General features: G+C 60.5%; 104 protein-coding genes and 2 pseudogenes (2 of these 106 running past the window's edge). 42 read left to right on the top strand and 64 right to left on the bottom strand.

Going from position 1 to position 114,459, the window contains the following annotated elements:
• The 7 genes from POF45_RS05275 to POF45_RS05245 all read right to left on the bottom strand — a co-directional run.
• A protein-coding gene (locus tag POF45_RS05275; RefSeq protein ID WP_282315263.1) for a secretin N-terminal domain-containing protein crosses the window boundary here: on the bottom strand, window positions 1-465 show its 5' portion. Its footprint begins 297 nt before the window's first position; only the first 465 of its 762 coding nucleotides appear in the window; it begins with the start codon at window positions 463-465; its stop codon lies beyond the left edge, outside the window.
• Between the two features lie 148 nt (window positions 466-613).
• Window positions 614-1,039, bottom strand: coding sequence for a GNAT family N-acetyltransferase (locus tag POF45_RS05270; protein WP_259494955.1), 426 nt, complete (start codon window positions 1,037-1,039; stop codon window positions 614-616).
• On the bottom strand, window positions 1,032-2,201 hold the full coding sequence (locus POF45_RS05265) for a ribosomal protein uL16 3-hydroxylase (RefSeq protein WP_259494954.1): 1,170 nt from the start codon (window positions 2,199-2,201) through the stop codon (window positions 1,032-1,034). Before POF45_RS05265 ends, POF45_RS05270 begins: the two co-directional genes overlap by 8 nt.
• A gap of 86 nt (window positions 2,202-2,287) precedes the next feature.
• On the bottom strand, window positions 2,288-3,658 hold the full coding sequence (gene purB / locus POF45_RS05260) for an adenylosuccinate lyase (protein WP_090185637.1): 1,371 nt from the start codon (window positions 3,656-3,658) through the stop codon (window positions 2,288-2,290).
• A 124-nt stretch (window positions 3,659-3,782) separates the two neighbouring features.
• On the bottom strand, window positions 3,783-4,406 hold the full coding sequence (hflD, locus tag POF45_RS05255) for a high frequency lysogenization protein HflD (RefSeq protein ID WP_259494952.1): 624 nt from the start codon (window positions 4,404-4,406) through the stop codon (window positions 3,783-3,785).
• The gene (gene mnmA, locus POF45_RS05250) at window positions 4,403-5,527 is read right to left on the bottom strand and encodes a tRNA 2-thiouridine(34) synthase MnmA (RefSeq protein ID WP_282315262.1); all 1,125 of its coding nucleotides are present in this window, start codon (window positions 5,525-5,527) and stop codon (window positions 4,403-4,405) included. The genes hflD and mnmA overlap by 4 nt, the downstream gene beginning before the upstream one ends.
• A 59-nt stretch (window positions 5,528-5,586) precedes the next feature.
• Entirely contained in the window at window positions 5,587-6,033 is a 447-nt protein-coding gene (locus tag POF45_RS05245; RefSeq protein ID WP_282315261.1) for an NUDIX hydrolase, read from the bottom strand.
• Between the two features lie 449 nt (window positions 6,034-6,482).
• Between POF45_RS05245 and mqo the strand changes: the two genes are divergently transcribed.
• Entirely contained in the window at window positions 6,483-8,129 is a 1,647-nt protein-coding gene (gene mqo, locus POF45_RS05240; protein WP_259494946.1) for a malate dehydrogenase (quinone), read from the top strand.
• Between the two features lie 183 nt (window positions 8,130-8,312).
• Here the strand turns inward: mqo and POF45_RS05235 are convergent, their stop codons facing one another.
• Window positions 8,313-8,753, bottom strand: a complete 441-nt coding sequence (locus POF45_RS05235) for a hotdog fold domain-containing protein (RefSeq protein WP_282315260.1) — start codon at window positions 8,751-8,753, stop codon at window positions 8,313-8,315.
• 135 nt (window positions 8,754-8,888) lie between these two features.
• Between POF45_RS05235 and POF45_RS05230 the strand changes: the two genes are divergently transcribed.
• Entirely contained in the window at window positions 8,889-9,506 is a 618-nt protein-coding gene (locus POF45_RS05230) for a TetR/AcrR family transcriptional regulator (protein WP_259494943.1), read from the top strand.
• 343 nt (window positions 9,507-9,849) lie between these two features.
• On the top strand, window positions 9,850-10,521 hold the full coding sequence (locus tag POF45_RS05225; protein ID WP_282316004.1) for a DUF2931 family protein: 672 nt from the start codon (window positions 9,850-9,852) through the stop codon (window positions 10,519-10,521).
• Between the two features lie 157 nt (window positions 10,522-10,678).
• On the opposite strand, the gene POF45_RS05220 is transcribed toward POF45_RS05225, so the two are convergent.
• Together POF45_RS05220 and POF45_RS05215 are read right to left on the bottom strand one after the other, a co-directional pair.
• Window positions 10,679-11,443 (bottom strand): hypothetical protein, encoded by a 765-nt coding sequence (locus POF45_RS05220; protein ID WP_282315259.1) that lies wholly within the window; start codon window positions 11,441-11,443, stop codon window positions 10,679-10,681.
• The gene (locus POF45_RS05215) at window positions 11,409-12,104 is read right to left on the bottom strand and encodes a TetR/AcrR family transcriptional regulator (RefSeq protein ID WP_282315258.1); all 696 of its coding nucleotides are present in this window, start codon (window positions 12,102-12,104) and stop codon (window positions 11,409-11,411) included. Before POF45_RS05215 ends, POF45_RS05220 begins: the two co-directional genes overlap by 35 nt.
• Before the next feature lie 112 nt (window positions 12,105-12,216).
• Here POF45_RS05215 and POF45_RS05210 point away from each other — a divergent pair, with 112 nt between their 5' ends.
• Window positions 12,217-12,873 carry an O-methyltransferase gene (locus tag POF45_RS05210; protein WP_259494941.1) on the top strand — a complete coding sequence of 219 codons (657 nt, stop codon included), beginning with the start codon at window positions 12,217-12,219 and terminating at the stop codon, window positions 12,871-12,873.
• Window positions 12,874-13,127: 254 nt separating this feature from the next.
• Window positions 13,128-14,195 (top strand): NAD(P)-dependent alcohol dehydrogenase, encoded by a 1,068-nt coding sequence (locus tag POF45_RS05205; RefSeq protein WP_282315257.1) that lies wholly within the window; start codon window positions 13,128-13,130, stop codon window positions 14,193-14,195.
• Window positions 14,196-14,432: 237 nt separating this feature from the next.
• Here POF45_RS05205 and POF45_RS05200 read toward each other — a convergent pair whose 3' ends face one another.
• From POF45_RS05200 to POF45_RS05185, 4 genes and pseudogenes are all read right to left on the bottom strand, one after another.
• Window positions 14,433-15,089: an SDR family NAD(P)-dependent oxidoreductase gene (locus POF45_RS05200; protein WP_259494939.1), complete on the bottom strand. Its 657-nt coding sequence runs from the start codon at window positions 15,087-15,089 to the stop codon at window positions 14,433-14,435.
• Window positions 15,064-15,399, bottom strand: a pseudogene (locus POF45_RS05195) (LysR family transcriptional regulator); the annotation flags it as partial. The pseudogene POF45_RS05195 and the gene POF45_RS05200, both read right to left, overlap by 26 nt.
• 562 nt (window positions 15,400-15,961) lie before the next feature.
• Window positions 15,962-18,223 (bottom strand): catalase/peroxidase HPI, encoded by a 2,262-nt coding sequence (gene katG / locus POF45_RS05190; RefSeq protein WP_259494937.1) that lies wholly within the window; start codon window positions 18,221-18,223, stop codon window positions 15,962-15,964.
• A 208-nt stretch (window positions 18,224-18,431) separates the two neighbouring features.
• The gene (locus POF45_RS05185; protein WP_259494936.1) at window positions 18,432-19,292 is read right to left on the bottom strand and encodes a DNA/RNA non-specific endonuclease; all 861 of its coding nucleotides are present in this window, start codon (window positions 19,290-19,292) and stop codon (window positions 18,432-18,434) included.
• 197 nt (window positions 19,293-19,489) lie between these two features.
• Here POF45_RS05185 and POF45_RS05180 point away from each other — a divergent pair, with 197 nt between their 5' ends.
• Window positions 19,490-20,263, top strand: a complete 774-nt coding sequence (locus POF45_RS05180) for an SDR family oxidoreductase (RefSeq protein ID WP_259494934.1) — start codon at window positions 19,490-19,492, stop codon at window positions 20,261-20,263.
• A 190-nt stretch (window positions 20,264-20,453) separates the two neighbouring features.
• Here the strand turns inward: POF45_RS05180 and POF45_RS05175 are convergent, their stop codons facing one another.
• Window positions 20,454-21,776, bottom strand: coding sequence for an ABC transporter ATP-binding protein (locus tag POF45_RS05175; protein WP_259494932.1), 1,323 nt, complete (start codon window positions 21,774-21,776; stop codon window positions 20,454-20,456).
• 14 nt (window positions 21,777-21,790) lie between these two features.
• Complete coding sequence (locus POF45_RS05170; protein WP_259494930.1) at window positions 21,791-23,533, bottom strand: ABC transporter permease; 1,743 nt, start codon at window positions 23,531-23,533, stop codon at window positions 21,791-21,793.
• Window positions 23,534-24,026: 493 nt separating this feature from the next.
• On the opposite strand from POF45_RS05170, the gene POF45_RS05165 reads away from it, so the two are divergent.
• Window positions 24,027-28,700: a hypothetical protein gene (locus POF45_RS05165; RefSeq protein ID WP_282315256.1), complete on the top strand. Its 4,674-nt coding sequence runs from the start codon at window positions 24,027-24,029 to the stop codon at window positions 28,698-28,700.
• 101 nt (window positions 28,701-28,801) lie between these two features.
• Here the strand turns inward: POF45_RS05165 and scpB are convergent, their stop codons facing one another.
• The 3 genes from scpB to POF45_RS05150 are packed head-to-tail and all read right to left on the bottom strand — an operon-like array spanning window position 28,802 to window position 32,161.
• Complete coding sequence (gene scpB, locus POF45_RS05160) at window positions 28,802-29,596, bottom strand: methylmalonyl-CoA decarboxylase (RefSeq protein WP_259494926.1); 795 nt, start codon at window positions 29,594-29,596, stop codon at window positions 28,802-28,804.
• Window positions 29,593-30,819 (bottom strand): CaiB/BaiF CoA transferase family protein, encoded by a 1,227-nt coding sequence (locus tag POF45_RS05155; protein ID WP_259494924.1) that lies wholly within the window; start codon window positions 30,817-30,819, stop codon window positions 29,593-29,595. Before POF45_RS05155 ends, scpB begins: the two co-directional genes overlap by 4 nt.
• A 28-nt stretch (window positions 30,820-30,847) precedes the next feature.
• A complete protein-coding gene (locus tag POF45_RS05150) occupies window positions 30,848-32,161 on the bottom strand; it encodes an MFS transporter (protein ID WP_259494923.1) in 1,314 nt (437 codons plus the stop codon).
• Between the two features lie 164 nt (window positions 32,162-32,325).
• Between POF45_RS05150 and POF45_RS05145 the strand changes: the two genes are divergently transcribed.
• The 3 genes from POF45_RS05145 (at window position 32,326) to POF45_RS05135 (ending at window position 35,367) form a co-directional block, all read left to right on the top strand.
• Window positions 32,326-33,243 (top strand): LysR substrate-binding domain-containing protein, encoded by a 918-nt coding sequence (locus POF45_RS05145; RefSeq protein ID WP_282315255.1) that lies wholly within the window; start codon window positions 32,326-32,328, stop codon window positions 33,241-33,243.
• A gap of 236 nt (window positions 33,244-33,479) precedes the next feature.
• Window positions 33,480-34,700 carry a helix-turn-helix domain-containing protein gene (locus POF45_RS05140; protein WP_282315254.1) on the top strand — a complete coding sequence of 407 codons (1,221 nt, stop codon included), beginning with the start codon at window positions 33,480-33,482 and terminating at the stop codon, window positions 34,698-34,700.
• Window positions 34,701-34,734: 34 nt separating this feature from the next.
• Window positions 34,735-35,367 carry a Vgb family protein gene (locus tag POF45_RS05135; RefSeq protein ID WP_259494919.1) on the top strand — a complete coding sequence of 211 codons (633 nt, stop codon included), beginning with the start codon at window positions 34,735-34,737 and terminating at the stop codon, window positions 35,365-35,367.
• Window positions 35,368-35,442: 75 nt separating this feature from the next.
• Here the strand turns inward: POF45_RS05135 and POF45_RS05130 are convergent, their stop codons facing one another.
• From POF45_RS05130 to POF45_RS05090, 9 genes are all read right to left on the bottom strand, one after another.
• Window positions 35,443-36,255 carry an AraC family transcriptional regulator gene (locus POF45_RS05130; protein ID WP_259494918.1) on the bottom strand — a complete coding sequence of 271 codons (813 nt, stop codon included), beginning with the start codon at window positions 36,253-36,255 and terminating at the stop codon, window positions 35,443-35,445.
• 11 nt (window positions 36,256-36,266) lie between these two features.
• Entirely contained in the window at window positions 36,267-36,884 is a 618-nt protein-coding gene (locus tag POF45_RS05125) for a LysE family translocator (protein ID WP_259494917.1), read from the bottom strand.
• Window positions 36,885-37,010: 126 nt separating this feature from the next.
• Window positions 37,011-38,396 (bottom strand): MFS transporter, encoded by a 1,386-nt coding sequence (locus POF45_RS05120; protein ID WP_431978590.1) that lies wholly within the window; start codon window positions 38,394-38,396, stop codon window positions 37,011-37,013.
• A 1,025-nt stretch (window positions 38,397-39,421) separates the two neighbouring features.
• Window positions 39,422-40,885: a GDL motif peptide-associated radical SAM/SPASM maturase gene (locus POF45_RS05115; protein WP_282315253.1), complete on the bottom strand. Its 1,464-nt coding sequence runs from the start codon at window positions 40,883-40,885 to the stop codon at window positions 39,422-39,424.
• 184 nt (window positions 40,886-41,069) lie between these two features.
• Window positions 41,070-41,648 (bottom strand): DUF1842 domain-containing protein, encoded by a 579-nt coding sequence (locus POF45_RS05110; RefSeq protein ID WP_259494913.1) that lies wholly within the window; start codon window positions 41,646-41,648, stop codon window positions 41,070-41,072.
• Between the two features lie 53 nt (window positions 41,649-41,701).
• Window positions 41,702-42,337, bottom strand: a complete 636-nt coding sequence (locus tag POF45_RS05105; protein ID WP_259494912.1) for a DUF1842 domain-containing protein — start codon at window positions 42,335-42,337, stop codon at window positions 41,702-41,704.
• Window positions 42,338-42,374: 37 nt separating this feature from the next.
• Window positions 42,375-42,563 (bottom strand): DUF1843 domain-containing protein, encoded by a 189-nt coding sequence (locus tag POF45_RS05100; protein ID WP_259494910.1) that lies wholly within the window; start codon window positions 42,561-42,563, stop codon window positions 42,375-42,377.
• Between the two features lie 326 nt (window positions 42,564-42,889).
• Window positions 42,890-44,290, bottom strand: a complete 1,401-nt coding sequence (locus POF45_RS05095; protein WP_282315252.1) for a heavy metal sensor histidine kinase — start codon at window positions 44,288-44,290, stop codon at window positions 42,890-42,892.
• Window positions 44,287-44,961 (bottom strand): heavy metal response regulator transcription factor, encoded by a 675-nt coding sequence (locus tag POF45_RS05090; protein ID WP_259494907.1) that lies wholly within the window; start codon window positions 44,959-44,961, stop codon window positions 44,287-44,289. The genes POF45_RS05095 and POF45_RS05090 overlap by 4 nt, the downstream gene beginning before the upstream one ends.
• Before the next feature lie 465 nt (window positions 44,962-45,426).
• Here POF45_RS05090 and POF45_RS05085 point away from each other — a divergent pair, with 465 nt between their 5' ends.
• From POF45_RS05085 to POF45_RS05065, 5 genes are all read left to right on the top strand, one after another.
• Window positions 45,427-46,665, top strand: a complete 1,239-nt coding sequence (locus tag POF45_RS05085) for a TolC family protein (protein WP_431978603.1) — start codon at window positions 45,427-45,429, stop codon at window positions 46,663-46,665.
• A 66-nt stretch (window positions 46,666-46,731) separates the two neighbouring features.
• Complete coding sequence (locus POF45_RS05080; protein WP_282315251.1) at window positions 46,732-47,925, top strand: efflux RND transporter periplasmic adaptor subunit; 1,194 nt, start codon at window positions 46,732-46,734, stop codon at window positions 47,923-47,925.
• A 172-nt stretch (window positions 47,926-48,097) separates the two neighbouring features.
• Window positions 48,098-51,247: a CusA/CzcA family heavy metal efflux RND transporter gene (locus POF45_RS05075; protein WP_282315250.1), complete on the top strand. Its 3,150-nt coding sequence runs from the start codon at window positions 48,098-48,100 to the stop codon at window positions 51,245-51,247.
• Between the two features lie 157 nt (window positions 51,248-51,404).
• Window positions 51,405-51,614: a co-regulatory protein PtrA N-terminal domain-containing protein gene (locus POF45_RS05070; RefSeq protein WP_282315249.1), complete on the top strand. Its 210-nt coding sequence runs from the start codon at window positions 51,405-51,407 to the stop codon at window positions 51,612-51,614.
• 83 nt (window positions 51,615-51,697) lie between these two features.
• Window positions 51,698-52,030 carry a DUF2790 domain-containing protein gene (locus POF45_RS05065; protein WP_259503204.1) on the top strand — a complete coding sequence of 111 codons (333 nt, stop codon included), beginning with the start codon at window positions 51,698-51,700 and terminating at the stop codon, window positions 52,028-52,030.
• Between the two features lie 149 nt (window positions 52,031-52,179).
• Here the strand turns inward: POF45_RS05065 and POF45_RS05060 are convergent.
• Window positions 52,180-52,269: pseudogene (locus POF45_RS05060) on the bottom strand (hypothetical protein); the annotation flags it as partial.
• Window positions 52,270-52,569: 300 nt separating this feature from the next.
• On the opposite strand from POF45_RS05060, the gene POF45_RS05055 reads away from it, so the two are divergent.
• On the top strand, window positions 52,570-53,568 hold the full coding sequence (locus POF45_RS05055) for an acyltransferase family protein (RefSeq protein ID WP_282315248.1): 999 nt from the start codon (window positions 52,570-52,572) through the stop codon (window positions 53,566-53,568).
• On the opposite strand, the gene POF45_RS05050 is transcribed toward POF45_RS05055, so the two are convergent.
• The gene (locus POF45_RS05050) at window positions 53,565-53,837 is read right to left on the bottom strand and encodes a hypothetical protein (RefSeq protein WP_259494899.1); all 273 of its coding nucleotides are present in this window, start codon (window positions 53,835-53,837) and stop codon (window positions 53,565-53,567) included. The two genes, POF45_RS05055 and POF45_RS05050, sit on opposite strands and share 4 nt — an antisense overlap.
• Before the next feature lie 332 nt (window positions 53,838-54,169).
• On the opposite strand from POF45_RS05050, the gene POF45_RS05045 reads away from it, so the two are divergent.
• Together POF45_RS05045 and POF45_RS05040 are read left to right on the top strand one after the other, a co-directional pair.
• Complete coding sequence (locus tag POF45_RS05045; RefSeq protein WP_282315247.1) at window positions 54,170-55,246, top strand: hypothetical protein; 1,077 nt, start codon at window positions 54,170-54,172, stop codon at window positions 55,244-55,246.
• Window positions 55,247-55,323: 77 nt separating this feature from the next.
• Complete coding sequence (locus tag POF45_RS05040; RefSeq protein WP_259494897.1) at window positions 55,324-55,677, top strand: DUF1428 domain-containing protein; 354 nt, start codon at window positions 55,324-55,326, stop codon at window positions 55,675-55,677.
• Window positions 55,678-55,689: 12 nt separating this feature from the next.
• On the opposite strand, the gene POF45_RS05035 is transcribed toward POF45_RS05040, so the two are convergent.
• The 6 genes from POF45_RS05035 to POF45_RS05010 form a co-directional block, all read right to left on the bottom strand.
• Complete coding sequence (locus POF45_RS05035; RefSeq protein WP_259494895.1) at window positions 55,690-55,884, bottom strand: hypothetical protein; 195 nt, start codon at window positions 55,882-55,884, stop codon at window positions 55,690-55,692.
• Between the two features lie 314 nt (window positions 55,885-56,198).
• Window positions 56,199-57,296, bottom strand: coding sequence for a polyamine ABC transporter substrate-binding protein (locus POF45_RS05030; protein ID WP_259494893.1), 1,098 nt, complete (start codon window positions 57,294-57,296; stop codon window positions 56,199-56,201).
• Between the two features lie 192 nt (window positions 57,297-57,488).
• Window positions 57,489-58,373: an ABC transporter permease subunit gene (locus POF45_RS05025; RefSeq protein ID WP_259494891.1), complete on the bottom strand. Its 885-nt coding sequence runs from the start codon at window positions 58,371-58,373 to the stop codon at window positions 57,489-57,491.
• Complete coding sequence (locus tag POF45_RS05020; protein WP_259494890.1) at window positions 58,370-59,284, bottom strand: ABC transporter permease subunit; 915 nt, start codon at window positions 59,282-59,284, stop codon at window positions 58,370-58,372. The genes POF45_RS05025 and POF45_RS05020 overlap by 4 nt, the downstream gene beginning before the upstream one ends.
• Window positions 59,281-60,423, bottom strand: coding sequence for an ABC transporter ATP-binding protein (locus POF45_RS05015; RefSeq protein WP_259494889.1), 1,143 nt, complete (start codon window positions 60,421-60,423; stop codon window positions 59,281-59,283). Before POF45_RS05015 ends, POF45_RS05020 begins: the two co-directional genes overlap by 4 nt.
• 371 nt (window positions 60,424-60,794) lie before the next feature.
• Complete coding sequence (locus POF45_RS05010; protein ID WP_259494888.1) at window positions 60,795-61,556, bottom strand: gamma-glutamyl-gamma-aminobutyrate hydrolase family protein; 762 nt, start codon at window positions 61,554-61,556, stop codon at window positions 60,795-60,797.
• Between the two features lie 280 nt (window positions 61,557-61,836).
• Here POF45_RS05010 and POF45_RS05005 point away from each other — a divergent pair, with 280 nt between their 5' ends.
• The 5 genes from POF45_RS05005 (at window position 61,837) to POF45_RS29750 (ending at window position 68,134) form a co-directional block, all read left to right on the top strand.
• Entirely contained in the window at window positions 61,837-63,213 is a 1,377-nt protein-coding gene (locus POF45_RS05005) for a glutamine synthetase family protein (RefSeq protein WP_282315246.1), read from the top strand.
• Between the two features lie 217 nt (window positions 63,214-63,430).
• Window positions 63,431-64,921 (top strand): aldehyde dehydrogenase, encoded by a 1,491-nt coding sequence (locus tag POF45_RS05000; protein WP_282315245.1) that lies wholly within the window; start codon window positions 63,431-63,433, stop codon window positions 64,919-64,921.
• 51 nt (window positions 64,922-64,972) lie between these two features.
• Window positions 64,973-66,256, top strand: coding sequence for an NAD(P)/FAD-dependent oxidoreductase (locus POF45_RS04995; RefSeq protein WP_259494884.1), 1,284 nt, complete (start codon window positions 64,973-64,975; stop codon window positions 66,254-66,256).
• A gap of 455 nt (window positions 66,257-66,711) precedes the next feature.
• A complete protein-coding gene (locus tag POF45_RS04990) occupies window positions 66,712-67,260 on the top strand; it encodes a cupin domain-containing protein (protein WP_259494883.1) in 549 nt (182 codons plus the stop codon).
• 430 nt (window positions 67,261-67,690) lie between these two features.
• A complete protein-coding gene (locus POF45_RS29750) occupies window positions 67,691-68,134 on the top strand; it encodes a hypothetical protein (RefSeq protein ID WP_349016864.1) in 444 nt (147 codons plus the stop codon).
• Between the two features lie 295 nt (window positions 68,135-68,429).
• Here the strand turns inward: POF45_RS29750 and POF45_RS04980 are convergent, their stop codons facing one another.
• The 5 genes from POF45_RS04980 to POF45_RS04960 all read right to left on the bottom strand — a co-directional run bounded on the left by POF45_RS04980 (window position 68,430) and on the right by POF45_RS04960 (window position 73,032).
• Window positions 68,430-69,809: an OprD family outer membrane porin gene (locus tag POF45_RS04980; protein WP_282315244.1), complete on the bottom strand. Its 1,380-nt coding sequence runs from the start codon at window positions 69,807-69,809 to the stop codon at window positions 68,430-68,432.
• A 250-nt stretch (window positions 69,810-70,059) separates the two neighbouring features.
• The gene (locus tag POF45_RS04975; RefSeq protein ID WP_282315243.1) at window positions 70,060-71,364 is read right to left on the bottom strand and encodes an MFS transporter; all 1,305 of its coding nucleotides are present in this window, start codon (window positions 71,362-71,364) and stop codon (window positions 70,060-70,062) included.
• 556 nt (window positions 71,365-71,920) lie between these two features.
• Window positions 71,921-72,121 (bottom strand): PLD nuclease N-terminal domain-containing protein, encoded by a 201-nt coding sequence (locus POF45_RS04970; protein WP_259494880.1) that lies wholly within the window; start codon window positions 72,119-72,121, stop codon window positions 71,921-71,923.
• Between the two features lie 77 nt (window positions 72,122-72,198).
• Complete coding sequence (locus POF45_RS04965; RefSeq protein WP_282315242.1) at window positions 72,199-72,492, bottom strand: putative quinol monooxygenase; 294 nt, start codon at window positions 72,490-72,492, stop codon at window positions 72,199-72,201.
• Window positions 72,493-72,657: 165 nt separating this feature from the next.
• Window positions 72,658-73,032, bottom strand: coding sequence for a hypothetical protein (locus POF45_RS04960; protein WP_282315241.1), 375 nt, complete (start codon window positions 73,030-73,032; stop codon window positions 72,658-72,660).
• 119 nt (window positions 73,033-73,151) lie between these two features.
• Between POF45_RS04960 and POF45_RS04955 the strand changes: the two genes are divergently transcribed.
• Window positions 73,152-74,018, top strand: a complete 867-nt coding sequence (locus tag POF45_RS04955) for an AraC family transcriptional regulator (protein ID WP_282315240.1) — start codon at window positions 73,152-73,154, stop codon at window positions 74,016-74,018.
• A 112-nt stretch (window positions 74,019-74,130) separates the two neighbouring features.
• Here the strand turns inward: POF45_RS04955 and POF45_RS04950 are convergent, their stop codons facing one another.
• The 6 genes from POF45_RS04950 to POF45_RS04925 all read right to left on the bottom strand — a co-directional run bounded on the left by POF45_RS04950 (window position 74,131) and on the right by POF45_RS04925 (window position 80,393).
• Window positions 74,131-75,546, bottom strand: coding sequence for a purine-cytosine permease family protein (locus POF45_RS04950; RefSeq protein ID WP_282315239.1), 1,416 nt, complete (start codon window positions 75,544-75,546; stop codon window positions 74,131-74,133).
• Window positions 75,547-75,929: 383 nt separating this feature from the next.
• Complete coding sequence (gene argE / locus POF45_RS04945) at window positions 75,930-77,078, bottom strand: acetylornithine deacetylase (RefSeq protein ID WP_282315238.1); 1,149 nt, start codon at window positions 77,076-77,078, stop codon at window positions 75,930-75,932.
• A complete protein-coding gene (locus tag POF45_RS04940; protein ID WP_282315237.1) occupies window positions 77,075-77,752 on the bottom strand; it encodes a DUF1028 domain-containing protein in 678 nt (225 codons plus the stop codon). The genes argE and POF45_RS04940 overlap by 4 nt, the downstream gene beginning before the upstream one ends.
• Window positions 77,753-78,012: 260 nt before the next feature.
• Window positions 78,013-78,429: a RidA family protein gene (locus POF45_RS04935; RefSeq protein WP_169370235.1), complete on the bottom strand. Its 417-nt coding sequence runs from the start codon at window positions 78,427-78,429 to the stop codon at window positions 78,013-78,015.
• Between the two features lie 35 nt (window positions 78,430-78,464).
• Window positions 78,465-79,775: a flavin-containing monooxygenase gene (locus POF45_RS04930; protein WP_259494870.1), complete on the bottom strand. Its 1,311-nt coding sequence runs from the start codon at window positions 79,773-79,775 to the stop codon at window positions 78,465-78,467.
• A gap of 189 nt (window positions 79,776-79,964) precedes the next feature.
• On the bottom strand, window positions 79,965-80,393 hold the full coding sequence (locus tag POF45_RS04925; RefSeq protein WP_259494868.1) for a nuclear transport factor 2 family protein: 429 nt from the start codon (window positions 80,391-80,393) through the stop codon (window positions 79,965-79,967).
• A 175-nt stretch (window positions 80,394-80,568) separates the two neighbouring features.
• Between POF45_RS04925 and POF45_RS04920 the strand changes: the two genes are divergently transcribed.
• Window positions 80,569-81,240 carry an ATPase gene (locus POF45_RS04920; RefSeq protein ID WP_259494866.1) on the top strand — a complete coding sequence of 224 codons (672 nt, stop codon included), beginning with the start codon at window positions 80,569-80,571 and terminating at the stop codon, window positions 81,238-81,240.
• 15 nt (window positions 81,241-81,255) lie between these two features.
• Here the strand turns inward: POF45_RS04920 and POF45_RS04915 are convergent, their stop codons facing one another.
• Window positions 81,256-81,591 (bottom strand): sensor histidine kinase, encoded by a 336-nt coding sequence (locus tag POF45_RS04915; protein ID WP_282316001.1) that lies wholly within the window; start codon window positions 81,589-81,591, stop codon window positions 81,256-81,258.
• Window positions 81,592-81,724: 133 nt separating this feature from the next.
• On the opposite strand from POF45_RS04915, the gene POF45_RS04910 reads away from it, so the two are divergent.
• Window positions 81,725-82,513: a DeoR/GlpR family DNA-binding transcription regulator gene (locus POF45_RS04910; RefSeq protein ID WP_259494865.1), complete on the top strand. Its 789-nt coding sequence runs from the start codon at window positions 81,725-81,727 to the stop codon at window positions 82,511-82,513.
• A 1,818-nt stretch (window positions 82,514-84,331) separates the two neighbouring features.
• On the opposite strand, the gene POF45_RS04905 is transcribed toward POF45_RS04910, so the two are convergent.
• Both POF45_RS04905 and POF45_RS04900 read right to left on the bottom strand, forming a co-directional pair.
• A complete protein-coding gene (locus POF45_RS04905; RefSeq protein WP_282315236.1) occupies window positions 84,332-85,093 on the bottom strand; it encodes an alpha/beta hydrolase in 762 nt (253 codons plus the stop codon).
• Window positions 85,094-85,128: 35 nt separating this feature from the next.
• On the bottom strand, window positions 85,129-86,046 hold the full coding sequence (locus POF45_RS04900; protein WP_259494862.1) for a LysR family transcriptional regulator: 918 nt from the start codon (window positions 86,044-86,046) through the stop codon (window positions 85,129-85,131).
• Window positions 86,047-86,321: 275 nt separating this feature from the next.
• Between POF45_RS04900 and POF45_RS04895 the strand changes: the two genes are divergently transcribed.
• Together POF45_RS04895 and POF45_RS04890 are read left to right on the top strand one after the other, a co-directional pair.
• A complete protein-coding gene (locus POF45_RS04895) occupies window positions 86,322-87,347 on the top strand; it encodes a zinc-dependent alcohol dehydrogenase family protein (RefSeq protein WP_282315235.1) in 1,026 nt (341 codons plus the stop codon).
• A gap of 158 nt (window positions 87,348-87,505) precedes the next feature.
• Window positions 87,506-88,696: an MFS transporter gene (locus tag POF45_RS04890; RefSeq protein WP_282315234.1), complete on the top strand. Its 1,191-nt coding sequence runs from the start codon at window positions 87,506-87,508 to the stop codon at window positions 88,694-88,696.
• 45 nt (window positions 88,697-88,741) lie between these two features.
• Here the strand turns inward: POF45_RS04890 and POF45_RS04885 are convergent, their stop codons facing one another.
• On the bottom strand, window positions 88,742-89,635 hold the full coding sequence (locus POF45_RS04885) for a LysR family transcriptional regulator (protein WP_259494858.1): 894 nt from the start codon (window positions 89,633-89,635) through the stop codon (window positions 88,742-88,744).
• Between the two features lie 113 nt (window positions 89,636-89,748).
• Here POF45_RS04885 and POF45_RS04880 point away from each other — a divergent pair, with 113 nt between their 5' ends.
• The 3 genes from POF45_RS04880 to POF45_RS04870 all read left to right on the top strand — a co-directional run bounded on the left by POF45_RS04880 (window position 89,749) and on the right by POF45_RS04870 (window position 93,037).
• Window positions 89,749-91,152, top strand: coding sequence for an amidohydrolase family protein (locus POF45_RS04880; RefSeq protein ID WP_259494857.1), 1,404 nt, complete (start codon window positions 89,749-89,751; stop codon window positions 91,150-91,152).
• A gap of 149 nt (window positions 91,153-91,301) precedes the next feature.
• A complete protein-coding gene (locus POF45_RS04875) occupies window positions 91,302-91,781 on the top strand; it encodes a DMT family transporter (protein ID WP_282315233.1) in 480 nt (159 codons plus the stop codon).
• Window positions 91,782-91,792: 11 nt separating this feature from the next.
• Entirely contained in the window at window positions 91,793-93,037 is a 1,245-nt protein-coding gene (locus POF45_RS04870) for an OprD family porin (RefSeq protein WP_282315232.1), read from the top strand.
• 30 nt (window positions 93,038-93,067) lie between these two features.
• On the opposite strand, the gene chrA is transcribed toward POF45_RS04870, so the two are convergent.
• Entirely contained in the window at window positions 93,068-94,522 is a 1,455-nt protein-coding gene (chrA, locus tag POF45_RS04865; protein WP_282315231.1) for a chromate efflux transporter, read from the bottom strand.
• Between the two features lie 101 nt (window positions 94,523-94,623).
• Between chrA and POF45_RS04860 the strand changes: the two genes are divergently transcribed.
• A complete protein-coding gene (locus POF45_RS04860; RefSeq protein ID WP_282315230.1) occupies window positions 94,624-95,100 on the top strand; it encodes a (R)-mandelonitrile lyase in 477 nt (158 codons plus the stop codon).
• 199 nt (window positions 95,101-95,299) lie between these two features.
• On the opposite strand, the gene POF45_RS04855 is transcribed toward POF45_RS04860, so the two are convergent.
• Window positions 95,300-96,151 (bottom strand): CAP domain-containing protein, encoded by an 852-nt coding sequence (locus POF45_RS04855; protein WP_282315229.1) that lies wholly within the window; start codon window positions 96,149-96,151, stop codon window positions 95,300-95,302.
• Between the two features lie 165 nt (window positions 96,152-96,316).
• Here POF45_RS04855 and POF45_RS04850 point away from each other — a divergent pair, with 165 nt between their 5' ends.
• Window positions 96,317-96,940 carry a cell wall hydrolase gene (locus POF45_RS04850; RefSeq protein WP_282315228.1) on the top strand — a complete coding sequence of 208 codons (624 nt, stop codon included), beginning with the start codon at window positions 96,317-96,319 and terminating at the stop codon, window positions 96,938-96,940.
• 289 nt (window positions 96,941-97,229) lie between these two features.
• Here POF45_RS04850 and POF45_RS04845 read toward each other — a convergent pair whose 3' ends face one another.
• Both POF45_RS04845 and POF45_RS04840 read right to left on the bottom strand, forming a co-directional pair.
• Complete coding sequence (locus POF45_RS04845) at window positions 97,230-98,600, bottom strand: ATP-binding protein (RefSeq protein ID WP_282315227.1); 1,371 nt, start codon at window positions 98,598-98,600, stop codon at window positions 97,230-97,232.
• A complete protein-coding gene (locus POF45_RS04840) occupies window positions 98,597-99,259 on the bottom strand; it encodes a response regulator (protein WP_282315226.1) in 663 nt (220 codons plus the stop codon). The genes POF45_RS04845 and POF45_RS04840 overlap by 4 nt, the downstream gene beginning before the upstream one ends.
• Window positions 99,260-99,427: 168 nt before the next feature.
• Here POF45_RS04840 and POF45_RS04835 point away from each other — a divergent pair, with 168 nt between their 5' ends.
• The 5 genes from POF45_RS04835 to POF45_RS04815 all read left to right on the top strand — a co-directional run bounded on the left by POF45_RS04835 (window position 99,428) and on the right by POF45_RS04815 (window position 104,283).
• On the top strand, window positions 99,428-99,694 hold the full coding sequence (locus POF45_RS04835) for a PepSY domain-containing protein (protein WP_259494849.1): 267 nt from the start codon (window positions 99,428-99,430) through the stop codon (window positions 99,692-99,694).
• Window positions 99,694-100,239, top strand: a complete 546-nt coding sequence (locus POF45_RS04830) for a cytochrome b/b6 domain-containing protein (RefSeq protein ID WP_282315224.1) — start codon at window positions 99,694-99,696, stop codon at window positions 100,237-100,239. Before POF45_RS04835 ends, POF45_RS04830 begins: the two co-directional genes overlap by 1 nt.
• A 94-nt stretch (window positions 100,240-100,333) precedes the next feature.
• Window positions 100,334-101,629 carry a sialidase family protein gene (locus POF45_RS04825; protein ID WP_282315223.1) on the top strand — a complete coding sequence of 432 codons (1,296 nt, stop codon included), beginning with the start codon at window positions 100,334-100,336 and terminating at the stop codon, window positions 101,627-101,629.
• Complete coding sequence (locus tag POF45_RS04820; protein WP_282315222.1) at window positions 101,629-102,243, top strand: hypothetical protein; 615 nt, start codon at window positions 101,629-101,631, stop codon at window positions 102,241-102,243. Before POF45_RS04825 ends, POF45_RS04820 begins: the two co-directional genes overlap by 1 nt.
• A 3-nt stretch (window positions 102,244-102,246) precedes the next feature.
• Complete coding sequence (locus POF45_RS04815) at window positions 102,247-104,283, top strand: LTA synthase family protein (RefSeq protein ID WP_282315221.1); 2,037 nt, start codon at window positions 102,247-102,249, stop codon at window positions 104,281-104,283.
• A 512-nt stretch (window positions 104,284-104,795) separates the two neighbouring features.
• Here the strand turns inward: POF45_RS04815 and POF45_RS04810 are convergent.
• The 8 genes from POF45_RS04810 to POF45_RS04775 all read right to left on the bottom strand — a co-directional run bounded on the left by POF45_RS04810 (window position 104,796) and on the right by POF45_RS04775 (window position 110,723).
• The gene (locus POF45_RS04810; protein ID WP_259494842.1) at window positions 104,796-105,011 is read right to left on the bottom strand and encodes a YXWGXW repeat-containing protein; all 216 of its coding nucleotides are present in this window, start codon (window positions 105,009-105,011) and stop codon (window positions 104,796-104,798) included.
• Between the two features lie 87 nt (window positions 105,012-105,098).
• A complete protein-coding gene (locus POF45_RS04805) occupies window positions 105,099-105,578 on the bottom strand; it encodes a periplasmic heavy metal sensor (RefSeq protein WP_259494841.1) in 480 nt (159 codons plus the stop codon).
• The gene (locus POF45_RS04800) at window positions 105,575-106,015 is read right to left on the bottom strand and encodes a hypothetical protein (protein WP_259494839.1); all 441 of its coding nucleotides are present in this window, start codon (window positions 106,013-106,015) and stop codon (window positions 105,575-105,577) included. The genes POF45_RS04805 and POF45_RS04800 overlap by 4 nt, the downstream gene beginning before the upstream one ends.
• Window positions 106,012-106,593 carry an RNA polymerase sigma factor gene (locus POF45_RS04795; protein ID WP_259494838.1) on the bottom strand — a complete coding sequence of 194 codons (582 nt, stop codon included), beginning with the start codon at window positions 106,591-106,593 and terminating at the stop codon, window positions 106,012-106,014. Before POF45_RS04795 ends, POF45_RS04800 begins: the two co-directional genes overlap by 4 nt.
• Window positions 106,594-106,737: 144 nt before the next feature.
• Window positions 106,738-107,058, bottom strand: a complete 321-nt coding sequence (locus tag POF45_RS04790) for a YXWGXW repeat-containing protein (RefSeq protein ID WP_259494836.1) — start codon at window positions 107,056-107,058, stop codon at window positions 106,738-106,740.
• A gap of 510 nt (window positions 107,059-107,568) precedes the next feature.
• Window positions 107,569-108,267: a dienelactone hydrolase family protein gene (locus POF45_RS04785; RefSeq protein WP_282315219.1), complete on the bottom strand. Its 699-nt coding sequence runs from the start codon at window positions 108,265-108,267 to the stop codon at window positions 107,569-107,571.
• 83 nt (window positions 108,268-108,350) lie between these two features.
• Window positions 108,351-109,466, bottom strand: coding sequence for a DmpA family aminopeptidase (locus tag POF45_RS04780; protein ID WP_282315218.1), 1,116 nt, complete (start codon window positions 109,464-109,466; stop codon window positions 108,351-108,353).
• 153 nt (window positions 109,467-109,619) lie between these two features.
• Window positions 109,620-110,723 (bottom strand): extracellular solute-binding protein, encoded by a 1,104-nt coding sequence (locus tag POF45_RS04775; RefSeq protein WP_282315217.1) that lies wholly within the window; start codon window positions 110,721-110,723, stop codon window positions 109,620-109,622.
• Between the two features lie 109 nt (window positions 110,724-110,832).
• Here POF45_RS04775 and POF45_RS04770 point away from each other — a divergent pair, with 109 nt between their 5' ends.
• The gene (locus tag POF45_RS04770) at window positions 110,833-111,606 is read left to right on the top strand and encodes a helix-turn-helix transcriptional regulator (protein WP_259494827.1); all 774 of its coding nucleotides are present in this window, start codon (window positions 110,833-110,835) and stop codon (window positions 111,604-111,606) included.
• 166 nt (window positions 111,607-111,772) lie between these two features.
• On the opposite strand, the gene POF45_RS04765 is transcribed toward POF45_RS04770, so the two are convergent.
• Entirely contained in the window at window positions 111,773-112,714 is a 942-nt protein-coding gene (locus POF45_RS04765) for a class I SAM-dependent methyltransferase (RefSeq protein ID WP_259494825.1), read from the bottom strand.
• Between the two features lie 243 nt (window positions 112,715-112,957).
• On the opposite strand from POF45_RS04765, the gene POF45_RS04760 reads away from it, so the two are divergent.
• The 3 genes from POF45_RS04760 to POF45_RS04750 all read left to right on the top strand — a co-directional run.
• On the top strand, window positions 112,958-113,584 hold the full coding sequence (locus POF45_RS04760; RefSeq protein ID WP_282315216.1) for a cytochrome b/b6 domain-containing protein: 627 nt from the start codon (window positions 112,958-112,960) through the stop codon (window positions 113,582-113,584).
• Window positions 113,581-114,360, top strand: coding sequence for a molybdopterin-dependent oxidoreductase (locus tag POF45_RS04755; RefSeq protein ID WP_259494821.1), 780 nt, complete (start codon window positions 113,581-113,583; stop codon window positions 114,358-114,360). Before POF45_RS04760 ends, POF45_RS04755 begins: the two co-directional genes overlap by 4 nt.
• 75 nt (window positions 114,361-114,435) lie before the next feature.
• Window positions 114,436-114,459, top strand: the 5' end (the start) of a protein-coding gene (locus tag POF45_RS04750; protein ID WP_259494819.1) for a pentapeptide MXKDX repeat protein. Its footprint extends 273 nt past the window's final position; only the first 24 of its 297 coding nucleotides appear in the window; it begins with the start codon at window positions 114,436-114,438; the stop codon falls past the right edge of the window.

Here is a 114,459-nt window from a genome sequence, read left to right as displayed (position 1 = left end):
CAGGCGACCGTACGTGTCGGTCTGGGTGCTGGTCAGCGGCACGCTTTGGCCGACCTGGATCAGCGCCGGTGTGCCTTCGCTGGCCTGAACTTGCTGAATGCCACCGTCGCGACTGTCGGTGCTGCGATTGATGATGCGCGTCTGGCTCGGCGCGGCGCCGTTTACCGAGTAACCCTGATCGCCCTGAACGTTGTTTTCATTGGTATCAACGGTGATCAGCAAGCGTTTGGGGGCGGTGTCGAGCTTTGCGAGAAGGGCTTTGAGTTCGTCGATTTTGCCGGGCTCGGCATTGACGATCAGCTGGTTGCCGTAGGCGCTGACCTGGCCATCCTTGCCAATGAAATTCTGCGCCACCGGCAGCAAATCGGCGCTGGTGCGGTAGTTCAGGGGCACAATCTCGGTGGCGGCCATGACCGAAAAACTACAGGTCAGCAGCAGCGTGGTGAGCAGGGTGCGTAGGGACATGTCCGTTATCTCCGCTTTCTAAAGTCTTGATATTGCCAGTTTGTCGGCCCGGGGTGGGGCAAGTTGAATCGTAGACAGCAAAACGCCCCGGCATCCAAGGATGGCGGGGCGATTCGATGGTGTTCACAGGCTGTTTTTGTGGCAAGGGCTAGGCCGAGTGCCGCACCATGTCCACATGCGGAATCCCTGCTTCCAGGAACTCCTCACTGACCAAGGTAAAACCCAGGCGCTCATAGAACGCCGTGGCCTGCACTTGCGCGCTCAGCATCTGCTGCTTCAGCCCGCGCTTCTCGGCTTCGCCGATCACCGCTTGCATCAGCGCATCACCGACTTTCAGCCCGCGCCAGTCCTTGAGGACCGACACCCGGCCGATGTGACCATCGGGCAGCAGGCGGGCGGTACCAATCGGAAAGTCGCCTTCGAACGCGAGGAAGTGCACCGCTGTCGCGTCATCGGCATCCCATTCCAGTTCAGGTGGAACAGATTGCTCGGCGATGAACACCGTCTCACGAATGCGCCGGATCTCGGCGATGTCCTTTTGCCAGTCTGCGACACGAACGTGGATTTTATTCATCAGCAAACCCCAGGCTGCCTTGCTTGACCAGTTCGCACAGCAAGCCACGACCGTCCTCGTCGTTCAGCCATTCACCGAGGTTGTCGGTGTGCAGGGCGTCGGCGGCACAGATCATTTTCAGCAGCTCGCGCAGCTTGCCCGGCAGGTAGCGGCTCTGGCCGCTGGCGAACAGCAGCAAATCGTCATCGACTTCGGACCAGGCCATGCGTGCGCTTGGGTTGCGGATCAGGATCGCGCCTTGTTCCAGTGCACTGAGCAGGTCTTCTTCTTCGACTTCTTCCGGGCCGACTACCAGTTCCGGGTAGCGGGGCTCGGTCATGTACTGGCCGAACCAGGTCAGCAACAGGCGCTCGTCGCTCATGTGCTCGGCCAGCAAGGCTTTGAGGCGGTCGAGGGCGTCGTGTTGAATCTGGTTCGGGTCCACGGCCGGCACGGCGTCGGCGTCGGTATAACGCTCTTCGTCCGTCAGGAACTGGCTGAGGAAGTCGGTGAAATGCGTCAGCACTTCAGCGGCGCTCGGCGCGCGGAAGCCCACCGAGTAGGTCATGCACTCATCAACCGCAACCCCGCAATGGGCCAGGCGTGGCGGCAGGTAGAGCATGTCGCCCGGTTCCAGCACCCATTCTTCACTCGCTTCGAATTCGGCGAGGATGCGCAGGTCTGCGTGTTGCAGCAGCTTGCTCTCGGAGTCGCACATCTGGCCGATTTTCCAGTTGCGCTTGCCGTGACCTTGCAGCAGGAACACGTCGTAGTTGTCGAAGTGCGGACCGACGCTGCCACCTGGGGCGGCGTAGCTGATCATCACGTCATCGACACGCCAGCTCGGCAGAAAGCGGAAATTTTCCAGCAACTCGCTGACTTCCGGCACGAATTGGTCAACGGCCTGAACCAGCAGGGTCCACTCGGTTTCCGGCAGTTTGCTGAATTCGTCTTCGGCGAACGGGCCGCGACGCAGTTCCCAAGGGCGCTCGCCGTGTTCGATCACCAGGCGCGATTCGACTTCTTCTTCCAGCGCCAGACCGGCCAACTCGTCGGCATCGATCGGGCTTTCGAAATCAGGAATTGCCTGGCGGATCAGCAGCGGTTTTTTCTGCCAGTAATCGCGCAGGAATTCGCGCGCCGTGATGCCGCCCAGAAGTTGAAGAGGAATATCAGGATTCATGTGTAACCTATTGAAAAAAAGCACTTTTCAGACGGGAATAAAAACGCCCGGCGCTGCCGGGCGTCTCAAACGGGTGCAGCGGTCGATCAGATGCGTTTGGCTTGTTCTACAGCGTTGCCGATGTAGTTGGCCGGGGTCAGCAGTTTCAGCTCGGCCTTGGCCGCAGCTGGCATGTCCAGGCCATCGATGAAAGTCTGCAGCGCTTCAGGGCTGATGCCCTTGCCGCGCGTCAGTTCTTTGAGCTTCTCGTACGGGTTTTCGATGTTGTAGCGACGCATCACGGTCTGGATCGGCTCGGCCAGCACTTCCCAGCAAGCGTCCAGGTCAGCGGCGATCTTCTGCGCGTTGAGCTCCAGTTTGCTGATGCCTTTGAGGCTGGCTTCGTACGCGATCACGCTGTGGGCAAAGCCCACGCCGAGGTTGCGCAGTACGGTGGAGTCGGTCAGGTCGCGCTGCCAGCGGGAGATCGGCAGCTTGCTGGCCAGGTGCTGGAACAGTGCGTTGGCGATACCCAGGTTGCCTTCGGAGTTTTCGAAGTCGATCGGGTTGACCTTGTGCGGCATGGTCGACGAACCGATTTCGCCAGCAATGGTGCGCTGTTTGAAATAACCCAGGGAGATGTAGCCCCAGATGTCGCGGTCGAAGTCGATCAGAATGGTGTTGAAGCGCGCAATGGCGTCGAACAGCTCGGCGATGTAGTCGTGCGGTTCGATCTGCGTGGTGTACGGGTTGAAGCCCAGGCCCAACTCGTCTTCGATGAAGGCGCGGGCGTTTTCTTCCCAGTCGATCTCAGGGTAGGCCGACAGGTGTGCGTTGTAGTTGCCGACAGCGCCGTTGATCTTGCCCAGCAGCGGAACGGCAGCGACCTGGGCGATCTGGCGCTCCAGACGATAAACCACGTTCGCCAGCTCTTTACCCAGAGTGGTCGGGGAGGCCGGTTGGCCGTGGGTGCGCGACAGCATTGGCACGTCAGCGAAACGGATGGCCAGTTCGCGGATGGCTTCAGCGGTTTGGCGCATCAGTGGCAGCATGACGTCATCACGGCCTTCGCGCAGCATCAGGGCGTGGGACAGGTTGTTGATGTCCTCGCTGGTGCAGGCAAAGTGGATGAACTCGCTGACCTTGGCCAGTTCCGGCAGCTTGGCCGCCTGCTCCTTGAGCAGGTATTCGATGGCTTTGACGTCGTGGTTGGTGGTGCGCTCGATCTCTTTGACACGCTCGGCGTGCTCCAGAGCGAAGTTGTCAGCCAGGGTGTTCAACACCGCGTTGGCTTCGGCGGAAAACGCCGGCACTTCGCTGATGCCAGGGTGAGCGGCCAGGCGCTGGAGCCAGCGCACTTCAACCAGAACACGGGCACGGATCAGGCCGTACTCGCTGAAAATTGGGCGCAGGGCCTGGGTTTTGCCGGCGTAGCGGCCGTCAACAGGGGAAACCGCAGTGAGCGAAGAAAGCTGCATGGGGTGTTCTCGGACAGTCGGGCAACGAAATGGGGCGCGTATCATACATGAAAAAATCCGCCGGTCCGTCGCCAACTGACCGGCGTATTACGCGTAACACGGTGTAAGAGTTTGCCGATACGACTTATTCGTTGCGCATCAACGGGTAAAGCTCTTTGAGTAACTTGCGCCGGCTGATCACCAATTGCCAGCGGTGACCGCCCAACTGTCGCCACAGGCGCGCCGAACGAATCCCGGCCAGCAACAGGGCGCGGATCTTCGAGGCGTTGCTCGGTTGCTGCAGGTTGCGCATGTCGCCGTGGACTTGAATCCGCTGGCGCAAGGTACTCAAGGTGTCCTGATACAGGGCGCCACAAGCCGCGATCACGTTTTCGTGAGCGGGGCCGAAATGTTCGACCTGAGATTGAATCTGCGGCAAGCGCTTGCCGATCACGTTCAGCATGTCGTCGCGCTTGGCCAGTTGCCGCTCAAGACCGAGCATCGCCAGCGCATAACGCAGTGGTTCGCGCTGAAGGGTGCTGGGATCGCGCTCCAGGGCGCCGATCAACGCGCGATAGCCTTCGCGCAGGTTGAGGTCGTCGCCGCCATACACCTCAAGGGTGTCCTTGGGGTCGCGGATCAGCAGGCTGCCGAGCATGCAGCTCAGGCCGGCTTCGCTGGTCTGGCCGCTCTTGGCGATGCGGTCGACCAGCACGGCGGCGAGAAACACGCCGCCGAGTGCCGTCAATTGCTCCTGAGTCGGGCTCATGCCTTGCTGCTCCACGGCTCGGCGACTTCGATCACGCCGCCGCCGAGGCAGATTTCACCGTCATAGAACACCACGGACTGGCCCGGAGTGACTGCGCGTTGCGGGTCATCGAAGGTGGCGCGATAGCCGTTGGCGGTTTTTTCCAGGGTGCAGGGCTGGTCGCCCTGGCGATAGCGGACTTTAGCGGTCAGCTTGCGCGGCTCGGTCAAATCAATCGGATTGACCCAATAGATGTCAGAGGCGAGCAGGGCGCGGGAGAACAGGTAAGGGTGATCGTTGCCCTGGCCAACGATCAGCTCGTTGTGTTCCAGATCCTTGATCAGCACGTACCACGGCTCGTCGCTGGCATCTTTCAGGCCGCCGATGCCCAGGCCCTGACGCTGACCGATGGTGTGGTACATCAGGCCGTGGTGACGGCCAATGACTTCACCTTCGGTGGTCTTGATCTCGCCTGGCTGGGCCGGCAGGTATTGCTTGAGGAAGTCACTGAAGCGACGCTCACCGATAAAGCAGATCCCGGTGGAATCCTTTTTCTTGGCGGTGGCCAGGTGGTGTTTCTCGGCGATGGCACGCACTTCGGGTTTTTCCAGCTCACCGACCGGGAACAGGGTCTTGGCGATCTGTTCACCGCCGACGGCGTGCAGGAAGTAGCTCTGGTCCTTGTTTGGATCCAGGCCCTTGAGCAGCTCGGTGCGGCCGTCGATGTCGCGGCGGCGCACGTAGTGGCCGGTGGCAATCAGGTCGGCGCCCAGCACCATGGCGTAGTCGAGGAACGCCTTGAACTTGATTTCGCGGTTGCACAGGATGTCCGGGTTCGGCGTGCGGCCGGCCTTGTATTCGGCCAGGAAATGCTCGAACACGTTGTCCCAGTACTCTGCGGCGAAGTTGGCGGTGTGCAGCTTGATGCCAATCTTGTCGCACACGGCCTGGGCGTCCGCCAGGTCGTCCATGGCGGTGCAGTATTCCGTTCCATCGTCTTCTTCCCAGTTCTTCATGAACAGGCCTTCCACCTCATAACCCTGCTCCATGAGCAGAACGGCGGAAACGGAAGAATCCACGCCGCCGGACATGCCGACAATGACGCGCTTCTTTGGTGTGTCAGAAGGGGCTGGATCACGCATAGGGATTCAATGAGTGTCTTGAAAAAGGACGCGATTCTAGCAGGCCGCAGCTCACAAGGCTAAAGAGAAGGACGGATCAGTTCGAGACTGAAGTGATTGCCGGCCAGGTAATCATCGATGCAACGGATGATCAGCTCACTGCGCCAGTTGTCGCGCTGTTCCAATAATTCGTCGCGGGTCAGCCACTTGGCGCCGACGATGCCGTCGTCCAGTTGATAATCCGGGTGGTGTTTCAGGGCTTTGGCGGTGAAGCAGACCCGCTGGTAAGTCACGCCGTTGCTCGGCGCGGTGTACAGGTAAATCCCCGTGACGCCAGTCGGTTCGACGTCCCAGCCGGTTTCCTCAAGGGTTTCGCGTATGGCGGCCTCGATCAGGGTTTCGTTCGGGTCCAGGTGACCGGCGGGCTGGTTGAGTACCGCTCGTGCGCCCTTGAGTTCCTCGACCATCAGGAAGCGGCCGTTGTCTTCGACGATGGTCGCGACGGTGATGTGGGGCAGCCAATCCATAACGCTTCCTCGAATATTGAAAATGCGGTCAATGTGGGAGTAACAATCTTGATGGCTTTTATTTTGAAGGTCTATAAGCAGACCGCTGAGCCCGCATCAGGTTTTTCACCACGAAGCCGACAAACCGGAACTGCCGGGTCGCGAACAGACGCGCGGGTTTGCCGTGTCGTGATATTCTTCGCGCCAACTTGGTTAGACCATTCAGTTTGCGTGCCCCTGAGGCGCGCCGGCGGAATCAATGTCGCTCAAGTAGCTGAAGCCAATAATGATAAGAAGTCAGTTCAGTAGGGACATATAAACTGAGGTCGATGGAGTCACGTCGGCCTTGTGTGCCCACTCTCTCATCCTTGTGAATGCAAAGCCCACAGCCTGCTGCCTGCACGCTGTGAACCAGGGTTTCATGATCGAGGAGGGGCAGGGCGGATGGCGTTTTATCATAGGTGCTACAGATGTTTAAGAAACTGAACACAGCCCTGCTGGGGCTGACTTTGTCGATGGGGATCACCTCCGTTCACGCGGAAGAGGCAAAGAAAGTTGATGTGCTGCTGATTGGCGGCGGCATCATGAGCGCAACCCTCGGTGTGTGGCTCAACGAGCTGCAACCGGACCTGTCCATGGAAATGGTCGAGCGCCTCGATGGCGTCGCCCAGGAAAGCTCCAACGGCTGGAACAACGCCGGTACTGGTCACTCCGCGTTGGCCGAGCTGAACTACACCCCGGAAGACGAGAACGGCAAGGTTCAGATCCCGAAGGCCGTTGAAATCAACGAAGCTTTCCAGATCTCCCGTCAGTTCTGGTCCTGGCAGGTGCAGCAGGGCGTCCTGAAAAACCCGCGCTCGTTCATCAACTCCACGCCACACATGAGTTTTGTGTGGGGCGATGACAACATCAAGTTCCTGAAAAAACGCTACGAAGCCCTGCAAGCGAGCCCGCTGTTCGCCGGCATGCAGTACTCCGAAGATCCGGCCGTGATCAAGAAGTGGGTCCCGCTGATGATGGAAGGGCGTGACCCGAACCAGAAAATCGCGGCCACCTGGACCCCGATCGGCACCGACGTGAACTTCGGCGAAATCACCCGCCAGTTCGTTGCTCACCTGCAAACCACGCCGAAGTTCGACTTGAAGCTGTCCAGCGAAGTACAGGACATCACCAAGAACGCCGATGGCACCTGGCGCGTCAGCTACAAAAACCTCAAAGACGGCACCAAAACCGAAACCGACGCCAAGTTCGTGTTCATCGGCGCGGGCGGCGGTGCATTGCACCTGCTGCAGAAGTCCGGCATTCCTGAAGCCAAGGAATACGCAGGCTTCCCGGTTGGCGGCTCGTTCCTGGTGACCGATAACCCGACCATCGCCGAGCAACATCTGGCCAAGGCGTACGGCAAAGCCTCGGTTGGCGCACCGCCAATGTCGGTTCCGCACCTGGACACCCGTGTCCTGGACGGCAAGCGCGTGATCCTGTTTGGCCCATTCGCGACCTTCAGCACCAAGTTCCTCAAGGAAGGCTCGTACCTGGACCTGCTGACCAGCACCACCACCCACAACATCTGGCCTATGACCAAGGTCGGCATCAAGGAGTACCCGCTGGTCGAGTACCTGGCTGGCCAACTGATGCTGTCGGACGAAGACCGCATGAACGCGCTGAAGGAATACTTCCCGAACGCCAAAGCCGAAGACTGGCGCCTGTGGCAAGCCGGCCAACGCGTGCAGATCATCAAGCGTGATGAAGCGGCCGGTGGCGTGCTGAAACTGGGCACCGAAATCGTCGCCTCCGCCGACGGCAGCATCGCCGGCCTGCTGGGCGCCTCCCCAGGCGCATCGACCGCCGCACCGATCATGCTGAGCGTGCTGCAGAAGGTCTTCAAGGACCAGGTTGCTTCGCCAGCGTGGCAGGAAAAACTGCACCAGATCGTGCCTAGCTACGGCACCCAGCTGAATGGCAGCCCTGAGAAAGTGGCTGAAGAGTGGGCCTATACCGCCAAGGTATTGCAGCTGACTCCACCGCCAGCGATCCCTCAGGCGGCGGCTCCGGTTGCTGCTCCGGCTGATGCTGGTAAAGCGCCGAAGGCAAATGCTGCGAGTGACATGGCTCTGTAACCAGAAGCCTGATCAGGAAACCCACGAACCGGTGACGGTTCGTGGGCTTTTTTGTGCCCGGGATTCAGCGCTTCAGGCAATGCAGCAAGTGGGCAGTTACTTGTGGTGGGGGGCTCGCCCCCGTAGGGCTGCGAAGCAGACCCCATCAATCCCACTCATCGTCATACCATACGTAATACAGGCCTAGGCAATCTTCACGTTCATTGTGATTTTTGCAGTGAAGACCTTCGTACCGCTCTCATCGAAAATATCAACCGCGACAACCTTGTCACCGGCGGTTTTCCAATCAATGTCCCCACCCTCTGCGACGGCGCGGATGCTTGACTTGGCCTTCGCCAGGTATTCGACAGTCATGCCTTTGGGAATCCATTTGGCGCCTGAGGGGATGGAAACGTCGGTCATCATTCCTCCCGCTAATTCGGCAGCGTTGCACAGAGCAATGGCGTGCACCGAGGCCAGGTGATTGGTGATTTCCTTACGGAACGGCACATTGACCACTGCGTGGCCTGGACTGAGCTCAGAAATCTCTGGGGAGATGGTGCTGAAGTACGGTGCCATTTGGCACGCCAGCTGGCTGAACGCAGCGGGACCGACACTGTTGAACATGCTTAGAGCCTGGCTCATGGGATACCCTCGTGATTGGTTGGCAGAATAATATTCTGTAACGGAACAATATTCTGTATATTCGAAGGCTGTCAAGCAGCGCTTTCTCTGCTAACCGATGTACCTTTAAACTCCGCTGATTTGGCGATTCTCTTCATGCACTCAAACGATCTGATCGAGCGTACGTTCCCCGGCAGGCGCTCCGAGCTCAAGCGCAGCATTCTGCGACAGGCGCTGGCCTGCTTTAACGAGGTGGGTATCGAGGCGACGAATATCGAAACCATCCGCGCACAGTGCGATACCAGCGTGGGCGCCATCTATCACCACTTCGGCAGCAAGGAAGGCATCGTTGCCGCGCTTTTTTTTGCGGCGCTGGAGGATCAGGGCACGCTTCGAGACAGTTATTTGCATAAGGCACACACTGCTCAGGAAGGCGTCGTGGCGCTGGTCCATAGCTATGTTGAATGGGTCAGCGAGCAGCCGGATTGGGCGCGATTCGTTTACCAAAGTCGCTTCGCGGTCTCAAGCGGCCCGTTCAAGGATGAGTTGCTTTCACGCAACAAGCAGCGCAACAGACAACTGATGGAATGGCTAGGCATCGAGGGGCGCAAAGAGCATTTCAGCCATATTCCCGCAGAGCTTTTGCCCTCGCTCATCATCGGCGCCGCGGACAGCTATTCCCGCGCCTGGCTTTCCGCAAGGGTGAAAAAGAGCCCGAGTGAGTACAGGGATTTTCTGGCAGACGCGGCGTGGCGGTCGATTAGCCAACAGTGAAAATCGCGTGATGCAGTCCGCTACTTTCCAGCATGGGCCGACGGGTTAACGCAGTGCAATCTGGTGCAGGCGATTGCAGTAAAAAGCCCACTGACCCGGAGATGGTCAGTGGGCTTTTTTGTGGGCGCTGTCTGCAACATTCTGAAATACGGAAGTTTCTGACCCCACTTCTAGACTGGTCCTACATCAATCCTTTCTTCGCCTTGTTAGCGTGCCCGGCAACCTGTGTTTGCCCGGAACCGCCATGGCCCGGCCAACGCATTTTTCTTTCTCTCTGAGCTTAAGGACGAGCGACGAAACAGCTGAAGGCCAGCCGAAAACCATAAGCGTGTGGTACATCCTAATGTTTAAGAAAAGCGTTGTAATGTTGCTTGCACTACTCATAGGGGGATGCACCACGAGAGCTGGGCATTCACTACCTTATGACGCCTGGAGCCTCAGATTTTTTTCACCGGACTATATGGAGGTCTGGATTGAGACCGCTGATGTCGTCGATATCCATGAGTATGTGTTTCGCGGCAAAGGCAGCGGCGTTCCGGCAATCGGATATCCACGCGCATTGAGTAAAGGAATACCGCCTGAGTTCAGAGGCAAACCTGGGGGATGGCATGAAAATCCGAGAGGAAAGGGCAAGCGTGTAATAGGTGCCGCTCTCCCTCGTTTGATCTACGTACGCTGGCAATCGCTGGCCGAGCCGCAAACCTATGAGGCGTATATCGAGATCCCGGAATCAGCTCGAATCACCATGCTCAAAGGCGAACGGGCCTTTTGTGGTGCAGATGGCAAATGGATCACCGATTACCGAAAGCTACTGATTGTTGGCCTGGCACCTGGCGGTATCGCCAAAGTCTGGCTGGGTGCCCCCTGCCTGAAATCAACCGAAGTGACCCGCGTCCAAGGCACCATCAACCCTGAAGGCCCGTACAGGGGCCAGACAAATGGTGAGTATTATTTTCTTTCGGACGAATCCAAAGCCTACATCTACAAATTTGGCATTCCCTATGGCTCTTGGTAGCGCAGTAAAAAGCCCACTGAAGCGGCAACGGTCAGTGGGCTTTTTGTCTGCGAATGCTCGTACAGCCAACACATTATCTGAATTTGCCAATCACCTTGTGGCGAGGGGACTTGTCCCCGTTGGGCTGCGAAGCAGACCCCGGCAATCTCACTCATCGTCACATCCCCTCCAGGCTTTCAATCCATGCATTGGCAGCTTCGAACCTCACGTAATACGCCTGCCTTTGCGAATCACTCAATCGACTGAAAAAGGGAAAGAAGTAGTTGTCGTTGTAATACCCCTGAGCACCTTGCATATTGCCGCCCCACCAAGCAGCGTTGTACCCCTCAAACGCGATCCACGGCGGCGGAACGGTCAATCTCATACCTTGGATAATGCTTAGAAAATCGATGCTATTCGTCACCAAACGAATCGTCGTGGCATTGAATTCTGCGTCGGATTTGAAATAGATCAGGTGCTCTTTTTTTTGGGTATCTGAATAGCGTTTTACGGGGTGGTCGTTGAATGATTTTTCAGCCACCCAATTGAAATTCGATTCGACGAGCGCCGCAAATTCATCAGCGTCTTCCACTGCGATTAAAAAAGCTGAGTAGTAGGCCGGGACACCGGCGCCCTTCAGATCCAGCGCTTGCGGATAGTCAGGCAGAGGTCGAGTCAAGTGTAATAAAGGCTCAGTAAAGACTGACCTCAACTCGGGCACTGAGTAACCGACGATTTGCTCTTTCGGACTACGCGCTACGAAGGTTTTGATGCGCCTGAAAATGCTCATTTCCAGCCCTCGATCCTTGATGTTTCCAATCAATCTTCTCCGTTTTTTGAGTGCAGAAAGATAATCCTGCTGCTCTGCTATCGAGCCGTAGCGGCTCTTGAATAGCGCAACCTGGCGTTCAATCTGGAGCAGTGGGCGGCGGCGTAACGACAACTTTTTCTGGCGTCAACGCCTGCACATCATCCCGCTGATTAAGCACCCCAATATAAGCGCTGAACATGTCCGCCAACCCGTCGGCGCACACAGTGATTTGCACCTCGTTACGCGGGCTGCCGGAAAAGTCTTTCCCCACGGAACTGAGTGTGGTCAGGATCAGATCGCAGGCTGCTGTGCGCGCTGATTCGCCGATTTCCGGCAGCAATTCAAGCATGAAGGCGGCGAAGATCTGCCGTCCTGCCGCGCGCACTTCGTGGGCCTCGGGTGCATCGCGATAGAGCGGTGCCGCGTCGTTCAGCGCGCCGCGCATCTGTGCTTCCTCGCACTCCGAACGAATGAACGCATGCACCAATGTGCGCAGGCGATGCAATGGTGGTTCTTCGAGGTTTTCCAGGATCCGCTGCAGCATCTGCGTGGTGTGCAGCCATTCATCACTCTGCAAGCGGAACAGGATCGCGGCCTTGTTGGGGAAGTACTGGTACAGCGAGCCGATGCTCACGCCTGCCTTTTCCGCGACCCGTGCGGTGGTAAAACGGGTGGCGCCTTGCTCGGTCAAAACCTGAATAGCCGCCTGCAAAATCGCCGCCACCAGATCAGTGGAGCGTGCCTGCTGCGGCTGTTTGCGTGAGGAAATACGGGCGGTCTGGCGGTCGGTCATGGGCGGCTCGGGCGTCGAGGGGAAACGCGAATAGCGGAGGTTGTGAATCTCTCGCATCATTTAAATGCGATGAATCAGTCGCATTTTAATCCCCCTCTGACGGAAAGCAATCATGACAACCTTGACCACTGAGCCATTGGCGAGCCTGATCGAACGCCTCTACACCCAAGCCAGCGCCGCCACCAGCCCGATACTGGACACGGTGTCTGGCGAAGAACGCGACCGCCTGATGCACAGCAAGACCGACTACCTGGCTCTCTATGGGCTGCTCAAAGACCTGTGGCTGCCAGTCTCACGCGACACCGGCAAGCTGCTGTACATGCTGGCGCGCAATGTAAACGCCAAGGCAATCGTCGAGTTCGGCACCTCGTTCGGCCTGTCCACCCTGCACCTGGCGGCAGCGTTACGGGACAACGGCGGCGGCGTGCTGATCGGCAGCGAATTCGAGCCGTCGAAGATTGCCTTGGCGCGCCATCACTTCGTCGAAGGAGGCGTCAGCGACCTGGTACAGATTCGCGAAGGTGATGCGCTTCTGACCCTGGCTACCGATCTCCCGCCGTCCATCGATTTGCTTCTGCTCGATGGCGCCAAGGCGTTGTACGGCGACGTGTTGAGCCTGGTCGAAAAACACCTGAAACCGGGCGCGTTGGTGGTTGCGGATAACACGGACTATTGCCCTGAATACCTGGCTTACGTGCGTGCGCCGCAGAACGGTTATCTGTCCGTGCCGTTTGCGCACGACATTGAACTGTCAATGCGACTGGGCTGATGCAGGCCTATTTGCGGAGCACCGATTGGGGAATGACGCCGACCCAATCCGACAGGAATAGGCAATAGATCGGCAGGATGCAGCCATCGGCCCCACCTGCCCGCGTCTTATCCTGTGCGCAAAGCGTAGTTACCCGGCCGCCAGGGTTTCATGGCGGCCGGCCATCGAATGAGCCGCCACGATCATTCAGTTGAACGTTTCAGCAACTACGCTACTCCTCTTGTATTCAACATCCGACTCAAAAGGCGATCGTAATGACCAAGACCTACAGCTACGCCGCGCAGGGCTCCAAGGACTCGCTCAAGCCATTCACCTTCGAACGTCGCGCCCCCGGCGCTGATGATGTTCAGATCGATATCCTCTACTGCGGCGTTTGCCACTCCGACCTGCACACGGCGCGTAACGAATGGCACAACACCCTGTACCCATCGGTGCCGGGCCATGAGATTGTCGGGCGGGTGACTGCGGTCGGCGCCAACGTCAGCAAATTCAAAGTGGGCGATCTGGCCGGTGTCGGCTGTATGGTCGACAGCTGCCAACACTGCGCGTCCTGCGCCGAAGGCGACGAGCAATACTGCGAGAATGGCTTCACCGGCACCTACAATGGCCCGGTGTTCGGTGGTGAAAATACCTTCGGTGGCTACTCGGACAATATCGTCGTCAAAGAGAAATTCGTTCTGCGCATTTCCCACGGCGATGCCAACCTCGCGGCCGTCGCGCCGCTGTTGTGTGCTGGTATCACCACCTACTCGCCACTGCATCACTGGAAAGTCGGCCCCGGCAAAAAAGTCGGTGTGGTCGGCCTCGGTGGTCTTGGGCACATGGCGGTGAAAATCGCTCATGCCATGGGCGCGCATGTGGTGCTGTTCACCACTTCGCCGAAAAAACGCGAAGACGGTCTGCGCCTGGGCGCTGATGAAGTGGTGGTGTCGAAAAACCCGGATGAAATGGCCAAACACGCCAACAGCCTGGATTTCATCCTCAACACCGTTGCTGCCCCGCACGATCTGGACGTGTTCCTCAACCTGCTCAAACGCGACGGCACCATGACCCTGGTCGGCGCCCCGGACAGCCCGCACCCGTCGCCTTCGGTGTTCAACCTGATCTTCAAACGCCGCAGCCTGGCAGGTTCGTTGATTGGCGGGATTCAGGAAACCCAGGAGATGCTGGATTTCTGCGCCAGGCACAGCATCGTGTCGGACATCGAAATGATCGACATCCAGAACATCAACGAGGCGTATGAGCGGATGCTCAAGGGCGATGTGAAATATCGCTTCGTGATTGATATGGACAGCTTGAAGAAAGAGGCGAAGGTTGCCTGATCAATGAGCGCTGACTAACCCCCCGCAGGCTGCGATCTTTTGATCTTTCAAAGCAAGATCAAAAGATCGCAGCCTGCGGGATTCGGGCAAGTCTTGGAGGATGTGCAGATTTTTTCAGAATTGCCTTAAAGCTTTGAACTGTCGAAGCTTTTACTATAGCCGCGCCCGCCCACCAGGGGAGTTTATGGCACACGGGATTGGGCCGGTGGGCGGGCACCTTTTCACATTGGCTGTCGCTTAACGCATGACAAATCCGCCATCGACCGAGATCGATTGCCCGGTCACATAGCTGGCGCTGCGACTGCACAACCACAGCACCGCATCGGCAATTTCTTCGGCGCGACCATGCCGGCCCATGGGGATGCTCTGGACCATCGCTTCCAGTGCTTCGCGCTGACCGCTAGCGGCCATCTGTTCGGCCATCGGCGTCCAGATCAGGCCAGGGCACACTGCATTCACCCGAATATTTCGCTTCGCGTATTCCAGCGCCGCGCTCTTGGTCAGGCCGATCACGCCGTGTTTGGCCGCGTGATAATTCGCCCGTTCGGCGCCGCCGACAAGACCGCCCAGGGACGAGCAATTGACGATCGCGCCGTTGCCTTGGCGCCGCATCTGCTGCAACTGGAATTTCATGCAGGCCCAGACACCACGCAGATTGACCGACATGACGTTGTCGTAGTCCTCGCTTGTTGCATCCGCGATCTCGACCAACTGATTCTGAATGCCCGCGTTGTTGAAGGCTGCGTCCAGCCGGCCGAACGTGGCGACGGTTTCCTTGATCATCGCCTCGACCTGATCAATGTCGGCGACATCGCACTGGATGCCGATGGCTTTGTGGCCGGCGGCAACCAGCGCATCAGCCTCGGTTCCCGAGCAGCAGGTCGGCGGCGTCACTGAGGATATTCAGGCGAATGCGCCCGGTGGGCTTGTCGCGAAAGCGGTTGAGCACCTGCATGGCCTGGCCGATCTCGTCGATGGGGCGGCAGATCAGCGCGTGCAGTTCTTCGCCGGCAGCGGTGAGCGTGACGCTGCGGGTGGTGCGATTGAGCAGGCGTACGCCGAGTCGGGCTTCCAGGCCCTTGATGGCATGACTCAGGGCCGAGGCACTGATGCCGACTTCAAGTCCTGCGCGGCTGAAACTCTGATGGCGGACGATGGCCAGGAAATACACGAAGTCGGCCAGGTTGGCGCGGCTGAGTTGCATGGGGATGCTCCTGGCGGGGGATGGTTGGGTGGGCGTTCGATTCTATCGGCTGAGGTAAACGGTATTGATGAGTATGGCTCACCGAAGTGTTGAGGTGTGTTCATGGGTGGTGACAATCTGATCCGTATTTTCCCGTCTCATCTGCATCTGTAATGCACTCGTCCCGACGCTCACAATACCGCCACGGTTCGCGGTCGCGGCCGGTGTTGCACCGCATATTCATGAAGTAGGAGGCCTTATGGCTAAGATGGCAATTTTCCTCGGCGGGTTTCTGGTGTTGACCATTTTGATTGGTGCCCTGGCCACGATTTCTCCGGTTTAGTTTGTTTTTCGGATCAGCGATAGAGACCGCGCTTGCGTAGCAAAAAGCCCCGTCCCGTAGTGGGAGTGGGGCTTTTTCGTTTTATAAGTGGATGGAGATTGAGTGTTTTTCTGGGTCGGGATTTGGGATGTTTGTGAGGGGCTCTTCGCGAGCAGGCTTGCTCCCACCTTTGATGGTCGGTGTTGGCGAGCATTAAAAAACACACTGGACCGGTGAGGGTCAGTGGGTTTTTTATCCCTGTTATTTCACGTCGAAGCGGTCCAGGTTCATCACTTTGACCCACGCCGCCACGAAGTCTTTGACGAACTTCTCTTTAGCGTCGCTGCTGGCATAGACCTCGGCCAGTGCGCGCAATTGTGCGTTTGAGCCGAACACCAGATCGACCCGGCTGGCGGTCCATTTCACGGCGCCGGTCTTGCGGTCGCGGCCTTCGAATTCGTCCTTGGCTTCGGAGGTCGGTTTCCATTCGACGCCCATGTCCAGCAGGTGGGTGAAGAAGTCGTTGGTCAGCGTTTCCGGGCGCTGGGTGAAGACGCCATGTTTTGTTCCGCCGACGTTGGTGTTGAGTACGCGCAGGCCACCGATCAGGGCGGTCATTTCCGGGGCGCTGAGGGTCAGCAGTTGCGCCTTGTCGATCAGCAGCGCTTCAGCCGATACGCGGTAGCGGGTCTTGAGGTAGTTGCGGAAACCGTCGGCAGCCGGCTCCAGGAAGCCGAACGATTCCACGTCGGTTTGCTCTTGCGAGGCGTCCATCCGCCCCGGCGTGAACGGTACTTCCACACTGTGGCCGGCGTTCTTCGCGGCTTGTTCGATGCCCGCGCTACCAGCCAGCACGATCAGGTCGGCCAGGGAGATTTTCTTGCCGCCGTTGTTGAACTCGTTCTGGATGCTCTCCAGCTTCGCCAGCACGCTGGCCAACTGCTCAGGCTGGTTGGCCTGCCAGAATTTTTGCGGTGCCAGGCGCAGACGTCCGCCGTTGGCGCCACCGCGTTTGTCGGAGCCGCGGAACGTCGAAGCCGCCGCCCAGGCGGTGGAGACCAGTTGCGACACCGACAGCCCCGAGGCCAGCAGCTTGCTCTTGAGCGTAGCGATGTCGGCGTCGTCGACCACGGCATGGTCGAGCGCCGGGATCGGGTCTTGCCACAGCAGTTCTTCCTGAGGCAGTTCCGGCCCGAGGTAGCGTGACAGCGGGCCCATGTCGCGGTGGATCAGTTTGAACCAGGCGCGGGCGAAGGCATCGGCCAACTGGTCAGGATTGGCCAGGAAGCGCCGGGAGATCTGCTCGTAAGCCGGGTCGAAGCGCAGGGCCAAGTCGGAGGTGAGCATGGTCGGATTGCGCCGTTTCGACGGGTCGTGGGCATCGGGAATGATGCCGGCGCCCGCGCCGTTTTTCGGCGTCCACTGGTGCGCGCCAGCCGGGCTCTTGGTCAGTTCCCAATCGAAGCCGAACAGGTTTTCCAGGTAGTTGTTGCTCCACTTCGTCGGGGTGGTGGTCCAGGTCACTTCCAGGCCGCTGGTGATTGCGTCGCCGCCTTTGCCGGTACGAAAGCTGCTTTTCCAGCCCAGGCCTTGTTCTTCCAGGCCGGCGGCTTCGGGCTCGGGGCCGACATTGTCGGCTGGGCCGGCACCGTGGGTTTTGCCGAAGGCGTGGCCGCCGGCGATCAGCGCGACGGTTTCTTCGTCGTTCATGGCCATGCGGCCAAAGGTTTCGCGAATGTCCTTGGCGGAAGCGACCGGGTCCGGATTGCCTTCAGGGCCTTCGGGGTTGACGTAGATCAGGCCCATTTGCACGGCGGCGAGGGGGTTTTCCAGGTTGCGGCCCTGGTCGGTGCGGCTCTCTTCGTGGCCATGTTCGGCAGGTTCGGCGACCAAGGTGCCGTCGCCTGGCGCCTGCATGCCATCGTGATTCTGTTCGTAGCGGACGTCACCGCCCAGCCACTTGTTTTCAGAACCCCAGTAAACGTCTTCATCCGGCTCCCAGACGTCCGGGCGGCCACCGGAATAACCGAAGGTCTTGAAGCCCATGGACTCCAGCGCGACGTTGCCGGTGAGGACGATCAGGTCGGCCCAGGAAATGTTGCGACCGTATTTTTGCTTGATCGGCCACAACAGGCGGCGGGCTTTGTCGAGGCTGACGTTGTCCGGCCAGCTGTTGAGCGGGGCGAAGCGTTGTTGGCCGGCGCCGGCGCCACCGCGTCCGTCAGCGGTGCGATAGGTGCCGGCACTGTGCCAGGCCATACGTATGAAGAACGGGCCGTAGTGGCCGAAGTCTGCAGGCCACCACTCCTGGGAATCGGTCATCAGCGCGTGCAGGTCTTGTTTGACTGCCGCGAAGTCCAGGCTTTTGAACGCTTCGGCGTAGTTGAAGCCTTCGCCCATGGGGTCGGACAGGGACGAGTGCTGGTGCAGGATCTTCAGGTTCAGCTGGTTGGGCCACCAGTCGCGATTGGTCGTGCCACCGCCAGCGGCGTGATTGAACGGGCATTTCGATTCAGTTGCCATTCTTGTCTCCTTATCAGGGCTCGACCGGCCGGTTACGCCAGCGGCAGGTTAAGACTAGACCCTCTGATCAGGACTGCTAATAGACACAGTATTGGAGGGCGATAGGGATAGGCTTTTGTCTGGGGGCAAAGGGGAGGATTATTCGGACCTCATCGCGAGCATGCTCGGCCCCCACAGAAACGCGTGCGCGATTCATCACACTCACCCGCTACGACGCGGCCGATCCACATCCGATTTTCTGCGGCAGCAACCCACGCCTGGATGTCAGCGCCTTGTGCACAGCTGCTGGCAATTCGCTCCACAGCGTCAGCCCCGAGCGCTGTTCTACCTGCGCCACCGTCACCTGGAAATCACAGAAATTCGCCGATCGCGGGATGCTCTGATCCATGATGAATGCTGCATAAAGGCCGTTTTGCGGTGAGCTGCCGGTGAAAATGACCTTCCAGTAACCGCTGGGGATCGTATGGACTTTGTCGGTGCCCGGCAGCGATTCCATGGGTTTTTCATATAAAGGACCCGTGGCCACATACACGGTTTCAATACCCGGCGTCTTGCTCAGGTTGCGTTCCTGATCCTCCAGGCGAGCCCACGCGCCCTGATTCAAATTGTCTTTCTGAGGCGTGATGTTGCTCAGGTAATTCAGCGTTTGCCAGTCGGATACGCCGCCCATGGATGCCAGGTTGGCCTGATGGCCCCGACCGGTTTTCAGCGCCGCGTTGGCGCCCTTGTAATCGGCCGGGGCCAAGGTTTGTCCGGGCGGGACGTCGGGGTCGGTTTTCCAGTTTCGAGGGCGCCCGGTGGCCGGCGTGTCCTTGGTAATTTTGTAAGCCACCCAGTTGGCAAATTTGGTGGTGGCGTTGTTGTTCAAGGTATAGGCCTGACGATAAATCGTCAGGTCACTGCCGCCCGACGGGCAGCCCACCGAGCAGTTATCAATGGGTATGGGCAGGATTTTCGGATGGCTTTGAGTCCTGTCGGCAATCTCGGTCGACACTGGGGACGTGGTACACGCCGCAATCAGCGGGAGGATCAACAGTGGCAGCAGTTTTAATTTTTGCATTCCTTGCATGGTAAATCTTCCTTGAAAATGGCCTTCGATCTTAAGGTTCAATCACTGGCAAAACCACCCGCTTGGGACACTGAAGTGTGAGCAAATCCATCGTGACTTGTCGGAATTTCCGAACACTCTGTCCAGTTGCGACAGGCTTATCTTCCAGCAAACGCTCTCTATGCTGTGGCGGACCACTTCCCCATCAGGAGTTCCCCATGACAGACCATTCGATCAAAGGCAAAGTCGTTCTTATCGCCGGTGGCGCCAAGAATCTGGGCGGGTTGATTGCTCGCGACCTGGCGCAGCACGGCGCCAAGGCGCTGGTGATTCACTACAACAGCGCGTCCAGTCAGAAAGATGCCGACGCCACGGTGGCGGCGGTCAAGGCGCTGGGTGCAGAAGCGATAGCGTTGCAGGCGGACCTGACCTCGGCCGGCGCCGTCGAGAAGTTGTTCGCGGACGCCATCGCCGCCGTCGGCAAACCGGACATTGCGATCAACACCGTAGGCAAAGTGCTGAAGAAGCCGATGTCCGAAATCGGCGAACAAGAGTACGACGACATGATGGCGGTCAACGCCAAGACCGCGTTTTTCTTCATCAAGGAGGCGGGCAAAAACCTCAATGACCATGGCAAGATCTGCTCCATTGTCACTTCGCTGCTAGGCGCCTTTACCCCGTTTTATGCGGCCTACGCCGGCAGCAAGGCACCGGTCGAACACTTCACCAGAGCGGCGTCCAGGGAGTTGGGCGAGCGGGGGATTTCAGTGACTGCGGTGGGGCCGGGGCCGATGGATACGCCGTTCTTCTACCCGGCCGAAGGCGCGGACGCCGTCAGCTACCACAAAACCGCCGCCGCGCTGTCACCGTTCTCACGTACCGGACTGACCGACATCGAGGACGTGGTGCCGTTTATCCGGCATCTGGTAAGCGAAGGCTGGTGGATCACCGGGCAGACGATTTTGATCAATGGCGGGTATACGACCAAGTAGCCGGTGAGGGCTGCTGCACCTATCAGCCATCACACGAAACCCAATGTGGGAGATTCCATGTCGGCTGACCCACCGCATTCGCGAGCAAGCTCGCTCCCACAGGGGGGCTGTGGTGTATGCATATGGTGTGTATGGCGCCGAACCCTTGTGGGAGGGAGCTCCCACGGGTTCTTGTGTGTGGCTGAAGCCGTTAAACACTGCCCTCAACATCATCCAGGCTGAACGTCTCTGTATGGTCGTCATACGAGAAGATCTCCGCATAACGTCCCCAGGTGATCACGCTCTCCAGCGTCTTCTCGACAAACGCCTCAGTCAATGAGTCTTCCAGCTCCTGCTCAAAACGCACGCGCGGTGCGCGGTGGCCATTGCGCTCCAGCAGTACCTGGCGGATGCGCGCGGCCAGGGGCACATGCTTGACCAGGTGTTCGGCAAACAGGGTCTTGCGTTCCTGGGTGCTGTAGTCGGCGAACAGTTTGCCGGCCTCGGTCAGGGTGATGTCGGCACCCTTGAGTTCGGCGAAGCCCAGGTGTTCGAGCATTTCGGCGACCGGGAACAGGTCATCGACTTCCAGCAAACGCCGTTCGGCGACATCCGGCAGGCCGGCTTCGCCGTTATAAGGCTCGGCGGCGAGCGTTTCGAGCAGGCCGGCGATCAGGTTTGTCGAAACCTCTGGCAGCGGGCTGCCCATTTTCAGTTCGGCCTTGCCGGTGCTGGCATCGGCGCTGCGGCGGTCGGTCATCAGTGCATAAATGTCATCGACCATCTGCCGGAACGTCGGGTCCAGGCGATTGCGCGGGTGGGGGAAGGGCACCTTGATTTCGGCCACGACCCGACCGGGGTTGGACGACAGCACCAGAATGCGGTCGCACATCAGCACCGCTTCTTCGATGTTGTGGGTCACGATCAGGATCGACTTGATCGGCAATTGCTTGCCGCTCCACAAATCCAGCAGGTCGTTACGCAGGGTTTCGGCGGTCAGCACGTCCAGCGCGGAGAAGGGCTCGTCCATCAGCAGCAAGGTCGGGTTGACCACCAGGCCACGGGCAAACCCCACTCGCTGGCGCATACCACCAGACAGTTCTCGTGGATAAGCGTTTTCGAAACCGTCGAGGCCGATCAGGTCGATGGCCGCCAGTGCGCGTTTGCGCGCCTCTTTGCGTTCGACCTGCAACGCCTGAAGGCCGGCTTCGACGTTTTCCAGCACGGTCAGCCACGGGAACAGGGCGAACGTCTGAAACACCATGGCCACGCCTTCGGCAGGGCCGGTCAGCAAGGAGCCGTTGTAACGCACTTCACCGGATGAGGGCTGAATCAGGCCGGCAATGATCCGCAACAAGGTGGATTTACCCGAGCCGGAGCGGCCCAGCATGCCGACGATTTCGCCTTCGCGCAGCGTCAGGTCTACGCCGCTGAGCACTTGCAACTCGTCTTTGCCCTTGCCAAACGCCCGGTTCACGTTCTTGAGCGAGTAGATTTGCGGGGTGGCAGCGCTGTGTTCGGTAAAGGTATTCATCAAATCGAATCCCGTTAATTCAGACGAAGTTTGTTTTCGGCCATGGCATACATCGGTCGCCAGACCAGGCGATTGAAGGCCACGACGAAGATCGACATCACCACAACGCCCAGTGTGATTTTCGGGAAGTCACCGTCTGCGGTGGTCTGCGCGATGTAGGCGCCCAGACCGTGCGCGACGACCTTGTCCTGGCCCCATGAGACGAACTCGGACACGATACTGGCGTTCCACGCGCCACCGGAGGCGGTGATGGCCCCGGTCACGTAGTACGGGAAAATCCCCGGCAACATGATTTTGCGCCACCACAGCCAGCCGCGGATACGGAAGTTGGCCGCGGCTTCACGGAAGTCATTGGGGAATGCACTGGCCCCGGCAATCACGTTGAACAGAATGTACCACTGTGTGCCCAACACGATCAGCGGGCTGAGCCACACGTCCGGGTTGAGCTGGTATTTCAGGATCACGATCACGAACACCGGGAACAGCAGGTTCGCCGGGAACGCCGCAAGGAACTGCGCCAGTGGCTGGATCTTTTCCGCCAAGGCCGGACGCAAGCCGATCATCACCCCCAGCGGCACCCAGATCAGCGACGCCACGACAATCAGCAGCACCACCCGCAACAGGGTAATAAAGCCCAGCACGAACACATGGCCGACCTCGGCGAGCGTCACTTCGCTGCCGACGTACAGCACGATGTGGTACAGCGCATAAGCGGTCATCACCGCAATCAACGCACCCCACACCCAGTCGATCAGGCGTGAACGGGTGGGGCTGGCGGGCAAGGCAATTTGCGCTGAGCGAGGCAGGCTGAAGCGGCGATTGCCGATACGGCCGATGGTACGGGTAATGGGCCGCAGGATGCGCTGGATCACCCGGGTGCGCTGGATCAGCTTGAGCACCCACGACTCCGGCGCGCCGGCCTGGGACGCGGTGTTTTCCATGCGGAATTTGTCGGCCCAGGCCACCAGCGGGCGGAACAGGAACTGGTCGTAGATCAGGATCACCGCGATCATCGCCAGAATCACATAGCCCACGGCATGCAGGTCTTGCTGCTGGATGGCGACCGCCAGGTACGAACCGACGCCTGGCAGCATCACGGTCTTGTCGCCGACGGTGATGGCTTCGGACGCAACCACGAAGAACCAGCCGCCGGACATGCTCATCATCATGTTCCACACCAGCCCTGGAATGGCAAACGGCACGTCCAGCTTCCAGAACCGTTGCCAGCCGGACAGCTGCAGGTTGCTCGACACTTCTTCCAGGTCACGGGGCAGCATGCGCAGCGACTGGTAGAAGCTGAACGTCATGTTCCAGGCCTGGCTGGTGAAGATGGCAAAGATGGCGGCGAATTCCGCGCCGAGCACCCGACCTGGAAACAGCAGCAGGAAAAACGTCACGGTGAAGGAGATGTAGCCCAGCACCGGCACCGATTGCAGGATGTCCAGCACCGGCACCAGCAGCTTTTCGGCGCGACGGCTTTTGGCTGCCAGCGTGCCGTAAAGCAGGGTGAACACCAACGCCGCAAACATCGCCGCGAGCATGCGCAAGGTCGTGCGCATCGCGTATTCGGGCAAATTGGACGGGTCGAGCGAGATGACTTCGCTCTGCAACGTCGAGATCGGTGCCCAGGTTTCCCGCGCACCAATGGAGAAAAACAGCAAAAAGCCGATCACCAGCGGCAGGGCGATCAGGTCCCAGCGGTTGGGCAACAACCGCAGCGTCGTGGCCGGGATGTAGTGACGGAACACTTTGTTCATAGGCGGTGATTCCAGCAGTGTTCTGAGGGGGGCATGACCACAGGCAGGAGCTGCCCAAGACTCGGGTTCAAACAGCGTGAGCTTAGTCCCTGTCTGCTTGACCCACCGGGAATGCCCTGCATTCACGGCTGGATTCGTCTTCAGACAGGTAAAACGGGCAGGGCGGGAGGCCGTTGCGGCGAGGATTATACGTTTCGAAATGTGACAGAAACATAAAATTCATATCAGTTTTGAGTAATTCGACAGGCTTGCGACAGGTAATGATCAACGGCTGTCCAGGCCTCTTCGCAAGCAGGCTCATTGCCACAGTCCATCTATGGGGCGGTGCACTGACGCAATCGAGTGGGGTGATCGTCAGCCTACAGGGCTCCCTGTGTAAGCTTTTTCCGATTATCGCAGCGGAATCGGCGATTACCGTGTGTTGCATCACTGTCTGTGGCGCATCGCTGCGCAATTGCATGGATCTTCCTGTTTTTGTCAGGAAAACGATGCCATGAACAACCGCTTTGCCACTTCCAACCAGGTCGCCGTGTCACGGGCCTACCTTCAGACAGTCTTTGCCGATCGCCCGCGGCTGGAGGACGTCGCCAACGGGTTGATCCAGCAATGGCTCGATGAGCGCTTTGTGCATCAGGCGTTACGCGCTTCGACGCTGGGTATTGGCCTGCGTGTCGAACTCGCGGCCGAGGGCGCGCCAACGGCCTACCGTGACGTTGTGTCGGCTGCCGACGCCTTGATCGAGCGGGTCATGCAAGGTTCTGCCGTCAATTACAACCCCGACCGGCATGTTCTGCTGCGCATGGGCGACCGGTCACCGGTCGCTCTGACCACGGCGCTGACCGTCGATGACCTGGAACAGCTGGTCAATCAGTTGGCGCCGTTTTTAATTCAGCGCTTTGAGGACCGGCTCGCCGAATACTGGAGTCAGTCGCCCTTGCAAGACCCTCTGTCGACACGCTGGCGGATCGTGTCCGAGCAATTGCGTCTTTGCCTGCGGCATGCACGGCAGAATCCACCACTGGGCACGCCTGAAGAAAAACAGATGCTCAGCAATCTGTATCCGCTCAAGTTCGACCGTGACCGGACTGCAGGCCCTGACCGGTTCCGGATTTGCCTGGTGTATGCCGCCAGCGGTGCCCGGGCAGGGGAATGGCTGACCTTGCTGGTGCTGCTGCGTCAGTGGGCGACCACCAGCCGATGTTACGTCTACAGCCCCGGTGCGAGTTTGCTGACCCTGGAGTCGCTGGATGACCTGGGGCAGCTTCTGCCCCGTCACATGAGTCGCCATCGCCCCGGTGAGAGCATTCGCTGGGTGCTGCATGAGTCCGAGGGCAATGTGTTTGATCGTCTGGCGCTGTCCCTGCTGGAAAAGCAGCTGCGCGACCTGGCGAGCATTGAGTGGTCGACCTTGCCTCCTGTCTCGTACTACAAGCAACGGGTCGTCTCGCTGACGGATGCGCCTGAATGGTTTGACGCTCCCGGCGGGCAGTACGCCAGGCTGACCGAAGACACCTTGCCGGTCTGGCTGCAAACCGCCTCGATGTTGGTGCGCAAGCGCTACAGCCAATGGTTGGATGAACTGGCCGCCATCCAGCGTGGATCGGCCGGTGCCAGTTACATGGATGGGCTGGACCCCATCCATGTCTATGCACGCAAGGCCTTGCAGGCGCAGATGAGCAAGGATTACCCCAGGGAAGTCGTGATCGACCCGGATCAATATGCCCTGGCCTTTACCCGGACACAGGGAGGCACGGTCGGCTGGACTGAAAAGTCTCAACGCACCCTGACCGACTGGGCCCTGGACAATCCCTTTGTGTCCTCCTATGCCAGTGTCGAGATCATCAATCGGGTGGAACCCGGTTACGTGCCGGACTGGTGGATCAAGATCCCTTATCTCAAGAGCCTGATCGAACGGGTTGATATCGGTAAGAATTACGTGGCGTTGCTGGAACACAAACTCATCGACGATGACGTTGAAGTCCAGCGCCGGCGCAGGCTGTTCAGTGATCAGATGCGGGTGCAACTGCCGCTGCTGGCATTGGAAAACATGATTCGCCAGCTTCACGGGTTTACCCGCGAAGGTTTCAACCTCATCGAAGCGTTTTTCAAGTCGCAGGTGGCGCAACGCCAGGTCGGCAGATACGAGATCGTTGCGCGGCCATTGGCGTTTCTGACCCATGCCGGCGGCAGGGCTCATGTGGCGCGCAATATGTTCGTGATCGGTGCCGCCGATGCGGCGAACACGCCGCATCTGCTGTACCGACCGAGTGGTGCGCCGTTCCTGCAACAGTTCCCGTCGCGCCAGGCCGTACTCGATTCCATCGCACGACTCGGCACCCCTCTGCACGATGCCGTGATGGGCAGCCTCGACGTGCGTGGCCGGGCATTGTTCGGCAATGGCGGCTTTCTCAATCCGCATGTGCAGCGATTTTTCCAGGGCGATGAATTCGACGCTGTTGCGGCGGCTTCACCCGCACTGCTCAGTGACGCGCGAGTACCGGGCGACTTTCTGGCCCATGTGTTTACGCAAAATGCCCAGGCGCTGGTGGCTCAGGCAAAACAGCAATCGCAGTCCACCGAAGCCCGGCGCTGGGTTGAGTTTCGCAATGATCTTTGGCAACTGTTCAACGCAGTGCTGCCGCTGATACGCGGTCCACTGGCGATGGCGGGTTGGCTGCTACAGACGATGCACACGACCCAGACGCTGGTTTCGTTGACGCTTGAGGGCGATGACGCGGCCGTCGCCGGCGCGACGGCGGAATTTATTGCTGCGCTTGCAGGGTTGCTGTTGCATCCGGTTGCGTCGCTGGATGAGCGCCTGCGAATCCCGCCGGCTCGCGCCGTTAACCCTGAAGCGCAAAACACCCCCGTCGTTGCGCGGCAGGTGACACCCGGCCTATTGGCGGCAGCCCCGATGAACGACTTTCTACCTCTGTATTCAGAGGGCTGGGCGAGCGCTACCAAGGATTTGTCGCCCACGATGAAAGCCGATCTGATGACGTTCAGGTGGCGGGCGCAAAACGCGCAACAATTTCAGCCCTCGCCGGTGAAACCGGAGTTCGTCGAGACTCAGGGCGTGACCAAGGGCTTGTATCGTGTGTTCAGCAGCGCCCACCGCTTTCATCTGCACGCCCATATCCTGGGTGAGCTGTACCCGGTGATTGCCGTAGAAGACGGCTATCGCATAGCGGACCTGGAGCAGCCCGCCCGCCTTGGGCCCTGGGTCAGTAGCGACAGCAACGGCCACTGGACGTTTGACTTCAAGTTGCGTTACTACGGCGGCATGCCCAGGGACAGCACGCTGCCTGACCAGAACGAATTGCAGCGTAGAAACCTTGATTTGGCACAGCAGTATGCCCGCGCACTGACTGACTTGGTGGACGTCGAAGAGAAGGTCAATACCGCGTTCACTTTTTACGAACGAATGCATGTCAGTCAGCGGGAAAAATTCACCGATCAGCATCGGCAAACCATTCGCCAGCGCTATCTGGAGCAGTTGCAAGAGCAGGCGCGGCGACAGCTTCACAAGCTCGACGTGTTAAAACGCAAAAATGCCAATCAACCCATTGTCCGCTTCGACACCGAGCTGTCCCAACAACTCGACGAGCATGTGGAAAACCTGCGAGCGCAGATGAAGGTGTTGTTTGAGTCGCGCAGCGCCGCAAAGCCTTCGCCCGCCACGAGGCAGCGCTGGGACCTGGAACTGGTCTCTGAAGAGATTTCCACCGTTTCCAGGGCCCATCGCGAGAACATCGAGAGCCTGGGTACATTGGCCAATCTGAACGGGCAACTTTTTGCCCTGAGCGCTCAGGAGCGAGCGTGCCTGGCCGAGCTGGCCGTCAGTGCCGATCATGATCCGACCTACAACGCGTTGATGGCGTCGGCAAACACCGACTGGACACCGCTGGACTGGCGGGTCAAGCAGATTCAGGCCTATCAGGGGTTGATTCTCAAAAGACGTCCGTTACCCGATGAGTACGATGATTTTATCGAGGTCAAACAGTCACTGGACCTGTTGACCCGCCAAGTGATGTCCCATAAGAACCTGCTGGTGGCCGATGCACTGAAGCTGGCTGAGCGGATCGAGTTGCTGCAGGAGGTCACCCATCAATATGCGGCCATACAGGATCGGCTCGCGCTCCTCTGCCAGGTCAATCCCGAACTGTTTGAGGCGCGGTATGGAGGGACGCTTGGGTCGCTGATCACTGATGTACAGAGCGAAGCTGAACACTCACAGGCACAGTGGCTCAAGGCGCGGCCGGCCCCGGTTGTGCGCCGCTTACCGGCTAACCAGCGCCTGATCGTCACCCGCCAAAAGCAGGTCTTGCGTGGGCGAGTGCGCGAACGTACGCCTGCTTCCGATAACGATATCGTCGATGTGGTCGAACCGATCGATCAGGAGCCCGTCGGCTCTTTCCAAAAGAGCGCCGTTGGGGACGAGTGGGATGAGGTTCCCGGTGTCAGGCCTGGTGTGCCGGCGAGCGTGTCAGATCTTGAGGCGCTTCTGGAAAATGCCCGGACCCGATTGAGCAGGGTGGACCGAGAACTCGAAAGAGAGCGCAATGGCGCCCGAAAATCCAACTCGCCCATTGGTGTCGAGGATGGACTGGCTCGAGCCGCTGAGCGCATGCGCCAGTGCGCACAAGAGATCAGGCAAGCGCTTGAGCTGCGTGAGAAGGGCGGTGGCGCCCCAATCAATGCTCAGGAAGCGAGTTCGCTGACTGACCTCGGAAACGCGGCCAAACGTTTGATCGAAGAGGGCCGCCAACTGCGCATTGCGATCATCAAGCGCAACCGACCCGAAGCGCCACGGATCGAATACCTCAAGGCACAGGGCGAGATCGAGATATTGCGGGTCGAGGGCAGGGTCAAACTGCGTCGCGATAACGACTACCTGGAGGAGTATCTGATCCGTGATGCCGAGCGCACACCGCTGGCGTACGCGCACTTTCACTATCGTACGCCGCAAGGTCCGGCTGCGGCGTTCACGGCCGGGCACCTGAAGTTGCCACAGGAGCTTTATCTGAATTTTGTTCCGGTTGGAGGACAAAGTGAGCAGGCAATGCGCAGGGCCTATCGCAGTGAGATCGGCTCGCGTCTGGCCGAATCGCTGTTCTTCGGGGTGACCCAATCCGTTCCACGAAGAGGCCGACAAGATTACTGGTGAGGAGACAGGGGGCACCGCACCTGTTTTGGCTGCCTGAGAATGTGGCGAGGGAGCAAGCTCCCTCGCCTGGGACGTTTGCAGCTAAACAGGTGTCGTGACGACTATCGCCCCTCAAACACCGCTACCCTGCGCTCGGCAAAGGCTGCCAGTCCCTCGCCAAAATCGCTGCTCTGGCACGCCTGGCGCCGCAGTTCGGCAATCTGCTCCATCGCTTGCACCGGCACCGGCTGCATGTCTTCCAGAATCCGCAACTGCTCCTTGACCGCCGCCACCGCCAGCGGCGCTTTGGCGGCGATGCCCCGGGCCATCTCCAGTGCGGTGTCTTCCAGGGTGTCGGTGTCGACCAGTCGGTTGATCACCCCGAACCGCTCGGCCCGTTGCGCATCGAGTTTTTGCGCGGTGAAGAACATCTCCTTGAGCACATGAATCGGCACGTTATTGAAGAACCGCAGCAAGCCGCTGGTGGTGTAGGGCAGGCCGATGTTCACCGGGGTCATGGCAAAACTGGCGCTGTGATCGGCGATGACCAAGTCACAACTCATCGCCAGGTCCACCGCGCCGCCCCAGGCCGAACCGGAAATCAGGGCGATGACCACGCCGGGATAGGCGCGGATGCGGCGCAGTACTTGCTCCAGCGGTTTGCCATAGGCAATCGGGTCGCGGTCGTGTTGCAGCTCGCGAATATCGTGGCCGGCGCTCCACACCGGCTGTCCGACCTGCGTGCCGAGTATCACCACCGGCACGCGTTGTGCGGCCAGCGCGACCAGGCTTTCATCGAGGTCTGCCAGCAATTGGGCGCTGAGCGCGTTGCGGTGGCTGGGGTTGCTGAAGACCAGTCGGGCAATGCGCTCATCGGCGAAGTGGACGGTCACGGTGGCGCTGGAGGTCGGGTTCATGGGGCGGTTCCTGTGGCAGGTACAGTAGAGGCGTCGGTGTCTTGAAACACCACGTTGGCGGCGAGCAGCGCACTGATCGAGGCCGCGTCGAAACCCGCCTCGCGCAGCACTTCGATGGTGTGTTCACCCAGCAGCGGTGGTGGCCGGCTGACGGCGCCAGCGCCAGCGCTGAACACTGGCGTCACCACCTGACGCAAGGCGCCGAGGGTTGGATGTTCAAGTGTTTCGGTCAACTGGCTGTGCAGTACCTGCGGGTCGTCGAACACTTCATCCAGCGTATTGATCGGGCCGGCGGGCAAACCGGCTTCGATGAACAGTTCGGTCCACGCACGTTTGCTGCGAGTTTTCAGACGGCTTTCGAGGATCGTCTTCAGCTCTTCACGACGTTCGACCCGTGCCTCGTTAGTGGAAAATCGTGGATCATCCGGCAACGCCGGCAAGTCCAGCAGTACGCACAAGCGCCCCCACATCGCCGAAGTGATCGGCGCCAGGTTCAGCGGCCCGTCCAGGGTCTGAAACACGCCGTACGGCGCAATCACCGAATGAGCATTGCCGGTACGGCGGGGCACATCGCCGAGGCTGAGATAACGTTGCCCGTGCACGCTCAACAGCCCCACCAGACTGGCCAGCAACGAGGTGCTGACGTGCTGGCCGCGCCCGGTGGTCGAGCGCTCCAGCAGTGCGGCGAGCACAGCGGTCACCAGCCACATGCCCGAGGTCAGGTCGCCGATGGCGGTGCCGGTGCGGGTCGGGTCGCCATCGACGAAACCGGTCAGGCTCATCAGTCCCGAATAGCCCTGGGCGATCTGGTCAAAGCCCGGCCAACGGCTCATCGGGCCGTCGGCGCCGAAAGCATTGATGCTGCCCAGAATCAGCCGTGGATTGCGCGCGCTGAGCACGTCATAACCCAGGCCCATGCTCTCCAGCGTGCCGGGTTTGAAGTTTTCGATCACCACATCGGCGTCATCGATCAGGCGCTGGACGGTGGCGAGCCCTTGCGGTTTACGAAAATCCAGGCACAGCCCGCGCTTGTTGCGGTTGCACGACAGGTAGTAGGTGCTCACGCCCCGGTCGAACGGGCCCCAGGTGCGGCTCATGTCGCCGCTCGGGCCGGGCTCGATCTTGATCACGTCGGCGCCCAGGTCCGCCAGCACCATGGTGCAGAACGGCCCCGACAGGGCGCGACTCAGGTCGACGATCTTTATACCTTGCAGCGCTTGCATGGAGTTCTCCAATCAATGAACAGAGGCGTTATTGCGGCAGCGGTTGATTGCGGGTTTCGACGGCAAACGGCAGGATCAGCAGACCGGCCACAAATGCTGCAGCCGTCCAGGCGATGGGCATCCCCAGTGAGCCGTGCCAGTGAATCGCGGCGGCCAGCAGGAAGTTGACCCCGGCGCCGATGAAGCGGCCCATCGAGGCATTGAAGGCGAATGCGGTGGCGCGGATGCGCGTCGGGTATTGCTCGGGCAGCCACAGCGAGAAGATCGCGAAGTTGCCGCCGAAAAAGCCTAGGAACACCAGTGACACCATGAACAGGTGCAGGCCATCGTCGCGGTAGAACACCCAGCCGAATGCGAAAATGATCGAGGCGGCCATGCCGGCGAAGTAGATACCCAATGCCTGGCGCCGCCCGACCCGTTCCGCCAGCCAAGGCGCAACCAGGCAGCCGAGGATGGTGCTCAGGGACAGAATGGCTGCGCCGATTGAGGCCAGGTGCACGGCGCCGACGTGGTCGATACCGGCGCGGGTGGCCAGTGTGACCACGGCGGTGGCTTCGTACACCGAGCCGGCCCAAAGGCCGACAATGGCCACTCCGACCAACAGCGAACTGGTCAGCGTGCGCCGGCGAAAGGCCGGGGCGAAGATTTCCCGCCATGAGGCGCAGGTCTTTGGCTGTTCGACGTGGCGCGGCACCTGGTGGGTGCGCGCTGGTTCCTTGACCTTCAACGCGGTGTAGATCGCCACGAAGGCCGGGAACAGCCCGCAGAGAAACATCACTCGCCAGCCGTACGTCGCGCCGACGGTGTAGTTCAGCAGCGCGGCAATGAAGAAGCCGAAGTAGTAGCCGGTTTGCAGGTAACCGGCGCCCATCTTGCGCCGGTCTTCCGGCCAGCTTTCGGCGACGTAGGTGCCGGCCAGCGCCCATTCGCCGCCGACACCGATCCCGGCAATCAGGCGAAACGCCGCCAGTTGCCAGATGCTCTCGGAGAACGCCGCCGCGCCGGTAAACAGTGAATACACCAGAATGCTCGCGGCAAGCATCTTGACCCGGCCAAAACGGTCAGCCAGCGGCCCCCATATAAAGGACAAGCCCCAGCCGACCAGAAACAGCCCGAACAGCAGTGATCCGTACATGGCGATGTTGGCAGGCGTGGCTTCAATGCCGGAGTTGGGCAGCAATTCGGTCAGGGCCGGAATCAGTACCAGGGCGAAGATCACCGAGTCCACGCCATCGAGTACCCAGCCGAGGTAGACCGTCCAGAAGCCGCGAATCTGCTCGCGGGTCAGGGGTGTTTTGAGCGGTTTTACGGGTGCTGCCGTTGCGGTCAAGACTCTGGACATGACGATCTCCCGATGGCCTTTTTCAGGCCTATGGAAGCGCTGAGTGGCTGTGGCGGCCGCGAGCGCTTCGTTTGTTGTGAGACGAGTCTAGGCGCCGTATCTCATAAGTCTCAAATATGATATTCCTCTGATCCCATCGTAAATTTGTATGCTTGGAGATGTGCATGGACCTGCGCCAGTTGCGCTATTTCATCAAGGTGGTCGAGTGCGGCAACATCACTCGCGCCAGCGAAGCGCTGCACATTGCCCAACCGGCGATCAGTCAGCAGATGCGCAATCTGGAGCGCGACATGGACATGCAACTGCTCGAACGCAGCGTGCAGGGCGTGGTGCCGACAGCGGCAGGGCGCACGTTGTACCGGCACGCCGTCGAATTGCTGCGTCAAGCCGACGGCACCCGCGAACTGCTGCGCCAGGACGCCGAATTCCCGCAGGGCAAAGTCTCGGTGGGCATGCCGTCGAGTACTGCGCGGATGCTGGCGATCCCGTTGGCGCGCACGATCAAAAGCCGCTACCCGGGGATCAAGCTGGAATTGATCGACGCGCCCAGCGCCGACCTGACGGGCTTGATCGCAGTCGGGCGGGTGGCATTGGCGGTAAATGTCGACGTGATCGAAACCCGTGGCCTGGTTTCGCAGCGCCTGCTCACCGAAACCCTGTACCTGGTGGCGTGGCCGCAGTTTGAGTTGCCCGACGGGCCGTTGTCGATCGAGGCCCTGGCGCAGATGCCACTGGTGCTGCCCTGCGCGCCGAACACCATTCGCAGCCGGGTCGACGCCGCCTTGCAGGAGGCCGGGTTGCAATGCCAGATGCAGTTCGAAGCCAACTCCACCGACCTGCTGTTCTCCGCCGTCCATGCCCGGCTTGGCGTCACCGTACTGCCTTGGGCGGCGGCCCATGTCGAACTGGAACAGCACCGGTTGAAACTGGCCCGCATCGACCATCGCCTGTTCACCCGCGATCTGTCCCTGTGCTGGCCGGACACGGTGGTCCAGAGCAACGCGGTGCAGAAGGTCAAGGCCACCATCATCGAATTGTTCGCCGGGTTCGAGCGCCAGCCGGGATGGGCGGACGGGCAGTGAGCGCTGTTAATGCTGACGGCCTCATCGCGGGCAAGCCCACTTCCACACTGGATCAATGTCGGTCACAAAATTTGTAGGCGCCTCAATCCTGTGGGAGCGAGCTTGCTCGCGATGAGTCCATCAGCATCACAGAAAATTGCGGATCAACCTCAGCGCTCCCTTTCTGGAAAGCAACTCTCGGATAGACTCAACCCCATGCTTCCCACCCCGGGACCCACCCGCATGACGCCGCCCTCATGGACTCGATAATCACCGCCGCCGCTCGCGCACTGGCCGTCGGCGACCCCTTGGCCGCACTGGACCGGATTGCCCTGCGTGACGACGCCCCGGCATTGGCGCTGCGTGGTATTGCCATGGCGCAGCTCGGTGAGCTGGATCGGGCCAGGACCCTGATGAAGCGCGCCGGCCGGGCGTTTGGCCCGAAAGAGACACTGGCCCGGGCGCGATGCGTGGTCGCCGAAGCCGAAATCGCCCTGGCCGCTCGGGATCTTGGCTGGCCGGTGAAAGCGCTGGAGGGCGCACGCGTGACGCTGGAGGCCCATGGTGACCGGGTCAATGCCGCCCATGCGCGGTATCTGGCGATCCGCCGCTTGCTGCTGGTCGGACGCCTCGACGAAGCCGAAGGCCTGCTCGTCGCGCTCGATCCCGCGCCATTCCCGCCAGCATTGCGGGCCGCTCATGAACTGGTGCTGGCCGGCATCGCCATGCGTCGCCTGCAAGCGCACACGGCTCGGGCGGCGCTGATTCGGGCCGAACGCGCCGCCCACAGCGCCGGTATTGCGGCACTCTCGGCGGAAGTCGGCAGCGCGGCGCTGCTGCTCGACACACCCGTGGCCCGGCTGATTGCCGGTGGCGAGCAACGGCTGGTATTACTGGCTGAAGTGCAGGCGCTGTTCGAATCAGCAGTGCTGGTAATAGACGCCTGCCGATACGAGGTGCGCGGCGCCGGCCTGTCGATTTCCCTCGCCACGCGTGCGGTGCTGTTCACTCTGCTGCGGATTCTGGCTGAAGCCTGGCCGGCGGACGTGTCGAGGGAAATACTGATCGCCCGGGCCTTCCGCCAGAAACTGGGCGACGAGTCCCATCGTGCCCGTTTGCGGGTCGAACTCGGCCGGCTGCGGGCGCAACTCGGTCCGTTGGCGCAGGTGGTCGCGACCCCGCGTGGCTACGCGCTGGTGCCAAAAATTGGCACCGACGTTGTAGTGCTGGCGTGGCCCGTCGAGGAGAAGCATGCGCCGCTGTTTGCCTTGCTCGCCGACGGTGAATCGTGGTCCAGCTCCGGGCTGGCATTGGCCCTCGGCACTGGCCAGCGTACGGTACAGCGGGCACTCGACAGCCTGGCCGCCGAAGGCAAGGTGCAGTGGCTGGGCCGTGGGCGCAACCGGCGCTGGCTGACCCCACCGATGCCGGGTTTCGCGACGACTTTGTTACTCACGGCACCGTTGCCCAGTGACTAGGATCACTTCACCACCCGTGAAGAGGCAGCTCACCATGAAAACTTCAAACGCTGAAATACTCCGTGAATACGGTCCCTTTGAAGGCGTCGACGCCGTGCACGGCGTCAGCTGGGACGGCCGGCAGGTGTGGTTCGCGTCCGGCAAAAAGCTCAACACGCTAGACCCGGCAAGCGGCCAGACCCTGCGCTCGCTGGATGTCGTCGCCGATGCCGGCACGGCGTTCGACGGCAAGCACCTGTACCAGATCACGGCCGATTGCATCCAGAAAATCGACCCGCAAACCGGCCACATTCTCAACACCATCCCGGCCCCCGGCGACAGCAGCTCCGGGCTGACATGGGCTGAAGGTGCGCTTTGGGTCGGCGGCTACCGCGACCGGCGGATTCACCAGCTCGACCCCGACACCGGCGCGATTCTGCGCACCCTGGAATCCAATCGCTTTGTCACTGGCGTGACCTGGGTCGAAGGCGAGCTGTGGCATGGCACCTGGGAAGGGGATGAGAGCGAACTGCGGCGCGTGGATGCGCGCAGCGGCGAGGTGCTGGAAGCGATCAAGATGCCCGAAGGCGTTGGTGTCTCAGGGCTGGAATTCGACGGTGCCGACCGGTTCTTCTGCGGCGGTGGCGGCAGCGGCAAGATCCGCGCGGTGCGCCGCCCTCGTCAGTGAACTCACCACCGATCAAACTGTGGGACCAAGCCTGCTCCCACAGTTTGATCTGCGGTGGACCATAGAGGTCATCCCTCACTCACCCAGCGACAAACACCACCGAGAAGGTGAAATACCAAAGGCCTTCTTGAAGTGGCGGGTCATATGACTCTGATCGAAAAAACCCGCCTCCACCGAAGCATCCACCAGCGTGCGCCCCGCAAACACTGCCGCCTTGACGCGATCCAGCCGGCGCATGGTCATGTAGCGATGGGGGCTGGTGCCGAAATAGGCGCGGAAGTCCTTGGACAGGCTCCATCGATCGCGACCGGCGCATTTTGCCAGGTCATCCAGGGTGATCGCCTGCTCGATACAGTCATCGATGTATTCGCGTGCAAGGGCTGCTGCCGCGTAGTCATGAGTCGTTCCATGCGCCTGGTTGTATCCGCAGACTGCTTGCAGTGTGGTCACGAGGCCGTAAAGGCTGTCGTCTTCCTCCAACGGGTCCAGCTCGTCTTCCATCGAGTTCAGCAGCGCTGCAGTGGCTGCCGAAAGACGCGGGTCGTGGGAAACGCCGTCCTTGAAAAACGGCAGCGGCTTGCCGTGGAGAACCTGCTGCACCAGTGCCGGACTGATATAGAGCATCTGGTAGCGGAACCCCGAAGCACTCCCGGCATGCCCGTCATGTTCCACGTCCGGGTGCAGGATCATGGTTTCCCCGGGAAGGCTGTTTTTACTGACGCCCCGGTAGCGAAATCGCTGGACCCCGGAAAGGGTTCTGCCAATCGCATAGGTGTCGTGCTTGTGCGCATCAAACGCATGGCCACTGAAAAAAGCCTCCAGACGCTCGACCTTCAGCGATTGCGCAGAGCGTTTGACCCAGTCGTGGGGCGAGGGGAGATCTGACATGGGGCCCACCTCTAGCTTTTGTGAAGATGGATGAAGAAGTCATAAAACATGAAGCCTGCACACACGAACAATACCAGCCCCATCAGGCGATTGAACCGGTCAAGGTGGGCGCTGTGTGTCATCCGTCGTCCCAGCACCGCACCGAGAAACGAATAGAAGCTGGGCGCCCCGGCGCTGCCGATGGCGATGAGCGCCGATACCGCGACAATCGCGCCGCCTGTGACGTGCGCGGCGGGGAACATCACCGTTGTGACCGGTAGCACGACCATCATGCCTTTGGGGTTGAGGGCCTGAATCAGAAAGCCGTTGCTGAACGTCAGTTGCTGTTGTTCAGACTCGACTGGCTGACCCTGGCTGTCCGCAAGATCGACCCGGGCGTTATAGACCTTGTAGCCGAGGTAGGCGGTATAGAGCCCGCCCACCAGCGCCAGGTACGGCACTACCGATCTGGAAATCAGCGCTTCGCCGGTGAAGCCGAAGACAATGAACATGACAAACATCGCGCAGCCAACGCCAAGGAAAAACCCTACGGTGCGGCGGAACTGGCCGGTCAGACCCGCGTTCAGGCCCATCACGTTCACCGGTCCCGGGCTGTACATCACGCTGAATGCATAGAGAAAAATTTCCATCGGTTCACCTCGTCAGAGCAAGAAAGGCCACGTGTTCCAACGGTAACGCGTGGCCTTTCGACGAGGCTTGTACGTTTGTGGGTGAGCGTTTTTAAACCGGATGGCCAGGTGCTATGAACGGCGTCGTCACACCACGGTATTGCGCGTCACCAGCCGCAACCCGCTCGCCACGCTGCCCACCGCCGCAAACCCGGCTCCGATGCTCAACGCCAACACCGGGCCATGACGGCCGGCAATGCCGAAGCTCAACGCCACCAGCGCCGCCCCGGTCGCCTGACCGATCAACCGCGCCATGGCAATGGTGCCGCTGGCGCCGCTGGAGCGTGAACGGGGGGCGCTGGTCATCAGGGCTTTCTGGTTGGGTGCCTGGAAAAAACCGAAGCCGATGCCGCAGATGATCATGCGGATCACGATGTCCAGTGCACCGGGATCGCCGGGCAGCAGTGCCAGCGAGACCATGCCCGCGCTCAGTACCGCCAGGCCGATCCCACCCAGCAGGCCCGGTGCATAGGTGTCGGACAGGCGCCCGGCGACCGGCGCGATGGCGGCGACCACCACCGACCACGGGGTCATCAGGAAGCCGGTCTGGATCGGATCGCGCCCCAGTGTCGTTTCGAAGAAAAATGGCAGCGAGACAAACGCCAACCCTTGAGCGGTGAACGAACAAAATGCCGTCAGCGCCGACAGGGCAAACAACGGCCGCTTGAGCAGATCGAGGGGAAACATCGGCGACGGATGCCCGGCCTCACGGCGCACCATCACGGTGCCTGCAATCACAAATACCGCCAGGGCAATCAACACGCTGGTCATCGAACCCAGCTGCGCCGCCTGACCCAAGCCAAAGATCAACGCACTGAACGTGATGACATTGAGCAGTGCGGTCATTCGTTCGAATTTGATGGCTTGCGGCTTGCCGACCGGCAGCGAGCTCCAGGCGAAGAACAGCGCAAACAGGCCGAGCGGCAAGTTGATCGCAAACAGCCACGGCCAGTTGGCCACCGACAACACCAGCGAGGCAATGGTCGGGCCGGCGGCGAAACACGTGCCGACCACCAACGCATTCATACCCAGGCCGCGACCCAGGCGTTCGGGCGGGAAGATCAGGCTGATCAGCGCCGCGTTGACACTCATGATCATGCTCGCCCCGACGCCTTGGAGCACACGGGCGACCGTCAGCGTCGGCAGCGACCAGGCCAGCGCGCACAGTGCCGACGACACCACAAACAAAATGATGCCGCCGAGAAACACCTTGCGATGCCCGACGATATTGCCCAGCGAGGCAAACGGCAGCAACGTCGCCACAGCCGCCAATTGATAGGCGTTGATGATCCACACTGACGCGGCGGGAGAGGCGTGCAGGTCGGCGGCAATGGTCGGCAATGCAGTGTTGGCGATGGCGGTGTCGAGTACCGCCAGGGCGATGGACACCAGAATCGCCAGCAGGCCACGCAATTCACGGGGTGTGAGTTTATTGGCGGCGGGCAGGGAGGGCAGGACGGCTGGCTGAGTCATTGAGCGACTGTGCTCCGCTGAGGGCTGGGCAGGGATTCGCGCATTAATACACAGGAGGATGGCGGCGGGCCAGTTAAGGATTCGTCAGTTAAGCCGCAAAAACTGTGGGAGCCGGGCTTGCCCGCGATGGCGGTGGGTCATTCAGCAGGGATGGTGACTGACACGGCCCCATCGCGGGCAAGCCCGCTCCCACACTGGATCGCTGCCGAGTGCCAATTTTTGTATTCACTGAAGATCGCCGGGCTTGCCCGCGATGGCGGTGTGTCATTAGCAGTGATGGTGGCTGACATGGCCCCATCGCGGGCAAGCCCGCTCCCACAGTGGATCGCTGTCGAACACCAATGTTGTGTTCACTGAAAATCCCCTGTGGGAGCCGGGCTTGCCCGCGATAGCGGTGGATCATCAGCAAGGATGGTGACTGACACGGCCCCATCGCGGGCAAGCCCGCTCCCACAGTGGATCGCTGTCGAACACCAATGTTGTGTTCACTGAAAATCCCCTGTGGGAGCCGGGCTTGCCCGCGATAGCGGTGGATCATCAGCAAGGATGGTGACTGACACGGCCCCATCGCGGGCAAGCCCGACTCCCACACGGGATCTGTGTGGATCGCTAATTTTATGTTCACTGAAGATCAACTGTGGGAGCCGGGCTTGCCCGCGATAGCGGTGGGTCATTTGGCAATGGTGGTGCCTGACACGGCCCCATCGCGGGCAAGCCCGCTCCCACAGTGGATCGCGGTCGAACATCGATTTTATGTTCACTGAAGATCAACTGTGGGAGCCGGGCTTGCCCGCGATAGCGGTGTGTCATTGGCAGTGATGGTGACTGACACGGCCCCATCGCGGGCAAGCCCGCTCCCACAGTGGATCGCGGTAGAACACCGATTTTGTGTTCACTGAAGATCAACTGTGGGAGCCGGGCTTGCCCGCGATAGCGGTGGGTCATTCAACCGGGATGTCGGCTGACACGGCCCCATCGCGAGCAAGCCCGCTCCCACAGGGTTATATGCAGTCCACAGATGTCGGCTACATCAACCTGTTCTGTGGCAACCCCAACAACCCCGTCAGCGTGTTCATGATTGCCTGCTGCCTGGCACGATCGGCCTGATGCCCGGCTTCGGCGCTGGCGATATCGGCAGCGCAGTGCGGGCAGGTCACTTCGTGGGCGTGGATGTACTGCAAGCAGGCCCGACACAGCGCCAGCACCGGTGGGATACGGCCTTCGTCCGGCGTTTTCTGACCCTGATTCGCCCAGGCCAGCTTGATCACCTGACCGCTGTCGCTGACGCTGTGGACCGTCTCGCCGGTGTCGATGCGTTCGGTAATCAGGTCGAAACGTCCCACCGCGAACGACGCCTTCGCCGCGTCTTCGAGCTTGACGATGCGCTCGCGCAGCCCGCGTTTTTGCAGATCCAAAGCGCGGTAATGGCAATACGGATTGTTGCCCGGTTTGCCCAGCAACGAGTGCGACGTCCAGGTGCAGCCGCCACGGCAGACATCGTTGTAATAGCAGCCGCGACAATAGCCCCACAGATCATCGACCGAGCGCAGGCGGCCAAAGTGGATGCCTTCGCTGTAATGCCAGATGTCGTGCAGGCTCATGTTGCGCACATTGCCGCCGGAAAACCCGACGGTGGCCAGGGAAGGGCAGCCCTTTACCGTGCCGTCGGCTTCCAGTGCGAGTACCGTTTGACCTGCCGCGCAGCCGCTCCAGTGCACGCGCTCGTCGCCGAAACCGCGCCACATGTGTTCATACGGACCGTAGTAACCGATGTTGTTGCCCACGTTCATCAGCAGGCCACGATCAACCCCTTCGCGGTACAGACGCGCCAGCAGTGGCATGACTTCCAGCAATTGGTAAGGCTGCAGCAGCAGCTCCGGGTGATCGACCGCATTGCCCATCGCCACCGTGAGCTGGATCTGCCAGTGGGTGGCGCCAAGGCCGATGATCAGGTCCATCAGTTCCGGCAAATCGGGCAATGTGGCGGCGCCGATCTGGGTGTTGACGCTTACCGCGAGCCCCGATGCCTTGGCGCGGCGCAGGGTGTCCACGGCCTTGTCGAACGAGCCCGGCACATTGCGCACCGCATCGTGCAGCGGTGCCAGGCCATCGAGGGAAACACCGACGCCATTTAGCCCGGCATCCACTGCCGCCTGCATTTTTGCCGGCGTCAGGTTGCGGCCACCGGTCTGGATGGCGCAGTACATGCCATGGTCATGAATGGCCTTGATCAGTTGGGTCCAGTCCTTGCGCAAATAGGCCTCGCCACCGATCAGGGTGATCTCGCGGGTGCCGAGCGCGGCCAGTGCATCGATGACGTCCAGGCATTCACGGGTGTTCAGTTCATCGGGGCGTCGGTGGCCGGCGCGTGAGCCGCAATGCAGGCATTTGAGGTCGCAGGCCAGGGTGATTTCCCAGACCACATGCACCGGCACGTAGCGTTTGAGGTCGGTGTCGGTCAGGTAGCGAGCGGGGCGATTGTCTGACATGGGGGAGATCCTTGCGCACAGCCATGTGCGCGGCACGAATCCATGGGAGTGTTCACCTCTTTGAGGTCAGCACACCTCTGATGTGGGAGCGAGCTAGCGCGCGAAGGGGTCGGTGCATTCAACATTGATGTTGACTGACCCAGCGCTTTCGCGAGCAGGCTCGCTGCCACAGGTTTTGCGCTGACTAGCGAGCTTCCAGACGCGCGATTTCCGCATTCAACTGATCCAGCGCACTGCGCAGGGTGCCGGCGTGGGCCAGTTGCTGTTCGCCCTGGCTCACCACCGATTTCAGTTGCGCCAGATCACCGCTGGTTTGCGCCTGCTGAATTGCGACGGCGTAGAGCGGTTGCACATGGTGCGGCGGCTGTACGGGCTGCGTCGAGGCCTGGCTGACCGCCGCATGCCTGACCACGTGCCACTGGCCTTGCTCCTGGTAGCGATAGTCGACAAAACCACTGGCCCAGTCCGCGCCCAGAATGCCCCTGAGGTGGAAGGTCTCGGCAATTTGGCTGAGCGGCCCGCTCGGGCTGCCTTCCAGCGTGAGGATCAGATGATTCTCCACCGAGGAGGTCAATTTGGCTTCCGAGTAATCACCCCAGACACGGGCGCGAAAGTTGACGGTCGGCCAGGTGGCGACAAACACACTGGCGATACCGCTGACTTGTTTGGTGACGGTATTCACCAGCAGGTCGAGGGTCAGAACCGGTGCGCCCAACAGCCCATTGCTGATGTTGAGGCGCGTGTGAAAAAGTCCGATTGACATGGTGCAACTCCTTGTTTGAGTTCAGGACAAGCCAGACACATTCAATGGTCGGTTCAGCGGCGTTCCAGCCGGCTGATTTCGCCCTTGGCGGCTTCCAGCGCGCTCTGCAATTGCGGGTGCTGATCAAGTTGCTGCTTGGCCTGGCTCGCCAGGTTTTTCATCTGCGCCAGATCACCGCTGGCAATCGCGGACTGAATCGGCGCGGCATACAGCGGCATGATCGGCGGGTGCGGTAGAATGACCGGCCCGGGCTCCAGCGGCGGCAGTTGCACCCTGGAGGACACCGACTCGACCTGCTGGGCCGGGACACCGTTGACTTCGTGCCAGCGTTGCCCGTCAAAGTAGCGATAGTTGGCGACACCGTTCTGCCAGTCCGTGCCCACCACCAGCCGCACTTCCAGGCCCGTCATCGAGTTCGAGTGCGGACCGCCCTGATTGCCATCCACGGTGATCAGGATCTTGCTGACACCGGGCGACATGACGGTGAGATAGCTGTACTCACCCCAGACGTCGAAGTGCAGGTCCAGCGGCGGGTTGATCGCCTGCGTCACCGACGCCGTGCCAGTGACCTCCTGTTGCGGGGTCGAGACCAACAGATTCAGTGACAGGGTTTGTGCGCCAGGCGCCGACGTGCCAATTCGATAGCTAAGCGGGAACAGGCCGACATTCTGTTGAAGAGAACCAGACATGATTTATTGCCTCCGTTGCAATAAGGGGGGAACAGAACTAGCGCTGTTCCCGGCGGGTAACTTCCTGAGCCAGTTTTTCGTAAGCCGATTTAAGCTCACTGTTTTCTGGTTTGGATGCATCGCGTTGTTTCAACAAGGCCTTCATTTGCTGCAGATCGTCTTTCTTGATCGCCTCATGAATGGCCGTCCCGTAGGGCGGGATGGAATGGGAGTTTGGGGGGCTCATAGCGACTCCTTCCGTGGTATTTGCGAACGCTGCCTTGAACGGCAGCGTTTGCAGTTAAGCATTTGCGGATAAATATGCAATGCCCGGAAGTGGCCCGATGACATTAAATTTCTGATAATTTTTTGATTGATAGCGAAGTGTTTTATGTACGGTGGTTTTATATTAAGAATAGCGATCAGCGTTGATGTTTTTGCTTTTCTTCATAACCGTTATAGCTATTAGCTTGTGTGTGGGTTTTGCCACTTTAAAAGTACAAAACACCGTTGGCGGTGGCCGTCACGCACATGATGGATTGTGGCGAGGGAGCAAGCGCTTTCGCCACAGGTTCAACGAACCATGCCCGGAAAGCTCAATCGGAAAACGGTCAAGCCGCCCGGTGTGCTCTGAACCTCGGCGCTGCCCTGGTGCAGGCTCATGATCGAACGCACGATGGCCAGCCCAAGTCCGGTCCCGCCCTGGGAACGTGTACGGCTGTTGTCCACGCGATAGAAACGGTCGAAGACATGGGGCAAATGCTGCGCTTCTATCCCGGCGCCGGGGTTGCTGACTCGTAGCGAAACGAGGTTGGCGCGGTGTTCGATGATCACCGAAATGGCCTCGCCGGCAGGGCAGTGGCGGATAGCGTTGGACAGCAGATTGGAAATCGCCCGCTGAATCATCAAGCGGTCACCGAGGGTCCGGCCGTTGCCGGTGACGTTCAGGCTGATGCGCTTTTCCTCCGCCGACAGTGAAAACAGCTCGACGACTTTCAACGCTTCATCTTCCATGCAGACAGGTTCCAGCAGTACCCCCGCTGCCGGGTCGCGGACCTGCGCCAGAAACAGCATGTCCGAGACAATGCGGTTCACCCGGCCCAACTCTTCGATGCAGGATTCCAGCGCTGCCCGATATTCCTCGTTCGGTCGCTCCCGGGACAGTGTCACCTGCGCCTTGCCCATCAGGTTGGTGATGGGCGAGCGCAGTTCATGGGCCAGGTCATCGGAGAACTGCGACAGCTGCTGCACGCCGCTGTCGAGCCGGTGCAACATATAGTTGATGCCGTGCGCCAGTTCGCTGAGTTCTTGAGGCATGTTGTCCACCGACAGGCGATGATCGAGGTCCTGGGTCGAGATTCTCGCCGCGACCTTGCGAAACTCGCGCAACGGCGCCAGCCCGCGTTGCACCACCGCCCAGGCGCTGAGGCCGATCAGCAGCAACAACAGGGGCAGGGCAATGACCGTTGATTGCAGATAAGCGCTGAGCAACGCGTCGTCATTGGCGTTGTCCATCGACAACAATACCGATACACGGCTGCCGTTTTTCAGGGTGATCAGCCGCGACGCGGTCAGGAAATGCCGCCCCTGGGCATCGGTACTTCGCGAGTACGTCAGGGTATCGGCAGCGCTGTTCGCAGCCTTCAGTTCCACCCTCGGGTCTTGCAGTCCCGAGCCGGATTTCAACAGCGGCGTGCGTGGGTTGTTCAGGTCGTACAGGGTCAGCGTGAGGTTGTCATGGCCCATCACCTGATCCAGCAGCGAGTGCGGCTCGGTGGTGATATCGAGCGGGTTCTCATACAGCGAAAGGCTATGCTCGACCTGCTGCATTTTCGCCGCCAGGCTGTCCCTGGACAGCGTATTGAGCTCATGGCTCAAGGCAAAGAACGCCAGTACCGCCAGCAGCAGCACCAGCACCGCGCCGAGCAGGCTTACCGTCAGGCCGAGGCGCAGCGACAGGCTGGCGGGCTTCATTCCCGAGCCTCCAGTACATAGCCGACACCGCGCAGGGTGTGGATCAGTTTGCTGTCGAACGGGTCGTCGATCTTGGCCCGCAGCCGGCGGATCGACACCTCGACCACATTGGTGTCGCAGTCGAAATTCATGTCCCAGACCAGCGAGATGATCTGCGTGCGTGACAGCACTTCCCCGGACTGGCGCATCAGCAGGTGCAGCAGCGCGAACTCCTTGGTCGTCAGGTCGATGCGTTGCTCGCCGCGAAAGGCCCGGTGCCGGCCCTGATCGAGTTCCAGATCGGCTACCCGCAGCACCTGCGGCAGCGGAATATGTTCACTGCGCCGCAGCAAGGTGCGGACCCTGGCCAGCAACTCCGGAAACTCGAACGGCTTGACCAGATAGTCGTCGGCGCCCAGGTCCAGGCCACGGATCTTGTCCGCCAGCCGCCCGCGAGCGGTCAGCATCATTACCCGGGTATTGCTGCTCTGACGCAGGTTTTGCAGCACGCCCCAGCCATCCATTTCCGGCAGATTCACGTCCAGGATGATCAGGTCGTAACTGTGTTGACGCGCAAGATGAAGACCGTCAGCGCCCGTTGCCGCCCGGTCCACGATATAGCCACTTTCAGTCAATCCCTGATGCAAGTATTCGGCAGTTTTAAGCTCGTCCTCGACGACAAGGATTCGCATGGCGTTTTTACCTTCTTCAAATAACAATTAATTAAATCATTCAGAAATGGATGTTGTTATCAGGGCTTCTGGCTGAAAGTAGTTGTCACGGTAAAGCCTGTAGCTGCTTCAGGGTCAAGCCAGGAAGCTGATTGTTGGGCCCTCTGGACCGGTCTTTGCGACAACATGTCGCAGTTCGCGTTACCTGTGCTGAACAGCGAGCAGAGATGTATTAAACCGACAAGTGCTGTTCGGCAGATATTGTCTTGGTATTTGTTTCGCCATATTGCTAATAACCGAAAATGGCTGTGCATGTTTGCCATGTTATTGCAAAAGAGTCCGATAAGCCGGTGGATAACGGATTTGTAATGTTCCAGCAACCTTCACGATAAGTGCAAAACCCTACATTGATGCCATCTCGACTCTTGGTACTTTGAAGGAAACAGGAAAGTGCATTGGCATCGAAGTTTTAACGTTCCCTTAACGATTATCAGGTCTTTACGCGTTGTCGGGTTATATGGCGTCTTGTCAGGCACCGGCCTTGCCATCGCCTCGGTCTCGACAACGCTGACCATGGATCAGGCCCTGCAAACGGCGTTGGCCAACAACCCGGATCTGGCGGCCGCGCAATGGGACATCGGCATCGCGCAGGGCGACCGGCAGCAGGCTGGTTTGATGCCCAACCCTGAGGTGTCGTGGGAAGCGGAGGACACACGACGCAATTCACGCACGACCACTGTGATGCTCAATCAGCCGATCGAGTTGGGCGGCAAGCGCGGGGCGCGGATCGACGTCGCCAGCCGGGCGCAGGACGCCGCCGCCATCGAGCTTGAGCGCAAACGCAACGTGCTGCGTGCCGATGTCATTCAGGCGTTTTACGGCGCCGCCACCGCACAGCAACGGTTGCAGTTGGCCCGTCAGTCTCAGGTCTTGGCCGAGCGCGGCGTGCGCGTGGCCCAAGGGCGCATCGACAGCGGTAAATCGGCGCCAGTGGAGGGCACGCGGGCGCAGGTCCAGCTCTCTGAAGTACGCCTGGAACGGCGACGTGCCGAGCGCGACGAAGCCAGCGCGTATCAACAATTGGCTCAGGTCATGGGGGCGCCGTTGCCGGCGTTCGCTCGCATCGCGCCGGCGCCGCCGGCGATGCCAGCTGTGCCGACTGCGCCACGTCTGCTCACACGCATCGGTGAAACCGCAGAGATGCGCCTGGCCGAATTACAGATTGCTCAGCGCGAAGCGAGCCTGGGTCTGGAGAAGGCACAGCGCATCCCCGATCTCACCGTCAGCGTCGGCAGCCAATACAGTGAACTGGAGCGCGAGCGGGTGAACGTGGTCGGGTTGTCGATGCCGATTCCGCTGTTCAACCGCAATCAGGGCAATGTCCTGGCCGCCGCGCGCCGCGCCGATCAGGCCCGGGACCTGCGCAACGCCAGCGAACTGCGGTTGCGCACGCAAACCCAGACCACTCTCGATCAATGGCTGACCGCCAACACCGAAGTCAGCGCGTTCAACCAGACCATCCTGCCCGCCGCGCAAAGCGCCGTCGACACCGCCACCCGCGGCTTCGAAATGGGCAAGTTCAACTTTCTCGACGTGCTCGACGCCCAGCGCACCTTGATCAGTGCTCGCAGCCAGTACATCCAGGCCATCGCCGAGGCGACCGACGCCTGGGTTCGCATCGAACGAATCTTCGGCGATGTCGAGGCGCTGACCCGTACCCCTTGAATTTCACGTCGCATTTTTTGAACGGCGGTTCGGCAGGCGATGCCATGAGCCGCACTGGGAGTTTCCATGGATAAAAAACAACTGCTGGTTGCCGTACTGACCCTGACAGCGGGCATCGGCATTGGCTCATTCTGGGTGGATAAAACCTCGGCACCGACCGCCGCCGCGCATGCCGAAGAAGGCCGTGACGATCACGGCGATGAAGGCGCGCATGCCGAAGGCGACAGTGAAGAAGGGCACCTGACATTGAGCGTCGAACAGATCAACGCCGCCGGCATTCAGGTGGCCACGGCGAGTGCGCAAGACATCAGCCTGTCGTTGCCCTTTCCCGGTGAAATCCGTTTCGACGAAGACCGCACCTCCCACGTCGTTCCGCGTGTCGCGGGAGTGGTGGAGTCGGTGCACGCCAACCTCGGGCAAGCGGTGAAAAAAGGCCAGTTGCTGGCGGTGATTGCCAGCCAGCAGATTTCCGATCAGCGCAGCGAACAGGCCGCTGCACAACGGCGCCTGGAACTGGCGCGGACCACCTACGAACGCGAACGCCAGTTGTGGCAGGACAAGATCTCTGCCGAGCAGGATTTCCTTCAGGCGCGGCAGGCGTTGCAGGAGGCTGAAATCGCTTCCGCCAACGCCCGGCAGAAAATCAGTGCGCTGAGCGGCAGCGTGTTGGCCAGCGGCGGCAATCGCTACGAATTGCGTGCGCCGTTCGACGGCGTGGTGGTGGAAAAACACCTGGCACTGGGCGAGGTGGTCAACGAAACCACCAACGCCTTCACGCTTTCGGACTTGTCTCGGGTGTGGGTGACGTTCGGCGTTTCGCCCAAGGATTTGAATCAGGTGCGGGTGGGTAAAACGGTCACGGTCAGTGCCACGGAACTGAATGCCGAAGTCACCGGCACCGTGGCCTATGTCGGCAGTTTGCTCGGCGAGCAGACCCGTACCGCCACTGTCCGTGTGACCCTGGAAAACCCACAAGGCGCGTGGCGGCCGGGGTTGTTCGTGACGGTGAAGGTCGACACCGAAACCCGTCAGGTCAGGGTCGCGGTGCCGGAAACCGCGCTGCAAACCGTGGAAGACAAACCGACCGTTTTCGTGCGCACCGATGACGGCTTCAAGGCGCAACCGGTGCTCACCGGCAACCGTGCGGCGGGGTTGGTTGAAATCAGCGAAGGCTTGGCGCCGGGCACGCAAGTCGCCACCGCCGGCAGCTTCATTCTCAAATCGGAGCTGGGTAAGGCCTCGGCTGAACACGCTCACTGATGCCATGTGCCTGTCATGCCTACCTGTGGCGAGGGGGCTTGCTCCCGCTGGACTGCGCAGCAGTCCCATTCGAGAGGGGTTGCTTGGCAACCCAGCGGGAGCAAGCTCCCTCGCCACAGAGGCCGTGTTCATCCTGAGCTGATCCGTATTTCATCTGCCCGAGAAATTTCCCATGTTCGAACGTCTCATTCAGTTTGCCATCGAGCAGCGCATCATCGTGCTGCTCGCCGTGCTGCTCATGGCCGGGCTCGGCATCGCCAGCTATCAGAAGCTGCCGATCGACGCGGTGCCCGACATCACCAACGTCCAGGTGCAAATCAACACCGGCGCCGCCGGATTCTCGCCGCTGGAAACCGAGCAGCGCATCACCTTTCCCATTGAAACCGCCATGGCCGGTTTGCCGGCGTTGGAGCAGACCCGTTCGCTGTCGCGCTCGGGCCTGTCGCAGGTCACGGTAATTTTCAAGGAAGGCACCGACCTGTTCTTCGCCCGGCAACTGGTCAACGAACGCTTGCAGGTCGCCAAGGAGCAATTGCCCGAAGGCGTAGAGTCGGTGATGGGCCCGATCTCCACCGGGCTCGGGGAGATTTTCCTGTGGACGGTCGAGGCCGAAGAGGGCGCGGTCAAAGACGACGGCAGCCCTTACACGCCGACCGACCTGCGCACGATCCAGGACTGGATCATCAAGCCGCAACTGCGCAACGTGCAGGGCGTGGCCGAAATCAACACCATCGGCGGTTTCGCCAAGGAGTACCAGATTGCCCCGGACCCCAAGCGCCTGGCGGCCTACAAGCTGACCCTCGGCGATCTGGTGACTGCGCTTGAACGCAACAACGCCAACGTCGGCGCCGGTTACATCGAACGCAGCGGCGAGCAGTTGCTGATCCGCGCACCGGGCCAGGTGGCGAACATCGACGACATTGCCAACATCGTCATGGCCAATGTCGATGGCACGCCGATCCGCATCAGGAACGTCGCCACCGTCGACATCGGCCGCGAACTGCGCAGCGGCGCCGCCACTGAAAACGGTCGCGAGGTGGTGCTGGGCACCGTGTTCATGCTGATCGGCGAAAACAGCCGCACCGTGTCTCAGGCCGTGGCCGCCAAGCTTGAGCAGATCAACCGCTCGCTGCCCAAAGGCGTGACGGCGGTGACGGTGTACGACCGCACGCACCTGGTGGACAAAGCCATCGCCACGGTGAAGAAAAACCTGGTGGAAGGCGCGATCCTGGTGATCGCGATTCTGTTCCTGTTCCTGGGCAATATTCGTGCGGCGCTGATCACCGCGATGGTGATTCCGCTGGCCATGCTGTTCACCTTCACCGGCATGTTCACCAACAAGGTCAGCGCCAACCTGATGAGCCTCGGGGCGCTGGACTTCGGCATCATCGTCGACGGCGCGGTGGTGATCGTCGAAAACGCCATCCGCCGTCTCGCTCACGCACAGCAACACCACGGGCGCATCCTGACACGCTCGGAACGTTTTCATGAAGTGTTTGCGGCGGCGAAGGAAGCGCGCCGGCCACTGATTTTCGGCCAGTTGATCATCATGGTCGTGTACCTGCCGATCTTTGCCCTCAGTGGCGTCGAAGGGAAGATGTTCCACCCGATGGCCTTCACGGTGGTCATCGCCTTGCTCGGCGCGATGCTGTTGTCGGTGACGTTTGTGCCGGCGGCGATCGCGATGTTTGTCACCGGCAAGGTCAAGGAAGAAGAGGGCGTGATCATGCGTGGCGCCCGCCGGATGTATGCGCCGGCGCTGGAGTGGATCATGGGCCATCGCGCCATGGCGTTCGCGCTGGCGGTGGCCGTGGTGGCGTTGTCGGGTGTGGTCGCCAGCCGCATGGGCAGCGAGTTTGTGCCGAGTCTCAGCGAAGGTGATTTTGCCCTGCAAGCCTTGCGTGTGCCGGGCACCAGCCTGACGCAATCGGTGGAAATGCAGCAGCGCCTGGAGCAACTGGTGCTGGCGAAAGTGCCGGAGGTCGAGCGCATGTTCGCCCGCACCGGCACCGCCGAAATCGCCGCCGACCCGATGCCGCCGAACATCTCCGACAGCTATGTGATGCTCAAGCCCAAGGCGCAATGGCCGGACCCGGGCAAGTCCCGCGAGACGCTGATCGCCGAAATCCAGAGTGCCGCCGCGACGCTGCCGGGCAGCAACTACGAGCTGTCGCAGCCGATTCAATTGCGCTTCAACGAACTGATTTCAGGCGTGCGCAGCGATGTCGCGGTCAAGGTCTTTGGCGATGACATGGCGGTGCTCAATGCCACGGCGGCGAAGATTGCCGCGTCGATGCAGCAAGTGGCGGGCGCCTCCGAGGTCAAGGTCGAGCAGACCACCGGGTTGCCGGTGCTGACCATCAATATCGACCGTGACAAGGCTGCCCGCTACGGGCTGAACGTGGGCGACGTGCAGGACACCATTGCCGTGGCCGTGGGTGGACGGCAGGCCGGCACGCTGTATGAAGGCGACCGCCGCTTCGACATGGTGGTGCGTTTGTCCGATGCCATGCGCAAGGACGTCGAGGGCTTGTCGGCGCTGTTGATTCCGGTGCCGGCGTTGCGCAGCGGCAGTGCTGATCAGATCGGCTTCATTGCATTGTCGGAAGTGGCGACGCTCGATCTGGTGCTGGGGCCGAACCAGGTCAGTCGCGAAAACGGCAAGCGGCTGGTGATCGTCAGCGCCAACGTACGCGGGCGCGACATTGGCTCGTTTGTGCAGGATGCGGGTCGCGCCATCGAGCAACAGGTGCAGATCCCGCCGGGTTACTGGATCAACTGGGGCGGGCAGTTCGAGCAATTGCAGTCCGCCGCCAAGCGCTTGCAGATCGTGGTGCCGGTGGCGTTGCTGTTGGTGTTCGCGCTGCTGTTCATGATGTTCAACAACCTCAAGGATGGGCTGGTGGTGTTCACCGGCATTCCGTTCGCGCTGACCGGTGGGGTCATGGCGCTGTGGCTGCGGGATATTCCGTTGTCGATTTCGGCGGGAGTCGGGTTTATCGCGTTGTCCGGGGTAGCGGTGCTCAACGGGCTGGTGATGATCGCGTTCATTCGCAATCTGCGCGAGGAGGGGCGTTCGCTCGACAGCGCGATTCACGAGGGGGCGCTGACACGCTTGCGCCCGGTGTTGATGACGGCGCTGGTGGCGTCGCTGGGGTTTATCCCGATGGCGCTGGCCACCGGCACCGGGGCTGAGGTGCAACGGCCGTTGGCGACGGTGGTGATCGGCGGGATTCTGTCCTCGACGGCACTGACGTTGCTGATCTTGCCGGCGCTTTATCAGTGGGTGCATCGACGCGACGAGGAAGAACCCGTGAATTGAGTGGAATCCCTGTGGGAGCGAGCAAGCTCGCTCCCACAGGGATATTTGGTGTTCGTGCCCGATTTTGTTTACCTAACGAATATGTAATCTGCGCGCCACCGTCTCGATAGGTTCGCATTGATACCTTGAGTTCGTTATCTACTTTGAGGTGTCAAGAATGAAACGTGCTCAAGTAACTCTGCTGGTCGGTGCGCTCGTCATGTCTTCCCTGGCAATGGCCGAAGGCGGTGGTGACAAGGCGTTTGAACGCATGATGGCGGCGCAAAGCCAGGCCATGGAAAAGTACGCCGCGAACGAAGCCAAGCGTGACCCGGTGGTGGTGAATGATGCCAAGACCGACAAAGCCGAAAACACTGAAAAGATGTAATGAAGCGACCCACATCAACCCGCTACCGACAATTCGGTGGTGGGTTTTTTTATGCCGACGGTTTGATCTTCGAGGTGCTGAACATGCGGATGATTAATGTGATTGGTTTGACCGGGATGTTGCTGATGTCCACCAGCGCACTGGCTGAAGGCGGGGGCGACAGGGCGTTCGAACGGATGATGAGCGCCAACACCGAGTCCATGGCGCAGTACGCCGCGAGTCAGGGCAAGCGCGCGCCGGTGGTCAAGGCGTTTGAGTACGGCATGACGCTGGATGTGGTCAGGGTGGTCAGCGTGGTACGCCCGCAAAAGGCCTGCGCGGCAGTGCCGGCGGCGATGACTTATGAGGACTCGCAGGGGCAGCTCAATACCGTCAGGTACACGGTGGCGGGGGATTGTCGTGTGCGCGGGGGTTAGGCCTGCGCAGATCCATGGCAACCCCCAATCCCACAGGGGGTATCGTTGTTCTTGAGGGCCGGGCATAAAAAAAGGGCGCCCCAAAGGACGCCCAAAAAATTCACCTCTTTCCAAAGGAGCAAGGAGCTTCTAAAGGTGAATGTGCAGAACTAGAGAATCGCCAGCGGGTATTCGACGATCAGGCGCACTTCATCCAGGTCGGATTCGAACGCCGTGGCACGGGTGGTGGCCTGGCGCACGGTCCGGAACTCACCACCATGGCCAGGGCGGCCATCGAATATTTCTTGGGGTTAACCATCAATCACTCCTGAGGTTCGGCAGAACGAACATTCTTCGGCTTGGTTTTATTGTTCAACGCAAGTGGATTGCCCTTGCGTCGGTGTGCCGGGTCATATCGTTGCAGCCGCAAGATAGCGGGGAGGTGATAGGGCAATGACAATTTTGCAAGGTGTGGCTGAGGTGCGCCTCGAAAAACCTGTTCCGCGAGCGCAAAGCATCGTAATTTACGCGCCATAACTACAAGCACATCAGGGAATCAAGTGGGCGCTTATCGACTGTTGCTGGCCGTTCTGGTGGCCGTTTCACATATGGGGAAAACCCTTTTCGGGCTCAACCCAGGCGTGGTTGCCGTCATTTCCTTTCTGCTGATCAGTGGCTTTGTGATGACCTCGCTGATTGAGCGCAATTACACGTCAACGGAGAAAATCCCGCTGTTCTACCTGGACCGGGCCCTGAGGCTGTACCCGCAGTTCCTGCTGTACTTCGTCGCCTCCTGCGCGGTGATCTACTACCTGCTGCCCGGCACGCCGCAGGCCGCCGAGCTGACGTTCAAGACCATCGCCCAGGGCCTGGCGATGCTGCCGCTCGGGTTTTACATGTTCGGGGTTGGCGGGACACAGATCCTGCCTGCCGCCTGGTCGCTGGGGCTGGAGGTGTGTTTCTACCTGGTCATTCCATTCCTGATCATCTTCAAGGCTCGCGGCGTGGCATTTGCGCTGTCGACCGTGATTTTCATGGTCGCGTGCCTGGGCTACATCAACACCGATGTGTACGGCTACCGGCTGCTGCCGGGCGTGCTGTTCATCTTTTTGTGCGGCAGTTATCTGTACAAACCGCAGGGCAAGGGCCTGGCGATTGCGCTGGGCACGGCGCTGGTCGCGGCCCTGATGTTTGCGGCAATCATGGCCGGACTTATCGAACGCCGGCCGTTCAACGCGGAGGTGACTGCCGGCATCGCGCTGGACATCCCGGCTGTGTACCTGTTGACCCGTCTCGGGTATCACCGGATTGACGAGTTCCTCGGCAACATCAGCTATGGCGTGTTTCTCAATCACTTTGTGGTGATGTACTTTTTGCGCGCTTTCTGGCCAGTGGCCTATGACGCCCATATCGTTGCGGCCGTGTTGATCCTGGCGTTTGTGTTGAGCGGTATTTCCTACTATTTCGTAGAAAAACCGGCCCTGAAGCTGCGTCATGCGCTTCGGGCCGGCAGGAAATATGAGGTTGGCCCGTCGCAGGGTGGCGAGCCAGCAGTTTAAGGCGTGATCTGGAACGTGAACGGACGGGCCGGGCGCCGCGCGAGTTCGCTTTCCAGCAAGTGGTCAAGCAGGACGTCATTCAAGAAGCGGAACTGATCATTGAAGCCGACCACTTCGTTGCTGAAGTGGTTGGCCGCTGCCGGCATCAGCAGAGCTTCGAATTCCTTGTCGAACACCAGCGCGATCTCTTTGCGCGAGACGACCTGTTGCGCGTAGTAGTTGCTGCCAAATACCGGGAAGCTCACAGCCAGGGTGACGGTGTGGATCATGATGGAGGCTCCTCGGTGAGCGTTTCGGGGCGGTATGAGAAGAGGGTGCGCCGGGCTGATGTGTGGCGGAAGGCATTCGTGGCGATGGTGGAAATCGATGGTAATGATGGTCTGGTTTTTTTGTTGAGGCTGATGGCCCCATCGCGAGCAAGCTCGCTCCCACAGGGGTTTGGCGGCGGGCATCAATCTTCAGTTCATAACTGTCCCCTGTGGGAGCGAGCTTGCTCGCGATGGGGCCAGTGAGAACACATCAAATCCGGGCCACCTATACTCCACCCTGCTGATCAACCTTGGGCAACCCGCCCGGGGCAGGCTCCAGGGACACCACGATCTTGAACCCCCGTTCGCTGATCGTCGCCGTGCTGTTGGTGCTGTTGGCGGGCTGCGCCACGTCGGCCCGTGCGCCGGTGGAAGCGCCGGTGGTGGTGTCGCCTGCCACCTGGCAACAGGTGGACCGCGACATCGTCAGCGTCTCGCAAAAGGCCACCGAACAAGCCAGGTTTTTTGCCCAGACGTCGATGGAGCATTGGCGCACGCGGGTCTACGAGCAGACCGAGGAAAAATTCATCCCCTGGTTCAGCAGTTACTGGACCCAGGAATGGCTGTCGATGAAAGTCGATTGGTACTCTGTCAGCGCTGGCGGCGAGCAGGATGCCGCGACCAAGCGTCTGGCGGCCTACCTGCTGGAGGAATATCAAAAGAAAGTACTGGCGCCCGTGGCGCTGGAGATCGATCCGGAGGCGATCCTCGGTCAGGCCACGGTGTTTTACGTGCAGCTCATCGCTCAGCAACTGCCGGCTATCGCCCAACGCAACGGTGTGCCAATGGCGCAACTCAATGACCATATCCAGAAAATCCCGGTGATCACCCTCGGACCGCCCCCGACGCGGGACGCTTCGTTGTATCAGCTGGTGCACACCGAACCGCTGAACACCTTGCCGGCCTACGCCGCGCTGATCGACAAGATCCACAAGGCCGGCGGCGACAAAGGCGTTGCCTCGACCGACTCGACCATGGCGCCCGTGGCCAAGCGCGCCAGCCAGCGCATGCAAGCCGAAATGGCTCCACGCGGTGCGGCCAGTGCGGTGGCGGCCGTGGCCGGGAAACTGGCTGGCGGTTTGATTACCGTAGGGGTAGCGGGGGTGCGCGCGATTATCCAGGCCAGTGACCGGCCGGACAGCGAAGCGCTGATCCGCAGCAGCCTGGGCAACACCTTTGACAAGGCCTGGTGGAAGCTGGTGAAAGACCCGTCCACCGGGGTGATGGCCGGTACGTTGTACATGGCGGGGCAGATCGAGGGTCGTCTGGGTGATAGCGTCGAGCCGAGCCTTGAACCGTCGGTCGGGTCGGGCGAGGGCACTGTCGATCCGGGGCCGCCCGATTCGACTATCCAGCAGATGGACCCCTGAACCCGGTAAGTCAGGGCACGCAAATCCCACAAGGGTTGCGCTGCGCTGACCGGTCAACCTTTGCAGGAGACACGACCATGTCCTACGTAGATGGCTTTATTGTTGCCGTACCCACTGCCAATCGCGAAAAATTCAAGAAACACGCGGAGTCCGCCGCCGAAATCTTCAAGGAAAATGGCGCCCTGAGCATTGTCGAATGCTGGGGCGATGACGTGCCCGACGGCAAGCTGACGTCGTTCCCGATGGCGGTGAAACTCAAGCCTGATGAAACGGTGGTTTTTTCCTGGATCGTCTGGCCGGACAAAGCGACCCGCAATGCCGGCATGCAGAAACTGATGGCCGATCCGCGCCTGCAGCCGGACGTCAATCCGATGCCGTTCGATGGCCAGCGCATGGTGTTTGGCGGCTTTGAGATAATCGTCCAGGCTTGAGCCATGGCAGGGTCACTCCGCTGACGGGGTGATCCTGCAACTCTTGCGATGTTGAATCTCGCTGTCCGAGGGGCGCTCGCGGACAAACTCGAAACGCGGCTCGCCTTCGTTGTAATGAACCAGCCAACCCCATTCCAGATCGGACTCGTCCTGACCGGGTTGTGGCGGCACGGCCCACCAGGGCTCTTTGCTGATGATCTGGCGCATGGGTGCGCTCCAGTTGACGGGAATGCCATCAACTATAGGCTGCCCACAAAAAAGGCGCCCGAGGGCGCCGAAGTTCACCTTGACCGAGGGAGCCAGGTGAGGCCGTTCGCAGAAGGTGCAGCGGTGGTAAGGCGCTGCGTGAACGGAAGAGGGGGGAAGTTGATACCTGTGTTGAATGTCAGGGCCTCATCGCGGGCAAGCCCGCTCCCACAGGGGATTCGCGTCGTTCACCTGTCTGTGGTCCACCCCGGACCACTGTGGGAGCGAGCTTGCTCGCGAAGGCGGCAGCAGGTTCACCCGTGATGCCAAGTGAATTACTTGCCGAGTTTCACGCGGGTCCAGCCACGCGTCATCACCCGCTGAATGCCAATCGGCATGTCCGGAATGGCATACAGCGTCGCCATCACTTCCTGCGGGGGGTAAGACCCCGGATCGTTGCGAATCGCTTCATCCACCAATGGCGTCGCCGCCGCGTTGGCGTTGCTGTAGCCGACGCTGTTGGTGACTTCGGCGATGATGTCCGGGCGCATCAGGAAATTCATGAACAGGTAGGCGTTGTCGACGTTGGCGGCATCACGGGGGATGGCAACCATGTCGTAGAAACTGCCGGCGCCTTCTTTGGGGATGCTGTAGTCGATCTTCACCATGCCGCCAGCCTCTTTGGCGCGCGCCTTGGCCTGCAGCACGTCGCCGGAATAACCGACCGCCACGCAGATGTTGCCGTTGGCCAGGTCGGAGATGTATTTCGAGGAGTGGAAATACGCCACCGATGGCCGGATCTTCATGAACAGCGCTTCGGCTTCGGCGATGTGTGCCTTGTCCTGCGAGTTCACCGGGTAGCCCAGGTAGTGCAGGGCGGCTGGCAGCATTTCGGTGGGCGAATCAAGGAAACTGATGCCGCAGGCTTTCAGTTTGGCGGCGTTTTGCGGCTTGAACAGCAGGTCCCAGGAATCGGTCGGCGCATCGGCCCCGAGCACTTCCCTGACCTTGTCCGGGTTAAAGCCGATACCGATCGAACCCCACATGTACGGGAACGCGTGGGCGTTGCCCGGATCGCTCGCCGAGGCGTTTTTCAGCAGCACCGGGTTGAGGTTTTTCCAGTTCGGCAGCTTCGATTTGTCCAGCGTCTGATAGACGCCGGCCTTGATCTGCTTGGCCAGGAAACTGTTGGACGGCACCACGATGTCATACCCGGATTTGCCGGCCAGCAGGCGCGCCTCAAGGGTTTCGTTGCTGTCGAACACATCGTAGGTCACGCGGATGCCGGTCTCCTCCTCGAACTTCTTGACGGTGTCCGGGGCGATGTAATCCGACCAGTTGTAGACGCGCAGTACCTTGTCATTGGCCTGGGCGCCGGTGGCAATCGTGCCCAACAAGGACAGTGTCAGCAGAGTCCTGGCAAACATTTTCATCGGTACAACTCCATTTTCTTTTTATAAAACACAAAACCTGTGGCGAGGGAGCTTGCTCGCGCTCGGCTGCGAAGCAGTCGCACAACCATCCTGCGCGGTGCGTCTGATACACCAGGATCAAAGGTCTTGGCGCCGCTTCGCTGCCCAGCGCGAGCAAGCCCGCTCGCCACAGTTAACTCGATAGCTTTAGTCCTAAACCGTCGCTGCAACTCGCTGCTTGGCCGGTTGCTGCCACGATTCGCTGGCCGTCTGGTCCATGGCTTCCTGAATCGCCCGTTTGCGGTTGGCTTCGGCCTTGCGGCTGAAGTACCAGACCATGAATGTGACGATGGACACTGCCAGCAGAATCAGGCTGGCCACGGCGTTGATCTCCGGTTTCACACCCAGACGCACCGCCGAGAACACTTCCATCGGCAAGGTCGTGGAGCCAGGGCCGGAGACGAAGCTCGCCAGCACCAGGTCATCCAGAGACAGGGCGAAGGACATCATGCCGCCTGCCGCCAGCGATGGCGCAATCATCGGGATGGTGATCAGGAAGAACACCTTCAACGGCTTGGCACCGAGGTCCATGGCAGCCTCTTCGATGGACAGGTCCAGCTCGCGCAGGCGGGCGGAGACTACCACCGCCACATAGGCGGCACAAAACGTGGTGTGGGCGATCCAGATGGTGACGATGCCGCGCTCCTGTGGCCATCCGATCAGTTGCGCCATCGCCACGAACAACAGCAACAACGACAGACCGGTAATCACTTCCGGCATCACCAGCGGTGCGGTGACCAAACCGCCGAACAGCGTGCGACCCTTGAAGCGTGTCACGCGGGTCAGCACAAATGCCGCCAGCGTACCGAGCGCCACTGCGGCAATCGCGGTGTAGCAGGCGATTTCCAGCGAGCGCACCACCGAGCCCATCAGTTGCGTATTGTCGAGCAGGCCGACGTACCACTTCACCGACCAGCCGCCCCACACCGTCACCAGTTTGGAGGCGTTGAACGAGTAGATCACCAGGATCAGCATCGGCAGGTAGATGAACGTCAGGCCGAAGATCAGCATGAACTTTGAAAATCCGAAGCGTTTCATCCCCGTGCCTCCATCTCTTTGGCCTGACTGCGGTTGAACAGCAGAATCGGCACAATCAGGATCAACAGCATCACCACTGCCAGGGCGGATGCCACCGGCCAGTCGCGGTTGTTGAAGAATTCTTGCCACAGCACACGGCCGATCATCAGCGTCTCCGGGCCACCCAGCAGTTCCGGAATCACGAACTCACCCACCACCGGAATGAACACCAGCATGCAGCCGGCGATGATGCCGTTCTTGGCCAGCGGCACGGTGATTTTCCAGAAGTTGTTGAAGTTGCTCGAACCCAGGTCCGAGGCGGCTTCCAGCAGGCTGCCATCGTGTTTCACCAGGTTGGCATACAGCGGCAGCACCATGAACGGCAGATACGCATACACCACCCCGATGTAGACGGCGGTGTTGGTGTTGAGGATCTCGATCGGGTGATCGGTCAGCCCGCTCCACATCAGAAACGCGTTGAGCAAACCGTTGTTGCTGAGGATGCCCATCCACGCGTAGACGCGGATCAGGATCGCGGTCCAGGTCGGCATCATGATCAACAACAGCAGGACGTTTTGCGCTTCCTTGCTCGCTTTGGTGATCGCATACGCCATCGGAAAGCCGATGCCCAGGCACATCAAGGTGCTGAAAAACGCCACCTTCAACGAGCCAAGATAAGCCGAGATGTACAGCTCATCCTGGGTCAGCAGCGCGTAGTTGCCCAGGTTCAGCAGCACTTGCAGTTTCTGGTCGACGAAGTTGTAGATCTCGGTGTACGGCGGAATTGCCAGCGCCGCTTCCGAGAAGCTGATCTTCATCACCAGGAAGAACGGCAGCATGAAAAACAGGAACAGCCAGATGAACGGAATGCCGATCACCATCTTGCGCCCGCTGGGGACCAGCCTCAGAAATTGCTGATTGAAGGTTTTCATGAGCGCAGTACCACGCCGCTGTCGTCTTCCCACCACACGTAGACCTGATCGTCCCAGGTCGGCCGCGCGCCACGGCGTTCGGCGTTGGCCATGAACGACTGGACGATCTTGCCACCCGGCAATTCGACGTAGAACACCGAGTGCCCGCCAAGGTAGGCGATGTCATGCACCTTGCCTCGGGACCAGTTGTAGAGGACCTCGGGCTTGAGGGTGCTGACCAGCATTTTTTCCGGGCGGATGGCGTAGGTGATCGACTTGTCTTGCACCGATGTACTGACGCCGTGGCCGACGTAGATCTTCTGCTCCAGGTCCGGGCTGTGAATGATCGCGTGGCCTTCCTGATCGTCTACCACGGTGCCGTCGAAGGCGTTCACGTTGCCGATGAATTCGCAGACCATGCGGCTGACCGGCGCTTCATAAATGTCTACCGGGCTGCCGATCTGGGCAATCCAGCCCAGGTGCATGATCGCGATGCGCTCGGCCATGGTCATGGCTTCTTCCTGGTCGTGGGTCACCATCACGCAGGTCACGCCGACCCGCTCGATGATCTGCACCAGTTCCAGCTGCATTTGCGAGCGCAGCTTTTTATCCAGCGCGCCCATCGGTTCGTCGAGCAGCAGCAGCTTCGGACGCTTGGCCAGGGAACGGGCCAGCGCCACACGCTGACGCTGACCACCGGACAACTGATGGGGTTTGCGTTTGGCGTATTGGGTCATGTGCACCAGGCGCAGCATCTCTTCGACACGGGCGTCGATTTCGCTGGCGGACAAACGATCCTGCTTGAGGCCGAAGGCGATGTTCTGCGCCACCGTCATGTGCGGGAACAGTGCGTAGGACTGGAACATCATGTTGATCGGCCGTTCGTAGGGCGGCATGTCGGTGATGTCGACACCGTCGAGCAGGATCCGGCCTTCGGTCGGCCGTTCGAAACCGGCGAGCATGCGCAGCAGGGTCGATTTGCCGGAGCCGGAACCGCCGAGCAGGGCGAAGATTTCGCCTTGATGGATTTCCAGCGAGACGTCATCCACGGCGGTGGTTTCGTCGAATTTCTTGGTGACGCGGTCGACTTTCACCAACACCTTTTTCGGTGCCTGGTGACCTTCAAGAGCCTTCCTGTAAGTGCTGGAGGCGTTTGCCATGTGAAACTCCCAACAGGTTTCAGTCGTCGGGCCAACGTGGCCTGACTTAATAGTTGATTGCAAGCCCGTGTCAGGTAATGCCAGTCAATCGAAACGCTGATCCCTTGTGGGAGCGGGCTTGCCCGCGATGGCTGCGTGTCAGTCGACATCATCGTTGGCTGATCCACCGCTTTCGCGGGCAAGCCCGCTCCCACAGGGTTTTTCGTTTGAATCACTGACCCATTCCAATCAGGCTTATTCGGCGCCGCCGTCCTGGCTGCCTGGTAGTACTTGTTGTTATCGCGGTGTGTTGTTGTCGCGAGTGACCGGCGCGCAAAGGCACGCCCGTCTGGCTCACGGGGGCAGTAAAGGATTGAATTTGTTTTTTTGAATCAGCGCTGGTTACGCAACTCGGCCCGTCGCCGGCACGCATCGCCAAACGCCTGGAAAATACTCAAGTAGGGCGGGTTCGACAGCACCTGCCATTCCGGGTGCCATTGCACGCCGACAGCAAAGGTCGGGCTGTGCTCCACCGAGATCGCCTCGATCAAGCCGTCCGGCGCAATCGCTTCGCTGCGCAGGCCGGGCGCCAGGCGGTCGATGCCCTGACTGTGAATCGAATTGACCCTGAATTCGCCAGGCAACTGCAGCGCTTCGAATACACCGCCCGGTTGCACGGTGACCGTATGCGCCGGTGCGTATTGCACCGCCAGCTCCGGGCTGTCCGCCTCGCGGTGATCGAGCATGCCGGGCAACTCATGCACCTTCTGGTGCAGGCTGCCGCCGAACGCCACGTTCATTTCCTGGAAGCCCCGGCAAATGCCGAGCACCGGAACGCCCGCCGCGATGGCTGCACGTAATAAAGGGAGGGTGGTGGCATCCCGCGCCGGATCGTGATCCGTGCCGGGAGCGCTGGCCGGGCCTTGATAGTGAAAGGGCTCCACATTCGACGGTGAGCCGGTCAGCAACAGACCGTCGAGCTGCGCGAGCAGATCATCGATTTCGGTCAGGTCGCCTAAAGAAGGAATGATCACGGGCAACCCCAGGGCCGCGACGCTGACAGCACGCAAGTACTTGTCGCCGCTGACGTGGTAGGGGTGCAGGCCAATCTGTTTGACGCACGCAGTAACGCCGATCAATGGCTTGAATGCCATTTTTATCACCTCGAAGTTTCACACTTGAACGAGCTTTTCCGGAGCTTAGCCTTGTTGATTTTAATTAACAACTCTCATGTAAAAAATTCTAAACGCCGATCGTCCGAAGCTGAGGGACTGCGCGGCTCTGGCGTCGGATCTGGCACTCTCGTGCCCAAAAAAGCCCCTGAAATAAGCCTTGAAAGGCCATGTGTTCGCTATTGACTTCACTTTGCCTTTCGGATTGACTGGGCTCGTGACAGGGTAGTGAACATAATAATTAACAGCTAATAGGTGCATCATGTCGGTCCCTCTGCGTGCCGTTCAACTCAACGAAGCAAACGCATTCCTTAAGAAATATCCTGAGGTTTTGTACGTCGACCTTCTGATTGCGGATATGAACGGTGTGGTGCGCGGCAAGCGCATCGAGCGCACCAGTCTTCATAAGGTCTACGAAAAAGGCATCAACCTCCCGGCCTCTCTGTTTGCTCTGGACATCAACGGTTCCACGGTGGAAAGCACCGGCCTGGGTCTGGACATCGGCGACTCAGACCGAATCTGCTTTCCCATCCCCAATACCCTCAGCATCGAGCCGTGGCAGAAGCGCCCGACTGCGCAACTGCTGATGACCATGCACGAACTCGAAGGCCAGCCGTTCTTCGCCGACCCTCGCGAAGTGCTGCGTCAGGTGGTGAGCAAGTTCGATGACATGGGCCTGACCATCTGTGCGGCGTTCGAACTGGAGTTCTATCTGATCGATCAGGACAACGTGAACGGTCGTCCGCAATCACCACGCTCGCCGGTGTCCGGCAAACGTCCGCACTCGACTCAGGTGTACCTGATCGACGACCTGGACGAATACGTCGATTGCCTGCAAGACATCCTTGAAGGCGCGAAAGAGCAGGGCATCCCGGCGGACGCCATCGTCAAGGAAAGCGCCCCGGCGCAATTCGAAGTCAACCTGCATCACGTCTCCGACCCGATCAAGGCTTGCGACTACGCGGTGCTGCTCAAGCGTCTGGTGAAGAACATCGCCTACGACCACGAGATGGACACCACCTTCATGGCCAAGCCGTATCCGGGCCAGGCGGGTAATGGTCTACACGTACATATTTCGATTCTCGACAAGCAAGGCAACAACATCTTCGCCAGCGAGGATCCCGAGCAGAACGCCGCACTGCGTCACGCGATCGGCGGTGTGCTCGAGACCCTGCCGGCGCAGATGGCTTTCCTGTGCCCGAACGTCAACTCGTACCGCCGCTTCGGCGCACAGTTCTACGTGCCGAACTCGCCGAGCTGGGGCATCGATAACCGCACCGTAGCGGTACGCGTGCCGACCGGTTCCGCCGATTCGGTGCGCATCGAACACCGCGTCGCCGGCGCCGATGCCAACCCGTACCTGCTGATGGCCTCGGTCCTGGCCGGTATTCACCACGGCCTGACCAACGAAATCGAGCCTGGGCCACCGGTCGAAGGCAACAGCTACGAGCAGAACGAACAGAGCCTGCCGAACAACCTGCGCGATGCCTTGCGCGAGCTGGATGACAGCGAAGTCATGGCCAAATACATCGACCCGCTGTACATCGACGTGTTCGTGGCGTGCAAGGAAAGCGAGCTGGCGGAGTTCGAGAACTCCATCTCCGACCTTGAGTACAACTGGTATTTGCATACCGTTTGATGGTCTGAACCTCGATCATTTAAAGATGAAAGGTGTGTGACAACGTATGCACACACCATCAATCCCTGTGGGAGCGGGCTTGCCCGCGATGGCGTCATTACTGTCGATATTGATGGTGACTGACACACCGCTATCGCGGGCAAGCCCGCTCCCACAGGGGATTGCATTTCAAGTTTTAAACTGAAGATCAACTATTCCTCTGCGTCGAGTCACAACAATGACAAACACTCGCAGCGACTGGGAACAACGCTTCCAGTCCCTCACACTCGAAGGCCGGGCCTTCATCGATGGCCAGTACGTCGCAGCACTCAGCGGCGACACCTTCGAATGCCTGAGCCCGGTCGACGGCCGTTTTCTGGCCAACGTCGCCAGCACCGATGAAGCCGACGCCAACGCAGCCGTCGCCGTTGCGCGCCGCACCTTCGAATCCGGCGTCTGGTCCAGGTTGGCCCCGGCCGAGCGCAAGCGCACCCTGATTCGCTTCGCCGACCTGATCCTGGCCAACCAGGAAGAACTGGCACTGCTCGAAACCCTGGACATGGGCAAACCGATCAGCGACTCCATGGCCATCGACATCCCGGCGACCGCCAACGCGATCCGCTGGACTGCCGAAGCCATCGACAAGATCTACGACGAAGTCGCCGCCACGCCCCACGATCAGTTGGGCCTGATCACTCGCGAACCGGCCGGTGTGGTGGCCGCCATCGTGCCGTGGAATTTCCCGCTGATCATGGCCAGCTGGAAGTTCGCCCCGGCGCTGGCGGCGGGTAACTCGTTCATCCTCAAGCCTTCGGAAAAGTCACCACTGACCGCGATCCGCATCGCCCAGTTGGCGCTGGACGCCGGCATCCCCGCAGGGGTGTTCAACGTCCTGCCGGGTTACGGCCACACCGTTGGCAAGGCGCTGGCGCTGCACATGGACGTCGACGTGCTGGCCTTCACCGGCTCCACGGCGATTGCCAGGCAACTGCTGATCTACGCCGGGCAAAGCAACATGAAACGCGTCTGGCTCGAAGCAGGGGGGAAGAGTCCAAACGTGGTGTTCGCCGACGCGCCGGATTTGCGCGCGGCAGCACAGGCAGCGGCCAGCGGCATTGCCTTCAACCAGGGCGAAGTCTGCACCGCCGGTTCGCGTTTGCTGGTGGAGCGTTCGATCCGCGAGCAGTTCATTCCACTGCTGGTGGAAGCGCTGCAAGCCTGGAAGCCGGGGCATGCGCTCGATCCGGCAACCACCGTTGGCGCCGTGGTCGATCAACGCCAACTGGACAACGTGTTGCGCTACATCCAGGTCGGCAAGGACCAGGGCGCGCAGTTGATCGCAGGCGGCAGCCGCACCCTCGAAGAAACCGGTGGCCTGTACCTGCAACCGGCGATTTTCGATGGCGTGACCAATGCCATGACCATCGCCCGGGAAGAGATTTTCGGTCCGGTGCTGTCGCTGATCACCTTCGACACCGAGGAAGAGGCGCTGGCGATTGCCAACGACAGCATCTTCGGCCTGGCCGCAGGCGTCTGGACCCGTAACCTGAGCAGGGCCCACACCTTCGCTCGCGGCCTGCGGGCCGGCAGCGTCTGGGTCAACCAGTACGACGGCGGCGACATGACTGCGCCGTTCGGCGGGTTCAAGCAGTCGGGTAACGGTCGGGACAAATCGCTGCACGCGTTCGACAAATACACCGAACTCAAAGCGACCTGGATCAAGCTCTAACCTATTAAAGCGGTGGCTGCCGGCACGTACCGGCGGCCCTCGGAGAAACCTATGAAACAGACTCATGTAAACAGCTACTACGCCGCCACCACCCATCGCATCGGCGACTTCCCGGTGCTTGAAGAACTGGTGGAATGCGACGTCTGTGTGATTGGCGCCGGCTACACTGGCTTGTCCTCGGCGCTGTTCCTCGCCGAGGCCGGCTACAGCGTAACTGTGCTCGAAGCCGCCAAAGTCGGCTTCGGCGCCAGCGGTCGCAACGGCGGGCAACTGGTCAACTCCTACAGCCGCGACGTCGATGTCATCGAAGAACGCTACGGCGACAAAACCGCCGAAGTGCTCGGCAGCATGATCTTCGAAGGCGCCGACATCATTCGTCAGCGCATCCAGCACTACGACATCCAGTGCGACTACCGTCCGGGCGGTATTTTCGCCGCGCTGAACAAGAAACAGCTCAAAGGCCTGGCCGAGCAGAAAAGTGGCTGGGAGCGCTACGGCAACAAAAACCTGACCCTGCTCGATGCCAACGACATGAAGCGCGAAGTCGGTTGCGACAACTACGTCGGCGGCCTGCTGGACATGCAGGGCGGCCACATCCACCCGCTGAACCTGGCCTTGGGCGAAGCCTCGGCCATCATCGGTCTGGGCGGCAAAATCTATGAACAATCGGCGGCGGTGGAAATCACCTACGGCGAACCGATCACCGTGCGCACCGCCAAAGGTGTGGTTCGCGCCAAATACCTGCTGATTGCCGGCAACGCCTATCTGCCACAGGATCTCGACAACCGCGTCACACGCAAAAGCATGCCGTGCGGCTCGCAAATCGTCGTCACCGAGCCGCTGTCGGAAAAAGTTGCCCGCAGCCTGATCACCAACAACTACTGCGTGGAAGACTGCAACTACCTGCTCGACTACTACCGCCTCACTGCCGACAACCGCCTGTTGTACGGCGGTGGCGTGGTCTATGGCGCTCGCGAGCCGGACGACATCGAACAACTGATCAAGCCGAAAATCCTCAAGACCTTCCCGCAATTGAAAGACGTGAAGATCGACTACCGCTGGACCGGCAACTTCCTGCTGACCATGTCCCGCATGCCGCAATTTGGCCGCATCGAGAAAAACGCCTACTACATGCAAGGCTACAGTGGCCACGGCGTGACCTGCTCGCACCTGGCCGGCAAACTCATCTCGGAAATGATCCGCGGCGACGCCGAGCGCTTCGATGCCTTCGCCTCACTGCCACACATGCCGATGTTCGGCGGCCGCACGTTCCAGGCGCCACTGACCGCGATGGGTGCCGCGTATTACGCGCTACGGGACCGGTTCGGTATCTAACCTCAAGTCGCACGCATAACCCTGTGGGAGAAAGCTTGCTCGCGAAGACGGCAGCACATTCAGCATCAATGTGCCTGACCCACCGCTTTCGCGGGCAAGCCCGCTCCCACACGGGATCTGTGTCGAACACCAATTTTATGTTCACTGAGGATCAACTGTGGGAGATGGACACAAAATTTGAGCCCGACCGCAATCAACTGTGGGAGCGGGCTTGCCCGCGAAGACGGACTGTCAGCCTGCATCAATACCACCTGACACCCCACAAGCCCCACCCACCAAGGCTCAACACCCTTTTTCCACCACCATTCATCGAACCTGCTGAGCAACACCCACAAACATGATTTAATACCCGCCTTTCAAGGTTCCGGGACAGGGAAGCGGTGTTCCACGCGGCCAAAAGTCGCCCGCCATCCACCCCCATTACCCCTTAAGTCGATCTCAACATAAGGCAGTCAATGGACACGGGCTCACGACTCAAACTAGTACGCGAAAGCTACAAACTCTCCCAGCGTGAGCTGGCCCGGCGTAGCGGCGTCACCAATGCCACCATCTCCCTGATCGAACAAAATCGCGTCAGCCCCTCTGTCAGTTCACTCAAGAAACTGCTCGAAGGCATCCCCATGTCCCTGGCGGACTTCTTCACCTTCGACCAGCCACCGCGCGAACACCAATACGTATTTCGCGCCAATGAACAGCCAGACCTCGGCCGCGACGGCCTGCGCCTGCTGCTGATCGGCGCCTCCGTGCCGAGCCGGCAGATGCGCTTGCTGCGCGAGCAATACGCGCCGGGAGCGAGTTCCGGGGAAGAGCCGATCGTGCACGCTGAGGGGGAGGAGTGTGGGCTGGTTACACGGGGGACGGTCGAGCTGACGGTGGACGGGCAGGTGAGTGTGTTGAATGCCGGGGATGGGTATTACTTCCCGACGACGTTGCCGCATCGGTTCAGGAATATCGGGGCGGATGAGGCGGAGATCATCAGTGCCAACACGCCGGCCAACTTCTGAACTTTATAGTGTGCGCTGACCTTTAGCGGCGCACCTGAATGCCTGGACAAATCAGCGCTGGGTTTGTTTTCTGGCAAAGCAGAATTGACAACCCGGCTCATCCAAAACATTCTTTGCCCATGACCAACACATTCCGTATGAACATGATGTCGTATGAACATGATGTGCTCCCCCATGACCGCCTCTGGCGGGCCATGAGGTCATGCGTTCACAGGATTTGACGTAAGCACCCAAGGCCCCGCCAGAAATGGACGGGGCTTTTTTGTTCTCCGTCCACCGATGGCTGAAGGAGAATGAAATGTTCGAAATCAGACGCGCCACACCAATTGGCGTGTGTGCCTATGGTGAAGGGACTTTTGATGTGATCGGGAAGCGAGGTAGAGGGTAGAACAGCTTATAAAAAACCCGCAGCGATGCGGGTTCTTGTTAGTTGAAATCAAACCTGTGCCAATCAGTGCTGCATGGATTTGCACTGATTACGCAGCCCATCGTCCTTGATGTTGTTGCAACTGTCCGAGCCTTGTTTGGCCTTGCAAAAGTTGCGCTGGTCATCATCGCGGATGTTTCCACAATCACTGCCCCCTGTTTCCCCTTTGCAGGCATTGCGCATGTCGTCATCCTTGATGTTTTGGCAGCCCCCCGAGCCCTGCTTGGCCTTGCAATAGTTGCGCTGATCATCGTTGCGAATATTTCCACAGTCGCCAGTGCCTTCTGTTTCCGCTTTGCAGGCATTGCGCTGGTCATCATCCTTGATGTTTTGGCATCCGCCCCGGCCTTCCCGGGCTTTGCAGTAGTTACGCTGATCATCATTGCTGATGTTGTCGCAGCTGGCGTAAACGTAGCCGCTGAACATCAACAACACTGCGAGGATTAGTCTCATTGCACACTTCCATGATTTGCCAGGGGGCAGCCGGGCGCTGTGGGTTCACGCTGAGATAGCAGGGTGATTCGCCATCATATTGACATCAATTTGAAGGGAAGTTCCGAGGCGGATTGCGCGAAGAAATACGTGGAGCAGAACACCCTGTGCGCTTGAATTATTCAAGCACGAGGGGCGGTCTAATCACGCAAGGTGTGTGGGGCGGACGCTTGGAAATAATGTCCTCACAACCAACACCCACATAAACGAAAAAACCCGCCAAGCGGGTTTTTTTAGGCGATCAGCGCGCTTACAGGAAGTTGTAGGTGTAATTGAAAATCAGACGGGTCTGGTCCTGGTTCGCGACCCCGGTTCCGCCCGAGTGGTAGCTGCCAGTGCGTAGTGTTGTACCGAAGCCCTTCAGGTAGCCGCTCTGAACCACGTAGTCGACACCGGCGTCACGCTCCCATTCGGTGTGGTCTACGCCAGCAAGTGTCTTGTCCTTGATATTGTCGCCACGCAGATAGTTGACGAAAGCGCTCAAGCCGGGGATGCCGACTCGCGCGAAGTCGTACGTGTATTGACCGAATGAAGTGTCTTCACCTGCTCGAATGAAACTGCCGATCACGGAGTTGGTGTACAGGTAGAAGCTGGTTCCGCCGTTGTCTTCGCTGTTGGAACCGTTAGCCGCCAAAGGCTTGCCGTCTTTGGTGACGTTGCCCTGGTTCAGCATGACGAAACCACCGTCATCACTGACGCTCTGATAGCCAAGCATGAATTTGCTACCGCCCAACTGGTAGGTAAACATGGTGCTCCAGGTGACGTTATCAACTTCATTGGCGTGCTTGGCGTAACCACCGTTGTTGTTGAACGCGTAACCGGCGGCGCCGCTGCTGTTCTTGCCGTCAGAGCTGCTGTTGAAGTAGCGCAGATCAGTCTTGAAGGACTGGTCGTCACCCAGTGGCAGTACGTGGATCAAGCCCAGGAAGTTCTGGTTATAAAAGTTTTCCAGGTTGGCGTAGTAGTACTGCAAGGTCAGGTTTTTGTTGACGCTGTAGTCACCGCCGGCATAACGGAATTGGTTGCTGCCCTCGGTTGCGCCTGCCACCGACAGCGCCGTGCTGTTGGTCGATGCGCGGCCAGTGGAGTGTTCCAGCTGACCAGCGCTCAGCGTCAGGTTGTCGATTTCCCTGGAGGTCAGCATGGCGCCGTCAAAGTTTTGCGGCATCGCGCGGCTGTCGGTCGCCATCATGATTGGCAACTGAGGAAACAGAGCGCCACCCACATGCAATTCAGTTTTGGACAGGCGCAATTTGACGTTTGCGTCCCCACGGGCCACGTCGTCCTCAGCCGAGTTGTCGCGCTCGCTTGGCCAGAATGAGTTGCCTGTACCTGGGTGGTGACCCGGACCGCCATCGAGGTGCAGGCCGTAGAGCATCTGAGCGTCGACACCGACCCCGATCATGCCTTGGGTGAAGCCGGATCTGTAGTCAAGTTTCAGCACTTCAGCGGTTTCGCGTTGGTTGTTTGCACCCGCAGAGTGATCATCGTTCTCGTAGTAATAGGTGCGGGTACTGAGGGCCAGCTTGCTGTCCTCCAGGAACCCCTGTGGCTTGGCCGCATCATCTGCTTGAGCATGAAGAGACAGCGCGGCCAGCGCGATAGCGGTCGCGAGATGTTGTTTTTTCAATGTAATGCTCCTCGGTGTCATTTTTTTATTGAATTTTGCTGTCCGGCTCTTTGTACGGATCAGCGCTGCATAAACATTTGAATGGTTGTGGGCTGGCAGTTGAACGCGCTGTCGCTGACCGAGAACATTGGGAACGTGTTCGCAGAATTCCGGGGGATTTGGTTGAAGTCAGGCGACCCTGTCGTAACCACTGTTCATACGACGCAGCGGTGAGATACAAGCTCGAACCCACAACGCGGGCTCGAGCCAATCACAAAGCCGAGCCTTGATGGGAGCCCATCACATTGAGAGGCTGTGGCCCCGGTCCGGACGTTATTTCTCGGGCAACGGCCCAGACGATAATGGCCGCGGCGATGTCAAAAATCGCCAGCACCACGAACAGCGGGCTGTAGCCAATCTGTGTCACCAGAACGCCGAATACTGCCGTGAATGCAGCAGCCCCCAGGTAGCCGAACATGCCGCCCATACCGGTAGCCGTCGCCACTTCGTTTTTACCGAACGAGTCCGATGTAATTGAGTACAGCGCGCCCGACAGCGTCTGATGGGCAAAGCCACCGACACACAGCAGGGCGATCGCGGTGTAGGGACTGTCCACCAGACCGATGCAGGCGGGGCCGATCATGCAGGAACAACCGAACAGCAAAACCATCTTGCGCGAAGTAAACAACGACACTTTGCAGTAACGGTGGAACAGCGGGCTGAGGTAACCACCCAATACGCAGCCGATGTCCGCAGCCAGGAAGGGTAGCCAGGCAAACATGGCAACTTCCTTGATGTTCATGTGCCGTTCAGTCATCAGGTACAGGGGGATCCAGGCATTGAACGTCTGCCAGGCCGGTTCCGACAGAATCCGTGCAGAGGCGATCGCATAAAAGTTACGGCTGCCAATGATCTTCTTCCAGCTGCCTTTTTTCGACGTGGCTTCCTTGAAGTGGGACTCCTGCCCGGACAGGATGTAATCGCGCTCGCTATCGCTCAGGCGTTGTTGATCACGCGGATGCTTGTACAACACGAGCCAGAGAAAACTCCAGATCAGCCCCAGCCCGCCCACCATCAGAAACGCCAGTTGCCAGCCGCTTTGCAGGATGGCCCAGACGACCAGAGGCGGCGCGAGCAGGGCGCCAATCGATGATCCAATGTTGAACCAGCCGATGGCGACTGAACGCTCCTTGGCCGGAAACCATTCGGTGGTGGCCTTGACCCCGGCCGGCAAGCCAGCGGCCTCGGTGAGCCCTAGCAAGGCGCGAACGAATGCCAGGCTTTGCCAGCCAGTCGCCAACGCAGCCGCTGCACAGGCAGCCGACCAGGCCAGGGCAAATACGGCAAAGCCCATCTTGGTCCCGATGGCATCAATGATGTAGCCCGCCACGGGCTGCATGAATGCGTAGGCCAATTGCCAGGCGACCACGATGTGGGAGTACTGCTCGGTCGAGATGCTCAATTCGCTCATCAGCGTTGGAGCCGCGACCGACAGGGTGTTGCGGGCCAGATAATTGACAATCAGACCCGCCGTTACCAAGCCGACCATCCACCAGCGGATGCCTTTGATTTTCATCCCTTCACCTTGATTTATTATTGGATTGAAGTGTGTGACGTCCCGCTTCGCATCGAGGATGTCGAGTGCACGACGAACACGATCAGGCCCTGCGCGAGACTGACTCAGGCAGCAGAGACCTTGCGGGTGTGCACATCGACCAGCGCGAAAACGGGTAGAGCGATTGGGAAAACGGCTACGCGGGATGCAGTCATCATGGGGATAACACTCAATGTCTTATTTTTATAATCGAAAACCTATATGTTGTAGGTCGTCGTACATCTTTCGCATTTATAGCGAGTCTTGTGTTCACGTGTCAACTGGCTTTCAGCCCATCGGCAGGTATTTACGCTATCAATAAAAGCGAATTTAAAGGGGGCTAAGAGATGTTGTGTCCGTCATGCGCGTCGCATTGACGGACTTTGGTTTGTTGTACGACGACGTACCAATATGCTTGCAGGGCGATCTGCCAGGCGACTTCAAATGGGCAGCGCTCCAAAAATCCCGGGCAGAAACAGCAAAGCCCCGAAATGTCGGGGCTTTGCGCTGCCTTCAAGGTCGCTATTACATCGGGTGTCTACATCGGCCGATGCGCATCATGCTTGGGCCCCATCAACGCCCACAGCACCAGCCCGATCAGCGGCACAAACACGATTACCACGATCCAGACGCATTTGTTGTCTATCTTCCCCTCGCTTTTGACGATCCTGCCAATTGCCCACAATTCAATCACCAAGAGAATTGCCGCCAGTGCGATCCAGATATGTTCGATTTGCATGAGCCACCTCCTGATAGTCCTCTCGTTAGGTGGAGGGTGGCGGACAGGGTTCATTTTTATTGTTTGGCGGGGGCTGTTCAGTGGGCGATGAAGGTGCGCAATTGAAGGCTGCTGGCGAGGTGTTGCGTGGTCAGTTCGAAGAACCGGGCCAGGCAGGGCAGGTTGAAGTGAGCTTGCATGTGTTCGGTTGAGTGCCAGTGGCCAGTGATGATCCAGGGGACTTTGGGGGATGTGCTGCAGGTGAGGGTATAGGCGGCGCAGCCGGGGGTGTCGCGCAGGGTTTCGAGCAGCTCATTCAGCTGTGATTGCAGGGCTGTGGACTGGCCGGGGATCGGGTGGATTTCGATGGTGTTGATGGCGGCGAGAGACATGGGGAGTGATGCCTGTCTGTTAAGGGTTGAACACTGCAAGTTTTGTGGGAGCGGGTTTGCTCGCGAAAGCGGAGGGTCAATCAACATCAACGTTGAATGTGCCGGCCTCTTCGCGAGCAGGCTCGCTCCCACCGGTTTTGGGACGGTTCTCACGAGCAGCGTTTTTCACTGCGCGAGCAACTTGCGCGCCAGTGCCAGGGATTGCGCCTCGCTCGCCGTGGTGAACATCGCAAAGCCCCAGAACTTTTCATACAGCACGGCAAAGGGTTTGGCCGCGAGGCGTTTGGCGGCGTTGGGTTCGATGTAGATCGAGGCTTTGACGAACGAGCGTAGCGCGGCTTTGTTACGTTTCATCCACAGCGAGATGCGTTTTCGTTCTTCTGGTGTGTGTTCGTGCTGGCCTTCGTCGGCGGTTTGCTTGTTGAGCAGGACGAAGGTTTGCTCCCGTGCGAGCAAGGCTTCGAAGGCTTCGAATGAGCTGTCGCTGCTCGGGCTCGCTTCGACCCAGACCAGGGGGAAGTCTTTGGCGTCTATCAGCATGGTGGTGGTCCTCGGCGTTCAATGGTGGGTTCACGATACCCAGCGTGCGGATGGACGTCATTGCACAATCGGGTCACACTCTTTTTCAATCCGGCCAAATACTCTTGGGAGTACCGCGCTTGTTTTCCAACACCGCCAGCGAATCGGTTCACGGTTGGGATGTCGACAGCATTCCCCGGCCAGTCTGCGCGGTAAATGCCTCGCGGGTCGCCCGGGACTGGGAGCATGCGCGGCATCAGCATCGCAAGGCGCAGTTGATTTACTCGGTGCGCGGCATCGTCAATTGTGAGGTTGAGGAGGGCGTGTGGCTGGTGCCCCCGCAGTGTGCGGTGTGGATTCCGGGCGGGCTGGCACATTCGTCACGGGGCTCGGGGGAGACGGAGTGTTATTGCCTGTTTGTCGAACCCGATGCGGTGGCAGGACTGCCCACGGTGTGCTGCACGATTTCGGTGTCACCGCTGCTGCGTGAGTTGCTGATGAAGGCGGCGGGTTTTGCGCAGTTGTATCCCGAGCAAGGGCGGGAAGCGCGGTTGATTGCGGCGTTGCTGGACGAGTTGTGCGAGGCGCCGGTAGAGGATCTGCATTGGCCGATGCCTGTTGATCGACGGCTGCGGCAGTTGGCGCAGAGGTTGTTGGCCGATCCTTCGAGCAAGGCCTCGATGGGCGATTGGGCCAGGCGTATCGGTATGAGCGAGCGCAGCATGAGTCGGTTGCTGGCCGAAGAGATCGGCATGAGTTTCGGGCGTTGGCGACGGCAGTTGCACATCATCCTGTCGCTGCAACGGCTGACCCAGGGCGACAGTGTGCAGACGGTGGCGCTGGAGCTGGGTTATGAGAGTGCCAGCGGCTTTGTGACGATGTTTCGCAAGACAGTGGGCAAGCCGCCGGCGCGGTATCTGTTTGAGCGGGGCAATGCCGGGCAGGGCAAAGATGGCGCGAATGTGCCGGGGATTGTGTTGGCATCGCAGACAGCTGATACACCCTAACTGCTGTGGGAGCGAGCCTGCTCGCGAAGAGGCCGGCACAGCCAGTATTAATGTTGGCTGATCCACCGCTTTCGCGAGCAGGCTCGCTCCCACAGGGCTTTGTGTTGTTTGATTAAATGCCGGTCGCCAGTTTCCCGGTGGACAACCGCCGCTTGTAAGCACTGTCCCGCGTCGCCAGCCACCAATACAGCGGTGTGGTAATCAACAGCCCCACCACCCAGGACAAATCCGCCCCATCGATGTGCGCTGAAATCGGCCCGACATACAGCGGCGTGTTCATGAACGGAATCTGCACCGCAATCCCGATCGCGTAGGCCAGCAACGCCTGCGGGTTGTAGCGGCCATAGATCCCGCCATCGACGTGGAAGATCGAGTCGATGTCGTACTGCCCTTTGTGGATCGCATAGAAGTCGATCAGGTTGATCGCCGTCCACGGCACCAGCACCACGAGCAGCACCAGCACCATGTCGACGAAGTGACCGATGAAGTCGGCCGAGGCGCCGACGGCGGCGATGCAGCAACTGGCGAGGACGATGATCGAGATCACGGCGCGGCTTTTCGCGGTGGGAATCCAGCGGTAGGCGAAGGTCTGGACCAGGGTGATCAGCGACAGCACTGCGCCGTACAGGTTGAGGGCGTTGTGGCTGATGACGCTGAGCAGAAACAGCACCAGCATCAACGGGCCGATGGAGCCGGTGGCGAGCTTGACCGCGTCCATGGTGTCCATGCCCACGGGCGTGGCGAGTACGGCGACGGCGCCGAAGATGAACGACAGGCTGGAGCCGAGCACGGTGCCCAGGTAGGTGGTCCAGAAGGTCGAGGCCACGGGCACGTTGGCCGGCAGGTAGCGCGAGTAGTCGGAAACGTAAGGCGCGAAAGCGATCTGCCAGAGCGCCGCCAGCGACACGGTGGCCAGCCAGCCGGAGATGTTGAAGCTGCCACGGGTGAGGAAGTCGGCGGTCTGTACGTGGGTGAAGATGTAGCCGAAGCCCAGCACGATGCCGATGCCCAATACCCAGGTGCCGATGCGGTTGAGTACGTGGATGAAGCGGTAGCCGATGATGCCGATGATCCCGGAACCGAGGGCGCCGATGATGATGCCCACCGGCACCGGCACGCTGTCGACCACGCCGTGCAGTGACTTGCCGGCCAGGACGATGTTGGAGGCGAAGAAGCCGATGTACATGACGCCGGCAATCAGCACCACCAACAGTGCGCCGAGGGAGCCGAACTGGGCGCGGCTCTGGATCATTTGCGGGATGCCCATCTGCGGGCCTTGCGCCGAGTGCAGCGCCATCAGTACGCCGCCGAGCAGGTGCCCGACGAGGATGGCGACGACACCCCACACCAGGTTCAGGTGAAACAGTTGCACGCCGAGGGCGCCGGTGACGATGGGCAGCGGCGCGATGTTGCCGCCGAACCAGAGGGTGAACAGATCTCTTACCTTTCCATGGCGATCTTCGGGTGGCACGTAGCCGATCGTGTGCTTCTCGATGAGCGGTGCGGTGGTGCTTGCAGCGGTGACCATGGCGAACTCCAAGGCAATGTGAGTACGTGGACGTACTTCGGTGAGCGCCGCACGGGGGCAGACGCTTTTCTTGTTGGAGTGATGATGTGCAATGGACGGTGAGAGATAAATTAGTAAGTTTGTTGCTTCATACCCTAAAAAATGTGGCTCGGGGTTTTGGCGTCGGCACGGGCAAGTACACGGGCTAATTGTGGGCGCCTGTAGTCAATTTGCCTGGCACAAATCAGTGTGGGAGCGAGCCCGCTCGCGAAGGGGCCGGTACAGCTGATATTGATGTTGGCTGACCCACCGCTTTCGCGAGCAGGCTCGCTCCCACAGTTGATCGGGGTGTCTGTATTTGATTTGTCTGACACAAGCCAGGGATGGTGCTGGTGGAGTTGTGGTCAGCAGATCGATTCCAGCATCCGCCGCAGCATCGCATCACAGCCCTCCAACTGCTCCAGGCTGACAAACTCGTCCGGCTTGTGCCCCTGTTCCATGCTGCCCGGTCCGCAGACCACGGTCGGGATTCCTGCTGCATCAAACAACCCGCCCTCGGTGCCGAACGCCACGGTGCCGAACGCCCGTGAACCGGAAAACTCGGCGATCAATTGCGCAGCTTCACTGTGAGCATCGGTAGCCAATCCGGGATACGTCGACAATTCACTAAAGTGAATCGCACTCTGTTCACTGACGGCACGCATGCGCGGCAATACCTGCTGCTCGGCATAGGCCTGCAACTGCTGCGCGACCTCGCTCGGATCATGCGACGGCAAGGCGCGGATCTCAAAGTCGAAGCGACAGTCGGCGGGGACGATGTTCAGTGCCTTGCCGCCGCAAATCACTCCGGTCTGCACCGTGGAAAATGGCGGATCGAAACGTTTGTCATGATGCTCCGGCGCTTGCAGGCGACGGCCGATTCGGCCCAGCTCGCCAATCAGTTCGGCGGCGTATTCAATGGCGTTGACCCCCAGCGGCGCGTACGCCGAATGACAGGCCTGGCCGTGAACGTCGCAGCGCATCGCCAGTTTGCCTTTGTGGCCCAGCACCGGTTTCAGCTCGGTCGGCTCGCCAATGATGCACAGCATCGGTTTGACCGGGCGTTGTTCCAGCGCTTTCAGCAGCGAGCGCACCCCAAGGCAGCCGACTTCTTCATCGTAGGACAGCGCAATGTGCACGGGCCGGCGTAGCGGGGCGTGCACCAGCGCCGGCACCAGCGCGAGCACGCAGGCGATATAGCCTTTCATGTCCGCGGTGCCGCGACCGTACAGCTTGCCCTCGCGCTCGCTGAGTTCGAACGGCGGGACGGTCCATGGCTGGCCGTCCACCGGCACCACGTCTGTGTGCCCCGACAGCACGATGCCCGGCTGATCCGCCGGGCCGAGGGTGGCGAACAGATTGGCCTTGCTGCGCGACGCGTTGTAGACCAATTCGCACGGCACATCGAAGCCCGCGAGGTAGTCACGGACAAAGTCGATCAGGTGCAGGTTGGATTCACGGCTGGTGGTGTCGAACGCCACCAGGGTTTCCAGCAAATCCCGGCTGCTGTTCATCGGTCGTCTCCGGCCACGCCGTAGCCTGGGGATTTGTCGGGGGCCAGGGCGCGGTCGATGTAGTCCTGAACCTGTGGCCGATAGGCGTGCCACAGTTTTTCAAGCTGGCTGATCGGGTCTTCATCGGCCCAATCCACCCGTAGGTTGATGATCGGCCAAGTTAATTCGCCGACCACCACCATCGCCGCCGAATGCACCGGCCCGGCTTCGCCACCGGCGGCGATGGCAGCTTGCATGGCAGAGAGCAGGCGGTCGGCGAGTTGTCCTTCGGCGTGTTCGAACGCGCTGACCATCGCGTCGATCACGGCACGGTCGGCGAGCATGTTGCCCGCCGCCACGCATTGCTCGCCGGATACGGCGTTGTGTATGCCCAGGGTTTGCACGCCGCTGAAATGCGCGGTCTGGCCGAGGTGGTCGATGGCGGTGATCTGCCGGTACTGGCTGTAGCCATTTCGGGTCAGGACCTTGTCCAGCGCCTCGGCGGGTGTCAGGCCCTGTTCCATCAGGGCCAGGGCATCCGGACCGAGGGAGGGCAGGGTGATGTTCTGTGTGGAGACGGCGCCGACACCGGGCAGCAGCCACGGGCAACGGGCGCCGACGGCGATGCTGGAGGAGCTGATGGCGACGCCGATCTGGCCGGTTTCCGGGCAGCGGGCGGTGATGGAGAATGTCATGGGCAGGTTCCTTGCCTTGGATGTTGGTTGTCTGTACTGACGCCATCGCGAGCAAGCTCGCTCCCACACTGGATCTGTGAACACCGCAAATCCCCTGTGGGAGCGAGCTTGCTCGCGATGGCAGCACCTCGGTCTGACTCCCTGCTCAGGAATCAAATCAATCCCACAGGGGACAGTGCTCATGCACACATTTGTTGTCACAGAAGATCCAATGTGGGAGCGAGCCTGCTCGCGAAGGCCGCACCTCGGTCTATCTGTGCTTACTCAGGAATCACCGCAATCACATCAATCTCCATCAACCACTGTGGCTGCCCCAGTGCCGACACCACCAACCCGGTAGAAATCGGAAACACGCCCTTGAGCCACTTCCCGACTTCCTGATACACGGGCTCGCGATAACGCGGGTCGATCAGATAAGTCGTGGTTTTAACGATGTGGCTCAGGTCGCTGCCAGCCTCTTCCAGCAACTGTTTGACGTTACGCATGGCCTGCTCGGCTTGCGCGCGCGGGTCGCCGAGGCCCACCAGTTTGCCGTCGAAATCAGTGCCGACCTGGCCGCGAACGTAGACGGTGTTGCCGGCGCGCACGGCCTGGCACAGGTCGTTATCCAGGCTTTGGTTCGGGTACGTTTCCTTGGTGTTGAACATGCGAATACGGGTATGGGTAGGCGTGGACATCTGAAGCTCCTGACGAAAAAAGACCTGCGCGTGGATCAAGCGCTGACGGTGGTTTTATGGGCGAGCGGGGTGGCGTGCGCCTCGCGTTGCGCGGCCTCGTGGTAGTCGAGGTAGGAACGCTGGATGGCGATGTGATCGGCCACGTACTTGGCGTCGTGCCAAACGCCCCAGATAAACGAAGAACCGCGACGCGACTGCCACGGCAAGCCAAGGAAATACACGCCCGGCTCGCTGGAGACGCCGCGCTGATGTTGCGGCTTGCCGTTGTCGTCGAAGGCATTGACCTGCAGCCAGCTGTAATCCACGGCAAAACCGGTGGCCCAGATGATCGACGTCACGCCGGCCCTGGCCAGGTCGAGTTCAAGAATGGGATTTGTCACGCAGTCGGGGTCGGCGAAGGTATGGCGCGCTTCAGGTTCTTCCGGCAAGTCCAGGCCATTGCGTTCGATGTAGGCATCGGCGGCATCGAGCAATGCCAGGTAGTTCTCGTCGCCGCGGGCCAGGTTCTCGGCCAGGTTCGGCTGGAATGTGGCCACGGCACCTTTGAAAGACTGGGTCAGCCCGACGAGGGTCATGCCGCGATGGGCCAACCCGCGAAAGTCCACGGTGCGACCGCCATGGGCGCCGCTGACGGCGATGGTCACGTGCTCGCGGCCGGGCTTCATTGCCGCCTGGTCCCACTCGCCCAGCACCCCCAGCCACCAGCAGAAATCACGGTTGCGGTAGGCGCGAGGCGGGCGGTCGTGGGCGCCGACCGAGAGGTAGACTTTTTTGCCGGCACGCTGCAACTCGTCGGCAATCTGCACCCCGGACGAGCCGGCACCGACCACCAGCACGGCACCGTCGGGCAATTGCTGTGGGTTGCGGTAGTCGGCGGAGTGCAGCTGGAGGAAGGACTGATCGTCCGGCGCAATCGGCGGAATCACCGGCCGCTGGAACGGCCCGGTGGCGGCGACCACGCGATTGGCTTCGATCACGCCTTCGGAGGTTTCGATGGTGAAGCCGGGGCGACCGACATTGCGCTCGACCTTCTTTACTTCCACGCCGGTACGCACCGGTGCCTTGAATTTTTTCGCATAGGCTTCGAAATAATCGGCTACCCGCTCTTTCGGGGCAAAGCCGTCGGGGCTGATATCGTCGAACTCAAGCCCCGGAAAACGATCGTGCCAGGCTGGACCATTGGCCACCAGCGAGTCCCAGCGCCCGGTGCGCCAGCGCTCGGCGATACGGTTGCGCTCCAGCACCAGGTGCGGCACCCCGAGTTTGCTCAGGTGTTCACTCATCGCCACACCGGCTTGACCGGCGCCCACAACCAGCGTGTCTGTTTTTATTGTTTCAATGGTCATCTTTATACCCTTTGAAGTGGCAGCCAGGCCGTTTATGGCCTGCCATCGCTTGGGTCAAAGACTAGGGTTCACCTCGGTATCGGTAAAATATTATTAAGCTTTTAATTGAGCATAAATAAGGGAGGCAGAGCGAGTGACCCCTGTGGCGAGGGCGCTTGCTCGCCACAGTTGACGGGGTGACGCTGGCGATCAGGGTCTACCGGCAGCCAGATACGCCCCAAGCCGCTGCCCCATCTGCTCGCCCAGGGCCTGTAAACCACTGAAAGGGCGCACCATCACTTCAAACTCGACGATTTTCCCCTGTTCATTGAAGCGAATCATGTCGATGCCTTTGAGCTCCTTTCCAGCCACCGTGGCGCTGAACTCCAGCACCACATTCAAACCGTCGGCTGTCGCCAGTTCGCGGTGGTAGACAAAATCTTCGAACACGCCGAGTACCGTGGTGAGAATCGTCGATACCACTGCCACTCCGGGGTAAGGATTGTGCGCCATGGGCGAGCGGAAGATAACCTGCGGGTCGAGCAATTCCGGTAGATCACGCATGTCGCTCTTGCCGACCATGGCGTGCCATTGGCGCAGGGTTTCGGCGGCGTTGTGCTGCAATGTTGGTTGAGACATTTTCAACTCCCTTGTTTTTGTTGTGCTGGACTGTAGACCACCGCGCCAGACCTGTTTGCGCCATATTCCAATCATTCGTCCAATCGATAGTTATCATCACAAAATGCAAGTTCTGTTTTTTCAGGAAGAGAGGAGGATGGCGTTATACGAACTTGCTTCAGAAGGAAACCGCGCGATGAGAATTTCAACCTTGCTGGCGCTAGTGGTGGTCCTCAGCAGTGGCGTGGTTGCGACATTCCCGGCCAATGCGGCCAATGATCAGTCCTGTCATTTTGTGCCGATGGCCGACAGCACGCTTGACCTCAAACACGCCCAGTCCGTGGGGGTGCTGTACAGCGAAAACACCCTCAATACCCTTGAATACCTTGAGCGTTACCACGAGGTGGCGGTGAACGGCAGCAAGAACCCGCAGCTGGATTCGCGCATCAGCAATGCGTTTATTGCCAGTTCCGATCCGAAACTGGCGATCAACTGGCTGATGGATTCGCTGCACAAGGAGTTCGGCTCGGTCACCGTCTACGACAACATCGATGCCGTGGTGCAGGCACACCCGGATGTGGTGGTGATGCTTGATACCTACAGCCGCTTGGTGTCGAAACGCAATTCCCAGGTGGAGGCGCGGTTCATGGCCAAGTTTTACGATGCCAACCTGCAATACATCGGCCAGGCCGAAGGCAGCAGCGCCAAACAGATGCCATCGGTGTGGGTGCATGGCAAAGCAGCCCCCGAAATTGCCGCGCAGATCGACCAACAGCGTGATTTGCAGGTCAACGCCCTGAAACAGTTCGATGCTTCGCTCAAGGCGCTGGTGACTACTGGCAATAGTGCTCAGGTGGCCGCCAAGTAAGGGGGACGGGGCGAACTACGGTTCGCCCAGGTTCAACCACACCGACACGCATAGACCGCGGTGTTGCCGCTTGTCGGTAAAACCCAATTCAATCCGCGCCCCGACCCGATCAGCAATCGCCTTGACGATGGACAGCCCCAACCCGGAACCGGCTTCGTCGGTGCCCAGGCTGCGGTAAAACGGATCGAATACCCGCTCCCGCTCCTCAACCGAAATTCCTGGTCCCGAGTCCTTGACTTGCAGCAGCGCAAGGCCGTTTTCGATGCTCACTGACAAGTCAATTCGGCCTCGGGTACTTTGTTGAGCCAGCCGGCTGTGGTCGAATTCATGGGTCTTGCCTCTCCTGAGCAGCGCTGTCGTTAGCGCAAGGGAGAGGCTGCGGGCTGAAACTTGGCCGGGACTGAGGGCTGATCAATCAATGGCCGATTGTGTTCCCCGGATGGTTTGGCTAATCTCGCACAAACACGCAGATTCAGGCATAAACATGCAACTCCATCACTCCGTCGCAGAACTCCCGCATCTACGTCGTCAAAAAATTCTCTTGATTCTCGAGCGCGACGGCAAGGTCATGGCCTCCGAACTGAGCACCCATTTCGCCGTCTCTGAAGACACCATCCGCCGCGACCTGGCCGAGCTGGACACCGCTGGCTTGGTGCAGCGCGTACACGGCGGCGCACTGCCCAGGCCCAGGGACAGCGGCAAGGACTACTTCACCCGCATCAGCGAAACCGACGAGGCGCGCACGCAGCTGGCGCAACTGGCGGCGCGTCAGGTGCAGGACGGCCAGATCGTCCTGTTCGGCTCCGGCACCACCATTTTGCAGATCGCCCGCGAGCTGCCCGTGGACATCACCATCACCGCTGTCACGGCGTCACCGTTGACCGCCATCGCCCTGGCCGAATTCAAAGGCGTGAAGGTGATTCTGGCCGGTGGTCAGCTCAACCCGGCGACGATGTCGGTCAGTGGTCACGAGACCGTGCGCCTGATCGAGAGCATCAAGGCCGATTTACTGCTGACCGGCGTCTGCGCCTTGCACCCGGAGGTGGGCATCACGTCGGTGTATTTCGATGAAGTGCCAGTCAAACAGGCCATGCTCGACAGCGCCTCCCGTGTGGTGGCAGTGACCACCGCCGACAAACTCGGCGCCGTGGAGCCCTTTGTCGTGGCACCTTGCCGCCGTTTGCACACGCTGGTTACCGAGCGTCACCTGGCTTCAGGCAACGTCGCCGACTATCAACGGCTGGGCATTGAAGTGGTGCAGGCGCAGGCCTGACGGCAGTTTGTGATGTTCTTCAATAGGTATGGTGCCTGACACGCCGCTATCGCGGGCAAGCCCGGCTCCCACAGCTGGTCTTCAGTGAACATAAAATTGGTGTTCGGCAGAGATCCAGTGTGGGAGCGAGCTTGCTCGCGATGGGGCCGTGTCAGTCACCATCATTGCTGAATGACCCACCGCTATCGCGGGCAAGCCCGGCTCCCACAGTTGATCTTCAGTGAACACAAAATTGGCATTCGACAGTGATCCAGTGTGGGAGCGAGCTTGCTCGCGATGGGGCCGTGTCAGTCACCATCATTGCTGAATGACCCACCGCTATCGCGGGCAAGCCCGGCTCCCACAGTTGGTCTTCAGTGAACACAAAATGGGTGTTCGACCGCGATCCACTGTGGGAGCGGGCTTGCCCGCGATGGGGCAGTGTCAGTCACCATCCTTGCTGATGACCCACCGCTATCGCGGGCAAGCCCGGCTCCCACAGTTGATCTTCAGCGAGCACAAAATTGGCAATCCACACAGATCCAGTGTGGGAGCGAGCTTGCCCGCGATGGGGCCGTGTCAGCCACCACCATTGCCAAATGACCCACCGCTATCGCGGGCAAGCCCGGCTCCCACAGTTGATCTTCAGTGAACACAAAATTGGCATTCGACAGTGATCCAGTGTGGGAGCGGGCTTGCTCGCGATGGGGCCGTGTCAGTCACCATCATTGCTGAATGACCCACCGCTATCGCGGGCAAGCCCGGCTCCCACAGTTGGTCTTCAGTGAACATAAAATTGGTGTTCGGCACAGATCCAGTGTGGGAGCGGGCTTGCCCGCGATGGGGCCGTGTCAGTCACCATCCTTGCTGATGATCCACCGCTATCGCGGGCAAGCCCGGCTCCCACAGTTGATCTTCAGTGAACACAAGATCGGCGTTCGATAGCGATCCACTGTGGGAGCGGGCTTGCCCGCGATGGGGCCGTGTCAGTCACCATCATTGCCAAATGACCCACCGCTATCGCGGGCAAGCCCGGCTCCCACAGGGGATTTTCAGTGAACACAAAATTGGCGCTCGGCAGAGATCCAGTGTGGGAGCGGGCTTGCTCGCGATGGGGCCGTGTCAGTCGCCACCATTGCCCAATGACCCACCGCTATCGCGGGCAAGCCCGGCTCCCACAGTTGATCTTCAGTGAACACAAAAATTGGCGCTCGGCAGAGATCCAATGTGGGAGCGAGCTTGCTCGCGATGGGGCCGTGTCAGTCACCATCACTGCCAATGACACACCGCTATCGCGGGCAAGCCCGGCTCCCACAGTTGATCTTCAGTGAACACAAAATCGGCGTTCGACCGCGATCCAGTGTGGGAGCGGGCTTGCTCGCGATGGGGCCGTGTCAGTCACCCTCCTTGCTAATGACCCACCGCCATCGCGGGCAAGCCCGGCTCCCACAGAGTTCTTCAGTGAACACAAAATTGGCGCTCGGCAGAGATCCAGTGTGGGAGCGGGCTTGCCCGCGATGGGGCAGTGTCAGTCACCATCACTGCCAATGACCCACCGCCATCGCGGGCAAGCCCGGCTCCCACAGTTGATCTGCAGTGAACACAACACTGGCGCTCGACAGAGATCCAGTGTGGGAGCGGGCTTGCTCGCGATGGGGCCGTGTCAGTCACCACTATTGCCAAATGACCCGGCGCTATCGCGGGCAAGCCCGGCTCCCACAGTTGATCTTCAGCGAACACAACATTGGCGTTCGGCAGCGATCCAGTGTGGGAGCGAGCTTGCTCGCGATGGGGCAGTGTCAGTCACATCAATACTGACTGGACCGGCCATCTTCTTGTCTACAACCCATCCCCGATCAGCTTCAGATACTCAGGGCTTTCGGAAATCGAGTTATGCCCCACGCCGCCAATCACTTGCAGCGTCGCCACGCCCTTGGTGAACTGTGTGTACAGCTGCTCGGTGCTGTCACGCGGTACCACTTCGTCATTTTCAGCGGCGATCAGGCGTGTCGGTACGCTGATGCGCGCGGCGTACTTCCAGGATTCGAACGTGTCCTTGAGGAGCCACTTCACCGGGAACATCGGGTACTGACGGACAGCAAGGTCCTGCAGGCTGTTGAACGGCGTGATCAGGATCAACCGCGCCGCCGGGCGCTGGCTCGCCAGACGCACGGCCACGCCTGTGCCCAGACTGCGCCCGACCACTGCGATATTCGGGTGCGTGGCGTGCACCTGATCGAACAGGGCCAGCGCATCACGGGCAATGGCCGCCTCGGACGGCGACCCGGAACTGCCGGAAAAACCCCGGTAATTCATCAAATACAGTGCACGGTCCGGGAACGCCGCCGAAAATGTCGGCAGATTGCGCGACACATCCTCGGCATTTCCACCGAAGTAGATCAAGGCATCGGGACCGTCGTGCGGCCTTACAGCAACCTGCACCTGTGCGTCGTCCACGGCCAGGGTGAGTATGGCCGGGGCGGTAATGGAACCGGGTTGCGGAAAGTAGATAAGCGAGCGCTGAAACACCAGCAGCGCCACGCAAAGCACCAGGTAGATGGCGGCAATGGCTGCAACGAGGTACCACAGGATTCGGGACATTTTGCCGGCTTCCATTGCGTGAGCGTTGCCGGAGTCTAGATGGACTCGCCCGGTCGCGGCTGTTTGCTCTGATCGGGAAACAGATGCTCCTTGAGAAAGTCGATGAACACCCGCAATTTCAGCGCCGGGTGCTTGCCCGACGGCCACATGATTCGGTAGACGCCGATCTGCGAACAGTCGTCGAGAATTCGCACCAGTTTGCCGCTCTCCAGCCAATGGCGGATGGCGAAATCCGGCAAGTAGGCGATGCCGACGCCCTGCACGGCAAAGCAGATACGCGCCTCAAGATTGTTGCAGACCATGGACGTGGGCAGTTGCAGATCGATGTCCTGATCGGCACCGCGCAACGGCCAGACCTGCAACTTGCCGGTGTTGGGAAAGCGGAACTGGATGCAGGCGTGGTGCAGCAGATCCAGCGGCTGTTGCGGTGTGCCGTACGCCTGGAAGTAGTCCGGCGCGCCCACCAGGATCATGCGGTAGCCGCCGAGCAGGCGCGACGTCAGGCTGGAGTCCGGAACTTCGCCGGCGCGCAGCACTGCGTCATAGCCTTCTTCGATCACATCGACGCGGCGGTCGTCGAATGTCAGGTCCAGATCCACCGCCGGGTAGGTCTTTTTGAATTGCGCCAGCACCGGCAGGAACGGGTCGCTGACCAGCGGCAGGCTGATTTTCAGACGGCCACGGGGCGCGGTGGTGGTTTGCGAAAACTCGGCTTCGGCCGCTTCGATCTCGGCGAGGATGCGCAGGCTGCGTTGCAGAAAGCGCAGGCCTTCATCGGTCAACGTGACGCTGCGGGTGCTGCGGTTGAACAGGCGTACGCCGAAGCGTTCTTCCAGGCGCACGATGCTTTTGCCGATGGCCGAGGCGGACACGCCCAACAGGCGGCCAGTGGCGACGAAACTGCGGGTTTCGGCGACGCAGACGAAGACGTTCAGGGCGTTGAGGCTGTCCATTGGTTTTCTCGGTATGTGTATGTCGATTGAACGCCGCAAATCCCTGTGGGAGTGAGCCTGCTCGCGAAGGGGCCATTACATTCAACATCTTTGTCGGCGGTCATATCGCCTTCGCGAGCAGGCTCGCTCCCACAGGGGTTGTGCATCAGGCACACAGCGTCACCTTACTCCATTGCGGAGCAAAACGTCCGCACACAGCGGATCTCCCACCTACTTAATCCGCGCAACGGCGAGTTCTATCATCGGTTCCACTGTCACCCACCGAGATAACCGTCATGTCCGAATCAATGAGCCGCTGGGAAATTTCCGCGTTTGGTCTTGATAACCTGAGCCTGGCCAATCGCCCGGTTCCGACCCCGAAAGCCGGGGAAATACTGGTAAAGATCGACGCCGTGTCCCTGAACTACCGCGACACCCAGGTTGCCGAAAACGGCATGACTGCTGCCCTGGATTTCCCGTTCACCCCGGCCTCCGACATGGCCGGTACGGTGGTCGCAGTGGGTGAGGGCGTCAGCCGCTTCACCGTGGGGGATCGCGTGATCTCCACCTACATTACCAACTGGATCGATGGCAATCCAAAAACCTGGGCGCAGATGCCGACTCAGGGCGGACCGATCCAGGGCATGCTCGCGCAATACGTGGCGACGCCGGCCGACTGGTGCGTCATGGCGCCGAAAAACCTCACTGCCGTGCAGGCCAGCACGCTGCCCATCGCTGCGCTGACCGCGTGGATGGCGTTGATTGAACTGGGCCATCTGCATGCCGGGCAAACCGTGGTAGTGCAGGGCACGGGCGGGGTTTCACTGTTTGCCGTGCAACTGGCCGCCGCCAGTGGCGCCATCGTGATAGTGACCAGCAGCAGCGACGAGAAAATCGCCGAGGCGAAGAAGCTCGGCGCCACCCACGGCATCAATCGCAGCACGACGCCTGAATGGCAACACGCTGTGCTCGAACTGACCGACGGGCGCGGCGCCGATCACATTCTGGAAATGGCCGGCGGCGACAACCTCGGTCGCTCCCTGCAAGCAGTGGTGCCGGGTGGCCGCGTGTCGATCATCGGCCTGCTGGACTCCGACGAGTTGCGTACACCGATCATGCCGCTGCTCGGCAGCCGCGCCAGCATCGTCGCCGTGGCCGTCGGCCCGCGCCGTGCGCTGGAAGACATGGTGCGCATGATTGATCACCACGGCATCACGCCGGTCATCGATGCCACCTATTCCTTCGCCCAGGTGCCGCAGGCGTTCGCTCACCTCAATCGCGGGGCGTTCGGAAAAGTGGTGGTGGATTTCAACAAGGCTTGATTCCAAAAGTTGCGCAATTCCCTGTGGGAGCGGGCTTGCTCGCGAAAGCGGTGCGTCAGTCACATCAATGCTGAATGGGCTGCCATCTTCGCGAGCAACCCAGCTCCCACGGCGAGTGTGCTCATTTTTCAGGTATCCGCACACAAGATGGATCTCAAATGCCCCATTCGATAAAACCCATGAGCGTCATGCCCTTCATCATCCTGGGCCTGTTCGGCTTGTACACCCTGGAACTCGGCGTGGTCGGCATTCTGCCGCTGATCGTCGAGCGCTTCGGGGTGACGGTGGCCCAGGCCGGTTTGTTGATGAGCCTGTTTGCGTTCATCGTCGCCATCACCGGGCCGTTTCTGGTGCTGGTGTTTTCACGTTTTGATCGCAAGAAAGTGCTGGTTGGCGCGTTGTTGTGCTTTTCACTGTGCAGCGTGTTGTCGGCCTACGCACCGAATTATTCGACCTTGATGGCCCTGCGCGTCGTTCCGGCAATGCTGCACCCGGTGTTCTTCTCGGCGGCGTTCGCGGCGGCGATTTCGCTGTACCCCAAGGAGCGCGCGACCCATGCCACGACCGTGGCGTTCATCGGCACCACCCTGGGCCTGGTGTTCGGCGTGCCGATCACGGCGTGGGTGGCGGGGCGGTTTTCCTATGAGGCATCGATCCTGTTTTGCGCGGTGGCGACGCTCCTTGCCGGACTAGGTCTGTGGCTGAAATTGCCACGTCAGGCATCAGCACCTGAGAGCTTTGCCAGCCAGTTGTCGATCCTGAAAAAGCCGGCGGTGTGGCTGGCGATCTTCGCCACCATCCTGGTGTTCACCACCAAGTTCGCGGTCTACAGCTACGCCGCCGAATACTTGAAAAACCAGACCGGACTGGACGGTGAAACCATCAGCTTGCTGTTGGTGATTTTCGGTGTCGGCGGGGTGGTGGGCAATTTGCTCGCAGGTCGTGCGTTGGGCAGGCATCTGGTGATGACGGTGGTCATGTTCCCGATCCTGTTGAGCGTGGCGTACCTGATCCTGTCGCTGTTCGGCAACGCTTCGCTGAGTTCGATGATCGCGATTGTTTTCGTCTGGGGCGCGATTCATACCAGCGGCATGGTTATCACCCAGATGTGGCTGACGTCGTCAGCACCCGAGGCGCATTCGTTTGCCACCAGCCTGTACGTGTCGGCGGCCAACGGCGGGATTGCAATCGGCGCGTGGATCGGCGGGGTGTTTATCAATGCCTACGGATTGCCGGGGACGATCTGGTGCGGCTGGTTGTTTGCGGCGGCGTCGTTGCTGGTGATTGTGGCGAAGGCGGTGGCCTATCGGGATAAACGTCAGGCGCTGAACCTGCAAATGACCAACTAAGACACCTAACCCACAGGGATTGTGGTTCATCCAATAAAATCCCGATCAGGCAGGGTTTCGCAACGCCGCAATAAACACCTGCAACGCCGACGACATCTGCCGGTTGCTCGGGTAATACAAATAGAAACTGGGGAAGGGCGTGGAAAATTCTTCCAGCAGTGGCACCAGCGCGCCGCTGTCGAGTTCGTCCTTGAGCCACTCGCGGATCCACACCGTGATCCCCAGCCCGTCCACTGCCGATTGCAATGCCACGGCGCAGTCGCTGACCACCAGCGAGCCTTTGACGCTCAGCTCGAACGGCATGCCCTCGTTGAAGAAGCGCCACTTGTACAACCCGGTTTCCCCGGAGCGGCGCCAGTTCACGCAACTGTGTTGCAGCAGGTCGACGGGTTTGGCCGGTTTGCTGCGATGTTCCAGGTATTTGGGCGAGGCGATGGCGATTTGCGTCAGCGGTTCGCTGAGCTTGAGGGCAATCATGTCCTGCTCGATGAATTCGCCCAGGCGAATGGCCGCGTCATAACCCTGCGCGACGATGTCCTGGGTGCTGTCGTCGTTGGTCAGTTCCAGCTGGATGTCCGGGTACGCCGCCTGGAACGCCGGCAAGATCGGCTGGATGAAATGCAGCATCGCCACCTGCGGTGCGCTGATGCGCAAGGTGCCGACCGGGGTGTCGCGGTACTCGTTGAGGGCTTCGAGCGCCGAATCCAGGTCAGTGAAAATCACCCGCAGGCGCTCAGCCAGTTTTCCCCCGGCTTCGGTGGTGGACACGCTGCGGGTGGTGCGATTGAGCAGGCGCACCCCCAGGCGTTCTTCCAGACCCTTGATGGTCTGGCTCAGCGCCGAAGGCGACACCCCGAGCGCCTGCGCGGCCCGGGAGAAATTGCGCTCCTGGGCCACGGTAAAGAACGCCTTGAGATGGCTGAAATCCTGACTGCGCATTATGTATGCGCTCCTTCACAATGTTTGAAGATCTTTCAGTATTCTAAATAAACACCTTGGGTCAGACAATGCGGGCAACCGGCGACTTTGCCCCCGTACCCAAGGAACCCATCATGCCACTTCCGACCCATTACGACGTTTTGAATTCGGCCCTCGCACCCTTGCCCGACGCGCAACGCCTGTTGCTGATCAAAGGCGGGATGATCGTCACCATGGACGATGCATTGGGCAATTTTGCTGAAGGCGACGTGCTGATTCGCGGCACTGAAATTCTGCAGGTGGGCGTCAATCTGCCCGCCGACGGCGCCGAGGTGCTGGACGCCAAGGGCATGATCGTCATCCCCGGCATGGTCGATACCCATCGCCACGCCTGGGAAGGTCAACTGCGCCGCATCAACCCTGATTCGCCGTCCCTCGAAGACTACTGCAACGCCACCCATTTCTCCTTCGCCAAGTACTACCGGCCGCGGGACATGTACGTCGGCAACATGCTCAGCGCGCTGGGCGCGATCAACGCCGGCATCACCACCATCATCGACAACTCGCACAACGCCCGCAGCGGCGCGCATTCCGATGCGGCCATCGAAGCGCTGCAAGATGCCGGCATTCGCGCCGTGCATGCGCCGGGCGCGCCGTTGTCCGGTGAGTGGGAATCGACCCAATGGCCAGGCGATCTGCGGCGTCTCAAGGACAAAGTCGCAGGCCATAGCGACTCGCTGGTGACGCTGGCGATGATGTCGCAGATCAACCGCGAGCAATGGGCGGTGGCCCGTGAACTGGGGTTGAACATCGTCACCGAATTCTTCGGCGCCGGCATGGCCTCGGAACTGGACGCCTTGCAGGAAGAAGGCCTGCTGGGTCCTGACAACATTTTCAACCACTGCACCTGCCTGCCGGATCAGGGTTGGTCGATCCTGCGTCACGCCGGGGTCAAGGTGAACGTCTGCCCGCGCTCCGATGCGCATTACGGTCTTGAAGACGGTGTCTTCGCCTGGCAGAAAGCCGTGGATCACGGCATGAACCCCGGCCTGAGCGTCGACAACGAAAGCTCTTACGGCGGCGACATGTTCGGTGAAATGCGCGTCGCGTTTTACCTGCAACGGGCGGCTGCCCACAGCGCGCATTTCCATGGCAAGCCCGCCGCACCGGCGCTGGTCAACACCCGCCAACTGCTCAAGGCCGCCACGCTCGACGGCGCGGCCTGCGCCGGGCTGGAGTCGACAATCGGCAGCATCACCCCCGGCAAACAGGCCGACATCGTGCTGATCCGCACCGACAACCTCAGTGTTTACCCGTCCAACAACGCCTTGGGCACCGTGGTGCATGCGGCCGAGCGCGGCGACATCGACACCGTGTTGATCGCCGGGCGCATCCGCAAACAGGGCGGTGTGGTGCTGGGCGTGGATCGTCAGCAACTGAACCTGGCCACTGAAGAATCACGCGAGTTTTTGTTCCGCGCAGCGGGTTATAGCGCTGATCCGTTTGCCGAGCAGTTCACCCCGTTGCACGCCAGTTAACACCAACCCCAAACCCTGTGGGAGCGGGCTTGCTCGCGAAGAGGCCGTGCCAGTCGGCCTCAATGCAGCTGAACCACCGCATTCGCGAGCAAGCCCGCTCCCACATTGGATACGCGTTCTCCCTGAATTCTAACCAAGAGGTAGCGATCATGGTCCTGATTTCCTTTGCGCTGGCTTTTCTGGCCGGCATAGCGATAGCGGTGCAAGCAGCGGTCAACAGTCAGTTGGCCGCGGCCATGACGGGCAACACCATGGCCGCTGCGTTCTACTCGTTTTTCACCGGGATGATTCTGCTCGGGGCGATTGCCTTTTTCCGGGGCGGTTTGACTGAGTCCCTCAGCGTCATACCGGGCCAGCCCGGCTGGCGGTTGATCGGTGGAGTGCTGGGCGCCGGGGCGATTTTCTGCACCGTGTGGCTGGCGCCGCGCATCGGCCTGGCCAACTTGCTGGTGCTGGTGATTGCCGGGCAGTTGTTGTCCTCGGTGGCGATCGATCATTTCGGCTGGCTGGGCGCGATGGTGCGGCCAGCGGCGTCGATCAAGATTGCCGGGGCGGTGGTGGTGCTGGTCGGCGTCGGCCTGACGCTGTTCGGCGAACGCCTGATCGCAGCGCTGGCCCGGGTCTTTTGAGGAGCGCCGTCATGACGTTATTCAAGGTATTCGGCGCGGTGCTGGTGACGGGATTCAGTGCCTGGGCTCACGCGGATTTCTTCGCTGATTCCCACGCCACCTTCGAAACTCGCAACGTGTATTTCAACCGTGATTTTCGCGACGGCCCCAGCACCCAGCAATCGAAACGCGAAGAGTGGGCGCAAGGCCTCATGCTCAAGTTCGAATCGGGCTACACGCCGGGGCTGGTGGGGTTCGGTCTGGACGCGCTGGGCATGGTCGGCTTGCGTCTGGATTCAAGCCCCGACCGCGCCGGCAGCGGCTTGTTGCCGGTGCAGTCCGATGGCCGCGCCGCCTCGCAATACGGCAAGTTGGGCCTGACGGCAAAAGTGAAAATCTCCCAGACCGAATTGAAGGCCGGGTCGCTGATTCCATCGCTGCCGACTTTGCGCCCCAACGACGGCATGATCCTGCCGCAGTCGTTCGAAGGTGCGCTGGTGACGTCCAAAGACTTGCCGGGTTTTGTCGTCACCGCCGGGCAACTGCAACAGGTCAAAGGGCGCAACGACACCCGCTACGAAGACATCGCCCTGAACAACAAGAACAACCGCTTTGCCCGCAACGCACCGGGTGAACACCTGAGCCTGGGCGGCTTTGACCGTCAGCTTGGCGATGATGCGAAGTTCAGCTACCACTACGCGGCGCTGAGCGATGTGTACAGCCAGCACTTTGTCGGGCTGGTGGCCTCGCACCCGTTGGGTTCAGGCACCGTCGGCGCGGATCTGCGGCTGTTCACCAGTTCGGATCAGGGCGCGGCCCGTGGTGGCAAGATCGACAACCGGGCGCTGAACGGCATGCTCAGCTACGCCAACGGCGGGCACAAGGTCAGCGCCGGCTACCAGCAGATGTCCGGCAGCAGCGCGTTCCCGTATGTCGAAGGCAGCGATGCGTACCTGGTCAACTTCTCCCAGATCGGTGATTTCGCCGAAGCCAGGGAGCGCTCCTGGCAGGCGCGTTACGATTTTGATTTCGAACGCCTGGGCATTCCGGGATTGACCGTGATGAGCCGCTACATTTCGGGCGACAACGCCCAGGTGCCGGGCGTGGCGGGGAAGGGCCACGAGTGGGAGCGCAACACCGAGGTCAAGTACGTGATTCAGAGCGGCACCTTCAAGAACCTGGGGTTGCGGCTGCGCAGTGCGACGTATCGTTCGTCGTTTGCCCGGGACGCGGATGAGACACGGATTTTGCTGACGTACACCAAGGCGTTGTGGTGACCGGGTAACACCACAAATCCCCTGTGGGTTTCAGATGAACAGTTTTAGGCTCAGGCCGATCAATGCACACCCGACCAACACCTCAATCACCCCTCGCTTGAAGCGCAACAACGCAATCGCCGCCGCGAGGGCAATCAACGCCGAAGGCCAGTCGAAGTGGCCGCCAAAACCGTTCGGCCACAGCACGTGATAGCCGAAGAAACAGGCCAGATTGAGGATCACCCCGACCACGGCGGCGGTAATGGCGGTCAGCGGTGCGGTGAATTTCAGTTCGTTGTGCGTCGCTTCCACCAATGGCCCGCCCGCAAGGATGAACAAGAAGGAGGGTAGAAAGGTAAACCAGGTCACCAGCGAGGCGGCGACGGCACCGGCCAGAAACACATGGTCGGCGCCGAACAGCTGCTGCACATAGCCGCCGATAAACCCGACAAAAGCCACCACCATGATCAACGGACCGGGGGTGGTTTCGCCCAGGGCCAGGCCATCGATCATCTGCGTCGGCGTCAGCCAGCCATAGTGCCCGACGGCGCCCTGATACACGTACGGCAACACCGCGTAGGCGCCGCCAAACGTCAGCAGAGCCGCTTTGGTGAAGAACCAGCTCATCTGCGTCAGCGTGCCGTCCCAGCCAAACAGCGCGGTGAGCAGGCTCATCGGCAGCAGCCACAGGGCCGCGCCGATCAGTGCCAGACGCAGCAGTTTCCAGCGGCTGAAGCGGGCATGTTCCGGAGTCGGGGTGTCGTCGTCGATCAAAGCCGGACCGAAGGAGGCGTTCGCCGCCGCATGGCCGCCGCTCTTGAACGTGTCCGGGGCCAGGCGCCCGCCGAGGTAACCGATGAGCGCGGCGCCCAGCACAATCAGCGGAAACGGCACATTGAGCGCGAAGATCGCGATGAACGAGGCGGCGGCGATTCCCCACATCCAATTGTTCTTCAATGCCCGCGAGCCGATGCGATGGGCGGCCTGCACCACGATGGCCGTGACCGCTGGCTTGATGCCGTAGAACAGGCCGGCCACTGCTGGCGTTTCACCGAAGGCGAGGTACACCCAGGACAACCCGATCAGAATGAACAGTGACGGCAGGACAAACAGCACGCCGGCGATCACCCCGCCCCAGGTTCGGTGCATCAGCCAGCCGATGTAAGTTGCCAGTTGCTGCGCTTCCGGTCCTGGCAACAGCATGCAGTAGTTAAGCGCGTGCAAAAACCGCCGCTCCGAAATCCAGCGCCGCCGCTCCACCAGCTCTTGATGCATGATCGAAATCTGCCCGGCCGGGCCGCCGAAACTGATGAAACCGAGTTTGAGCCAGAAGAGAAAGGCATCGCGCAGGGAAACGGCTTCAGGTTTTGTTCGATGCTGGTCGGGGGCGGTGTCGCGCAAGGGTTTGGCCTTATTCGGATAGCGGCGGTGTTTACAGTAGCGGTGCTCGGGCGGTTCGGACAGTGGCCATGCACGCTGGTCATTGGCAGTGGGCGCGGTATTCATGAGTCTCCCTCATGAATGCATTCGAACGGTAGCGGCTAATCATGACAATCCGCAGTTGATAGATTGGCATCATCTTCCAATCCACTTGAATGAGCCCGGTCATGAACACCCTTGCCGCAACCGCGTTATCGCTCTCCTTGCTGGCGGTGGATTCCCAGGTTCAGGAGACACCCATGCTCACAGTTACCCCCAATGGCTCGCAGCCTGGCGCCAAAGGCCCGGCCGATTATTTCACCGGCACTGTGCGTGTCGATGCGCCGTTCAAGGGTACCGAGCCGGCGCGGGTCACTGGCGCCACCGTGACGTTCGAGCCGGGCGCGCGTACCGCCTGGCATACGCACCCGCTGGGGCAGACGCTGATCGTCACCGCCGGTTCTGGCTGGGTGCAGGAGTGGGGGCAGCCAGTGCAATCGATCAACCCCGGCGATACGGTGTGGATTGCACCGCATGTGAAGCACTGGCACGGCGCGACGGCGAGCGCGGCGCTGACCCACATTGCCATCAACGAGATGCAGGATGGCAAGGTGGTGGACTGGCTGGAGCAGGTGAGTGATGGGCAGTATGCCGAGGCGCAGTGATGATCAGGGTGTGGCAATGACAATGGGGGGGATCACCTCTGCCTGTGAAGTGTGATGCGCAACCTGTGGCAAGGGGGCTTGCTCCCGCTGGGTCGCGAAGCGGCCCCAGATGAGGCTTGCTACGCCGTCCAGCGAGAGCAAGCTCCGTCGCCACAAAAGTCGTGTCACAGCAAAAACTGATCAACAGTGACTGTCGCGTTTACTGGGTACCAAACATCGCCGTCCAGTAAATCCCCGCGTCACTTTTCGGGTCCACGGCATAAGCCGCACCCAGCTCGCGGAATTGCGGGTTCATCAGGTTGGCGCAGTGGCCAGGGCTGCCGAGCCAGCCATCGACGACTTTTTGCGTGGTGTCTTGCCCGGCGGCGATGTTCTCGCCGATCTGCTGGGCGATGTAGCCGGCCAGTTCAGCGCGATCCCCCGGCGTGCCGCCGTTGCGGTCCTTGTGATCGAAATAATTGTTGTTGGCCATGTCACGGCTGTGGGCTTCGGCAGCGCCGCCCAACGTGGCGTTCCAGGCCAGCGGCGTGGTAGCAGCGAAGGGTTGGCCACCGCACTGGCGGGGCTGGGCGCGGGCGGCGTTGAGCAGGCCCAGCAGCTTTTGGCCTTCTGCCTGGGACTCGGCCAGACGGCCGCTCAGCAAGGGGCGCGCCAGCACGATGCGCCATTCCCTGTCATCACGGCTGACGCCGACATCGATGAATTGCGGGTTCAGCACCACCTGGCAAAAACTTTCTTGCACCGCCTGCATGGCCGACGCCGCATCACGCGGGCCGGAGAGGGTGATCGCCTGCACGTTGACCATCGGATAACCGGCGCGGGCCATCGATTGCTGCAGGTCGACGGCGCCGCTGGCGGGCAGCACCAGTCGCGGGTCGGCGGACAGCGGTGGCAGCTCCGGCGAAGCCTGGGTGCCGCAGCGTTGCACCTGGCTGCGGTAGGCGTTGATCGACTGGACCAGTTGCGATTCGTCAGTGGCCAGGGCCGAGGTGACGAACACCAGGCCCAGCGACAAGGCCGCAAGACGCGAAACAGATGGCAGGATGCCCATGAAAATCCCCCTTGATCGGACTGCGCCCATGATGCGCGATTTCCACCCGTTCAGGGCAATCCCTTTTTGCGTTTTACCGGCGGTTTACGGGACCGATTTGCCGACTACACTGGAGCAAGGTCGCCATCCTGGCACCTCCCCGACGCCTCACAGAGTGTTCCTGCCATGCACGTAAAGTGGATCGCGATTTGTCTCGCTCTCGGTTTTTTTGCAGCTCAAGTGTTCGCCGACGACCAGGAACAAAAAAAGGAAGTCGCCGTAGACAAGGCCCAGGTGCTGGAACAGAAAGCCGCCGAGAAGGGCAGCGACGCACCGGTGGCGAAAAAGGCCGAAGCCATCACCCCGGCTGAAGTGCAGGCAGTCGACCCGGCCGGTACGGCACCCTTGGATGACGCCATCACCTGCCTGGCGCGTTCCATCTACTGGGAAGCCAAAGGCAAAGACAGCGCCGACATGGAAGCGGTGGCCAACGTGGTGATGAACCGCCTCGGCCACGAGGGTTTTCCGGACACGGTCTGCGGGGTGGTCAAGCAGGGCTCGGAGAAACATGCCTGCCAGTTTTCCTGGTGGTGCGACGGGCGCTCGGACACGGTTCAGGAGGACGGCCCCTACGCCACGGCCAAGGAAATTGCGCGCAAGGCGCTGAACAAGCAACTGCCGGACCGCACCCGTGGTGCCATGTATTTCCATGATCGCAACGTCAAACCGGTCTGGGCGAAGCAGTACATCAAGACGGCTCAGATTGGCCGGTTTCTGTTTTACAAACCCAAAGCGGGCTCGGCGAAGTAGCGGTTCCTGCGGCGAGGGAAGAGCTTGCTGCCGTTCGCGTGCAGGGGAGTGCTTCGCCCTCCAGCGCGAGCAAGTTCCCTCGCCACAGGGGTCAGGCGTGACCGAGGGCCACGGCAAACGACACCACGATCATGCAGGCGAAGGCGAAATTGATGTTCATGGCGTCTGGGTCCGGGCTGGTGGAAGTGCTGCTATGGTGCAGACATCGGCGCGCAATGAATAATTCGCTTTGGTGATTTGTATGATCGAAGGAAATGATGGATGAGTTAACACCAAGCCCCCTGTGGGATCACGCAGGTGGGTTGATCCGCAACTGCGCGCACAGCCCACCTTCTGCCCGGTTATACAGCCGCAGACTGCTGCCAATCTTGCCGACGATCATCTCGACAATCGCCAGCCCCAGACCGGCGCCGTTGGCATGGCCCTCGCTGTAAAAACGTTCGAACAATCGCTGTTGATCCTGTTCATCGATCCCCGGCCCCGAATCCTCGACGCTGACGTACACCGCGCCGCAGGCTTGCGCTTGCACCAATACCCGCACTTCAGTGCCCTGGGGGGCGAAATTGAGAGCGTTGGTGAGCAAATTCTGCAAGGCAATGGCGAACGCCAACGGATCGGTTTGCACCGGGCAACCGTGGTCGCCATCGAGAATCAGCTCGACGTCCCTGTGCATCGCCAGCGGCGTGAGTTCGGCCAGTTCTTCGCGAATCAGCGCGATCAGGTCCACGGTTTGGATATCGGTGTTGTTCAACTGCGGTTCGAGGCGGGCCATGGTCAGCAACTGGCTGGCAATACGGGTTGCCCGGTCGACGCCGCTGACCAGATATTCCAGCGCTTCTTCGCGCTGAGCAGCGGTGTCGGCCTGTTGCGCGTTTTGTGCATGAATTCGCAGTACCGCCAGCGGCGTGCGCAATTCATGGGCGGCGTCGGCGATGAAACGCCGTTCGCGCTCCAGCAGTGTGTCGATCTGCGCCAGTAGCCCGTTGAGCGCGGTCTGCATCGGCTCAAGGTCCTGGGGCAGGGGCTTGAGCTGCAACGGTTGCAGGGTCTCGCTGCTGCGGCCCCGGATCGCCTGAGTCATGGCCCGCAGGGGTTTGAGGCCCCAGCCGATGGTCAGCCAGATCAGGGCCGCCAGCAGCGGCACGCCGATCAGCGTCGGCCACAATGTGTGGCGGACGATGCGCTGAATCAGGTCCTGACGAATATCGTCGCGTTCACCGACCCAGATCAACAGCCCCTGTTGCGGGTCCGCCAACAGGAACGCGCACCAGTCACGGCCATTTTCCAGCAGGTCGTGGGAACCGAGGGTGGTGGGCGGCGCGTCGATCACTGGCGCTTCGGCAGAGCGCACCAGCAACTCGCCGGTGCTGCGCCACACCTGAAAGGCCAACCGGGTTTCATAAGGGTGGGCGGCTTCGCCGTCGCCGACGCGGCTCATTGCCTGGTCAAAGGCCTGGTAGAGACGCCCCCAGTCGGCGTCCCCCGGTGCCCGTTGCGCGAGCACGCTTTGCAGCAGGCGAGCGCTCTGCGCCAGTTGGGCGTCATAGACTTCTTCGATTTCATGGTGACTGTCGCGAAAGACCAGCCAGCAGATCAGCAGGTCGCCGAGCAACAACAGCACCAGCACCGGGGCGAGAATGCGTGCGCGTACCGACTTCATGGCTTGAGCTCCACCGCGTAGCCGACACCGCGCACGGTGCGAATCAGTTCGCTGAAGAGTTTTTTGCGCAGGTTGTGGATCAGCACTTCCAGGGTGTTGCTCTCGACCCGGTCCTGCCAGCCGTACAAGGCCTGGGACAGGCGTTCGCGGGTGACCACTTTGCCGGGGCGGATCATCAGTTGATGCAACAGCTGGTACTCCATCGGTGTGACGATCACCTCGACGCCCTGAAAATTCACCTGTTGCGTGGCCGGGTCCAGGCTGACGCCGGCGTGTTCCAGCAGCGGCTGCGCCCGACCCTGACTGCGGCGCAGCAGAGCGCGGACACGGGCTTTGAGCTCGTCAACGTCGAAGGGTTTGACCAGGTAGTCGTCGGCCCCCGCATCGAGCCCGGCGATGCGCTCGGCGGTGCCGTCGCGGGCGGTCAGGATCAGCACCGGCAGGTTGTGCTGCTCGCCGCGTAATTGCTGTAACAGTGCCAGGCCGTCGAGTCGCGGCAAGCCCAGGTCCAGCAGCAGCAAGTCGAAGTTTTCGCTGCGCAGGGCGTGTAGCGCATTGACCCCGTCCTGCAACCAGTCAAGGGTATAGCCTTCGGCGTTCAGGGCAACGCGGATGCCTTGGCCGAGGGCACGGTCATCTTCGACGAGGAGCAGGCGCATGGATGATCTCTATAGGAAAACTGGCATGGCAACGGCGGCATCATGCCGTTCTCCTCCAAGACCTGGCAGCCCCGGCCCGGGTAAAGATGTAACGGCGCGTTGCCAACTAAGCTTTCATTAAGCTTGGTTTCGCACAGTGAGGCCTTCCTCAAACGAGAGAGTGTCTCCATGCGCAAACTACTGCTGCTTTCCCTGATCATTGCCAGCCCCCTGGCCGTCGCCGGCCCGCAGTGCACCACCGCCGAGCGTTCGCAATGGCAAGACCAGAAAGTCTTCCAGGAGCAACTCAAGGCGCAGGGTTATGAGATCAGCAAGTTCAAGGTCACCGACGGCAACTGCTACGAGATCTACGGCTTTGACAAAGACAAGCGCAAGGTCGAGATCTACCACGATCCGGTGACCGGCAAAGCGGTCAAGACCGAGATCAAGGGTTGATGCCAGCGCAGTCCCTGCGCCTCTGGGACCCCGTGGTGAGACTGTTTCACCTCTCCATCGCGGGCGTCTTCATCACTAACTACTTCTTCAATGAAGCCGGTGGCGACTGGCATGTCTGGCTCGGTTATTACGCCGGGGCCTGGCTGCTGGTGCGGGTGGTGTGGGGATTCATCGGCCCGCGCAGTGCCGGTTGGGCCGATTTCTGGCCGACACCGGCCAGGCTTGGCGCTCACCTGCGTTCGCTGGTAGCGGGGAGCCCGCAGCATCGCCTGGGTCATTCGCCGTTGGGGGCATTGGTGATGATTTTGATGATGCTGGCGTTGCTGACCCTCGGGCTCAGCGGCTGGGCCATGGAAGAGGTCGATGCCCTGTGGGGGGCCGACTGGCCGTTGCAGGTGCACGAGACTGCTGCTGATGTGTTGATGGGGTTGGTCGGCGTGCATGTCTGCGCGGCGATCGTCGAGAGCCTGCAAGTGCGCGACAACCTGCCGTTGTCGATGATCACCGGGCGCCGGCGGCGCTTGCCGGATGACGTCAGTGGCTAACACACCCGCTTCCACAGGGACTGTTTAGTGCCATACAAATTCTGTTCCCACAGGGATGTCCTTCGTTTCCCAACGCAGCAGTAACGGGTCATTTATGCGTGCGCTTTCCTTTCGCCTGATGTTTGTCTGTAGCAGCCTGCTGCTGGCGGTAATTTTTGTTGCCGCCTGGCGCAGTCACCCTGATCACTCGCTGTCGCTGTTCGCCCAGGCACAACCGGCCGCTGATGCCGGGCCAGGCGTCGAAGCGCCGCAATTCAACAGCCGTTTTGTCTCCTCCCAACTCAACGACTTCGTGCACTCATCGTCGGTCACGGCCTTGCCCGGCGGCGACTTGATGGCGGTGTGGTTTGCCGGCTCGCGCGAAGGCGCCGCCGATGTGCAGGTGCGCACCGCACGGTTCGATACTCGCAGCCGCGAGTGGGGCGCCGAGCACGTGCTGGCCACCCGCGAGTCCACCCGCGACGGCACCCAGCGCTACATCCGCAAACTCGGCAATCCGGTGATTGCCTTGGCGCCGGACCAACGCCTGTGGCTGTTCTATGTCTCAGTGTCAGTGGGCGGCTGGGCGACCAGCGCGATCAACGTGATGGTCTCTGAGGACATGGGCAAGCACTGGTCGGCGCCCCGGCAGTTGATCACTTCGCCGTTTTTCAACATCAGCACCCTGGTACGTGCCGCGCCGGTGTTCCATGCCGACGGCTCGATCGGGTTGCCGGTGTATCACGAGTTCATGGGTAAATTCGCCGAATACCTGTACCTGAGTGCCGAGGGTGCCGTGATTGATAAATTTCGCATCAGCCGGGGCAAATATTCCTTGCAGCCGACTATCGTGCCGCTGGACGAACGCCGCGCCGTGGCGATGTTGCGCTACGCCGGGGAAACCCATCACCGGGTGCTGGCCAGCCGCACCGAAGATGCCGGGCAGACCTGGAGCGAGCCGTATCCGCTGGAGCCGTCCAACCCCAATTCGTCGCTGGCGGCGGTGGGTACGGCGGGCGACGGCATGCTGGTGGCGCTCAACGATCTGCAGGACGGGCGCTTCAAGCTCAGCCTGTACGGCACCAACGGCGATCTCAACGACTGGCGCAGCATCGTCGAACTCGATCAATCCCCCGATCCGCTGGGCCAGCCGTTCTCACCAGAGGCCTATAAGGAAATCATCGGCGAAGGCTTTCGTGCGTCCAGTGGCGCACGTCGTTTGCCGCTGGAACAGCGCTTCCTGAGCAACCTCGATTACCGGGTCTGCAAACCCAAAGGCTGCGACTTCGAGTACGAGTACCCGTACTTCAGCCGCAGCGCGGACGGCATGTATCACCTGGTCTATTCGTGGAATAACACCTTCATCAAACATGTCAGCTTCAACAATGCCTGGCTGGCGGAGCGCCTGTGATGTTTTCTGAGTGGCAAGCCCATTTGAGTTTTATCCTGCTCGGTTTTCTGTTGTTGAGCGCGTTGCGTATCACCGCGCCCTGGCGACCGTGGTTGCTGCCGGTGCTGGCGCTGCTCGGTTTTGTGCCGGTCGCCGAGCTGTCGCTGGCGGGGTATGTGCGCAGTTTCACTGACGACCTGGCCATCAGCACATTGGTGTTCATGGGCTGGGCGTGTTTGCTGCGCCTGGGCGTGCTGCGGCCGTTGGCTGTTGCGCAGCGGCGCCAGGTGCTGCTGTTGTTCGCGGTACTCGCGGTGGTGCTGTATCCGGCCACGCTCGGTTTGACCTACGTCGATCCGTACCGCTGGGGCTTCAATCCGAGGCCGATGATCGTCGCGATCGGGCTGGTGGCCCTGTTGCTGCTGTGCCTGCGCAACGCCCTTGGGGTGTGGCTGCTGGCGGCCGCTACGCTGGCGTTTGCTCTGCGGCTCAAGGCCTCGGAAAACTATTGGGACTACCTGATCGATCCGCTGCTGGCGGGCTACTGCCTGATCGCCGGAGCCGGGCTGCTGGCGGCTGAGATCTGGCGCCGTCTGCGCAACGTGCGCGGCTCATTCAATACACATCAGGGGTGAACAATGGGCTGGTTGCAATCACGACGCCTGCGCTTTGGCATGGGCGCGATAGCGTTGATGGTGCTGTTGTTCGCCTTGCTGCGGCTGGTGTTTTTGCTGGGGTTTTCCGGGGTCGATGTGCGGGCCATTGGCGATAATCCTCAGTGGCTGCAAACCCTGGGCATCGGCCTGCGTTTCGACCTGCGCCTGGCGGTGTTGCTGATGCTGCCGCTGGCGTTGCTGGCCTGGCTGCCGCGCTGGAATCTGCTGAGCGTACCGGCGTTACGCGGGTTGGCGCGGGTATATCTGCTGTTGGCGCTGGCCGTTGTCGGTTTGGTGTACATCGTCGATTTCGGCCATTACGCCTACCTCGGCGTGCGGATCAACGCCACGGTATTGCGTTATCTGGAGGACGCGCAGATTTCCCGGCAGATGGTCTGGCAAACCTACCCGGTGCTATGGATCGCGCTGGGCTGGCTGGCGGTACTTGGGGTTTGGCTTTACGCCTTGCTGCGTCTGGAGCGGGTGACGCTGGATCGTGCACCGAAAACGATTCGGCGGCGCTCGGTGGTGGTCGGCGCGGGGCTTGGACTGGTCGCGGTGTTGCTGGCCTTGCTTGGCCGTGTCGAGAACCTGAACCTGGAGAACCCGGTGCCGCTGCGCTGGAGCGATGCGTTCTTTTCCGGCAACGGGCAGATCGCCGCGCTGGGGCTTAATCCGGTGCTGTTTCTCTATGACACGCTCAAGGTGGGGCAGTCGCAATTCGACGAGGCGCAGGTACGGCAACATTACCCAGTCGTGGCGCGTTACCTGGGCGTTGATCGGCCCGATTTGCAAAAGCTGAACTTTCAACGCGAGCAGGCGGTGCAGCCTTACGGGGTAGCGGGGCGGCCGGCGCCGAATGTGATGTTCGTCATGCTCGAATCGCTGGGCACCAGCGCCGTGGGCGCCTATGGCAACCCGTTGAACCCGACGCCGAATCTCGACCGGCTGGCCAGTCAGAGCTGGTTTTTCAAGCACTTCTACGTCCCGGTCACCGGCACGGCGAAAACCGTGTGGGCGAGCATTACCGGCGTGCCCGACGTCACTCGCCAGGAGACGGCAACGCGCAACCCGCTGATCACCCGGCAACAGACCCTGATCAACGCGTTTACCAATTACCAGAAGCTCTACATGATTGGCGGTAATGCCGGTTGGGCCAACATCAATGCGCTGATCCGCCAAAGCATCGACGGCGCGCAGTTGTATGACGAAAGTCACTGGCGCTCGCCGTTGGTGGACGTGTGGGGCGTGTCTGACCTGGACCTGTTCAAGGAGGGCGACCGGATTCTGCGCGCCGTGCCCAGGGACCAGCCGTTTTTCGCCTACGTGCAAACTTCGGGCAATCATCGGCCGTTCACCATTCCCAAAGACAATGACGGTTTCAAAGCTCAGGACTTGTCACTGGAGCAGGTGCAGGCCGCCGGTTCGCGCAGCGTGGAGCAATACAACGCGGTGCGTCTGCTGGACTTCAATATTGGCCGGCTGATGGAGATTGCCAAGGCCGGCGGCTATTACGAGAACACGATCTTCGTGTTTTTCGGCGATCACAACACCCGGATCAGTCAGATCCCGCACATGCCGCCGGCCTTTGAGCAGTTGGGGTTGGAGAGCAATCATGTGCCGCTGCTGATCCATGCGCCGGGGTTGCTGCAATCCAAGGTGGTCGAGGAGGCGGTGGGGCTGGCGGACTTGCTGCCGACCGTGGCGGGCATGGCCGGTATGCCGTTCAGCAATGGCGCGATGGGCCGCGACATCCAGCAACCGGCGCCCGAGGGTGAGCGGGTGGTGCCGCTGGTGTTGCGCGAGGGCACGTTCCCGCTGATTGGCGGCGTGACCCGCCATCACCTGCTGCAAATGCAGCATGACGGCAGCTCGCCGACCCTGCATGACCTGGCGTCGAACACGCCGCTGGAGGATGTGGCGGCGCAGAACCCCGAGGAGTTCCAGCGCCTGGTGGAATTGACGCGGGGGCTGCATGAGAGTGCGCGGTTGATGCTGTATCGCAATGTGCGGGAGTAGATATCAATCGTTCAGGTTTTGCGCTGACTATTCCGACGCCTTCGCGGGCAAGCCCGCTCCCACGGTAGACCGAGTGGTTCAGATGAGCGCGGTCCACTGTGGGGGATATCAATTGTCAGGTTTTGCGTTGACTGTTCCGACGCCTTCGCGGGCAAACCCGCTCCCACAGTAGACCGGGTGGTTCAGATGAACGCGGTCCACTGTGGGGGATATCAATTGTCAGGTTTTGCGTTGACTGTTCCGACGCCTTCGCGGGCAAGGCTGCTCCCACAGTGGACCGGGTGGTTCAGATGAACGCGGTCCACTGTGGGGGATATCAATTGTCAGGTTTTGCGTTGACTGTTCCGACGCCTTCGCGGGCAAGGCCGCTCCCACAGTGGACCGGGTGGTTCAGATGAACGCGGTCCACTGTGGGGGCTATCAATCGTTCAGGTTTTGCGTTGACTGTTCCGACGCCTTCGCGGGCAAGCCCGCGAAGAGGCCATCAGCCACGCATTGGTATTGGATCAGACTCAATAAGCCCGCCAATGCCCCGGCATCCAGACCCATTGATTGGCCTGCCAGCGATAATGCCCGGCGACCCAGTGGTAACCCGGCGCCGGCATTACCGGCACCACTTCCACCATCGGTGGCGGCCGATGTGGTCGGTGCGGCGGTTCGACGATGCAGCCGGACAGGGACGCCGCCAGCAGCGTGGCGACGAGGGCAGTTTTGAATAGTCGAGGCATTGCCTGATTCCTTGCGTGAAACCGGCCCGTCCGATTGACGGGCTCACAGGTTGGACAACGGCGCATGGAAAAATCCGTCGCGCCGCGTCAGTTCTTATTGGGGTTCCTGGCTTTTACATTGCTGCGGGCATACAGCGAGTCCGCCAGGGTTTGCCGCTCAGCCGTTGGCAAGGTGGCGGCAAAGTCGGCGATGTTGGCGTCGACCTTGGCCCGCAGGCTGATGTCGGCGTCCCGGGCGCGGCCCAGGTCGCTGTCCAGCGCACCGCGATCCAGATTTGGTGCCTGCAACTGGCGGATCACGTCGAGCCGGGCCTGACGGCTGTCGGCGATCAGCGCCTGGTTGTCCTCACGGGTCTGGCGCAGCATCTGCCGCAGTTCCCGGCGCTTGGCAGGCGGCAATTGCAGCATCACCTGACGCACGCCGTGTTGCGGCAGCGCCAGGTTCTGCACCGGTTTGGCCTGGTTGTGCCATTGGTACAGGCCGCCGGCCAGGCCACCGATCAAAAACACATTAAGCACCAGGGACACCGCCAAAACGGCCTTGAAATGCTGGGTGGGCTGGGTCACTGGTCGGTCTCCTCGGCGTTGATACTCATGACGACATCCGCATCGCTTTGCTCAAAGATGCTCGGCAGCGCCTCGGACGAGGTCGGCAACATCAGCGGCAGTCCGAACGACACCACCAGCATGCCTGCGGCAATCCCCGCCAGCCCGACGCCGACAAAGCCGGCCTTTGACCACCAGTCCATGTGCCGCCGCCAGAACGACGGCGCCGGGGTCAACGTGGCCGAGGCGACGATGCTGCGCACCAGTGCCGGTGACGCTGCGGGCACTTGATGGCTGTCAAGCAGGCGATCGAGCAATCGCGCCTGATGCAACGTCGCCAACGCCTGGGCATTGCCGCTGTCGAGCAGGGCCTGGGCGCCGGTGCGCTCGGCGGAGGGCCAGCGTCGCAGCTCGGCGCCATAGGCATCGGCCAACTGATGGAAGCGTTCGGGCGTCATCTTGTTTCCCTCCTTGGGCCGGTGTCGTCACGGGACTCGGCAAGGTGATTACGCAGGTTGCGCCGGGCCCGGGAGAGCAGGCTTTCCAGTGCATCGACGGAAATGTTCATCAGTTGCGCCGCCTCGATGTTCGACAGGTCCTGGTAGTACTGCAGCACGATGGCTTCGCGCTGGCGTTCGGGTAACGCGGCCAGCGCGGCGGCCATCAGGTCGCTCTGGGCACTGGCTTGCAGTAGCTCGTCCGGCAGCGGCGCGGGGTCCACGGCTTCGGGCAGTTCATCGCTGTCGGCCAGGGGCTGTTCCTTGCGCCGGCGCAAGCGGTCATAGCACAGATTCAGCGCCACCCGGTGCAACCAGGTGTCGAAGCGCGCCTGACCGCTGCGCCATTGGCCAGCCTGTTTCCAGATACGCAAAAACGTGTCCTGGGCCACGTCCCTGGCTTCATCGGCATCACCCAGCAAGCGGCCGGCGAGTGCCAGCAGACGGGGCAGCTTGCGCGTGACCATCTCGTTAACGGCCTGTGGTTCGTTGTTGCCAATACGGGCCAGCAACTCAACGTCCGGATCGGTTTCGTTCAAATGGCAAGTCTCGGGCCGGTGACGGGATCAGTGGGGGCGGGCGGCGGCAGGACAGAGCTGATTTCTGGCACAGAGCCCGTGGCGAGGGCGCTCCCTCGCCACGGGTCATTCATCACACCTGTAACCTTGTCGCCGTCCGTGGACTCAACGGACCCAGTGGCCTTCGATCCAGTACCAGTTCGGGCCGCGTGCCTGCCAGTGTCCCGGCATCCAGCGATGGCCGTGGCGCATGGGCTGCCAGTGACCGGGTGCCCAGACGTAACCGCGACCATCCCAGCGCCAGTGGCCGTTATCCCAGGCATAACCGGGGCGCGGCGCGGGCATCATCTCGGCGCGCATCGGCGGCGGTGCCTGCTGGATGTACATGGGGGGCTGCGCAAAAACCGGCGTGCTCGCCAGCGCGGCGAGCGCCAACGGCACGAGCAGAACCTGCCGCAACGTGAACAGGGGGCGCATAAAGTTCATGACAACTCCTCAAGGCCTGCATCGGAATGTGAATGCAGTTGATGAGTTGAACGCTAGACCGGGAAATAATCCGTCGCGGGGAAAATGAAATTAATGTCAGGTCGGGATCAACGGTTTGGTGGCTATCGAAAGTAGGAGAGACCGCGACGGATTTTCATCGCCGCCCCGTTCAATGAGTAACCGCCAGCAGACCTGCGCTGCTGGTCTGTCATTGACCCATGAGGATCCGACCATGTCCCGTTTTCTGAAGTTGATCGCCTGTGCTCTGGTTGTAGCGAGCCTGAATGGGTGTGTGTTTTATGGTGGCCATCCGCATGCTTGCTGCTGGCGTTATGGGTATGGGTATCACCATTACTGAAGCACTTTCAGGCTGAATACATGACCTGGTGGGAGCGAGCTTGCTCGCGAAGAGGCCGTGTCAGTCGACATCAATGTTGAATGACATACCGCCTTCGCGAGCAGGTCGAATCGTCGCACCGTCGCTCCCACAAGGGGGTTGTGGTGTCAGGGTTATAGATTCTGGCTCAGGAATATCAGCGAATTGCCATGCGCCTCCACCGACGCTCGCTGGTTGTAGCTGCTGCGGTGAGAGCAGTTGAAACCATGCTCGGCGCCCGGATACACCTGGATATCGACGCCGTCGTTGTTCTCGAAGCGCTCGGCGATTTTCTTCACCGCATCCATCGGGATGTGGCTGTCCTGTTCGCCGAAGTGCATCAGCATCGGCACCTTGATTTCATCGGCCCGTTGCAGCTGGTTCTGGATGCCGCCGCCGTAATAGGCGATGGCCACGTCGACCAGGCCGTTGGCGGCGGTGTTGTAGGCCAGCATGCCGCCAAAACAGAAACCAATGGCTGCGATACCGCCTACCAGACCGGGTTGGGCCTTGAGCGCGTTGAGGGTCAGTTTGATATCGGTCTGCGCCTTGCCGACGTCGGTGGCGTTCATCAACTCGACCGCCCGTTTCCAGCCGGCTTCGTCGTAGCCCAGCTCGATGCGCGGACCACTGCGCCAGAACAGGTCCGGGGCGATCACCAGATAACCATCAGCGGCGTACTGCTCGGCCACCGAGCGGATGTGTTCGTTGACGCCGAAAATCTCTTGAATCAACACGATCCCCGGACCTTTGCGGGTATGGGGAATCGCCAGGTAGGCGCCGAATTTACCGTCGGCGCTGTCGATCTCGATCCATTGGGTGGTCACGCTCATGGGGGGCTCCTGTCATCGCGGGTGAGTGGCGTAACGTGGGCAAACTCACTCAATGTAGACCAATCCCCATGGCGGCGACGGGTTTACCGGACTCCCGGCCATCCCGCCTGAGCCAAGGCGTCGAGCAGTGTCGCGGCGTCCAGTCCCGGCACTGTGTGGCCATTGCCCTGGGCGGTGTCTGAAGCCAGCAACGCATTGATGATCGCTTCTTCCACCGCCTCGGTGGCGGCCAGGAACAGTTCGCTGATGTGATCATTGTTGACCATGCGCAGGTTGTCGCAGGTTGGCGCGCCTTTGCCTTCATAGGCCGCGGGCGGTACCTGGTTGCCAGTGGCGAAGGCGATGAAGATGTCACCGCTGTGGTCTTCGTTGCCGCCCCCGGTACGGGCCAGGCCGAGGCTGGCGCGCTGGGCCAGGCGTGTGCACTGGTGCGGCAACAACGGCGCATCGGTGGCCAGGCAGACCACAATCGAGCCCATGCCCGGATGCGGCAACGAAGCCTTGAGGAATGGCGAATCGACCTGTTCCATGTAGCGTCCGACCGGGTAGCCATCGACCCGCAGTTCGTGACGGATGCCGTGGTTGGCCTGGACGATGGCGCCGACGGTCCAGCCGCCCTGGGCTTGGCTCAGACGCCGGGACGAGGTGCCGATGCCGCCCTTGAATTCATGGCAGATCATGCCGCTGCCACCGCCGACATTGCCTTCGGTGACCGCACCGCCCACCGCTGAGTGCAGGGCCTGGGCGACGTGTTCGGGCTTTACGTGAAAGCCGTTGATGTCGTTGAGCAAGCCGTCGAACGTTTCCAGCACGACAGGCATGTTCCAGTAGAGGCGGCCGTCATCCGGCTGCTGTTCACGGTCCAGGGCAATCAGCGCGTCGCGGACCACGCCCAGGCTATGGGTGTTGGTAAAGGCAATAGGGCTGGTCAGCAGGCCGGCTTCGCGAATCCATTCCAGGCCGGTCGCATCGCCATTGCCGTTGAGTACATGGACCCCGGCAAAACACGGCTGTTGATTGGTTGAACCGGCACGCGGCTCGATCAGCGTGACGCCGGTATGGATGTCGCGGCCAAGGGCGCTGAGGCCGCGCACGTTGCTGTGGCCGACGCGTACGCCGGGCACATCGGTGATGGCATTGAGCGGGCCGGGTTGCAATTGGCCGAAGCGGATATTGAGGTCGCGGGCACGTGGTTTCATGGGTGTTCTCATCTTCAGTTCAAGTATTCACAGACGGGCACAGGCCCCTGTGGGAGCGGGCTTGCCCGCGATAGCGATGCGCCGGTCACGGTCCCTGTTGGAAGTGCTGGCCCCATCGCGGGCAAGCCCGCTCCTGCAGGGATTGCGGTGTGGTTACTGGCCGTTTTTGACCTTGCTCCATACCCGCGTGCGTACGCGCTCGGTCGCCGGCGGCAGGGGTTGCAGGGTAAACAGCGTGGCCATGGCCTCGGCCGAGGGATAGACCGCCGGGTTGTTGCGCGTCGCTTCGGCCACCAGCGGCGTCGCGGTGCGGTTGCCGTTGGGGTAATTCAGAAGATCACTGATCGGGGCGATGACCTCGGGGCGCATCAGGTAGTCGATAAAGGCCAGTCCCTGCTGCGGATTCGGCGCGTCCTTGAGCATGACCAGCGTGTCAAACCACACCGGAGCGCCTTCCTTGGGCAAGCTGTAGGCGATCTTCACGCCATTGCCGGCCTGCTCCGCGTTGGTCTTGGCTTCCAGCATCGCCCCGGACCAGCCCACTGCGACGCAGATATTGCCGTTGGCCAGATCGCTGATGAATTTGGACGAGTTGAAGTAGGCGATGTGCGGGCGCAACTTGAGTAACAGCGCCTCGGCTTTTTTGTAGTCTTGGGCGTTGGTGCTGTTGGGCGGCAAGCCCAGATAATGGAGGGCCACCGGCAACATCTCCGACGGCGAATCAAGCATCGCCACGCCGCAGTCGCCCAGTTTGGCCAGGTTTTCTTCCTTGAAAATCAAATCCCAGGAATCCACGGGCGCCTTGTCACCGAGTGCGGCGCGGACCTTGTCGACGTTGTAGCCAATGCCATTGGTGCCCCACAGGTACGGCACGGCGTATTGGTTGCCGGGGTCGTTGTTGGCCAGTTTGGCCAGCAGGTCGGCGTCCATGTTCTTGAAACCCGGCATCTGTGCGCGGGGAAGCGGTTGCAGGGCGCCGGCCTTGATCAGGGTCGGCAGGCTGAAATTGCTCGCCACCACCACGTCGTAGCCGCTGCGGCTGGTCAGCAGTTTGCCTTCCAGTACTTCGGCGCTGTCGAAGGTGTCGTAGACCGGCACGATGCCGGTGTCGCGCTTGAAATCGTGCAGGGTCGTGGGGCCGATATAGTCGTACCAGTTGTAGACGTGCACGGTGGGCGCATCGGCGGCCACCGCCACTAGCGACACCGACACCAGGGCACCCAGGCCAAGATTGATATACGAACGATGACGACTCATGATGCGGCACTCCTGGCCTCTGCGGGCCGGTGATGTCAGGAGTGCACAGCCTATCGACAGGATGGGGGACTACCCATTCCCGTCACGGGTTACTCGAAAGGGGTAGAGCGTGGACGCATTGCTGAAAGAATTACCGATACACCAGAGTCTGGCACGGGTGTTTGGCGCGTTGGGGCAGGACAGTTTCTGGCGGACGCTGGTAGACACCTTGCGTCTGCTGGTGCCGCTGGATAACGCACTGGTGGCGCTGATGCGGTCGGGTCGGGTGCCGCGCCTGCTGATCGATTTCGACTCCAAGGGTAGCCCTGACGAACACGAGGAACTGGCCCACTACAGCGCTGGCATGTACCTGCTCGACCCGTTCTATCAAGCCGCTTGTGCAGGCATTGCCGACGGCTTGCACAGCCTCGATTCGCTGGCGCCTGACCAGTTTCAGCAGAGCGAGTATTACCAGAGCTATTTTCGCTCAGTGGTGGGCGGCGATGAGTTGCAATTCATGATCAACGTGGACGGCGCCGTGCTCGGTTTGTCCCTGGGACGTGCGACGCGTTTTGACCTGGCGGAGCAGGGCCGCTTGCTCTGCGTGCGCGATTGGGTGCTGGCGGCGATGAAGCGGCACCTGCAACTGGTGCCGGCGAAAGAGTCGGTTATCGAGGCGGTGGCCGGTGATCTGGCGACGTTGCTGGATCGTTTCGATGCGCGTTTGACGGCGCGGGAAGTGGAAACGGCGCGGCTGATCCTGCAGGGGTTTTCCAGCAAGGCCATGGCGCAGCAACTGGGGATTTCACCGGAAACGGTGAAGGTGCATCGGCGCAATCTGTATCACAAGCTCAATGTGAACGGGCATGGGGAGTTGTTTGCGTTGGTGCTCAAGCCGCGTTGAGATCCCTCATTCACAGTCGCTGCCACAAGGGGCTTGAGGTGAACACAACCGCAATCAACTGTGGGAGCGAGCCTGCTCGCGAAGACGGCAGCACATCCCGTATCAATGTGCCTGACCCGGAACGCCGCCCGGAGCAAGCCTGTTCCCACGTTGAATCGCCCGTGTTTCAGGTGTTCTGTTTGAACACCAACGCCTTCAACCCGCAGTCGCTGTCGGTATCGGGAAACTCCGGTGGGTTATCCAGGCGCTGCACAAATTGCAGGCTCGGTGCCTCGCGTGTGACGCCGTCGATCAGGAACGCCGGGCCGAATGCCGGGTCGTTCATGCAGGCCAGCACCGTGCCGTCGGCGGTGAGCAATTCCGGCAACCGGCGCAACACGCGCTGATAATCCTTGGTCAGCAGAAAACTGCCTTTCTGGAACGACGGCGGGTCGATGATCACCAGGTCATACGGGCCTTTGCCGATCACCTTGCCCCAGGATTTGAACAGGTCGTGGCCGAGAAAACTCACCTTGCCCAAGTCATGGCCGTTGAGCCGGTGATTGTCGCGGCCACGGTTGAGGGCCGGGCTGGACATGTCCAGATTGACCACCTGCGTCGCGCCACCTTCGATGGCCGCCACGGAAAATCCGCAGGTATAGGCAAACAGGTTCAACACGCGCTTGCCTTCGGCGTTGGCTCGCACCCAGTCGCGGCCATAGCGCATGTCGAGGAACAGCCCGGTGTTCTGTTTACGCCCCAGATCCACCCGATAGCGCAGGCCGCCCTCGGTGATGTTCATGTCCTCGATGACTTCGCCCAACAGCCACTCGGTGGTGCTTTGCAGCAGGTAGCGGTGTTGCAGCAGCAGGGTGTGTGCACCCGATTGTTGCCACTGCGCCGAGCGGGTGATGTCCATCAACAGTTGTTTCAGTGCTTGCAGTTGCTCAGGTTCCGGCTCCTTGAACAGCGCCACCAGCACCACGCCCTGCAACCAGTCGACGGTCAACTGCTCCAGCCCTGGCCAGCAGCGCCCGCGCCCGTGGAACAGGCGACGGGTTTCGGCCGGCGCGGCGGCCAGGGCGGTCAGCAGGTGAGCGTGCAGGGTGGCGAGGGCATCTGGGGTCATCGGGTCGGGTCGGTGGTGAGAGAAGGGGCGGCATTTTAACCCTAAATGCATTCCTCACAGGCAACCCAAAACCAATGTGGGAGCGAGCTTGCTCCCACGGGGTTCTGCATTGATCAAAAGATCCTGTTCCAACCCAAACCAACGGTGGGGAGCAGTTATCACGTTTAATTTAACTTTACGTGAGGATTTGGCGATCAGTCGGTTCCTATACTTGGACCCAACAACAATCAACTGGAGCCGATCATGTCGCAGGCGCCTGCTTCTTCCCGCATTACCCGAAACAGCCATCCACGCTGGCTGCGCCTGACCCACTGGCTCAACGCCCTGGCGGTACTGGTGATGGTCACCAGCGGCTGGCGTATCTACAACGCCTCGCCGCTCTACGGTTTCAGCTTTCCGTCATCGGTCACCCTCGGCGGCTGGCTCGGCGGTGCGCTGCAATGGCACTTCGCGGCGATGTGGTTCCTGGCCGTCAACGGCCTCATTTATCTGATCATCAATCTGGCCAGCGGTCGCCTGTTCCGGCGCTTTCTGCCGGTCTCACCCAAAGGCGTCCTGCACGACCTGTGGGCAGCGCTAAGAGGGCGGCTGGGACATGCCGACCTCAGCCATTACAACCAGGTCCAGCGCTTTGCCTACCTGTTTGTCATGCTCGACATCACGATGATGGTGCTGTCCGGGCTGGTGCTGTGGAAGTCGGTGCAGTTCCCGTTGTTGCGTGAATTGCTGGGCGGTTATGAAGGGGCGCGGCAGGTGCACTTCATTGCGATGGCGCTGCTGATGGCGTTTGTCGTGGTGCACTTGGTGATGGTGTTGCTGGTGCCGAAAACGTTATGGGCGATGCTGGTCGGTCACAAGGAGTCGGTATGAAAAAGCGCATTGAAGGACTGGATGAAGCGTCGATCCTGGCCGATGCCAGAAAAGTGCTGGCGCCGCGCATCGAAGACCGCTCCCGGCGTTCGTTCCTGCTGCGGGGCCTGACCCTCGGCGGCGTGGCGATGTTGTCCGGTTGCAATATCAGCGACAACGACAGCGTCGAAACCGCGCTGTCGTCCATGTCGCGCTTCAACGACCGGGTGCAGGGCTGGCTGTTCAATCCCAACGCGATGGCGCCGACCTACCCCGAATCGATGATTACCCGGCCATTTCCCTTCAATGCCTTTTACGGCATTGACGAAGCCCCCGTCGTCGCGCAAGACAGCTATCGCCTGGAAGTCACCGGCCTGGTCGCCGACAAACGCAGCTGGGCACTGGCGGACCTGCGCGCCATGGCCCAGACCGAGCAGATCACCCGCCACATTTGCGTCGAAGGCTGGAGCGCCATCGGCCGCTGGGGCGGGGTGCGCTTCAGTGATTTCCTCAGACGCGTGGGCGCCGACACCGATGCCAAATACGTTGGCTTCAAATGCGCCGACGACTACTACACCAGCATCGACATGGCCACCGCGCTGCATGCGCAAACCCTGTTGACCCTGACCTACGACGGCGCCGTCCTGCCGCGTCAGTACGGTTTCCCGATGAAGCTGCGCATGCCCACCAAGCTGGGCTACAAGAACCCTAAACACATTCAGGCGATTTTCGTCAGCAACATCTACAGCGGTGGCTACTGGGAAGACCAGGGCTACAACTGGTTCGGTGGCAGCTGATGCACGCACCCCGATAACCACCGCGCAGCCCGCGCTGCGTCCATTCGCAACCTGATCTCCAAAAGGAACTGCACCATGAAAAAGCTAGCCACCACCGTA

Origin of the sequence: Pseudomonas fungipugnans, assembly GCF_029955235.1 — a bacterium.
GTDB classification, from domain to species: Bacteria; Pseudomonadota; Gammaproteobacteria; order Pseudomonadales; family Pseudomonadaceae; genus Aquipseudomonas; species Aquipseudomonas fungipugnans.
This window is presented reverse-complemented; position numbering and strand designations above follow the sequence as displayed.

Excerpts from the sequence above, each read along its gene's own strand:
- POF45_RS05010 (WP_259494888.1), bottom strand. The coding sequence starts at position 61,556 with ATGGCATTCAAGCCATTGATCGGCGTTACTGCGTGCGTCAAACAGATT.
- POF45_RS04855 (WP_282315229.1), bottom strand. The coding sequence starts at position 96,151 with ATGGGCATCCTGCCATCTGTTTCGCGTCTTGCGGCCTTGTCGCTGGGC.
- POF45_RS04810 (WP_259494842.1), bottom strand. The coding sequence starts at position 105,011 with ATGCCTCGACTATTCAAAACTGCCCTCGTCGCCACGCTGCTGGCGGCG.
- POF45_RS05030 (WP_259494893.1), bottom strand. The coding sequence starts at position 57,296 with ATGAAAATGTTTGCCAGGACTCTGCTGACACTGTCCTTGTTGGGCACG.
- POF45_RS04950 (WP_282315239.1), bottom strand. The coding sequence starts at position 75,546 with ATGGTCACCGCTGCAAGCACCACCGCACCGCTCATCGAGAAGCACACG.
- POF45_RS05100 (WP_259494910.1), bottom strand. The coding sequence starts at position 42,563 with ATGAGCCCCCCAAACTCCCATTCCATCCCGCCCTACGGGACGGCCATT.
- POF45_RS04920 (WP_259494866.1), top strand. The coding sequence starts at position 80,569 with ATGAGAATTTCAACCTTGCTGGCGCTAGTGGTGGTCCTCAGCAGTGGC.
- POF45_RS04780 (WP_282315218.1), bottom strand. The coding sequence starts at position 109,466 with ATGAAACCACGTGCCCGCGACCTCAATATCCGCTTCGGCCAATTGCAA.
- POF45_RS04965 (WP_282315242.1), bottom strand. The coding sequence starts at position 72,492 with ATGTCTCTCGCCGCCATCAACACCATCGAAATCCACCCGATCCCCGGC.
- POF45_RS05140 (WP_282315254.1), top strand. The coding sequence starts at position 33,480 with ATGGACTCGATAATCACCGCCGCCGCTCGCGCACTGGCCGTCGGCGAC.
- POF45_RS05090 (WP_259494907.1), bottom strand. The coding sequence starts at position 44,961 with ATGCGAATCCTTGTCGTCGAGGACGAGCTTAAAACTGCCGAATACTTG.
- POF45_RS05120 (WP_431978590.1), bottom strand. The coding sequence starts at position 38,396 with ATGACTCAGCCAGCCGTCCTGCCCTCCCTGCCCGCCGCCAATAAACTC.
- POF45_RS05025 (WP_259494891.1), bottom strand. The coding sequence starts at position 58,373 with ATGAAACGCTTCGGATTTTCAAAGTTCATGCTGATCTTCGGCCTGACG.
- POF45_RS05015 (WP_259494889.1), bottom strand. The coding sequence starts at position 60,423 with ATGGCAAACGCCTCCAGCACTTACAGGAAGGCTCTTGAAGGTCACCAG.
- POF45_RS04755 (WP_259494821.1), top strand. The coding sequence starts at position 113,581 with ATGAAAAAGCGCATTGAAGGACTGGATGAAGCGTCGATCCTGGCCGAT.
- scpB (WP_259494926.1), bottom strand. The coding sequence starts at position 29,596 with ATGAACCCGACCTCCAGCGCCACCGTGACCGTCCACTTCGCCGATGAG.
- POF45_RS05105 (WP_259494912.1), bottom strand. The coding sequence starts at position 42,337 with ATGTCTGGTTCTCTTCAACAGAATGTCGGCCTGTTCCCGCTTAGCTAT.
- POF45_RS04840 (WP_282315226.1), bottom strand. The coding sequence starts at position 99,259 with ATGCGCCTGCTCCTCGTCGAAGATGACCGTGCCCTCGGCCAAGGCATC.
- POF45_RS05035 (WP_259494895.1), bottom strand. The coding sequence starts at position 55,884 with ATGCGCCAGATCATCAGCAAAGAGCCCTGGTGGGCCGTGCCGCCACAA.
- POF45_RS05175 (WP_259494932.1), bottom strand. The coding sequence starts at position 21,776 with ATGAATACCTTTACCGAACACAGCGCTGCCACCCCGCAAATCTACTCG.
- POF45_RS05005 (WP_282315246.1), top strand. The coding sequence starts at position 61,837 with ATGTCGGTCCCTCTGCGTGCCGTTCAACTCAACGAAGCAAACGCATTC.
- POF45_RS04860 (WP_282315230.1), top strand. The coding sequence starts at position 94,624 with ATGAACACCCTTGCCGCAACCGCGTTATCGCTCTCCTTGCTGGCGGTG.
- POF45_RS04850 (WP_282315228.1), top strand. The coding sequence starts at position 96,317 with ATGCACGTAAAGTGGATCGCGATTTGTCTCGCTCTCGGTTTTTTTGCA.
- mqo (WP_259494946.1), top strand. The coding sequence starts at position 6,483 with ATGTTTAAGAAACTGAACACAGCCCTGCTGGGGCTGACTTTGTCGATG.
- POF45_RS05145 (WP_282315255.1), top strand. The coding sequence starts at position 32,326 with ATGGACCTGCGCCAGTTGCGCTATTTCATCAAGGTGGTCGAGTGCGGC.
- POF45_RS04970 (WP_259494880.1), bottom strand. The coding sequence starts at position 72,121 with ATGCAAATCGAACATATCTGGATCGCACTGGCGGCAATTCTCTTGGTG.
- POF45_RS04930 (WP_259494870.1), bottom strand. The coding sequence starts at position 79,775 with ATGACCATTGAAACAATAAAAACAGACACGCTGGTTGTGGGCGCCGGT.
- POF45_RS04835 (WP_259494849.1), top strand. The coding sequence starts at position 99,428 with ATGCGCAAACTACTGCTGCTTTCCCTGATCATTGCCAGCCCCCTGGCC.
- POF45_RS04790 (WP_259494836.1), bottom strand. The coding sequence starts at position 107,058 with ATGAACTTTATGCGCCCCCTGTTCACGTTGCGGCAGGTTCTGCTCGTG.
- POF45_RS05075 (WP_282315250.1), top strand. The coding sequence starts at position 48,098 with ATGTTCGAACGTCTCATTCAGTTTGCCATCGAGCAGCGCATCATCGTG.
- POF45_RS05020 (WP_259494890.1), bottom strand. The coding sequence starts at position 59,284 with ATGAAAACCTTCAATCAGCAATTTCTGAGGCTGGTCCCCAGCGGGCGC.
- POF45_RS05065 (WP_259503204.1), top strand. The coding sequence starts at position 51,698 with ATGCGGATGATTAATGTGATTGGTTTGACCGGGATGTTGCTGATGTCC.
- POF45_RS05180 (WP_259494934.1), top strand. The coding sequence starts at position 19,490 with ATGACAGACCATTCGATCAAAGGCAAAGTCGTTCTTATCGCCGGTGGC.
- POF45_RS05165 (WP_282315256.1), top strand. The coding sequence starts at position 24,027 with ATGAACAACCGCTTTGCCACTTCCAACCAGGTCGCCGTGTCACGGGCC.
- POF45_RS05050 (WP_259494899.1), bottom strand. The coding sequence starts at position 53,837 with ATGATCCACACCGTCACCCTGGCTGTGAGCTTCCCGGTATTTGGCAGC.
- POF45_RS05265 (WP_259494954.1), bottom strand. The coding sequence starts at position 2,201 with ATGAATCCTGATATTCCTCTTCAACTTCTGGGCGGCATCACGGCGCGC.
- POF45_RS05235 (WP_282315260.1), bottom strand. The coding sequence starts at position 8,753 with ATGAGCCAGGCTCTAAGCATGTTCAACAGTGTCGGTCCCGCTGCGTTC.
- POF45_RS05070 (WP_282315249.1), top strand. The coding sequence starts at position 51,405 with ATGAAACGTGCTCAAGTAACTCTGCTGGTCGGTGCGCTCGTCATGTCT.
- POF45_RS04875 (WP_282315233.1), top strand. The coding sequence starts at position 91,302 with ATGGTCCTGATTTCCTTTGCGCTGGCTTTTCTGGCCGGCATAGCGATA.
- POF45_RS05215 (WP_282315258.1), bottom strand. The coding sequence starts at position 12,104 with ATGACCGACCGCCAGACCGCCCGTATTTCCTCACGCAAACAGCCGCAG.
- POF45_RS05130 (WP_259494918.1), bottom strand. The coding sequence starts at position 36,255 with ATGTCAGATCTCCCCTCGCCCCACGACTGGGTCAAACGCTCTGCGCAA.
- POF45_RS05125 (WP_259494917.1), bottom strand. The coding sequence starts at position 36,884 with ATGGAAATTTTTCTCTATGCATTCAGCGTGATGTACAGCCCGGGACCG.
- argE (WP_282315238.1), bottom strand. The coding sequence starts at position 77,078 with ATGAACAGCAGCCGGGATTTGCTGGAAACCCTGGTGGCGTTCGACACC.
- POF45_RS04895 (WP_282315235.1), top strand. The coding sequence starts at position 86,322 with ATGTCCGAATCAATGAGCCGCTGGGAAATTTCCGCGTTTGGTCTTGAT.
- POF45_RS05210 (WP_259494941.1), top strand. The coding sequence starts at position 12,217 with ATGACAACCTTGACCACTGAGCCATTGGCGAGCCTGATCGAACGCCTC.
- POF45_RS05225 (WP_282316004.1), top strand. The coding sequence starts at position 9,850 with ATGTTTAAGAAAAGCGTTGTAATGTTGCTTGCACTACTCATAGGGGGA.
- POF45_RS04960 (WP_282315241.1), bottom strand. The coding sequence starts at position 73,032 with ATGCTGATAGACGCCAAAGACTTCCCCCTGGTCTGGGTCGAAGCGAGC.
- POF45_RS04935 (WP_169370235.1), bottom strand. The coding sequence starts at position 78,429 with ATGTCCACGCCTACCCATACCCGTATTCGCATGTTCAACACCAAGGAA.
- katG (WP_259494937.1), bottom strand. The coding sequence starts at position 18,223 with ATGGCAACTGAATCGAAATGCCCGTTCAATCACGCCGCTGGCGGTGGC.
- POF45_RS05155 (WP_259494924.1), bottom strand. The coding sequence starts at position 30,819 with ATGCAAGCGCTGCAAGGTATAAAGATCGTCGACCTGAGTCGCGCCCTG.
- POF45_RS05000 (WP_282315245.1), top strand. The coding sequence starts at position 63,431 with ATGACAAACACTCGCAGCGACTGGGAACAACGCTTCCAGTCCCTCACA.
- chrA (WP_282315231.1), bottom strand. The coding sequence starts at position 94,522 with ATGAATACCGCGCCCACTGCCAATGACCAGCGTGCATGGCCACTGTCC.
- POF45_RS04765 (WP_259494825.1), bottom strand. The coding sequence starts at position 112,714 with ATGACCCCAGATGCCCTCGCCACCCTGCACGCTCACCTGCTGACCGCC.
- POF45_RS05185 (WP_259494936.1), bottom strand. The coding sequence starts at position 19,292 with ATGCAAGGAATGCAAAAATTAAAACTGCTGCCACTGTTGATCCTCCCG.
- POF45_RS05115 (WP_282315253.1), bottom strand. The coding sequence starts at position 40,885 with ATGTCAGACAATCGCCCCGCTCGCTACCTGACCGACACCGACCTCAAA.
- POF45_RS04760 (WP_282315216.1), top strand. The coding sequence starts at position 112,958 with ATGTCGCAGGCGCCTGCTTCTTCCCGCATTACCCGAAACAGCCATCCA.
- POF45_RS04785 (WP_282315219.1), bottom strand. The coding sequence starts at position 108,267 with ATGAGCGTGACCACCCAATGGATCGAGATCGACAGCGCCGACGGTAAA.
- POF45_RS05230 (WP_259494943.1), top strand. The coding sequence starts at position 8,889 with ATGCACTCAAACGATCTGATCGAGCGTACGTTCCCCGGCAGGCGCTCC.
- POF45_RS05040 (WP_259494897.1), top strand. The coding sequence starts at position 55,324 with ATGTCCTACGTAGATGGCTTTATTGTTGCCGTACCCACTGCCAATCGC.
- POF45_RS04800 (WP_259494839.1), bottom strand. The coding sequence starts at position 106,015 with ATGACGCCCGAACGCTTCCATCAGTTGGCCGATGCCTATGGCGCCGAG.
- mnmA (WP_282315262.1), bottom strand. The coding sequence starts at position 5,527 with ATGCGTGATCCAGCCCCTTCTGACACACCAAAGAAGCGCGTCATTGTC.
- POF45_RS04975 (WP_282315243.1), bottom strand. The coding sequence starts at position 71,364 with ATGAAAATCAAAGGCATCCGCTGGTGGATGGTCGGCTTGGTAACGGCG.
- POF45_RS04940 (WP_282315237.1), bottom strand. The coding sequence starts at position 77,752 with ATGACATTCTCCATCACCGCCCGCTGCCCGGAAACCGGCCAGATCGGC.
- POF45_RS04900 (WP_259494862.1), bottom strand. The coding sequence starts at position 86,046 with ATGGACAGCCTCAACGCCCTGAACGTCTTCGTCTGCGTCGCCGAAACC.
- POF45_RS04925 (WP_259494868.1), bottom strand. The coding sequence starts at position 80,393 with ATGTCTCAACCAACATTGCAGCACAACGCCGCCGAAACCCTGCGCCAA.
- POF45_RS05205 (WP_282315257.1), top strand. The coding sequence starts at position 13,128 with ATGACCAAGACCTACAGCTACGCCGCGCAGGGCTCCAAGGACTCGCTC.
- hflD (WP_259494952.1), bottom strand. The coding sequence starts at position 4,406 with ATGAGCCCGACTCAGGAGCAATTGACGGCACTCGGCGGCGTGTTTCTC.
- POF45_RS05270 (WP_259494955.1), bottom strand. The coding sequence starts at position 1,039 with ATGAATAAAATCCACGTTCGTGTCGCAGACTGGCAAAAGGACATCGCC.
- POF45_RS05170 (WP_259494930.1), bottom strand. The coding sequence starts at position 23,533 with ATGAACAAAGTGTTCCGTCACTACATCCCGGCCACGACGCTGCGGTTG.
- POF45_RS04870 (WP_282315232.1), top strand. The coding sequence starts at position 91,793 with ATGACGTTATTCAAGGTATTCGGCGCGGTGCTGGTGACGGGATTCAGT.
- POF45_RS04825 (WP_282315223.1), top strand. The coding sequence starts at position 100,334 with ATGCGTGCGCTTTCCTTTCGCCTGATGTTTGTCTGTAGCAGCCTGCTG.
- POF45_RS05245 (WP_282315261.1), bottom strand. The coding sequence starts at position 6,033 with ATGGATTGGCTGCCCCACATCACCGTCGCGACCATCGTCGAAGACAAC.
- POF45_RS04845 (WP_282315227.1), bottom strand. The coding sequence starts at position 98,600 with ATGAAGTCGGTACGCGCACGCATTCTCGCCCCGGTGCTGGTGCTGTTG.
- POF45_RS05080 (WP_282315251.1), top strand. The coding sequence starts at position 46,732 with ATGGATAAAAAACAACTGCTGGTTGCCGTACTGACCCTGACAGCGGGC.
- POF45_RS04910 (WP_259494865.1), top strand. The coding sequence starts at position 81,725 with ATGCAACTCCATCACTCCGTCGCAGAACTCCCGCATCTACGTCGTCAA.
- POF45_RS04820 (WP_282315222.1), top strand. The coding sequence starts at position 101,629 with ATGTTTTCTGAGTGGCAAGCCCATTTGAGTTTTATCCTGCTCGGTTTT.
- POF45_RS05095 (WP_282315252.1), bottom strand. The coding sequence starts at position 44,290 with ATGAAGCCCGCCAGCCTGTCGCTGCGCCTCGGCCTGACGGTAAGCCTG.
- POF45_RS04815 (WP_282315221.1), top strand. The coding sequence starts at position 102,247 with ATGGGCTGGTTGCAATCACGACGCCTGCGCTTTGGCATGGGCGCGATA.
- POF45_RS04775 (WP_282315217.1), bottom strand. The coding sequence starts at position 110,723 with ATGAGTCGTCATCGTTCGTATATCAATCTTGGCCTGGGTGCCCTGGTG.
- POF45_RS05135 (WP_259494919.1), top strand. The coding sequence starts at position 34,735 with ATGAAAACTTCAAACGCTGAAATACTCCGTGAATACGGTCCCTTTGAA.
- purB (WP_090185637.1), bottom strand. The coding sequence starts at position 3,658 with ATGCAGCTTTCTTCGCTCACTGCGGTTTCCCCTGTTGACGGCCGCTAC.
- POF45_RS04990 (WP_259494883.1), top strand. The coding sequence starts at position 66,712 with ATGGACACGGGCTCACGACTCAAACTAGTACGCGAAAGCTACAAACTC.
- POF45_RS04995 (WP_259494884.1), top strand. The coding sequence starts at position 64,973 with ATGAAACAGACTCATGTAAACAGCTACTACGCCGCCACCACCCATCGC.
- POF45_RS05110 (WP_259494913.1), bottom strand. The coding sequence starts at position 41,648 with ATGTCAATCGGACTTTTTCACACGCGCCTCAACATCAGCAATGGGCTG.
- POF45_RS04890 (WP_282315234.1), top strand. The coding sequence starts at position 87,506 with ATGCCCCATTCGATAAAACCCATGAGCGTCATGCCCTTCATCATCCTG.
- POF45_RS04885 (WP_259494858.1), bottom strand. The coding sequence starts at position 89,635 with ATGCGCAGTCAGGATTTCAGCCATCTCAAGGCGTTCTTTACCGTGGCC.
- POF45_RS04905 (WP_282315236.1), bottom strand. The coding sequence starts at position 85,093 with ATGTCCCGAATCCTGTGGTACCTCGTTGCAGCCATTGCCGCCATCTAC.
- POF45_RS04880 (WP_259494857.1), top strand. The coding sequence starts at position 89,749 with ATGCCACTTCCGACCCATTACGACGTTTTGAATTCGGCCCTCGCACCC.
- POF45_RS05150 (WP_259494923.1), bottom strand. The coding sequence starts at position 32,161 with ATGTCCAGAGTCTTGACCGCAACGGCAGCACCCGTAAAACCGCTCAAA.
- POF45_RS04830 (WP_282315224.1), top strand. The coding sequence starts at position 99,694 with ATGCCAGCGCAGTCCCTGCGCCTCTGGGACCCCGTGGTGAGACTGTTT.